The organism is Nocardia arizonensis (assembly GCF_001310275.1).
GTDB lineage: Bacteria > Actinomycetota > Actinomycetes > Mycobacteriales > Mycobacteriaceae > Nocardia > Nocardia arizonensis.
In genome coordinates, this window is sequence record NZ_LGYZ01000047.1 from 1 (window position 1) to 113,679 (window position 113,679).

At 68.5% G+C, this 113,679-nt stretch carries 108 protein-coding genes, 1 pseudogene and 2 riboswitches (1 of these 111 only partly in view); of the genes and pseudogenes, 54 read left to right on the forward strand and 55 right to left on the reverse strand.

All coding sequences use genetic code 11. The features are described 5' to 3' along the window. Window positions 1–190: 190 nt before the first annotated feature. From APZ21_RS06560 to mnhG, 10 genes are all read left to right on the forward strand, one after another. Window positions 191–529 (forward strand): UBP-type zinc finger domain-containing protein, encoded by a 339-nt coding sequence (locus tag APZ21_RS06560; RefSeq protein ID WP_054812326.1) that lies wholly within the window; start codon window positions 191–193, stop codon window positions 527–529. A 589-nt stretch (window positions 530–1,118) separates the two neighbouring features. Then, a complete protein-coding gene (locus tag APZ21_RS06565) occupies window positions 1,119–1,559 on the forward strand; it encodes a hypothetical protein (protein WP_054812327.1) in 441 nt (146 codons plus the stop codon). Between the two features lie 24 nt (window positions 1,560–1,583). Next, on the forward strand, window positions 1,584–3,842 hold the full coding sequence (locus APZ21_RS06570; RefSeq protein ID WP_054812328.1) for an AAA family ATPase: 2,259 nt from the start codon (window positions 1,584–1,586) through the stop codon (window positions 3,840–3,842). A 123-nt stretch (window positions 3,843–3,965) separates the two neighbouring features. Beyond that, on the forward strand, window positions 3,966–5,264 hold the full coding sequence (locus tag APZ21_RS06575; protein ID WP_054812329.1) for a hypothetical protein: 1,299 nt from the start codon (window positions 3,966–3,968) through the stop codon (window positions 5,262–5,264). Window positions 5,265–5,375: 111 nt separating this feature from the next. After that, window positions 5,376–8,207 (forward strand): Na+/H+ antiporter subunit A, encoded by a 2,832-nt coding sequence (locus APZ21_RS06580; RefSeq protein WP_054812330.1) that lies wholly within the window; start codon window positions 5,376–5,378, stop codon window positions 8,205–8,207. Next, window positions 8,204–8,587: a Na(+)/H(+) antiporter subunit C gene (locus APZ21_RS06585; protein ID WP_054812331.1), complete on the forward strand. Its 384-nt coding sequence runs from the start codon at window positions 8,204–8,206 to the stop codon at window positions 8,585–8,587. The genes APZ21_RS06580 and APZ21_RS06585 overlap by 4 nt, the downstream gene beginning before the upstream one ends. Next, on the forward strand, window positions 8,584–10,185 hold the full coding sequence (locus tag APZ21_RS06590; protein ID WP_054812332.1) for a Na+/H+ antiporter subunit D: 1,602 nt from the start codon (window positions 8,584–8,586) through the stop codon (window positions 10,183–10,185). The genes APZ21_RS06585 and APZ21_RS06590 overlap by 4 nt, the downstream gene beginning before the upstream one ends. A gap of 8 nt (window positions 10,186–10,193) precedes the next feature. After that, window positions 10,194–10,721: a Na+/H+ antiporter subunit E gene (locus tag APZ21_RS06595; protein ID WP_082392901.1), complete on the forward strand. Its 528-nt coding sequence runs from the start codon at window positions 10,194–10,196 to the stop codon at window positions 10,719–10,721. After that, complete coding sequence (locus tag APZ21_RS06600) at window positions 10,722–10,982, forward strand: monovalent cation/H+ antiporter complex subunit F (protein WP_054812334.1); 261 nt, start codon at window positions 10,722–10,724, stop codon at window positions 10,980–10,982. It begins immediately after the preceding gene. Then, entirely contained in the window at window positions 10,979–11,311 is a 333-nt protein-coding gene (mnhG, locus tag APZ21_RS06605) for a monovalent cation/H(+) antiporter subunit G (RefSeq protein WP_054812335.1), read from the forward strand. The genes APZ21_RS06600 and mnhG overlap by 4 nt, the downstream gene beginning before the upstream one ends. A gap of 52 nt (window positions 11,312–11,363) precedes the next feature. On the opposite strand, the gene APZ21_RS06610 is transcribed toward mnhG, so the two are convergent. From APZ21_RS06610 to APZ21_RS06630, 5 genes are all read right to left on the reverse strand, one after another. Continuing rightward, window positions 11,364–12,653 carry a phosphatase PAP2 family protein gene (locus tag APZ21_RS06610; RefSeq protein WP_156370803.1) on the reverse strand — a complete coding sequence of 430 codons (1,290 nt, stop codon included), beginning with the start codon at window positions 12,651–12,653 and terminating at the stop codon, window positions 11,364–11,366. 140 nt (window positions 12,654–12,793) lie between these two features. Next, entirely contained in the window at window positions 12,794–13,939 is a 1,146-nt protein-coding gene (locus APZ21_RS06615) for a glutamate--cysteine ligase (RefSeq protein ID WP_054812337.1), read from the reverse strand. A gap of 13 nt (window positions 13,940–13,952) precedes the next feature. Beyond that, the gene (gene sodC / locus APZ21_RS06620) at window positions 13,953–14,639 is read right to left on the reverse strand and encodes a superoxide dismutase[Cu-Zn] (protein ID WP_054812338.1); all 687 of its coding nucleotides are present in this window, start codon (window positions 14,637–14,639) and stop codon (window positions 13,953–13,955) included. A gap of 145 nt (window positions 14,640–14,784) precedes the next feature. Beyond that, complete coding sequence (locus APZ21_RS06625) at window positions 14,785–15,345, reverse strand: LytR C-terminal domain-containing protein (protein ID WP_054812339.1); 561 nt, start codon at window positions 15,343–15,345, stop codon at window positions 14,785–14,787. A 58-nt stretch (window positions 15,346–15,403) separates the two neighbouring features. Then, complete coding sequence (locus APZ21_RS06630; protein ID WP_054812340.1) at window positions 15,404–15,757, reverse strand: DUF3263 domain-containing protein; 354 nt, start codon at window positions 15,755–15,757, stop codon at window positions 15,404–15,406. A gap of 185 nt (window positions 15,758–15,942) precedes the next feature. Between APZ21_RS06630 and APZ21_RS06635 the strand changes: the two genes are divergently transcribed. The 3 genes from APZ21_RS06635 to APZ21_RS06645 are packed head-to-tail and all read left to right on the forward strand — an operon-like array spanning window position 15,943 to window position 18,393. Further along, complete coding sequence (locus tag APZ21_RS06635) at window positions 15,943–16,533, forward strand: peptide deformylase (RefSeq protein ID WP_054812341.1); 591 nt, start codon at window positions 15,943–15,945, stop codon at window positions 16,531–16,533. Further along, window positions 16,523–17,524 carry an N-acetylglutamate synthase, CG3035 family gene (locus tag APZ21_RS06640; RefSeq protein WP_054812342.1) on the forward strand — a complete coding sequence of 334 codons (1,002 nt, stop codon included), beginning with the start codon at window positions 16,523–16,525 and terminating at the stop codon, window positions 17,522–17,524. Before APZ21_RS06635 ends, APZ21_RS06640 begins: the two co-directional genes overlap by 11 nt. Window positions 17,525–17,577: 53 nt before the next feature. After that, entirely contained in the window at window positions 17,578–18,393 is an 816-nt protein-coding gene (locus APZ21_RS06645; protein WP_054812343.1) for an exodeoxyribonuclease III, read from the forward strand. A 36-nt stretch (window positions 18,394–18,429) separates the two neighbouring features. Here APZ21_RS06645 and APZ21_RS06650 read toward each other — a convergent pair whose 3' ends face one another. Continuing rightward, window positions 18,430–19,539: a hypothetical protein gene (locus APZ21_RS06650; RefSeq protein WP_156370781.1), complete on the reverse strand. Its 1,110-nt coding sequence runs from the start codon at window positions 19,537–19,539 to the stop codon at window positions 18,430–18,432. 146 nt (window positions 19,540–19,685) lie between these two features. On the opposite strand from APZ21_RS06650, the gene APZ21_RS06655 reads away from it, so the two are divergent. Both APZ21_RS06655 and thiC read left to right on the forward strand, forming a co-directional pair. Next, a complete protein-coding gene (locus APZ21_RS06655; RefSeq protein WP_054812425.1) occupies window positions 19,686–20,312 on the forward strand; it encodes a TetR/AcrR family transcriptional regulator in 627 nt (208 codons plus the stop codon). 118 nt (window positions 20,313–20,430) lie between these two features. Continuing rightward, a riboswitch (TPP riboswitch) is annotated at window positions 20,431–20,557 on the forward strand. Then, window positions 20,551–22,170 (forward strand): phosphomethylpyrimidine synthase ThiC, encoded by a 1,620-nt coding sequence (gene thiC / locus APZ21_RS06660; protein ID WP_054812345.1) that lies wholly within the window; start codon window positions 20,551–20,553, stop codon window positions 22,168–22,170. Its footprint overlaps the riboswitch before it by 7 nt. Window positions 22,171–22,181: 11 nt before the next feature. On the opposite strand, the gene APZ21_RS06665 is transcribed toward thiC, so the two are convergent. Continuing rightward, a complete protein-coding gene (locus tag APZ21_RS06665; RefSeq protein WP_054812346.1) occupies window positions 22,182–23,705 on the reverse strand; it encodes an MFS transporter in 1,524 nt (507 codons plus the stop codon). A gap of 294 nt (window positions 23,706–23,999) precedes the next feature. On the opposite strand from APZ21_RS06665, the gene APZ21_RS06670 reads away from it, so the two are divergent. The 3 genes from APZ21_RS06670 (at window position 24,000) to thiD (ending at window position 26,568) form a co-directional block, all read left to right on the forward strand. Next, window positions 24,000–24,794, forward strand: coding sequence for a thioesterase family protein (locus tag APZ21_RS06670; RefSeq protein ID WP_054812347.1), 795 nt, complete (start codon window positions 24,000–24,002; stop codon window positions 24,792–24,794). Between the two features lie 111 nt (window positions 24,795–24,905). Continuing rightward, window positions 24,906–25,529: an NAD(P)-dependent oxidoreductase gene (locus tag APZ21_RS06675; protein ID WP_054812348.1), complete on the forward strand. Its 624-nt coding sequence runs from the start codon at window positions 24,906–24,908 to the stop codon at window positions 25,527–25,529. 193 nt (window positions 25,530–25,722) lie between these two features. Further along, window positions 25,723–26,568, forward strand: coding sequence for a bifunctional hydroxymethylpyrimidine kinase/phosphomethylpyrimidine kinase (gene thiD / locus APZ21_RS06680; RefSeq protein ID WP_054812349.1), 846 nt, complete (start codon window positions 25,723–25,725; stop codon window positions 26,566–26,568). Between the two features lie 7 nt (window positions 26,569–26,575). Here thiD and APZ21_RS06685 read toward each other — a convergent pair whose 3' ends face one another. Next, window positions 26,576–27,301: a TetR/AcrR family transcriptional regulator gene (locus tag APZ21_RS06685; RefSeq protein ID WP_054812350.1), complete on the reverse strand. Its 726-nt coding sequence runs from the start codon at window positions 27,299–27,301 to the stop codon at window positions 26,576–26,578. A 101-nt stretch (window positions 27,302–27,402) separates the two neighbouring features. Between APZ21_RS06685 and APZ21_RS06690 the strand changes: the two genes are divergently transcribed. The 3 genes from APZ21_RS06690 (at window position 27,403) to APZ21_RS06700 (ending at window position 31,482) form a co-directional block, all read left to right on the forward strand. Further along, window positions 27,403–28,065 carry an SAM-dependent methyltransferase gene (locus APZ21_RS06690; protein ID WP_054812351.1) on the forward strand — a complete coding sequence of 221 codons (663 nt, stop codon included), beginning with the start codon at window positions 27,403–27,405 and terminating at the stop codon, window positions 28,063–28,065. 70 nt (window positions 28,066–28,135) lie between these two features. Beyond that, window positions 28,136–29,410: a bifunctional glycosyltransferase family 2/GtrA family protein gene (locus tag APZ21_RS06695; RefSeq protein ID WP_054812352.1), complete on the forward strand. Its 1,275-nt coding sequence runs from the start codon at window positions 28,136–28,138 to the stop codon at window positions 29,408–29,410. Further along, window positions 29,407–31,482 carry an ArnT family glycosyltransferase gene (locus tag APZ21_RS06700; protein WP_054812353.1) on the forward strand — a complete coding sequence of 692 codons (2,076 nt, stop codon included), beginning with the start codon at window positions 29,407–29,409 and terminating at the stop codon, window positions 31,480–31,482. The genes APZ21_RS06695 and APZ21_RS06700 overlap by 4 nt, the downstream gene beginning before the upstream one ends. A 17-nt stretch (window positions 31,483–31,499) precedes the next feature. On the opposite strand, the gene APZ21_RS06705 is transcribed toward APZ21_RS06700, so the two are convergent. The 8 genes from APZ21_RS06705 to APZ21_RS06740 all read right to left on the reverse strand — a co-directional run bounded on the left by APZ21_RS06705 (window position 31,500) and on the right by APZ21_RS06740 (window position 41,495). Continuing rightward, window positions 31,500–32,120, reverse strand: a complete 621-nt coding sequence (locus APZ21_RS06705) for a TetR/AcrR family transcriptional regulator (RefSeq protein ID WP_054812354.1) — start codon at window positions 32,118–32,120, stop codon at window positions 31,500–31,502. Between the two features lie 5 nt (window positions 32,121–32,125). Continuing rightward, entirely contained in the window at window positions 32,126–32,896 is a 771-nt protein-coding gene (locus APZ21_RS06710; RefSeq protein WP_054812426.1) for an enoyl-CoA hydratase family protein, read from the reverse strand. Between the two features lie 32 nt (window positions 32,897–32,928). Next, window positions 32,929–34,089, reverse strand: coding sequence for an acyl-CoA dehydrogenase family protein (locus APZ21_RS06715; RefSeq protein WP_054812355.1), 1,161 nt, complete (start codon window positions 34,087–34,089; stop codon window positions 32,929–32,931). Beyond that, entirely contained in the window at window positions 34,086–36,128 is a 2,043-nt protein-coding gene (locus APZ21_RS06720) for an acetyl/propionyl/methylcrotonyl-CoA carboxylase subunit alpha (RefSeq protein ID WP_054812356.1), read from the reverse strand. Before APZ21_RS06720 ends, APZ21_RS06715 begins: the two co-directional genes overlap by 4 nt. 8 nt (window positions 36,129–36,136) lie before the next feature. Beyond that, window positions 36,137–37,735: an acyl-CoA carboxylase subunit beta gene (locus tag APZ21_RS06725; RefSeq protein WP_054812357.1), complete on the reverse strand. Its 1,599-nt coding sequence runs from the start codon at window positions 37,733–37,735 to the stop codon at window positions 36,137–36,139. Then, window positions 37,732–38,883 (reverse strand): acyl-CoA dehydrogenase family protein, encoded by a 1,152-nt coding sequence (locus tag APZ21_RS06730; protein ID WP_054812427.1) that lies wholly within the window; start codon window positions 38,881–38,883, stop codon window positions 37,732–37,734. Before APZ21_RS06730 ends, APZ21_RS06725 begins: the two co-directional genes overlap by 4 nt. A gap of 34 nt (window positions 38,884–38,917) precedes the next feature. Then, complete coding sequence (locus APZ21_RS06735; RefSeq protein ID WP_054812358.1) at window positions 38,918–40,642, reverse strand: acyclic terpene utilization AtuA family protein; 1,725 nt, start codon at window positions 40,640–40,642, stop codon at window positions 38,918–38,920. Between the two features lie 343 nt (window positions 40,643–40,985). Then, on the reverse strand, window positions 40,986–41,495 hold the full coding sequence (locus APZ21_RS06740) for a hypothetical protein (RefSeq protein WP_156370783.1): 510 nt from the start codon (window positions 41,493–41,495) through the stop codon (window positions 40,986–40,988). A gap of 129 nt (window positions 41,496–41,624) precedes the next feature. Here APZ21_RS06740 and APZ21_RS33775 point away from each other — a divergent pair, with 129 nt between their 5' ends. Both APZ21_RS33775 and APZ21_RS35455 read left to right on the forward strand, forming a co-directional pair. Next, window positions 41,625–41,801, forward strand: coding sequence for a hypothetical protein (locus APZ21_RS33775; protein WP_156370785.1), 177 nt, complete (start codon window positions 41,625–41,627; stop codon window positions 41,799–41,801). A 294-nt stretch (window positions 41,802–42,095) separates the two neighbouring features. After that, window positions 42,096–42,554, forward strand: coding sequence for a tyrosine-type recombinase/integrase (locus APZ21_RS35455; protein ID WP_239476518.1), 459 nt, complete (start codon window positions 42,096–42,098; stop codon window positions 42,552–42,554). Window positions 42,555–42,599: 45 nt separating this feature from the next. On the opposite strand, the gene APZ21_RS06755 is transcribed toward APZ21_RS35455, so the two are convergent. The 3 genes from APZ21_RS06755 to APZ21_RS06765 are packed head-to-tail and all read right to left on the reverse strand — an operon-like array spanning window position 42,600 to window position 44,253. Next, window positions 42,600–43,229 carry a hypothetical protein gene (locus APZ21_RS06755; RefSeq protein ID WP_054812360.1) on the reverse strand — a complete coding sequence of 210 codons (630 nt, stop codon included), beginning with the start codon at window positions 43,227–43,229 and terminating at the stop codon, window positions 42,600–42,602. Next, the gene (locus APZ21_RS06760; protein ID WP_054812361.1) at window positions 43,226–43,474 is read right to left on the reverse strand and encodes a hypothetical protein; all 249 of its coding nucleotides are present in this window, start codon (window positions 43,472–43,474) and stop codon (window positions 43,226–43,228) included. Before APZ21_RS06760 ends, APZ21_RS06755 begins: the two co-directional genes overlap by 4 nt. After that, window positions 43,474–44,253, reverse strand: coding sequence for a hypothetical protein (locus APZ21_RS06765; RefSeq protein WP_156370787.1), 780 nt, complete (start codon window positions 44,251–44,253; stop codon window positions 43,474–43,476). Before APZ21_RS06765 ends, APZ21_RS06760 begins: the two co-directional genes overlap by 1 nt. A gap of 562 nt (window positions 44,254–44,815) precedes the next feature. Between APZ21_RS06765 and APZ21_RS33780 the strand changes: the two genes are divergently transcribed. From APZ21_RS33780 to APZ21_RS35000, 10 genes are all read left to right on the forward strand, one after another. Then, a complete protein-coding gene (locus APZ21_RS33780) occupies window positions 44,816–45,682 on the forward strand; it encodes a hypothetical protein (RefSeq protein ID WP_156370789.1) in 867 nt (288 codons plus the stop codon). A 319-nt stretch (window positions 45,683–46,001) separates the two neighbouring features. Continuing rightward, window positions 46,002–46,478: a hypothetical protein gene (locus APZ21_RS06775; protein WP_054812364.1), complete on the forward strand. Its 477-nt coding sequence runs from the start codon at window positions 46,002–46,004 to the stop codon at window positions 46,476–46,478. Window positions 46,479–46,731: 253 nt separating this feature from the next. Beyond that, window positions 46,732–47,025 (forward strand): effector-associated constant component EACC1, encoded by a 294-nt coding sequence (locus APZ21_RS06780; RefSeq protein ID WP_054812365.1) that lies wholly within the window; start codon window positions 46,732–46,734, stop codon window positions 47,023–47,025. A 193-nt stretch (window positions 47,026–47,218) separates the two neighbouring features. After that, window positions 47,219–48,139 carry a TnsA-like heteromeric transposase endonuclease subunit gene (locus tag APZ21_RS06785; RefSeq protein WP_239476519.1) on the forward strand — a complete coding sequence of 307 codons (921 nt, stop codon included), beginning with the start codon at window positions 47,219–47,221 and terminating at the stop codon, window positions 48,137–48,139. A gap of 35 nt (window positions 48,140–48,174) precedes the next feature. Next, window positions 48,175–49,092, forward strand: coding sequence for a helix-turn-helix domain-containing protein (locus APZ21_RS35460; RefSeq protein ID WP_239476520.1), 918 nt, complete (start codon window positions 48,175–48,177; stop codon window positions 49,090–49,092). A 33-nt stretch (window positions 49,093–49,125) separates the two neighbouring features. Continuing rightward, window positions 49,126–50,205 carry a Mu transposase C-terminal domain-containing protein gene (locus tag APZ21_RS35465; RefSeq protein WP_239476521.1) on the forward strand — a complete coding sequence of 360 codons (1,080 nt, stop codon included), beginning with the start codon at window positions 49,126–49,128 and terminating at the stop codon, window positions 50,203–50,205. Window positions 50,206–50,390: 185 nt separating this feature from the next. Continuing rightward, window positions 50,391–51,242, forward strand: coding sequence for a TniB family NTP-binding protein (locus APZ21_RS06795; RefSeq protein ID WP_338048707.1), 852 nt, complete (start codon window positions 50,391–50,393; stop codon window positions 51,240–51,242). Then, window positions 51,239–51,910, forward strand: a complete 672-nt coding sequence (locus tag APZ21_RS36260; protein ID WP_156370791.1) for a TniQ family protein — start codon at window positions 51,239–51,241, stop codon at window positions 51,908–51,910. The genes APZ21_RS06795 and APZ21_RS36260 overlap by 4 nt, the downstream gene beginning before the upstream one ends. Then, entirely contained in the window at window positions 51,799–52,251 is a 453-nt protein-coding gene (locus APZ21_RS06800; RefSeq protein WP_054812367.1) for a hypothetical protein, read from the forward strand. Before APZ21_RS36260 ends, APZ21_RS06800 begins: the two co-directional genes overlap by 112 nt. A 113-nt stretch (window positions 52,252–52,364) precedes the next feature. Beyond that, the gene (locus APZ21_RS35000) at window positions 52,365–52,520 is read left to right on the forward strand and encodes a hypothetical protein (RefSeq protein ID WP_169812116.1); all 156 of its coding nucleotides are present in this window, start codon (window positions 52,365–52,367) and stop codon (window positions 52,518–52,520) included. Here APZ21_RS35000 and APZ21_RS06805 read toward each other — a convergent pair. The 6 genes from APZ21_RS06805 to APZ21_RS35475 form a co-directional block, all read right to left on the reverse strand. Then, entirely contained in the window at window positions 52,517–53,281 is a 765-nt protein-coding gene (locus tag APZ21_RS06805) for an adenylate/guanylate cyclase domain-containing protein (RefSeq protein ID WP_082392893.1), read from the reverse strand. The genes APZ21_RS35000 and APZ21_RS06805 overlap by 4 nt on opposite strands. 457 nt (window positions 53,282–53,738) lie before the next feature. Further along, entirely contained in the window at window positions 53,739–54,554 is an 816-nt protein-coding gene (locus APZ21_RS06810; RefSeq protein WP_054812368.1) for an ABC transporter permease, read from the reverse strand. Next, window positions 54,554–55,528, reverse strand: a complete 975-nt coding sequence (locus tag APZ21_RS06815) for an ATP-binding cassette domain-containing protein (protein WP_054812429.1) — start codon at window positions 55,526–55,528, stop codon at window positions 54,554–54,556. Before APZ21_RS06815 ends, APZ21_RS06810 begins: the two co-directional genes overlap by 1 nt. 169 nt (window positions 55,529–55,697) lie before the next feature. Next, window positions 55,698–58,238: a serine/threonine-protein kinase gene (locus tag APZ21_RS06820; protein ID WP_082392894.1), complete on the reverse strand. Its 2,541-nt coding sequence runs from the start codon at window positions 58,236–58,238 to the stop codon at window positions 55,698–55,700. Window positions 58,239–58,244: 6 nt separating this feature from the next. Continuing rightward, window positions 58,245–59,225, reverse strand: coding sequence for a glutamate ABC transporter substrate-binding protein (locus tag APZ21_RS35470; RefSeq protein ID WP_239476523.1), 981 nt, complete (start codon window positions 59,223–59,225; stop codon window positions 58,245–58,247). Then, window positions 59,222–60,601, reverse strand: a complete 1,380-nt coding sequence (locus APZ21_RS35475; RefSeq protein ID WP_239476524.1) for a hypothetical protein — start codon at window positions 60,599–60,601, stop codon at window positions 59,222–59,224. The genes APZ21_RS35470 and APZ21_RS35475 overlap by 4 nt, the downstream gene beginning before the upstream one ends. A gap of 140 nt (window positions 60,602–60,741) precedes the next feature. On the opposite strand from APZ21_RS35475, the gene APZ21_RS06835 reads away from it, so the two are divergent. Continuing rightward, on the forward strand, window positions 60,742–61,404 hold the full coding sequence (locus tag APZ21_RS06835; protein WP_054812370.1) for an NUDIX hydrolase: 663 nt from the start codon (window positions 60,742–60,744) through the stop codon (window positions 61,402–61,404). Between the two features lie 56 nt (window positions 61,405–61,460). Here the strand turns inward: APZ21_RS06835 and thiE are convergent, their stop codons facing one another. After that, a complete protein-coding gene (gene thiE / locus APZ21_RS06840; RefSeq protein ID WP_054812371.1) occupies window positions 61,461–62,159 on the reverse strand; it encodes a thiamine phosphate synthase in 699 nt (232 codons plus the stop codon). Between the two features lie 65 nt (window positions 62,160–62,224). Here thiE and thiO point away from each other — a divergent pair, with 65 nt between their 5' ends. Genes thiO through thiG form a run of 3 tightly spaced genes read left to right on the forward strand, consistent with a single transcriptional unit; the run spans window position 62,225 to window position 64,336 of the window. Continuing rightward, complete coding sequence (thiO, locus tag APZ21_RS06845) at window positions 62,225–63,340, forward strand: glycine oxidase ThiO (RefSeq protein WP_054812432.1); 1,116 nt, start codon at window positions 62,225–62,227, stop codon at window positions 63,338–63,340. After that, window positions 63,337–63,555, forward strand: coding sequence for a sulfur carrier protein ThiS (gene thiS / locus APZ21_RS06850; RefSeq protein WP_054812372.1), 219 nt, complete (start codon window positions 63,337–63,339; stop codon window positions 63,553–63,555). Before thiO ends, thiS begins: the two co-directional genes overlap by 4 nt. Continuing rightward, window positions 63,548–64,336, forward strand: coding sequence for a thiazole synthase (thiG, locus tag APZ21_RS06855; RefSeq protein ID WP_054812373.1), 789 nt, complete (start codon window positions 63,548–63,550; stop codon window positions 64,334–64,336). Before thiS ends, thiG begins: the two co-directional genes overlap by 8 nt. Before the next feature lie 182 nt (window positions 64,337–64,518). On the opposite strand, the gene APZ21_RS06860 is transcribed toward thiG, so the two are convergent. Next, complete coding sequence (locus APZ21_RS06860; protein ID WP_054812433.1) at window positions 64,519–65,769, reverse strand: acetate kinase; 1,251 nt, start codon at window positions 65,767–65,769, stop codon at window positions 64,519–64,521. 2 nt (window positions 65,770–65,771) lie between these two features. After that, on the reverse strand, window positions 65,772–67,844 hold the full coding sequence (pta, locus tag APZ21_RS06865) for a phosphate acetyltransferase (protein WP_054812374.1): 2,073 nt from the start codon (window positions 67,842–67,844) through the stop codon (window positions 65,772–65,774). 140 nt (window positions 67,845–67,984) lie between these two features. Here pta and APZ21_RS06870 point away from each other — a divergent pair, with 140 nt between their 5' ends. Further along, a complete protein-coding gene (locus APZ21_RS06870) occupies window positions 67,985–68,491 on the forward strand; it encodes a nitroreductase family deazaflavin-dependent oxidoreductase (protein ID WP_054812375.1) in 507 nt (168 codons plus the stop codon). A 53-nt stretch (window positions 68,492–68,544) separates the two neighbouring features. Continuing rightward, window positions 68,545–68,991, forward strand: a complete 447-nt coding sequence (locus APZ21_RS06875; protein WP_054812376.1) for an RpiB/LacA/LacB family sugar-phosphate isomerase — start codon at window positions 68,545–68,547, stop codon at window positions 68,989–68,991. A gap of 1 nt (window position 68,992) precedes the next feature. Here APZ21_RS06875 and APZ21_RS06880 read toward each other — a convergent pair. Further along, window positions 68,993–69,750: pseudogene (locus APZ21_RS06880) on the reverse strand (HAD-IIA family hydrolase). Window positions 69,751–69,936: 186 nt separating this feature from the next. On the opposite strand from APZ21_RS06880, the gene fgd reads away from it, so the two are divergent. Next, entirely contained in the window at window positions 69,937–70,947 is a 1,011-nt protein-coding gene (gene fgd, locus APZ21_RS06885) for a glucose-6-phosphate dehydrogenase (coenzyme-F420) (RefSeq protein WP_054812377.1), read from the forward strand. A 57-nt stretch (window positions 70,948–71,004) separates the two neighbouring features. On the opposite strand, the gene APZ21_RS06890 is transcribed toward fgd, so the two are convergent. The 3 genes from APZ21_RS06890 to APZ21_RS06900 form a co-directional block, all read right to left on the reverse strand. Next, window positions 71,005–72,219, reverse strand: coding sequence for an O-succinylhomoserine sulfhydrylase (locus tag APZ21_RS06890; RefSeq protein ID WP_054812378.1), 1,215 nt, complete (start codon window positions 72,217–72,219; stop codon window positions 71,005–71,007). Further along, entirely contained in the window at window positions 72,216–72,632 is a 417-nt protein-coding gene (locus APZ21_RS06895) for a rhodanese-like domain-containing protein (RefSeq protein WP_054812379.1), read from the reverse strand. The genes APZ21_RS06890 and APZ21_RS06895 overlap by 4 nt, the downstream gene beginning before the upstream one ends. A gap of 14 nt (window positions 72,633–72,646) precedes the next feature. Next, window positions 72,647–72,762, reverse strand: a riboswitch (SAM riboswitch). A gap of 66 nt (window positions 72,763–72,828) precedes the next feature. Further along, complete coding sequence (locus APZ21_RS06900; RefSeq protein ID WP_054812380.1) at window positions 72,829–73,284, reverse strand: Rv0361 family membrane protein; 456 nt, start codon at window positions 73,282–73,284, stop codon at window positions 72,829–72,831. Window positions 73,285–73,407: 123 nt separating this feature from the next. Between APZ21_RS06900 and APZ21_RS06905 the strand changes: the two genes are divergently transcribed. After that, the gene (locus APZ21_RS06905) at window positions 73,408–76,641 is read left to right on the forward strand and encodes an ATP-binding protein (RefSeq protein WP_054812381.1); all 3,234 of its coding nucleotides are present in this window, start codon (window positions 73,408–73,410) and stop codon (window positions 76,639–76,641) included. On the opposite strand, the gene APZ21_RS06910 is transcribed toward APZ21_RS06905, so the two are convergent. Then, window positions 76,617–77,327: a hemerythrin domain-containing protein gene (locus tag APZ21_RS06910; protein WP_162240311.1), complete on the reverse strand. Its 711-nt coding sequence runs from the start codon at window positions 77,325–77,327 to the stop codon at window positions 76,617–76,619. The two genes, APZ21_RS06905 and APZ21_RS06910, sit on opposite strands and share 25 nt — an antisense overlap. A gap of 110 nt (window positions 77,328–77,437) precedes the next feature. Here APZ21_RS06910 and APZ21_RS06915 point away from each other — a divergent pair, with 110 nt between their 5' ends. The 3 genes from APZ21_RS06915 (at window position 77,438) to APZ21_RS06925 (ending at window position 81,011) form a co-directional block, all read left to right on the forward strand. Beyond that, window positions 77,438–78,403 (forward strand): pyridoxamine 5'-phosphate oxidase family protein, encoded by a 966-nt coding sequence (locus APZ21_RS06915; RefSeq protein ID WP_054812383.1) that lies wholly within the window; start codon window positions 77,438–77,440, stop codon window positions 78,401–78,403. Between the two features lie 281 nt (window positions 78,404–78,684). Further along, window positions 78,685–80,076 carry an FAD-dependent oxidoreductase gene (locus APZ21_RS06920; RefSeq protein ID WP_054812384.1) on the forward strand — a complete coding sequence of 464 codons (1,392 nt, stop codon included), beginning with the start codon at window positions 78,685–78,687 and terminating at the stop codon, window positions 80,074–80,076. Window positions 80,077–80,156: 80 nt separating this feature from the next. Next, window positions 80,157–81,011 carry an amidohydrolase family protein gene (locus APZ21_RS06925; protein ID WP_054812385.1) on the forward strand — a complete coding sequence of 285 codons (855 nt, stop codon included), beginning with the start codon at window positions 80,157–80,159 and terminating at the stop codon, window positions 81,009–81,011. Between the two features lie 4 nt (window positions 81,012–81,015). Here APZ21_RS06925 and APZ21_RS06930 read toward each other — a convergent pair whose 3' ends face one another. Both APZ21_RS06930 and APZ21_RS06935 read right to left on the reverse strand, forming a co-directional pair. Next, the gene (locus APZ21_RS06930; RefSeq protein ID WP_054812386.1) at window positions 81,016–81,498 is read right to left on the reverse strand and encodes a DUF456 domain-containing protein; all 483 of its coding nucleotides are present in this window, start codon (window positions 81,496–81,498) and stop codon (window positions 81,016–81,018) included. Window positions 81,499–81,920: 422 nt separating this feature from the next. Further along, on the reverse strand, window positions 81,921–82,784 hold the full coding sequence (locus APZ21_RS06935; protein WP_054812387.1) for a DMT family transporter: 864 nt from the start codon (window positions 82,782–82,784) through the stop codon (window positions 81,921–81,923). A gap of 162 nt (window positions 82,785–82,946) precedes the next feature. Between APZ21_RS06935 and APZ21_RS06940 the strand changes: the two genes are divergently transcribed. Both APZ21_RS06940 and APZ21_RS06945 read left to right on the forward strand, forming a co-directional pair. Continuing rightward, on the forward strand, window positions 82,947–83,318 hold the full coding sequence (locus APZ21_RS06940) for a DUF488 domain-containing protein (protein ID WP_054812388.1): 372 nt from the start codon (window positions 82,947–82,949) through the stop codon (window positions 83,316–83,318). 124 nt (window positions 83,319–83,442) lie between these two features. Further along, window positions 83,443–84,543, forward strand: a complete 1,101-nt coding sequence (locus APZ21_RS06945; protein ID WP_054812389.1) for a CaiB/BaiF CoA transferase family protein — start codon at window positions 83,443–83,445, stop codon at window positions 84,541–84,543. Between the two features lie 48 nt (window positions 84,544–84,591). Here the strand turns inward: APZ21_RS06945 and APZ21_RS06950 are convergent, their stop codons facing one another. Then, window positions 84,592–85,296, reverse strand: coding sequence for an NUDIX hydrolase (locus tag APZ21_RS06950; RefSeq protein WP_054812390.1), 705 nt, complete (start codon window positions 85,294–85,296; stop codon window positions 84,592–84,594). Window positions 85,297–85,354: 58 nt separating this feature from the next. Further along, window positions 85,355–86,854, reverse strand: coding sequence for a MocR-like transcription factor YczR (gene yczR / locus APZ21_RS06955; protein WP_054812391.1), 1,500 nt, complete (start codon window positions 86,852–86,854; stop codon window positions 85,355–85,357). Window positions 86,855–86,915: 61 nt separating this feature from the next. On the opposite strand from yczR, the gene APZ21_RS06960 reads away from it, so the two are divergent. Continuing rightward, complete coding sequence (locus tag APZ21_RS06960; RefSeq protein ID WP_054812392.1) at window positions 86,916–87,179, forward strand: hypothetical protein; 264 nt, start codon at window positions 86,916–86,918, stop codon at window positions 87,177–87,179. 49 nt (window positions 87,180–87,228) lie between these two features. Then, window positions 87,229–87,789 (forward strand): methylated-DNA--[protein]-cysteine S-methyltransferase, encoded by a 561-nt coding sequence (locus tag APZ21_RS06965; RefSeq protein WP_054812393.1) that lies wholly within the window; start codon window positions 87,229–87,231, stop codon window positions 87,787–87,789. 4 nt (window positions 87,790–87,793) lie between these two features. Here the strand turns inward: APZ21_RS06965 and APZ21_RS06970 are convergent, their stop codons facing one another. The 4 genes from APZ21_RS06970 to APZ21_RS06985 all read right to left on the reverse strand — a co-directional run bounded on the left by APZ21_RS06970 (window position 87,794) and on the right by APZ21_RS06985 (window position 93,166). Beyond that, window positions 87,794–88,081, reverse strand: a complete 288-nt coding sequence (locus APZ21_RS06970) for a hypothetical protein (protein ID WP_156370795.1) — start codon at window positions 88,079–88,081, stop codon at window positions 87,794–87,796. An 88-nt stretch (window positions 88,082–88,169) separates the two neighbouring features. Next, the gene (locus tag APZ21_RS06975; RefSeq protein WP_239476525.1) at window positions 88,170–89,036 is read right to left on the reverse strand and encodes a hypothetical protein; all 867 of its coding nucleotides are present in this window, start codon (window positions 89,034–89,036) and stop codon (window positions 88,170–88,172) included. A 128-nt stretch (window positions 89,037–89,164) separates the two neighbouring features. Further along, window positions 89,165–91,765: a helix-turn-helix transcriptional regulator gene (locus tag APZ21_RS06980; protein WP_054812396.1), complete on the reverse strand. Its 2,601-nt coding sequence runs from the start codon at window positions 91,763–91,765 to the stop codon at window positions 89,165–89,167. Between the two features lie 111 nt (window positions 91,766–91,876). Continuing rightward, on the reverse strand, window positions 91,877–93,166 hold the full coding sequence (locus APZ21_RS06985; RefSeq protein WP_054812397.1) for an adenylosuccinate synthase: 1,290 nt from the start codon (window positions 93,164–93,166) through the stop codon (window positions 91,877–91,879). A 252-nt stretch (window positions 93,167–93,418) separates the two neighbouring features. On the opposite strand from APZ21_RS06985, the gene APZ21_RS06990 reads away from it, so the two are divergent. Together APZ21_RS06990 and APZ21_RS06995 are read left to right on the forward strand one after the other, a co-directional pair. Then, window positions 93,419–94,078, forward strand: a complete 660-nt coding sequence (locus tag APZ21_RS06990) for a hypothetical protein (RefSeq protein ID WP_239476526.1) — start codon at window positions 93,419–93,421, stop codon at window positions 94,076–94,078. Further along, window positions 94,075–94,860, forward strand: a complete 786-nt coding sequence (locus APZ21_RS06995) for a site-2 protease family protein (protein WP_054812399.1) — start codon at window positions 94,075–94,077, stop codon at window positions 94,858–94,860. The genes APZ21_RS06990 and APZ21_RS06995 overlap by 4 nt, the downstream gene beginning before the upstream one ends. A gap of 253 nt (window positions 94,861–95,113) precedes the next feature. Here the strand turns inward: APZ21_RS06995 and APZ21_RS07000 are convergent, their stop codons facing one another. Both APZ21_RS07000 and APZ21_RS07005 read right to left on the reverse strand, forming a co-directional pair. Then, window positions 95,114–96,262 (reverse strand): FUSC family protein, encoded by a 1,149-nt coding sequence (locus tag APZ21_RS07000; RefSeq protein WP_054812400.1) that lies wholly within the window; start codon window positions 96,260–96,262, stop codon window positions 95,114–95,116. A gap of 2 nt (window positions 96,263–96,264) precedes the next feature. After that, complete coding sequence (locus tag APZ21_RS07005; RefSeq protein WP_054812434.1) at window positions 96,265–96,726, reverse strand: DUF3151 domain-containing protein; 462 nt, start codon at window positions 96,724–96,726, stop codon at window positions 96,265–96,267. A 180-nt stretch (window positions 96,727–96,906) separates the two neighbouring features. Here APZ21_RS07005 and APZ21_RS35480 point away from each other — a divergent pair, with 180 nt between their 5' ends. Further along, a complete protein-coding gene (locus tag APZ21_RS35480; protein ID WP_239476527.1) occupies window positions 96,907–99,858 on the forward strand; it encodes an Rv0361 family membrane protein in 2,952 nt (983 codons plus the stop codon). A gap of 367 nt (window positions 99,859–100,225) precedes the next feature. On the opposite strand, the gene APZ21_RS07015 is transcribed toward APZ21_RS35480, so the two are convergent. Then, window positions 100,226–101,695, reverse strand: a complete 1,470-nt coding sequence (locus APZ21_RS07015; protein ID WP_054812401.1) for a DUF4185 domain-containing protein — start codon at window positions 101,693–101,695, stop codon at window positions 100,226–100,228. A gap of 290 nt (window positions 101,696–101,985) precedes the next feature. On the opposite strand from APZ21_RS07015, the gene APZ21_RS36265 reads away from it, so the two are divergent. Next, on the forward strand, window positions 101,986–102,222 hold the full coding sequence (locus APZ21_RS36265) for an excalibur calcium-binding domain-containing protein (RefSeq protein WP_054812436.1): 237 nt from the start codon (window positions 101,986–101,988) through the stop codon (window positions 102,220–102,222). 82 nt (window positions 102,223–102,304) lie between these two features. On the opposite strand, the gene APZ21_RS07025 is transcribed toward APZ21_RS36265, so the two are convergent. Next, on the reverse strand, window positions 102,305–103,423 hold the full coding sequence (locus tag APZ21_RS07025) for a BTAD domain-containing putative transcriptional regulator (protein ID WP_054812402.1): 1,119 nt from the start codon (window positions 103,421–103,423) through the stop codon (window positions 102,305–102,307). A 27-nt stretch (window positions 103,424–103,450) separates the two neighbouring features. Beyond that, window positions 103,451–104,485 carry a class II fructose-bisphosphate aldolase gene (gene fbaA, locus APZ21_RS07030; RefSeq protein ID WP_054812403.1) on the reverse strand — a complete coding sequence of 345 codons (1,035 nt, stop codon included), beginning with the start codon at window positions 104,483–104,485 and terminating at the stop codon, window positions 103,451–103,453. Window positions 104,486–104,826: 341 nt separating this feature from the next. Here fbaA and APZ21_RS07035 point away from each other — a divergent pair, with 341 nt between their 5' ends. Together APZ21_RS07035 and APZ21_RS07040 are read left to right on the forward strand one after the other, a co-directional pair. Then, the gene (locus APZ21_RS07035; RefSeq protein WP_082392903.1) at window positions 104,827–105,483 is read left to right on the forward strand and encodes a DedA family protein; all 657 of its coding nucleotides are present in this window, start codon (window positions 104,827–104,829) and stop codon (window positions 105,481–105,483) included. Between the two features lie 19 nt (window positions 105,484–105,502). Next, window positions 105,503–106,186 (forward strand): DedA family protein, encoded by a 684-nt coding sequence (locus tag APZ21_RS07040; RefSeq protein WP_054812437.1) that lies wholly within the window; start codon window positions 105,503–105,505, stop codon window positions 106,184–106,186. A gap of 98 nt (window positions 106,187–106,284) precedes the next feature. On the opposite strand, the gene APZ21_RS07045 is transcribed toward APZ21_RS07040, so the two are convergent. The 9 genes from APZ21_RS07045 to APZ21_RS07085 all read right to left on the reverse strand — a co-directional run. Then, entirely contained in the window at window positions 106,285–107,403 is a 1,119-nt protein-coding gene (locus tag APZ21_RS07045) for a glycoside hydrolase family 76 protein (protein WP_054812405.1), read from the reverse strand. Window positions 107,404–107,490: 87 nt separating this feature from the next. Further along, the gene (locus APZ21_RS07050; RefSeq protein ID WP_082392896.1) at window positions 107,491–108,228 is read right to left on the reverse strand and encodes a TrmH family RNA methyltransferase; all 738 of its coding nucleotides are present in this window, start codon (window positions 108,226–108,228) and stop codon (window positions 107,491–107,493) included. A 51-nt stretch (window positions 108,229–108,279) separates the two neighbouring features. Further along, the gene (locus APZ21_RS35490; protein WP_307589300.1) at window positions 108,280–108,684 is read right to left on the reverse strand and encodes a DUF4190 domain-containing protein; all 405 of its coding nucleotides are present in this window, start codon (window positions 108,682–108,684) and stop codon (window positions 108,280–108,282) included. 114 nt (window positions 108,685–108,798) lie between these two features. Continuing rightward, on the reverse strand, window positions 108,799–109,506 hold the full coding sequence (locus APZ21_RS07060) for a lysoplasmalogenase family protein (RefSeq protein ID WP_054812407.1): 708 nt from the start codon (window positions 109,504–109,506) through the stop codon (window positions 108,799–108,801). Then, complete coding sequence (locus APZ21_RS07065; protein ID WP_054812408.1) at window positions 109,499–110,563, reverse strand: beta-ketoacyl-ACP synthase 3; 1,065 nt, start codon at window positions 110,561–110,563, stop codon at window positions 109,499–109,501. The genes APZ21_RS07060 and APZ21_RS07065 overlap by 8 nt, the downstream gene beginning before the upstream one ends. A 126-nt stretch (window positions 110,564–110,689) precedes the next feature. Then, on the reverse strand, window positions 110,690–111,265 hold the full coding sequence (pyrE, locus tag APZ21_RS07070) for an orotate phosphoribosyltransferase (protein ID WP_054812409.1): 576 nt from the start codon (window positions 111,263–111,265) through the stop codon (window positions 110,690–110,692). 2 nt (window positions 111,266–111,267) lie between these two features. Continuing rightward, the gene (locus tag APZ21_RS07075) at window positions 111,268–112,080 is read right to left on the reverse strand and encodes an SDR family NAD(P)-dependent oxidoreductase (RefSeq protein WP_054812410.1); all 813 of its coding nucleotides are present in this window, start codon (window positions 112,078–112,080) and stop codon (window positions 111,268–111,270) included. 39 nt (window positions 112,081–112,119) lie between these two features. Then, window positions 112,120–113,226 (reverse strand): type III secretion system chaperone family protein, encoded by a 1,107-nt coding sequence (locus tag APZ21_RS36155; RefSeq protein WP_082392897.1) that lies wholly within the window; start codon window positions 113,224–113,226, stop codon window positions 112,120–112,122. 92 nt (window positions 113,227–113,318) lie between these two features. Beyond that, a protein-coding gene (locus APZ21_RS07085; RefSeq protein ID WP_054812439.1) for a DUF5666 domain-containing protein crosses the window boundary here: on the reverse strand, window positions 113,319–113,679 show its 3' end. Its footprint extends 536 nt past the window's final position; only the last 361 of its 897 coding nucleotides appear in the window; its start codon lies off the right edge, out of view; its stop codon occupies window positions 113,319–113,321.

Genomic DNA, 113,679 nt, shown 5'->3' on the forward strand with positions numbered 1-113,679 from the left:
AAGAGGCCGCGAACTCCGCCGTGCCGAAGGCACGGCCAGAGACACCGTTCGCGGCCGTCTCGCGTCCGAGCGGTCGAGACAATGCGACGAAGGAGCAAGTATCGGCCGCTCGGGCGCGAGACCCAAGGGGCCGCGAACCCGCCGTGCCGAAGTCGCGGCCAATGACACAGCCAGAGATACAGGAGTTCTGATGGAAGGTATCGATATCGGCGTACCGCCCAGCGGACCCGGATGTGTGGAATGCGAACAGGCGCAAGGATGGTGGGTACACCTACGCCGCTGCGCCCAGTGCGGACACGTCGGCTGCTGTGATACGTCACCGTCCCAGCACGCCACCAAGCACGCCGCCGAAACCGGCCACCCCTTGATTCAGAGCTACGAGCCAGGCGAAGACTGGTTCTGGGATTTCCGCACCCAGCAGATGTACGAGGGCCCCGAGTTGGCCCCACCCCACAGCCACCCCGCGAACCAGACAGCCCCCGGCCCCAAAGGCCGCGTCCCCACCGACTGGCACGACCACATCCACTGACCCGTCCCGCCCGAGCGAGTCCGACGAACAACCCCGCCGTACCGGAAGGCACCGCCAGAGACACAGTTCGCGAGACACGAAAGACCGCGAACCGATCCCCACCGAAGGCAATGCCACAGATACGGACACTCCACGCCCACGCAACCACCACGAAGCGAGTCTTACGAGCGACCGTTCGCGGCCGTCTCGCGTCCGAGCGGTCGAGACAATGCGACGAAGGAGCAAGTATCGGCCGCTCGGACGCGAGACCCAAAGGGCCGCGAACCCGCCGCGACGAAGTCGCGGCCATAGACACAGTCACTCCACGCCCACGCAACCACCACGGAGCGAGTCTTACGAGCGACCGTTCGCGGCCGTCTCGCGTCCGAGCGGTCGAGACAATGCGCCGCAGGCGCGAGTATCGGCCGCTCGGACGCGGGACCCAAGGGGCCGCGAACCCCGCCGTGCCGGAGGCACGGCCAGAGATACAGGACGCGAGACATAAGGGGCCGCGAACCCGCCGTGCCGGAGGCACGGCCAATGTCACAGCTACACTGCACCGAACGCGCCGGGGGGACCGGCGCCTCGAGCCACCGGGGTATTGCACAAGATGAAGCGAATTTCCGCCATCGGCGTCGCCGCTGCCGCGGTGGCCCTCGCATTGTCGGGCTGCGGCGGGTCCGAGGAGTCGACGGACGCGAGCGGCTTGCGCAAGGGCAGTACCGAGATCAGCGCGGGCGCCACGGCGACTACGAGTGCGCGTCCGACGACGGGCGCGGCCGCATCCACCTCGGCCGGCGCCGCGCCGACGACGAGCAAGGCCGTCGATCGCCCGTCGGGTTCGGTGTCGGACACCACGTGCGCGGAGTTCAGGACTTTGGACAGCTCCGCCGAGAAGTCGGTGATCGAGCAGATCTTGGCGGAGAATCCTGACAGTCCTTTCGCGGGTAGCCCGAATGTCGCCCTCGGCACGGCGAAGCTGGTGTGCCTGGCTTCCAGCAATGCCGACAAGACGGTCGCCGCGGCCGCGGGAATCGTCGTCGGACACTGACGCCTCGCCCCGTGCGCGGGCAGAATGGGCACGGTGGCAGAACTGGCGCTCACCGCTCGCTTGAATCCGTCCGCGGCCGATGCCCGGCGCGGGGTGGTGCGGCTGCATCCCGAAGCGCTGACGGCGCTGGGTTTGCGTGAGTGGGACGGTGTGACCTTGGTCGGCGCGCGGCGCACGTCCGCGGTGGCGGGTGTCGCGCCCGCGAATACGCCCGCGGGGGTCGCGCTGCTCGATGACGTGACGTTGTCGAACGCGGGTGTGCGCGAGGATGCCACGGTGGTGGTCGCGCCGGCGACGGTGTTCGGCGCCCGGCATGTCTCGGTGACCGGTTCGGCTCACGCGACCCGCAGCATTCCGTCCGCGACCTTGCGGCAGGCGCTGTTGGGCAAGGTGGTGACGGTGGGCGACGCGGTGTCGCTGCTGCCGCGCGATCTCGGTCCCGATATTCCGTCCTCGGCGGCGAGTCAGGCGCTCTCGCGCGCGTTCGGGATCGCGTGGACGACCGAGCTGCTGACGGTGACCGCGGTCGATCCCGGTCCGGGTCCGGTGAGCGTGCAGCCGAATACCGCGGTCGCTTGGGGTGCGGGTGTGGTCGCGGCGATGGACGCGGCGGCGCGGGCGGCGGCGGGCGAGTCCGCGCCGACGGGGGAGACGGCGCACGCGGCGGCGGCTTTGGACACGCTGACCGTCGCGGATGGTTCGGGGACGGCGCGGGGCGAGGTCACGGTGGTCGCGCGCGAGGATCTGGTCGGCGCGCACGCCCAGGCCGCCAAGCTCGCCGAATGGCTCAGTCTGGCTCTGGACGAACCCGAGTTGCTGCGGACGCTCGGTGCGACTCCGCGTTTGGGTGTGCTCATCACCGGTCCGGCGGGTGTCGGCAAGGCGACCTTGGCGCGTTCGGTTGCCGCGCCGCGTCGTGTGGTCGAGGTGGACGGTCCGACGGTCGGCGCGGCCGAGAGCGGCGCGCGGTTGCGCGAGGTCGCCACCGCGGTGGCCGATGTTGGGTCGGGGCGGGGCGGGATTCTGCTGATCACCGATGTCGACGCGCTGCTGCCGTCGACGGCGGAGCCGGTGGCGACGCTGATCCTCGACCAGTTGCGGGCGGCGGTGGCCGAGCCGTCTGTGGCATTCCTGGCGACCACCTCGAATCCGGCGGCGCTGGACGTGCGGCTGCGTGCCCCGGATATCTGTGATCGCGAGCTCGCCTTGAGCCTGCCGACGGCGGCGGTGCGAAGGGCACTGTTGGAGCAGTTGCTGCGCAAAGTGCCGACGGACGATTTGACGTTGGACGAGATCGGCTCGCGCACACCGGGTTTCGTGGTATCGGATCTGGCGGCGCTGTGCAGGGAGGCGGCCTTGCGCGCGGCGTCGCGGGCCAGTCGTGAACAGTCCGAACCGCTGTTGCGCCAGGAGGATCTGGTGGGCGCGCTGAAGGTGATCCGGCCGCTGTCGCGCTCGGGTTCGGAGGAGCTCGCGATCGGCAGTCTCGGACTGGATGATGTCGGCGATATGGTCGAAACCAAACAGGCGTTGACGGAATCGGTGTTGTGGCCGTTGCGCCACCCGGATTCCTTCGCCCGCCTCGGTATCGATCCGCCGCGCGGCGTGCTGCTGTACGGGCCGCCGGGGTGCGGCAAGACCTTCCTGGTTCGCGCGCTCGCCGGTACCGGCCAGTTGAGCGTGCACGCGGTCAAAGGCGCGGAACTGATGGACAAGTGGGTCGGTTCCTCCGAGCGGGCCGTGCGCGAATTGTTCCAGCGGGCAAGGGATTCCGCCCCGTCGCTGATCTTCCTCGACGAGGTTGACGCCTTGGCGCCGCGACGCGGGCAGAGTGCGGACTCGGGAGTGGGCGATCGGGTCGTCGCGGCGCTGTTGACCGAGTTGGACGGGGTCGAGCCGCTGCGCGATGTGGTGGTGCTCGGCGCGACGAACCGGCCGGAACTCATCGATCCCGCGCTGTTGCGGCCGGGCCGGTTGGAGCGGTTGATCTTCGTGCCGCCGCCCGATGCCGAAGCGCGGCGGGAGATCCTGCGCACGACCGGTCGTTCGGTGCCGCTGTCGGCCGATGTCGACCTGGCCGCGCTGGCCGCCGACCTGGACGGATATTCCGCGGCCGACTGCGCGGCGCTGCTGCGCGAGGCGGCGCTGTCGGCGATGCGCCGTGACGTGAACGCCGCGGATGTGACGGCGGCCGACGTCGCGGCGGCACGCGCGGTGGTTCGCCCGTCGCTCGATATCGAGCAGGTGCTGTCACTGCGGGCATACGCCGACAATCGAGGTTGATCCGCAACTAATCAGCTATTCAGCATTACCGGCCCGGGGCAGCGGTTTCGTCCCGCGCGACATGTCACGACGAGCATTCGGCAATCCCGGAGTCCGACCGCGGACGCGAGTAGATTCGACGGGGTGCGACGCATCGGCGAGACATTCGACACGATCACGGCGTTCTCCGGCGCCGCGGTCGCCGGGGTCACGCTGCTGCTGCCCATCACGTTCGCGTGGTCCGGGGAGAGCACCCCGTACCGGCTGGCCAGTCTGTACGACAGCGTGCCGCGCGGGGCCACCATCGGCGTCGTCGTCGCGGTGACCGTGGCCGTGCTCGCGCACACCTACGGCAAGCCGTGGGCGGCCTGGATGTCGGCACTGGTGGGCGCGTTCGGCCTGTTCGTCAATCATCTTGTCGGACATCATGTTTCCACTCCCGAATTGCTCACCACCCAGAACTACATCGATTCGGTACTCGGGGGCGTGCTGTTCGGCGCGCTCGGCGTGGCCGTACTGCGCAGACCGCTGCCCGCCTTCGGGTTCGCCCTCGGCTGCGTCGGCTTCTTCGTCTTCGGCGACCTCGCCGAACTGCTGGCGATCCAGGCGCAGGACCCGTACGCCGTCCTGGAGACCCCGCCGCGCTGGCTCATCGGCGTCACGCTGCTGCTGGTCCTGCTCAGCACCGTGCGCAACAGCGCGCCGTCACGGCAGTCGCGGATTTCCGACGAGCCGGCGGAACTGCCGATCGCGCCGATCATCGCCGCACTGGTGGTGGGTCTCGTGGTGCTCACTGGCGCCGAATGGCTGACCCGCCAGTACGACCGCGAGGGCGGGCACACCATCGATATCGCCTTGGCCGTCGCGGCGACGGTGATCGCCGCGACCGTGGCCGCCATGCTGCTGCCGCGCCGCGACGGCGCGGGCGTGCTGCTCGCGGTGAGCCTGGTACCGGTGGCGGAGTCGCTGGGTGCGGCGCCGCGTCCGTGGTGGATGCTCGCGGCGATTCTGGTGGCGGGCGGAGTCGGCATCATCGCCGGTCTGGAAGTGCCATCCCCCGGGTTCGGCCTGTTCATGACGGCGGCGCTCGCGGTGTATTCGATATTCGCCGCACCGCACGACACCGCGGCGCTGCGCACGATCGGCAGTGTCGGGCTGGCGCTGATCGCGGGCTACTGCTGCGGCGCGGCCGCACCGCGCTACGCGCCCGGCGGCGTGCTGGCGCTGGCGGCCCTGTTCTTGCCCTCGGCCGTGTCGGCGCTGCCGCAGGAGGGCGAACTCCCGGCCCGTGACGCCACCGCGGCCGTCGGCACGTCGGGCCGAACCGCGCTCGTGATCACCGTCGGCTGCGCGATCGGACTGGCTGTGCTGCATCGGTTTCGGCTCCCGACCCGCCCCGATACCGCCGCGACCGCTCCGACCGGAGCGATAGCGGATATATAGCCAATCCGCGGATACATGGCGTACGACATAGTACGCGGACCCGCGAAAACTCCGATATCCACATAGGGTTAACTGGCAGTACCCCGCCGCTACAACCCGACGGAGTGCAGTTTGCTCGCTATCCTGCTCGCGCATGTTCTCGCCGCTTTCACGGCACCGTTGTGCGTGCGGGTATTGGGACGCAACGCCTTCTACGTCTTCGCTCTCGTGCCGATCGGGAGCTTGTGCTGGGTGATCGCGAATTGGGATAGCACGCAGCGGGTTCGGATCACGTGGGCGCCAACGATACGGATGGACATCGAGCTGCGCTTCGATTCGCTCGCAGCGGTGCTGGCCGCGCTCGTCCTCGGCATCGGCGCGCTCGTGCTGGCCTACTGCGCCCGGTATTTCGATGACGACGAACCGCGCCTCGGCGTCTTCGCCGCCCAGCTCATCGGCTTCGCCGGCGCCATGTTCGGCCTCGTGACCAGCGACAACATGTTGCTGCTCTACGTATTCTGGGAGGTCACGACAGTCCTGTCGTTCCTGCTGGTCGGCCACGACGCCGAACGGGCCGCCAGCAGGCGCGCCGCGATACAGGCGCTGCTGGTCACCGGCGCGGGCGGACTGTCCATGCTGGTCGGCATCGTCATACTCGGTCAGCGCGGCGGCAGTTATCTGCTGTCCGACCTGTTGGCCCGCGAACAGCCGCCCGGCGGGGTCGCGGTGTCGGTGGCGGTGGCGCTGATCCTGGTCGGCGCGCTCAGCAAGTCCGCGATCGTGCCGCTGCATTTCTGGTTGCCGGGCGCGATGGCGGCGCCGACCCCGGTCAGCGCCTATCTGCACGCGGCGGCGATGGTCAAGGCGGGGGTCTACCTGGTGGCGCGACTCGCCCCGGTCTTCGCGCAGAGTCCACCGTGGCATCCGCTGGTGCTCACCCTGGGGCTGGTCTCGATGCTGCTGGCGGGCTGGCGCGCGCTCCAGGTGACCGACCTGAAATTGGTGTTGGCCTTCGGCACCGTCAGTCAGCTCGGCTTCCTCATACTGCTCGTCGGTATCGGCACCCCGTACGCGGCGCTGGCCGGCGTCGCGATGGTGGTCGCGCACGCGCTGTTCAAGGCGTGTCTGTTCATGGTGGTCGGCATCATCGACCACGGCGCGGGCACCAGGGATCTGCGCGCACTGTCCGGGCTCGGCCGGCGCGCGCCCGTGCTGTTCGGCGTGGCGAGTCTGGCGGCGCTGAGTATGGCCGGGCTCCCGCCGCTGTTCGGCTTCGTCGGCAAGGAGAGCGCGCTCGGCGCAGTCCTCGACGCCGACAACCTCGCCACGCCTTCGCGGATGGCGATGTTGGTCGGCGTGGCGTTGGGTTCGGCGCTGACCGTCGGATACAGCGCCCGCTTCATCTGGGGCGCCTTCGCGACCAAGTCCACCACCGTGGACACCGGACCGTCCGCCGCACGCTGGCACGCCCCCGGGGCGCTGCTGCTCGCGCCGCCCGCACTGCTCGCGCTCGCCGCATTCGTCGCGGGTCCGGCCGCGGGCGGGATCGACGGTCTGCTCGCCCCCTACGCCCGCACGCTGGGCGAGCTGTCCGAACACCTCGCGCTGTGGCACGGGCTCACCGCCCCGCTCGGACTGACCGTGCTGATCGTGGCCGCGGGCGCGGCGTTGTTCCTCGAACGCGGCCGCATCATCGAATCCGGCCACCACATCCTCGGCAATGCCGACCGCGCCTACGACGCCACCCTGCGCGCCATGGACCGGCTCTCCCTGCGCATGACCGGTGCGGTGCAGCGCGGATCGCTGCCGCTGAGTCAGGCGACCATCCTCGGCACCCTGACCGTCCTCCCGGTGTTGGCGCTGGCACTGGGCACCCGGACCGGGGTGCGACTGCGGCTGTGGGATTCGCCGCTGCAACCGGCCATCGCCGCGATCATGGTCGCCATGGCACTGGCCGCGACGGTGCTGCGCAATCGATTGGCCGGCGTTCTCGTCGTCGGCGTGACCGGATACGGCTGCGGTGTCGTCTTCGCCCTGCACGGCGCGCCCGATCTCGCCCTGACCCAATTCCTGGTCGAGACCCTGACCCTTGTCGTCTTCGTCCTGGTCCTGCGGGCCTTCCCCGCCGAGATCGACGAATCCCGCACCGCCGACTTCAAGGCGCGCCGCGCACTGCTCGCCGCCGCCGTCGGCGCGACCGTCGCGACGCTGGCCGCCTTCGCCACCGCGGCGCGCTCCACCGAGCCGATCTGGCATCGCATTCCCGAAGCCGCCTACACGTTCGGCGGCGGCAAGAACGCGGTGAACGTGCTACTGGTCGATATCCGCGCCTGGGACACCCTCGGCGAGGTCTCCGTCCTCATCGTCGCGGCGACCGGTGTGGCCTCCCTGGTGTTCCGCACCCGGCGGTTCGGCGCGGCGCCGCGCGCCGCCGACTCACCGCGCTACGACCCCGACCTGGTCAGCTGGCTGCCCGCGGCCCGGCTCATGGCCCGCGAGGACCGCTCGATGGTGCTCCAGATCACCACCCGACTGGTCTTCCCCACCATCATGGTGCTCTCGGTCTACTTCTTCTTCGCCGGTCACAACGCGCCCGGCGGCGGATTCGCCGGCGGACTCACCGCCGGACTCGCACTGACCCTGCGCTATCTCGCGGGCGGACGCTACGAACTGGGCGAGGCGCTGCCGGTGGACGCCGGTCAGGTACTCGGCGCCGGACTCGCGCTGGCCGCGGGCACGGCGGCGGGGTCACTGCTGCTCGGCGCGCCGCCGCTGTCCTCGGCCATCGTCGAGATCACCCTGCCGCTGATCGGCCACGTCAAACTTGTCACCGCGTCGTTCTTCGACCTCGGTGTCTACCTCATCGTGGTCGGACTCGTCCTCGACGTGCTGCGCAGCCTCGGGGCTCGTCTCGACAGCGAACTGTCCGAGGCCACCGAATCGACGGCGGGGCATGGCCGATGACCTCGAATCTGACACTGTTGGTGCTGATCGGCGTGCTCGTCGCGTGCGGGGTGTATCTCATCCTGGAGCGCACCGTTTCGAAGATGCTGCTCGGCATGATCCTGTTCGGCAACGGGGTGAATCTGCTGATCCTCACGGTCGGCGGACCCGGTGGCGACCCGCCCATCGGCGCGGGTTCCGAAGGTGACCACGAGGGTATGGCCGACCCGCTGGCGCAGGCCATGGTGCTGACGGCCATCGTCATCACCATGGGCCTCGCGGCCTTCGTACTCGCGCTCGCCTACCGCGCCTACATGCTGACCACCAGCGACGACGTGCAGAACGACCCGGCGGATCTCGAGGTCGCCACCCGCCACGAGGGAGAGGACCCCGAACAATGAGTCCGTCCTCCGCACTGCTGCCCGTCCTCGCACCGCTTCCCGTCCTGGTGCCGCTGCTCGCCGCCGCCGCGACCCTGGTCTTCGGCAGGCGGCCGCGCACCCAGGGCGTCGTCGTCTTTCTCGCGCTCACCGCGGTCGTGGTGATCAGCGGACTGCTGCTGTATCTGGCCGATCGCGACGGCACCGCCGCGGTGCAGGTCGGCGGCTGGGACACCCCGATCGGCATCACGCTGGTGGTGGACCGGCTCTCGGCGGCCATGCTGCTGGTGTCCTCGATCGTGCTGCTCGCGGTGTCGGTCTACGGTTCGGGACAGAACATCCGCGACGGTGGCGCCCGCCAGCCCACTTCCATCTACCGGCCCACGTATCTGGTTCTGACCGCGGGCGTTTCGGCGGCCTTCCTGGCCGGTGACCTGTTCAACCTGTTCGTCGGTTTCGAGATCCTGCTCGCCGCCTCCTTCGTGCTGCTCACCGTCGGCGCGACGGCGCAACGCATTCGGGCGGGCGTGGCCTATGTCATGGTGTCGATGCTGTCATCGCTGATCTTCCTCATCGGCATCGGATTGGCCTACGCGACCACCGGCACACTCAATCTCGCCCAACTCGCGCTCCGCATGGATGTCGCGCCGGAGGGTGTGCGGACCTCGGTGTACGCGGTGCTGCTCGTGGCCTTCGGCATCAAGGCGGCGGTGTTCCCGCTGTCGAACTGGTTGCCCGACTCCTATCCGACCGCGCCCGCGCCGGTCACCGCGGTGTTCGCGGGTCTGCTCACGAAGGTCGGCGTGTACGCGATCATCCGCACCGATTCGCTGCTGTTCCCCGACGGCGGTTTCGGCGCGGTGCTGCTGTGGTGTGGTCTGCTGACGATGCTGATCGGCATCTTCGGCGCGATCGCGCAGAGCGATATCCGCAGGCTGCTGTCGTTCACGCTGGTCAGCCATATCGGCTATATGATCTTCGGTGTCGGACTCGGGTCGGCGGCGGGCCTGTCGGGCGCGATCTACTATGTGGCGCACCATATTCTGGTGCAGACCACGCTGTTCCTCGTGGTGGGTCTGATCGAACGCCAGGCGGGATCGACCTCGTTGCGCCGGCTCGGCGGACTGGCCGCGGCCAGTCCGCTACTTGCGATCCTGTTCCTGGTACCCGCACTGAATCTCGGTGGCATACCACCGTTCTCGGGCTTCATCGGCAAGGTCGCGCTGCTCCAGGCGGGCGCCGCCGACGGCGGTGTGGCGGCCTGGGTGCTGGTCGGCGGCGCGGTGGTGACCAGTCTGCTCACGCTGTACGCTGCGGCGCGGGTATGGGCGAAGGTGTTCTGGCGGCCGCGCTCGGAAGCTCCCGAAGGTCACCTCGCGGCCGCGAATCCGCCCACGCTCATGGAGGTTTCCGAGGATGTGCGCTACGACGAGCGCATCGATCCCGGCCGCATGCCGCCGCTCATGCTCTTGCCCACCGCGGCGCTCACGGTGGTCGGACTCACGCTGACCGTACTGGCCGGGCCGATCCTCGGCATAGCCGACCGCGCCGCCGCCGAACTGCATGATCCGTCCGTCTACATCGGCTCGGTGCTGGGCAATGCGGGGGCGCCGCGATGAAGGCCCCGGTGACTCGCGACAACGTGGTGCGAATCAGTCTGCTGGCGTGGCTGACGCTGGTTTACATGGCGCTGTGGGGCGATCTCAGCGTCGGCAATCTGCTGGGCGGACTCGCGGTCGGGTTGATCATCATGGTCGCGCTGCCGCTGCCGTTGCTGCCGATCAACGGGCGGTTCAATCCGCTGCCGCTGCCCGAATTTCTCGTTGTGAGCGCCTATTACGCCCTCGAATCCAGTTTCCAGGTGGCGTGGCTGGCGATTCGGCCCGCGCCGACACCGGTGTCGGGGGTGCTGCGGGTGAGTCTGCGCACACGTTCGGATCTGGTGCTGGTGCTGTGCACCGATCTACTGAATCTCATTCCCGGCACGATGGTGCTGGAGATCGACCGGCAACGCTGCGTCGTCTACGTGCACGTACTGGACGTGAGCAGCGACGCCGCGGTGGACAAGTTCTACCGGACCACCCGCAGGGTCGAACGGCTACTGATCGATATCTTCGAGCGGCCGGTGTCCGAATCCTCGACCGGAGGTGCATAGATGGCCGTCGTCGCCGTCATCGCGGCCGTTCTGCTCATCGCCGCCGCCCTGATCACCGCGTATCGCATTCTCGCCGGACCCAATACGCTCGACCGGGTCGTCGGCATCGACTCGCTCGTCGCGATCGCCGCCTCCGGGTTGGCGGTGTGGGCGGCCTACAGCGGTGACACTGCGGTGATTCCCGCGATCGTCGCGCTGGCACTGGTGGGTTTTCTCGGTTCCGCCGCGGTGTCGCGTTTCCGGGTCAGGGACGACCGATGATCGCCCTCGAATGGATCGCGGCCTTGTTCATCCTGACCGGCGCCCTGCTCGCCCTCACCGCCGCCGTCGGCATCCTGCGCTTTCCCGACACCCTCACCCGCATGCACGCCGCCACCAAACCCCAGGTCGTCGGCCTCATTCTCATCCTCACCGGCACCGCCATACATATCCGCTCCGACGCCAACGCCTGGATGCTCATGCTGGTGGCCCTCTTCACCCTCCTCACCGCACCCGTCATAGCCCACCTCATAGGCCGCACGGCGTACCGCGAACAACGCCACCGAGACGGCCTGCTCCGAGTCAACGAGCTCGGCGACGAGGTCGACTGACCGAGGACGTCGTCCACCTCGTCGAGAACGGCACCGCCGCCCGGCGCTTTCGCTACCAGTAGCGGGCGGCGGGTTCCGGTATTGAGGCGGGGAATTCGTCGGAACCCGCGAACCAGGTGGCGTGGAAGGCGGCGGCCATGGCCGCGAGCAACGCGAGAACGACGGTGCCCGCGAGGGCGGAGTATTCGGCCATGGGGACCGCCAGGTAGCGGTAGGAGAGCAGGAGGGCGGCGAGAGTGGCGGCGCCGCCGGCCACCAGGCGGATGCGGAACCAGCCCCAGCCGCGTTCGGGGGCGCGCAGGGCGGATTCGACGGTGAGACACAGAACGGCGCCCGCGACCAGGTCGACGCCGTAGTGGTACCCGAAGCCGAGGGTGGCGGCGAGGGTCGCGAGCAGCCAGAACGCGCCGCCCCACCGCAGCCACGCGGGGGCAGGCGCGCCGTCGAGGTCGCGGCGGGTGTGCAGGAAGACCGACAGCGCCCACGCGGTGTGCATGGAGGGCATGCAGTTGCGTGGGGTCACGGTGTCGAACGGCAGGGCCGAGGGGGTGCGGTCGACCGGCGGGACGACAGCGGGCCAGAAATCGCCCACTTGCAGACCGCGACCGTCGGTACCGAAGGCGAACATGGGGCCGACGACGGGGAACAGCAGGTAAACGACCGGCCCGAGTAGGCCGAGAACGAGAAAGGTGCGCACCAGATAGTGCGTTGGCCATACTCCGGCCGGCACCACACGGCGCAACTGCCACACCGCGACCACGATCGCCGCCACCGGCAATTCGATGTAGACCCAGTGCAATACCGCGTACACGACCGGTCCGAGCGCGTCGAGCACTCGGCCCATCACCCACGACGGATCACCGAGCGCGTGGTCGGCCAACCGGAGGTACTCGTCGAATACATCGGGCCGCGCTACCACCGTCACGTGCAGCCACACGTCGCCGATCTTGGTCGCCAGGATCAGCAGCGCGCCGAGAGCCGCCGCACGCAGTGCGTTCGCGCGCTCCCGGCCCTCCCACCGCGACAACGCCACCACCGCGATGCCGCTGAGGACGATCACGGCGCCGTTGCCGACCGCGAACGGCTCGCCCGAGAGCACCCGGGCCCCGGCCCACAGCGCATCGATCGCGACCGCGACGCCCACCGCGATCACCCGGCGGCGCATGGGGATTCCGATCAGGGCCAGCACCAGACCCGCCCACGGCACCGACATCGACTTCGGCGTGCCGACGTAGTCGCGCCACAGACTCGCCAGCGGCCCGTCGAAACCCTGCCGGGCCGCGGCCACCTGGAGGGCGACCAACAGCACGGGAACGGCGCAGACCACGGCCACGACCCGTATCCGCCGTAACGGGGGTCGCCACACCGCATTTCCTACGCTGGAACCCGGAACTTCGACAAGCACTCGACCATAGTAAACGGAAGATGAACGCAGCCCCCCTGGCGAACTGAACGACAGGCGACCGACCGGAAGCCGCCCGGCTACCGATTCAGCTCTTCGACCAGTGAGTTCACCACCGCGACCAGATCACCATTGGACGCCGCGGCCACCTTGCGCTGGCGCTGGTAGGAGGCGCCGCGCACGGGAATCTCGGCCACCGAGGCCAGTTCGTCCGCACAACCGAGCAGCTTCGCCGTCGGCTCCAGCCGATTCAAGACCTCGGCGAGGTCATCGGTGACCAATCGCTCATTGCTGTCGGCGTCAACGATGACGATGGCGTCGAGCCCGTATCGCGCTGCGCGCCACTTGTTCTCCTGCACATGCCACGGCGGCAGCGTCGGCAGCTGTTCGCCGTTCTCCACCCGGCGGTCCAGATCGACGATCAGACAGTGGATCAGCGCGGCGATGGCCGCGAGCTCCTCGCGCGTGGAGGTGCCGTCGCAGACCCGCACCTCGATCGTGCCCCATTTGGGCGCCGGCCGGATATCCCAGTGCATCCCGCCGAGCTGTTCGAACACACCGGTCTTCAACTGGTCGTGCACGAAATGTTCGAACTGGGTCCAGTTCTCGAACTGGAACGGCAGACCCGCGGTGGGCAACTGCTGGAACATCAGCGTCCGGTTGCTCGCGTACCCGGTGTCGGCGCCGGCCCACATGGGCGAGGACGCCGACAGCGCCAACAGGTGCGGATACATCAGCAGCAGGGAATTGATGATCGGCAGCACCTTGTCCCGGTGTGAGACGCCGACGTGCACGTGCACGCCCCAGATCATCATCTGGCGACCCCACCACTGCGTGCGCTCGATCAGCTCGTCGTAGTGCTCGGAGCGGGTCAACTGCTGGGCCGACCACTGCGCGAACGGGTGGGTGCCCGCGCAGAACAGGTCGACGCCCAGCGGATCGGCCGCACGGCGCACCGTGTTCATGGTGCCGTGCAGATCCTCCACCGCCGCGCCGACGGTCTCGTGCACCCCGGTGACGATCTCGACGGTATTACGCAGCAACTCCTTGGTGACCTGCGGTTTGCCATCCCAGCTTCGCAGGTCGCCGACCGCGTCGAAGACCTCGGCCGCGGTATTGGACAGATCGCGCGTCACCTTGTCGACGAGCGCGATCTCCCATTCGATACCTATGGTCGGCCGGGGCGAACCTTCGAACGGAACGTGCTCGATCTGTGCCCCGGCCATGAATCACCTTCGTCTAAGCGATGACGCCGCAGGCTACCCGGCCTCCGGCGTCACCGGTGGCCAGCGTGGTGTCGTCGGGACCGGCCACACCGTCGGCGCGCGAGTAACGGTTGGGAATGTTGCCGAAGTTGTCGGCGTCGGCGTGGATGATCAGCGCCTTGCCCTTCAGGTCGTTCAGGGTGACGGCGTCGGTGGTGGTGACCAGCGTGCCGGAGCCGTCGTTGCGGACCTCGAGCGAGGTGAGGTCACCGCTGGCCGGATGCGCGTTGGCGCTGCCGACCTGGAGGTGCCCGCCCGCGGACAGGAAATCGCCCGGGGTGCCGCCGGTCGGCGCCGCCGAATTGGCCTCGCACTTGCCTATCTGGTGGATGTGTAGACCGTGGAATCCGGGACGCAGTCCGTTCGCGTCGACCTGGACCTGTAAATGGTTGCCGACCGCGGTGATGGTGGCGGTGGCGACGGACTTGCCCGAGGGGTCCTTCAGATCGACCTTCGCACCCGGATTCGTCGAGTCGCTGCCGTGCTTGGGGCCGAACTCGCCCGACGGCGGGGCGGCCGCACCGGTCCACACCGGCGGCGTCGTGCCCTTGACGTCACTGGACTCCTGACTGTTGGAGCATGCGGCGAGGCCGAGGACCGCGACCGCAAGCACCGGGGTCACAGTCCACCAGGACGGGCGACGAGTTGTGGACGGGGCCATCGGAGAACTCCTTTACGAGTACCGAGTTTACGGGCAAAGCCGAGCGGACGCGTTCGTTACCGGACAGATGATGCCACGCCCGTCGGGCCGCTCGGTGACAGGGCGGTGTGGCCCACGGCACCACGGCGCGCGGCGCATCGGGAGATCAGCCGCCCGCCAGGATCACGACCACACCGGTCGCGGCGTCGCCCGGACCGCCGGACTTGGGTTCGGCCGTCGCGCCGATCTGCTGCGCGATTTCCATGGCCGCTTCCCGTTCACCCGGCGAATCCCCGTAGAACACGGTGGTTTTCGCGATGGTGCCGCCCGCGTAGTTGCCGGAGGACACATTCGTCCAACCCTGGCCCTGCAACTGGTCCGCGGTGCGCGCGGCCAGACCGGCGACCAGGCTGTTGTTCAGAACCCGCACCGGCACCGCGCGATTCACCGCGGGCGCGGTCGGCGGGGGCGGCGCAACGGTGGTGGTGGTCGGGGCGGTGGTGGTGACCGCTTCGGTGGCGGTGGCGCCCGCACCGGTCCGCTGCGCTGTCGCCGTTGGCGCGGCCGCCGTGGTCGTGCTCGACGCGGGCGCGGCGGTCTCGGAGTCGGCGTCCGAATTCGACAACGACATCGCACCGAGTCCGGCGAACACGATGGCCAGCGCGATCAACACCATCGCCAGGGCCCGCAGTGGCGGTCCGCCGGAGGTGGGATTGGGGTAGCTCACAGCGTCGACCCTAGTCCCCCACCGGCCCGCCCCGCCCGCGTCACGCCGGGAATCCGGGTCATACCTGGAATCCGAGGCGACGGGCGGCCCTTGCCTTCTGCCTGCTGGCCCGCAATCTGCGCAGCCGCTTGACCAGCATGGGGTCGGCGGCCAGCGCCTCCGGCCGGTCGACCAGCGCGTTGAGGACCTGGTAGTAGCGGGTCGGGGACATGCCGAACTTCTCCCGAATGGCCTCTTCCTTGGCGCCCGCGTACTTCCACCACTGCCGCTCGAAGGCCAGGATCTCGAGTTCGCGGCGACTCAGGCCGCTCTCGTCCCCTTCGACCGGAGTCGCGGACCCGGTCGGCGAATCCTCGTTCGCGGAAGGGCCGCCCTGGATCGCGGAATAGTTCCGTGCCGCTGCGCCGTCCATCTCGCTCCCTCGCCGAGTAACCACCTGACGAAAATGATGCCTGTACGTCGCGAATCATTGAACCACGCGACCCGGTGGACTCCCGGCCGCGCCAGCGGCGTGTTGTTTACCGGAGGGTAACGGCGTGTCACCGGCCGGTCAGCACGCGGGAGCACCCGCGGGCGCACCCAGTACCCTTACCCTTCATGGCAATACTCCCCATCGTGATCGTCGGCGATCCGGTACTGCACAATCCGACGCGGCAGGTCGACAAGTCCCCGGAGGAATTGGCCGAGCTCATCGCGGATATGTACGAGACGCTGGATGCGGCGCACGGGGTCGGTCTTGCCGCCAATCAGGTCGGCGTGGGGCTGCGGTTGTTCGTCTACGACTGCCCTGACGTGGGCGAGGACGGCACGGCGACCAGGCGCCGGGGCGCGGTGGTCAATCCGGTGCTCGAGACCTCGACGATACCCGAGACCATGCCCGATCCCGACGAGGACGACGAGGGCTGTCTGTCGGTTCCCGGTGAGCAGTTCCCCACCGGCCGGGCCGACTGGGCGCGGGTCACCGGCACCGACGAGAACGGTGAACCCGTCACCATCGAGGGCAAGGGCTTCTTCGCGCGCATGTTGCAGCACGAGGTCGGCCACCTGGACGGATTCCTCTACGTGGATGTGCTGATCGGCCGCCACGCGCGCGCGGCGAAGAAGGCGATCAAGCGCAACGGCTGGGGCGTCCCGGGATTGAGCTGGCTGCCCGGCGCCGTACCCGACCCGTTCGGCCATGACGACTGATTCGACCGAACCCGTGGAATCGCCGCGCGACATCCCACTCGGCCGCCGCGTGGTCATGCGCTACCGACGCCCGGAGGGGCAGCACCCCCCGCTGACCGACGTGATCGGCGAGCTGGTCTCCCTCGACCCGCCGACGGTGCTCGGTGGCGACGGTCAGGCGGTCGCGGTGCCGCCCGACCGGGTGGTGGCTTTGAAAGCATTGGGGCCGAGGCCGATTCGCACCGGGGAGATCCGGGCCCTGGAGGCCGCGGCGGCCTACGGCTGGCCCGGTATCGAGCACGCCTGGATCGACGGCTGGCTGGCGCGCGCGGGTTACGGCTACACCGACCGGGCGAATTCGGCTCTGCCGCTGGGCGATTCCGAGACACCGGTGCCGCCGGGTGCGATTACGGAGCAGACCTTGGCACGCCTGCGCGAGTGGTACGCGGTGCGGCGGCTGCCGCTGCGTCTGGCGCTGCCCGATCGACTCGCCAAGGCGCCCGCGGGGTGGCGGACCCGCAAGGAGACCGTGGTGCTCGGCATAGATATCGAGAATTTCGTTCTGCCGCAGGGTCCGCCGATGGTCCGCGTCTTCCCGGCCCCGACCGACGCCTGGCTGGACCTGTACCACCGCAAGGGCGAGGCCGAGCAGACCACCATCGACCTGCCGCCGGTGCCGGAGGTGCTGACCGCCGTCCACGACGGTGAACTCGGATTCGCCGCGTTGGGCGTCCCGCAGCCGATCGCGGTCGCGCGCGGCGCGTTGACCACCGCCCCCGACGGCCGCCGCTGGATCGGTCTGAGCTGTGTGGCGGTGTCGAGCGAACACCGCAGGCACGGACTCGGCGCGCTGGTATGCGCGGAGACACTGCGCTGGGGCCGCGACCGCGGCGCGACCCACGCCTACGCCCAGGTCGACGCGGACAACGAGGGCGCGCTCGCCCTGTACCGCGACCTCGGATTCGTCGAGCACCATCACTACCGCTACACCGAACCTCCGCCGGAGGCGTGAGCGCCGAAGCGTAGAAAAGAAGATATCGACCGTGGACAAGAGGAAGGCATGTCGTGCGCTTGGCGACCTGGAACGTCAATTCGATCCGCTCCCGTATCGACCGGGTGGCGCAGTTCCTCGACCGCCACGATATCGACGTCCTCGCCATGCAGGAGACCAAATGCCGTGACGACCAGTTCCCGTACGAGCGCTTCGACGAACTCGGCTACGAGGTGGCCCATCTCGGAGTGAACCAGTGGAACGGCGTCGCCATCGCCTCCCGCATCGGTCTGACCGACGTCGAGTACGCCTTTCCTGCCCAACCCGGTTTCGACAAGGACGCGGCCGAATCACTCATCAGCACACCGGTGGTCGAGTCGCGCGCGCTCGGCGCCACTTGCGGCGGGGTGCGGGTGTGGAGTCTGTACGTGCCCAACGGCCGCGCGCTCGATGATCCGCACTACATCTACAAACTGGAATGGCTCGCCGCGCTGCGTGACGTCGGTGCGCGCTGGCTGGCCGAACAGCCGACGGCCCGAATCGCATTGGTCGGCGACTGGAATATCGCGCCGACCGACGACGACGTGTGGTCGGTGCGGTTCTTCGAGGGCAGGACGCACACCTCCGCTACCGAACGCGCCGCCTTCGAAGCCATCGTCGAGGCCGGATTCGCCGATGTCATGCGGCCTTTCGCGCCGGGCCCCGGGGTGTACACCTATTGGGATTACACCCAACTGCGCTTCCCCCGCAAGGAGGGAATGCGGATCGACTTCATATTGGCCTCACCGGAATTGGCGGCGCGGGCCGAGGACGCGATGGTGGACCGGGACGAACGCAAGGGCAAGGGCGCCAGCGATCACGCGCCGGTCATCGCCGAATTCGCCGACTAGCGAGCGCATTCCGTGATGGGGCCGGGTCCGGTCGCGTCATTCGAAATCGTAGGAGTAATCGTCGGCGGCCATATCGGCCCAGTTCGGCCGGGCCGCGGGGATGCGCCGAGCGAATTCGTCCAGCAGGTCGCGGCGGTCGGGATCGTTGTCGTACGGATTGCGCGGATACCACGACGGCCAGTGGTCGTAGGCGCGTTCGATCCCGACCTCCCCGTCGGCGACGGTGAAGCGGATGAACAGCCAGCGCCCCTGTTCACCGGCTTCGACATCGCGCAGCCTGCGCAGTCCGGTGGGGATCTTGCGGGCATTGCGCGGTCTGCCGACGCCGATGCCCCGGCCCACCCGGAAAGCGAAGTCGACATAACCGAAATCGCGGTGCAGCATTTCGATCCGCGCCACGATATCGGCGAGTTCCGGGGTGTCCGGTGGGCTCCGGCGCGGTATGTCGGACGCCGCCGACATGGCGTCGACCAGCTGACGGCGGTGTTCGGCCGAGGTCATGCGGCGGCGCGGTCGGGGACCGGTCGCGGGCGCGGGCAGCGGATCGACCACCGGCGCCGTATCGGCCATGACCCCGCCGCGGGCCAGATAGTCGAGCACCGCCCCGGACAGTCCGGCGTCGAGTCCGCCGAGCAGTTCCGGTTTCACCGTGCCCGCCTCGGCCGCGGTGAACAGGGCAACCACCTCCTCGTGTGTGACATCCGGCAGCGATTCGGCGAAGACGGTCACCAGCTGTTCGGCCTCGAGCAGCGGATACATGGCCACCGAGGTCTCGTAGTCGACCCGCAGCGGGTCAAGTCGCTCGGCATGGCGCCAGCGGCCGTCCCACCAGCGCACGAAGTCGATCTCCTCGCGCAGCACGAGGGGTACGAGTTCGGCGACCGGCGCCCACGGCGGCGCGCCCGCCAGCAGATCCTGCGGTCGGTCCGGGGGGAGATACGTCTCGTCGCGACCGCGCCCGAACACCACCGCCTTGCCGTCCTCATAGCGCACGAGGGTGAACCAGTTGTCCTGGTAGCCCATATCGAATGTCACACGGCCACCGGTCAACTCACCTAGTTGCCCGGAACCCTCCGGATCCTGCACGACCTGGACGACAAGAGTGCGCCCCCACAGAACATCCGGCGCAGGCAACTCGGATTGCATGCCCCACAACCTAATCCCCGCCCCGTCTCCGCGCGGCACAGCCGCGGGATCGTGCCCGTCACCCCCGAATGCCGTCCGCGGACGCACACCACGCGACCTGCGAATATCCGGGTAGGCGCTGCGGTAACGCTGATATCGTGATCGATATGGGCATCGAGCGGGCCGCGCGGACCAAGGTCCGGGCGCAGCATCTCGGACCCCAGCGCCGCAGGCCGCAGGTACTCGACACCGCCCTCGCCATCGCCGTGGAAAACGGTATCGCCGCGGTCACCATCGCCGCCGTGGCCGAGCGCATGCAGGTCACCAGGCCGGTGGTGTACGCGTGTTTCGCCGACCGGGTGGCATTGATCCGCGAGCTCATCCGGCGCGAAGAGGGACATCTGGTCAGCGGACTGCTCGAGGCGACCCCGCCGCGCCGGGTCGACGCGGGCGAGACCGTCTTCGTCGAGGGTTTCCGCACGCTGCTGGAGATCGCGGGCACGCGACCCGATTCGTGGCGGCTGCTGTACGGCAATCCCGATCCGGCGGTTGCGGATTCGTTCGGACGCGGCCGCGCCCTCGCCGTGCAGCGCTGCACCGAACTACTGCGCCCGACCCTGCGCGCCTGGGGCACCGAGGACGCCGAGCGCAAACTGCCGGTGCTGGTCGAGCTGTGGGTGTCGGCCGGTGAGGGCGCGGTGCGGACGCTGTTGGAGGGCGACGGCGAATGGGACGCCGACGATCTCGGCGCGTTCGTCGGTTCGGCCGTGTACCGGGCGCTGCGGGCCGCCTGAGAATTGTCGGCGACAGATTTCCGGCGGATCACCGTTTCGTCGCGGCAATGCGTGACGCCTACAACCACGCCTGATCAGGGGGTCCGCCGGGGACGGGTATGGTCGGTCGGGACATCTGCATATCGCCAACGGGGGCTCGCACCAGCGGGCTGAGAGGACGGCTAGCTCCACGGAGCGGATCAGGGCCGTCGACCGTATGAACCTGACCGGGTAATGCCGGCGTAGGGAGGATCACTCAATGACGACCGCATCCGTCACCACCGGCCCCATCGAGGGCAGCGTCAAACACTATCGCCAGGTCGACGACCTGCGCATACCAGTGCGGCGCATCCATCTCACCAACGGTGCGCACTTCGACGTGCACGACACCTCCGGGCCGTACACCGACGACACCGCGACCATCGACCTCGAGGCGGGGCTGCCGCGCCTGCGCGACGGTTGGACCCGCCCGCCGGTCGACGGCCCCGCCACCCAGCTGACCTGGGCGCGCGCCGGTGTGGTCACCCCGGAGATGCGCTTCGTCGCCGCGCGCGAGGGCGTCGACGCCGAACTGGTGCGCGCGGAGGTCGCCGCGGGTCGCGCGGTGATCCCCGCGAACCGGAAGCACCCGGAACTCGAGCCGACGGTCATCGGCAAGAAATTCCTGGTCAAGATCAATGCCAATATCGGCAATTCGGCCGTCACCTCCTCCATCGCCGAGGAGGTGGAGAAGATGGTGTGGGCCACCCGTTGGGGCGCCGACACCATCATGGACCTGTCCACCGGCAAGAACATCCACGAGACCCGCGAGTGGATACTGCGCAATTCGCCCGTCCCGGTCGGCACCGTGCCCATCTACCAGGCACTAGAGAAGGTCGGCGGCGACCCGACGGCGCTCACCTGGGAGATCTACCGCGACACCGTCATCGAGCAGTGCGAGCAGGGTGTGGACTACATGACCGTGCACGCGGGCGTGCTGCTGCGGTATGTGCCGCTTACCGCCAAGCGGGTCACCGGAATCGTCTCGCGCGGCGGTTCCATCATGGCCGCGTGGTGTCTGGCCCACCACCGGGAGTCGTTCCTGTACACCAATTTCGCCGAACTCTGCGATATCCTCGCCGCCTACGACGTCACCTTCTCCCTCGGTGACGGCCTGCGGCCGGGGTCCATCGCCGACGCCAACGACGAGGCCCAGTTCGCCGAACTGCGCACGCTCGGCGAATTGACCAGGATCGCGAAATCCCGTGGCGTGCAGGTGATGATCGAAGGCCCCGGGCACGTGCCCATGCACAAGATCGTGGAGAACGTCCGGCTCGAGGAGGAACTGTGCGAGGAGGCGCCGTTCTACACCCTCGGCCCGCTCGCCACCGATATCGCACCGGCCTACGACCACATCACCTCGGCCATCGGTGCGGCCATGATCGCGCAGGCGGGCACCGCAATGCTCTGCTACGTGACGCCCAAGGAACATCTCGGGCTGCCCGACCGTGACGACGTGAAGGTCGGCGTCATCACCTACAAGATCGCCGCGCACGCCGCCGATCTCGCCAAGGGCCACCCGCACGCCCAGGCCCGTGACGACGAATTGTCCAAGGCCCGTTTCGAATTCCGCTGGCGCGATCAGTTCGCCCTTTCGCTGGATCCCGACACCGCCCGGGAGTACCACGACGAGACCCTGCCCGCCGAACCCGCCAAGACCGCGCACTTCTGTTCCATGTGCGGTCCGAAGTTCTGCTCCATGCGCATCTCCGCGGATGTCCGCGCCTACGCCGAACGCGAGGGTCTCACCGACGCCGAGGCGATCGACGCGGGCATGGCGCGCAAGTCCGCCGAATTCGCCGACGCGGGCAACAAGGTGTACCTTCCGGTCGTCTCGTGACCCGCGCGTCGCTAGTGGCCGCCGGTGATGCGGAAACCCTTGGGTACCAACAGCACCGCGACCACGGCGACGGTGGCGACGAGAGCGGCGCTTATGTAGGCGGTGACGGTCAGGGCGGAATCGAAGGCGTGCGTCATGGCCGCCAGAAGTCGGTCGCCGGCCGGTGCGGAAAGGGTGTCGGCCACCTCGGCCGCACCGCCCACCGAACCTCGGGCCTGCTCGGCGTCGGGTCCGGTCAGGGGCAGGTCGGTCATGTGGTCGGTGAAGATCCGGGCGTGAACGCTTCCGAGGAAGGCCACGCCGAGGCCGATGCCGAGTTCGTAGGTGGTCTCGGAGACCGCGCCCGCCTGGCCGGCACGGTCGGGCGGTACCGCGGAGACGAGTATCGCGGCGGCGGCGGTGATAGCTAGCCCGTCGCCGAGACCGAAGGTGGCCAGGACCAGGGCGATGACCGGGTAGGAGGTCGGCTCGGGGCTCAGCGCCAGGCCCAGGAAGCCGACGGCCGACGCGCCGAGGCCGATGGCCAGCACCGCGCGCACGCCCAGGTGCTGCATGAGCCACGGGGTGCTGAGGGAGGCGAGGAGCAGGGTCAGGGCCGAGGGCAGCATGCGCAGACCCGCCTGCGACGGCGAATAACCGTGGATGTATTGCAGCCACAGCGAGATCAGGAACAGCGCCGCGCCGATGGCGAGCATGGCCAGCAGGGTCGCCAGCGCGGCGGCGGAGAACGCGCCGTTGCGGAACAGACGCACGTCGAGCAGCGGATCGGCGGCGGCGAGCTGGCGGCGCACGAACCAGGCCAGCGCCAGCAGTCCGATCACGAGGATGAGCACATCGACTCCGGCGGCCTCGCCCTTGGCGAGATGTTTGACGCCCCACGCCAGGCCGACGATACCGGCGATCGACAGACATGCGGCCCACCAGTCGAGCGAGCCCTCTTGCGGAGCCAGGTATTCCGGCAGTACCGCGAGCCCGACCGCGACGGTGAGCACGACGACGGGCACATTGAGCCAGAAGGCCGAGGCCCAGCCGAAATGCTCCACCAGATAGCCGCCGACGACGGGACCGATGGTCGCGCCCGCACCGGCCACAGCGGCCCAGATGCCGATGGCGAGGGTGCGTTCGCGCACGTCGGTGAAGATGGCGCGGATCAGTGACAGGGTGGACGGCATCACCATCGCGCCGCCGACGGCGAGCAGCACCCGGCCGAGTATGAGCTGCCACGCGCCCTGCGCGGTCGCCGCGACCACCGAGGCGATGCCGAAAAGGACGAATCCGGTCAGGAACAGTAGTTTGCGCCCGACCCGGTCGCCGACCGCGCCGGTGGTGATGAGCAGACCACCGAGCACCAGACCGTAGATGTCGATGATCCAGAGCTGTTGCAGCGGCCCCAGTCGCAGATCCTCGATCAGCGACGGCAGGGCGACATTGAGAATGGTGGCGTCCATGGCCACCAGCAGCAGGCTGGCGCACAGCACCGCGAGCATCACCCAGCGCATCCCGCCGCGTCGTCGCGGCGGCGCCTCCGAGGTCATGACGCTCCTCCCTGAGCGGACCACCGCCCCGGTATCCACCACGCCAGAGCGAACTTCAGGTTACCGCACCGGCCCCACCGAATGTTCTGCTCGACGAGCCCGCGCGGTGCGATGGACGTCGTCGCGCGGACTACCCGCCCACTCCTTCGGCTTCGGCGGGATGATGTCGACCCCGCCTTCGGTCGGGCCCGACGAATTCACCCTCCCCCGGACGGCCTCCGTCTAGCAGAATCGTTAACCGACCGAACAACCGCCGACCGGCAGCGCCGCCGGTCCGAGGGACGGACGACGATCGTGAGCGACGCCTTCTACCTACCCGACCCGGAGCATCCGCACCGCTATCTATCCACCGAACTCACCCGCGGACCCTGGTCGCCCGACGCGCAGCACGCGGGTCCGCCCTCGGCGCTGCTCGGCCACGCCATCGAACGGTGCGAACCGCGCGAGGGTTTCCAGGTCGGGCGGGTGGCGGTGGAGATCCTCGGCCCGGTGCCGCTGGAACCGCTGACCGTCGAGGCCAGGGTGGTGCGGCCCGGCCGCAGTGTCGAACTGATCCAGGCGACCCTGTCCACCGATCGCGGCCCGGTGATGAGCGCCAACGCCTGGCGTTTCAAACTCGCGGAGACGAAACTCGACCTACCCGAGACGATTCTGCCCACCGGCGCGCGCCCCGGCCCCGAATACGCGACCGTGCCCGCGCCGTTCCCCTCGAACCAACCCGTCGGCTTCCACAGCGCCATCGAATACCGTTTCGTGACAGGCTCTTTCACCGATCCCGGCCCGGCGATCTGCTGGATTCGGCTCAAATATCCCATCGTCGCGGGCACCACCCCGAGCCCGCTGGAACGCACGTTGGCCGCCGCCGATTCGGGCAATGGCGTGAGCGCGGTGCTGGATTGGGACAAGTACCTGTTCATCAATACCGACCTGACGGTGACCCTGCACCGGCAGCCGGCCGGGGAATGGGTCTGCCTCGACGCGGTCACCTACCCCCAGCCGCACGGCATCGGACTGGCCGAATCGGTGCTGTTCGACGAGCGCGGCCCGCTGGGCCGCAGTATCCAAACCCTCCTGGTCGGGGTGCGCTGACCTGCCGTTCTCGCGTATGCGGGCGAGACGCGTGAGCATGTTCGCGCGCTCGCGGCGCTGTTGTACTGGATTCACACCGGTTCACCAGCACCGCATACGGGGAGCAACATCATGAGAATCACGGTTTTCGGGGCCACCGGCACCGTCGGGAAACTCGTCGTGGAACGAGCGCTCGAGCAGGGCCACGAGGTGACGGCCTTCACCCGCCACGCCTCCTCGTTCGCGCAACCGCGCGAACGGCTGCGCGTGGTCCGGGGCGATGTGCTCGACGCCGCGGCGGTCGAAGGCGCGATCGCGGGTCGCGACGCCGTCGTCGTGACCCTCGGCGACGGCCGCCGCGGCCGGGTTCGCTTCGCGGGGACCGACACGATCGTGCGGGCCATGCGCCGCACGGGCGTGCGGCGCCTGATCTGTCAGAGCACGCTCGGCGTGGGCGAGAGCCGGGCCAATCTGAATTTCGTGTGGAAGTACGTCATGTTCGGCATCTTGCTGCGCAAGGCGTACGAAGATCATGTGCGGCAAGAGGATTGCGTGCGGGCCAGTGAGCTGGACTGGACCATCGTACGGCCGAGCGCCTTCACCGACGGCCCGCCCACCGGCGCGTTCCGTCGCGATATCCCCGGCGACGCGACGGGTCTCGGTCTGAAGATCGCCCGCGCCGATGTCGCGGACTTCCTGCTCGAACAGCTCACCGATCCGACCTACGTGCGCCGCGCGCCCGGTATCTCGAATTGAGCGCGACCGCGAGCCCCGCGCTCGGCACCCCACGCCGGGAAGGATCGGGTCCGGCGGGAGAGCACGGTGACGGTGATCGGCCGTTCGTAGCGGACGAGATCGAAATTAAGGATAACGGTTGTCATTAGCAATGTCTCGGTGGGGTACTTCGACCCCGCGACCGGACATCCGGGCAGCACCGTAGGGTCGAACCGTGAAGCTGTTGCCGATACCCGTCGAAGGACAGACCCCGGTCCGTGTCCTGACCATCGCGGGCACCGATTCCGGGGGTGGCGCCGGAATCCAGGCCGATACCAGGACCATGGCACTGTGCGGTGTGCACGCGCTCGTCGCGGTCGCCGCGGTGACGGTGCAGAATTCGGTGGGGGTGAGCGGATTCCACGAGATCCCGCCGCGGATCGTCGCCGATCAGGTCCGCTCGGTCGCCGGGGATATCGGCATCGGCGCGGCCAAGACCGGGATGCTCGCCTCCACCGCCATCATCGAATCGGTCGCCGAGGTCTGCCGTGAGGTCGGCATCGGCCGGGACGGTTCGGTCCCGCTCGTGGTCGACCCGGTGGCGGCCTCCATGCACGGCGACCCGCTGCTGCACGAGGAAGCGCTGGACGCGGTGCGGCACACCCTGATTCCGCTCGCGACCATCGTTACCCCCAACCTCGACGAGGTCAGGCTGATCACGGGCGTCGAGGTCACCGACGACGCGAGCGCCCGCCGCGCCGCCGAGGCGCTGCACGCGCTCGGGCCGCGCTGGGCCATCGTCAAGGGCGGCCATCTGCGCTCCTCGAAATACAGCACCGACCTGCTCTTCGACGGCGAGACCTTCCTCGAGTACACCGCCGCGCGCATCGAGACCGGCAATGACCACGGCGGCGGCGACACCCTCGCCGCGGCCATCGCCTGCGCACTGGCCCACGGCTATTCGGTCCCCGACGCGGTCGAATTCGCCAAGGAATGGACGCGGCGCTGCCTCGCCGCCGCCTACGACCTCGGCAAGGGCCACGGTCCGGTGTCGCCGCTGTGGCGACTGCACGAGGTTTGAGGCGAGTTCACTCGGGCCGGAAGGCCAGGTGCAGCGGCCGGTCGGTATCCACGACCAAGCCGTTCAACCGTGCGTTCGCCTCGGTGAGCGCGGTGATGATCTCGGCCAGGTACGCGATGAACTTCTCCACCGGCATGGTGGACTCGCGCAACCGGTTGACGCCGAGCCACCAGTCCGTCGCCGAGGCCACCGCGCCGAAGATGGAGTAGTTGACCAGTTCGACGCTGCCGACGTCCAGCGAATCGTCCTCGACGAGTCCGGCGAACAGTTCCGCGGCGCGGCGGGCGGATTGGCGCGCGGTGTGCAGCGCGCGTTCGGATTCGTCGGTCTGCTGGGTGAAATGGCTGTGCAGCATGAACCGGAACACGTTCGGATGTTCGGTCACCACGACCACGTATTCGGCCGCGCCGCGCCGAATGAGTTCGCGCGCGGGATCGTTGGTCAGATCGATACACGACGTGACCCGCTCCCACAGCAGATCGCGCACCCGGTCCACGATCGCGTTGTATAGATCGGTCTTGTCCTCGAAATGCCGGTAGAGCTTGGGTTTGGCGGCGCCCGCCTCCTTGGCGATATCGCCCATGCTCACATCGGGACCGAAGGTGTCGAGCGCGCGGAACGCGGCGTCGACGAATTCGTCGCGCACCTTGCGCCGATGCTCGCGCCACCGTTCGGTGCGGGCGTCGACGCGCTTCGCGGGCGCCTCGTCCAGTTTTCGGCCGCGTTGCTTCACGGTCCGACGGTACCAACCGGCGCGGGTGCGGCCGCCGGCGTCGGTTGCCGAAACGGCAAGAAAACTGGCGGTCCCGACGGGATCGCCGCCACCATTGCCGCATGACCGACACCCACGCGGCCGAATCCGGCGCGACACCCGACGCCAAGGAATTCTGGGAGAGCTTCTATCTCGAACGCGACCAGATCTGGACCGGCGCCCCCAATCCACTGCTGGTCCGCGAAGCCGCGGACCTGCCCTCCGGCGCCGCGCTCGATCTGGGCTGCGGGGAGGGCGCCGACGCGATCTGGCTGGCCGCGCGCGGCTGGCAGGTCACCGCCGTCGACATCTCGGCCACCGCCCTCGGCCGAACCGCCGCGCACGCGGAACAGGCGGGCGTGCGCGACCGGGTGCGCCTCGCCGAGCACGACCTGCGGCACAGCTTCCCCGACGGTGAATTCGATCTGGTCTCGGCGCAGTTCTTCCATTCCCCGGTCGCCGAGGCCGACGAACGGTCCGGGGTGCTGCGCCGGGCCGCCGCCGCGGTCGCGCCCGGCGGCGTGCTGCTCATCGCCGGACACGCGGGCTGGCCATCCTTCGTCGACGAGCCGCCGCACGAGCACGTGCACTTTCCCACCCTCGATGAAGTGCTCACCGATCTGGCGCTGCCGACCGACAGGTGGACGGTGGAGACATCCGAGGTGGTCGAACGCGAGGTGACCTGGCCGGACGGGCGCAGCGGCGTGCGCGCCGACAATATCCTGCGCCTGCGCCGCACCGTGTGAACGCCTGAGTCACAGCAACCTCACAGCGGAGATCCAGCCCGGCTGTAGCGCGGCTGTCGATGGTGGTCTCATGACCGAAACCGCGACCGCCGCGTACCGGGCGGAACCGAACGAAGCGGTGATCACGCCCGTGCTCGACGTCGTGATTCCCGTCTACAACGAGGAGGCCGACCTCGGGATCTGCGTGCGCCGCCTGCACGCCTACCTGAGCGAGGGCTTCCCCTTCCCGGCACGCATCACCATCGCCGACAATGCCAGCACCGACGAAACCATGCGGGTCGCGCGGATGCTCGCCGACGAACTCGACGACGTGCGCGTCGTGCATCTCGACGCCAAGGGCCGCGGCCGGGCGCTTCGCACCGTGTGGGAGCGCTCCGACGCGCAGATCGTCGCCTATATGGACGTCGACCTGTCCACCGATCTCAACGCGCTGCTGCCGCTGGTGGCCCCGCTGATCACCGGACATTCCGATGTGGCGATCGGCACCCGGCTCGACGCGTCCGCCCGGGTGGTACGCGGCCCGAAACGCGAATTCGTCTCGCGCTGCTACAACCTGATACTGCGCGCCTCGCTGCGCGCCGGATTCTCCGACGCCCAATGCGGTTTCAAGGCCATGCGCACCGATATCGCGCGGCGGCTGCTGCCGCTGGTCGAGGACGGCGAATGGTTCTTCGACACCGAACTGCTGGTCCTGGCCGAACGCGCCGGACTGCGCATCCACGAGGTGCCCGTCGACTGGATAGACGATCCCGACAGCACCGTCGACATCGTCGACACCGCGCGCAAGGATCTGCTCGGCGTGTGGCGTCTGCTGCGCGGACTCACCACCGGCGCGCTGCCGCTGGAGGAACTGCGCGCCGCGGTCGGACGGGAGCCGCTGGTGCCCGGGGTGCCGCTCGGCATGGTCGGGCAGGTCGCGCGCTTCGCCATCGTCGGCGTGTTCTCCACCCTCGCCTACGCCCTGCTCTACGTGCTGTTCCAGCCCGTCGCCGGGCCGCAGGTCGCGAATTTCGCGGCGCTGCTGCTGACCGCCATCGGCAATACCGCCGCAAACCGGGCCTTCACCTTCGGCGTGCGCGGGGCCGACAAAGCGGTCAGCCACCAGTTCCAGGGGTTGATACTGTTCGCGTTCGGACTCGCGGTGACCAGCGGGTCGCTGTTCGCGCTGCACCGCTTCGCCCCCGGCGCCTCGGTCCATCTCGAGCTGCTCGTGCTCGTGCTCGCCAACCTGGTCGCGACCGTGACCCGCTTCGTCGGATTGCGCTGGGTCTTCCGCGACACCGGACCGACCGGTGACCGCGCGCTCGCCGCACCGGAGTTCGACAACACGGGAAACCGCCGGTGACGACCACCTTCACCCCACCGGTCACCGCGTCCGTCCCCGACTCGGCCCCACGCCGCGTCACCCCGTGGGAGTATCCGGCACTCGCGGCCCTGCTGCTCGGCACCGGCATCGCCTACCTGTGCAACCTCAGCGCCAACGGCTGGGCCAACGCGTTCTACGCCGCCGCGGTGCAGGCCGGTTCGCGGTCGTGGAAGGCATTCTTCTTCGGGTCCTCGGACGCGGCGAACTCCATCACCGTGGACAAGCCGCCCGCCTCGCTGTGGCTGATGGAATTGTCGGTGCGGATATTCGGACTGAACAGTTGGAGCGTGCTCGTTCCCGAGGTACTGCTCGGGGTCGGCTCGGTCGCCCTGGTGTGGGCGTGTGTGCGCAAACCCTTCGGCCCCGCCGCGGGACTGCTCGCCGGACTCGTCCTCGCCGTCACCCCGGTGGCGGCGTTGATGTTCCGCTTCGACAACCCCGACGCCCTGCTGGTGTTCCTGATGGTGGCCGCCGCGTGGGCGATGACCAACGCGGTGCGCGATGGCCGCACCCGGTGGCTGGTGCTGACCGGCGTATTCATCGGATTCGGCTTCCTCGCCAAACAATTGCAGGTGCTGCTGGTGGTGCCCGCGCTGGCGCTGACCTATCTCGTCGCCGGACCGCCCGCCCTCGGCAAGCGGATCGCGCAACTGTTCGCGGCGGGCGCGGCCATGGTGGTCTCGGCGGGCTGGTGGCTGCTTGCCGTGGAATTGTGGCCCGCGGATTCGCGGCCGTGGATCGGTGGCTCGCACAACAATTCGATTCTGGAACTCACGTTCGGCTACAACGGACTCGGCCGCCTCGACGGCAATGAGCGCGGCAGTGTCGGCCCCGGCGGCGGCGATCTCCCCTCGGGCGGCAACGGCATGTGGGGCGGCACCGGCATCACGCGGCTGTTCCAGCCCGCGCAGGGCGGTCAGATCGCCTGGCTGATCCCGGCCGCGCTGATCGGACTCGTCGCGGGAATCCTATTGCGCGGCAGCGCTTCCCGCACCGATCAGCGACGCGCGGCACTGATCCTGTGGGGCGGCTGGATGATCGTGACCGGCCTGGTGTTCAGCTTCATGGCGGGCATCTTCCACTCGTACTACACGGTGGCGCTGGCCCCGGCGGTGGCCGCGCTGGTCGGCGCGACCGCTGTGCAGATGTGGCGCGAACGCCACCGACTTCGGGTGCGGTCGCTGCTCGCCCTTTCGGTAGGCCTGACCACCGCAACGGCGTGGATGCTGTTGTCGCGCAGCGCGAGTTTCCAGCCGGGGTTGCGCTGGACGGTGCTCGTCGTCGGCGTCGCGGCGACGACGGCCATGCTGTTGCCCACGCCGCGTCGTCTCGCGACCGTCGTCGCACTGGCCGCCGCCTTCGTCGGACTCGCCGGACCAGTCGCCTACTCCGTGGACACCATCGCCACCGCCCATCAGGGCGCGATGCCCTCCGCGGGGCCCAACGCGGGCGGTATGCGGGGACCGGGCGGGGGACGGTGGCGCGACGACGGCGGCATGAACGGTGCGATGGGACAGGCCCCCATGCCGATGGGGCAGGACGGCCGCAACTCCCGGGGCGACGGCGGTATGCCGATGCCGCCCGAGACGAACAGCGCGCCGAATCAGGGCTCAGGCGGTCCGGCCGCGGGTGCGATGCCCAATGGCGGCACGGCCGAGGGCGGACCCGCGATGGGCGACGGCGCGGGCGGACTGCTCGGCGCGAGTCACCCGAGCGATCGGATCGTGGCACTGCTGAAGGCGAATTCGGGCGACTTCACCTGGGTCGCGGCCGCGATCGGATCCAACAGCGCTGCGGGCTGTCAACTGGCGACACAACTGCCTGTCATGCCGGTAGGCGGCTTCAACGGCAGCGACCCCTCCCCCACGTTGGAGCAGTTCCAGAAGTACGTCTCCGAAGGCCGGATCCACTACTTCATCGGCGGCGGCAACGGTCCCGGAGGCCGCGGCGATGGCAACTCGACCAGTTCGGCCATCAGCACGTGGGTTCAGCAGAATTTCACGGCCACCGAGATCGACGGAATCACCCTCTACGACCTGACCACCCACTGACCTGGCACAGCCTCACCTCACACCGAGGTAGGCCCGTGCAGTGCGGCGTGCAACGTGGCCGCCCACTGGGCGACGATCTGCTTGCGGCGGGCCGAGTCGTCGGTCAGGAGGTCGGCGAGGCCGAGTCCGCGGGCCAGGTCAAGAGTGGCCTGGACCAGGTGATGGGCGACCGGGTCGCGATCGTCGACCCCCAGCGCCTCCACCGCGCGCCGATGCGAGGCACGGCCGAATTTGGCCTCCAACGGCACGATTCGCTCCCGTAGTGCCGGGTCGGCGGCCGCGTGGGTCCAGACCTGAAGGGCCGCCTTGAACAGCGAAGACGTGTACGACTCCACCAGACCTGCCACCACCGCCTCGGTGCGCGCCATGCCGTCGACCTGTTCCGACAGTGCCGCGGCCTCCTGTTTGGCCTGCTCGTTGCGGGTGTCGAACATGTACTCGAGTGCGGCGGTGATCAGATCCTCCCGTGTCGGGAAATGATGCTGGGCGGCGCCGCGCGACACACCGGCCCGTTCGGCGACCACGGCGACCGTCGCCGCGGCCCAGCCGGTTTCGGCCAGGCAGTCGATGGTCGCCTCCAACAGGCGCTGCCGGGTGGCGCGGCTACGGTCCTGTTTGGGTTCGTGGGGTGTCGCCATGACGGCTATCCCGCCCAGCTCGGCGCGCGACGCTCGAAGAAGGCCAGCATCCCCTCGCGCACCTCCGGTGTCCCGAAGAAGCTCGCCGAACGGTTGGCCAGTTCCTCCGCGGAACTGTCGAATCCGGCCAGCAATTCGGCGTTCACCAGGCGTTTGGCCTCGGCCAGACCTTGCGGTGAACCCTTGCGCAGCTCCGCGCACAGTCGCGCGACCTCGGCGGCCGGGTCCTCGGCGGTCACCGTCACCAGGCCGATGGCGCGGGCGGTCTCGGCGTCGAACCGCTCACCGGTCAGATAGTAGCGGCTCGCCGCGCGGGCGTCGAGGCGCGGCAGCAGAGTCAGCGATATCATGAACGGAGCCAAGCCGATTCGCACTTCGGTCAGCGCGAAGGAACTGCCCGGCCCGGCCACCACCAGGTCGCAGCCCGCGACGATACCCATGCCGCCCGCGCGGACATTGCCGTCGACCTGCGCGACAACGGGTTTGCCGATCTCCACCAGCCGCCGCAGCACCCCGATCATCGTCCTGGTGCGCTCGTCGGCGGCCACCGCGGGATCCACGTCACCGGCCTCGGCCAGATCGGCGCCGGCGCAGAAGGTATTTCCGGTGTGCGCCAAGACTATCGCGCGCACGGCCGGATCGGCGGCGGCCTCGTCCAGGCCGCGCAGCAATTCGGCGACCAGACGCGCGGACAGCGCGTTGCGGTTGTGCGGGGAATCGAGGGTGAGCGTGGCGACGCCGTCGCCCACCGCGTAGCGAACGTAGGGATCGGTCACGGAAACCTCCGGCTGCGCTGAAGCGGATGTCATCAGTACGACTTCGGCAGGCCGAGCGAATGCTGGGCGACGAAGTTGAGCACCATCTCCCGGCTGACCGGGGCGATGCGGGCGATACGCGCCGCGGCGAGCATGGTGGCCAGACCGTAGTCCTTGGTAAGGCCCGCGCCGCCATGGGTCTGGATGGCCTGGTCCAGCGCCTTGATACTGGCCTCGGCCGCAGCGTATTTCGCCATGTTGGCGGCCTCGGCCGCACCCATCTCGTCGCCCGCGTCGTAGAGTGCCGCGGCCTTCTGCATCATGAGCTTGGCGAGTTCGAGCTCGACCTTGACCTGCGCCAGCGGATGCGCGATGCCCTGGTGCGCGCCGATCGGCGTCTTCCAGACGGTGCGCTCCTTGGCGTACTCCACCGCGCGGTCGATGGCGTAGCGACCCATGCCGACCGCCATCGCCGCACCCATGATGCGTTCGGGATTCAACCCGGCGAACAACTGCATGAGCGCCGCGTCCTCCTTGCCGACCAACGCGGTCGACGGCAGACGGACGTCGTCGAGGAACAGGTTGAACTGATGGTCGGGTTCGATGATGTCCATCTCCTGCGCCACCTTGGTGAACCCGGGCGCGTCGGTGGGCACGATGAACAGGGCGGGCTTGAGTTTGCCGGTCTTGTGATCCTCGGTGCGGGCGACGATGAGCACGGCCTCGGCTTGGTCGACGCCGGAAATGAAGATCTTGCGGCCGTTGAGGATCCAGTCCTCGCCGTCGCGGCGCGCGGTGGTGGTGATCTGGTGCGAGTTCGAACCCGCGTCGGGTTCGGTGATGCCGAACACCATCTTGGCGCTGCCGTCGGCGAGTCTCGGCAGCCACCGCTGCTTCTGCTCGTCGGTGCCGTATCTGGTGATGATGGTGCCGCAGATGGCGGGGGAGACCACCATGAGCAGCAGACCCGCGCCGTGGGCGGCGAGTTCCTCCATGACAAGCGACAGTTCGTACATGCCCGCACCACCGCCGCCGAACTCCTCCGGCAGATTCACCCCGAGGAAGCCGAGTGCGCCCGCCTCGTCCCACAATTCGTCGAGCGGTTCGTTCTTGCGCGCCTTGTGCACGACGTAGTCGCGGTAGGTGTACTTGGCGGCCAGCGCGGACACCGCGGACCGCAGGGCCTTGCGCTCGTCGGATTCGATGAAACTCATACTAGGTTCTCCTGATTCGCGACCGACTCCGGTGCGCCGGACTCGGCGGATTCGGCGGGGTCGACTACCGCGAGCACGACTCCGATGTCGACCTGTTGGCCGACACTGACATTGAGGGCGCTGAGCACACCCGCGGCGGGCGCGGCGACGGTGTGCTCCATCTTCATGGCCTCCAGCCACAGGATCGGCTGACCGGCCTCGACCCGCGCGCCCACCTGCGCGCCGAGACGGATCACGCTGCCCGGCATGGGGGCAAGCAGCGATCCGGTCGCGAGGTGGTCGGCCGGATCGCTGAACCGCGGCAGCCTGCGCAGGCTCACCGGACCCAGCGGGGAGTCGACGCAGACGAGCTCGCCGTAGCGGGCGATCTCGAATTGTCTACGCACCGCCGCACGTTCGCCGGGCACCGTGAGCACGACCCGCTCCGGCTCCGCCGACAGCAGCGCGATGCCTTCGTGCCCGTCCACGACGACTCCGCCGCGGCGGTCGAAGCGATAACCGATCTCGTGCGTCCCGCCGATCCGGCTCTCGTAGGACTTGTGCTGCGGCTGCGAGGCCAGATTGCGCCAGCCGCTCGGCAGCCGGCCGCCGACCGTGGCCGACCGACGATTGGCGGCCGCGTCGGCCAGGGCCGCGGCCACGACGGACAGCGCCTCCTCGGCCGCGGAGACCAGCGGTGCGGCGAGCGTGTCGAGTCCGTGGGTGGTGAAGAAGGCGGTGTCGGTATCGCCCGCGAGGAAGGCGGGATGCCGCAGCACCCGCACCAGCAGGTCGCGATTGGTCACCAGGCCGTGGATACGAGCGCCGCGCAGTGCGTCGGCGAGCAATCGCGCTGCCTCGGAACGGGTCTCGGCGTAGGAGATGACCTTGGCCAACATCGGGTCGTAGTGCACGCCGACCACCGAACCGTCCACCACACCGGTGTCGAGGCGTACGCCGGGCCGCTCGAGCAGATCGAATTCCGTGCGCGCGGAAGGGATGTCGATGCGGTGCAGGGTGCCGCTCTGCGGCTGCCAGTCCGCGGCCGGGTCCTCGGCGTAGAGCCGGACCTCGATGGAATGCCCGCGCATGACCGGCGGCAGAGCGGGCAGCCGCGCCCCCGCCGCGATATCGAGTTGCAGACGCACCAGATCGAGACCGGTGGTGCATTCGGTGACCGGATGTTCCACCTGGAGACGGGTGTTCATCTCCAGGAAGAAGAATTCGCCCGCCTCGTCGGCGAGGAATTCCACGGTGCCCGCACCGGTGTATCCGATGGCCTCCGCGGCCAGCCGCGCCGCCTCGAACAGCCGCTCCCGCATCCCCGGGGTGCGCTGGACCAGCGGCGACGGCGCCTCCTCGACGACCTTCTGGTGGCGGCGTTGAATGGAGCATTCGCGTTCGCCCACCGCCCAGATGCCGCCGTGCGCGTCCGCCATGACCTGGACCTCGATATGACGGCCGGTCTCCAGGTAACGCTCGCAGAACACCGTGGGATCGCCGAAGGCCGATTGCGCCTCGCGCCGGGCCGCCTCCAGCTGCGGCGCGAGGTCGGCGAGATCGCGCACCACGCGCATGCCGCGTCCGCCGCCGCCAGCGGATGCCTTGACGAGCACCGGCAGCTGCGCCGCGGTGACCTCGTCAGGATCGAGTTCGGCCAGCACAGGCACGCCCGCGGCGTCCATCATCTTCTTGGCCGCCACCTTCGAGCCCATCTGCTCGATGGCCGCGACCGGCGGACCGACCCAGATCAGTCCGGCGTCGAGCACCGCGCGCGCGAATTCCGCGTTCTCCGAGAGAAATCCGTATCCGGGGTGCACGGCGTCCGCGCCCGCGGCCAGTGCCGCCTCGATGACGAGATCGCCGCGCAGATAGGTATCGGCGGGTGCGCTGCCCGGCAGCCGCACGGCCGCGTCGGCCTCGGCGACATGGGGTGAGTCGGCGTCGGAGTCGGAGTACACCGCCACGGTGCCGAGACCCATGCGACGGCAGGTGGCGAAGACCCGGCGGGCGATCTCACCGCGATTGGCGACAAGCACGCTGCTCAATGGCGTAGTCATCCTCGGCCTCACATACGGAAGACGCCGAAGCCGTCGGCGCCCTCGATCGGGGCATTGTGGATGGCCGAGAGCGCCATGCCCAATACCGTTCGGGTGTCACGCGGGTCGATCACGCCGTCGTCGTAGAGCCGCCCCGACATGAACATGGGCAGCGATTCGGCCTCGATCTGGGCCTCCACCGCCGCGCGCATGCCGGCGTCGGCCGCCTCGTCGAAGGGCAGCCCCTTGGCCTCGGCCGCCGCGCGCCCAACGATCGAGATGACGCCCGCCAGCTGCGCGCCGCCCATGACCGCGGATTTCGCACTGGGCCAAGCGAAGACGAAGCGCGGGTCGTATGCGCGCCCGCACATGCCGTAGTGGCCCGCGCCGTAGGAGGCGCCCATCAACAGCGAGATGTGCGGCACCGTGGAATTGGAGACCGCGTTGATCATCATCGCGCCGTGCTTGATGATGCCCTTCTGCTCGAATTCCCGCCCGACCATATAGCCGGTGGTGTTGTGCAGGAACAGCAGCGGCGTGTTCTTCTGGTTCGCCAACTGGATGAACTGGGTCGCCTTCTGCGATTCCTCGGAGAACAGCACGCCGCGGGCATTGGCGAGTATGCCGACCGGATAACCGTGCAGTTCCGCCCATCCGGTGACCAGACTGCTGCCGTAGAGCGGCTTGAACTCGTCGAAATCCGAGCCGTCGACCACCCGGGCGATGACCTCGCGCGGATCGAAGGGAACCTTCAGATCCGCGGATACGATCCCGAGCAGTTCCTCCTGATCGAACAGCGGTTCGCGCACCTCGGCACGCGGCAGCGGACCGCGCTTGGTCCAATTCAGGCGTTTGACGATGGACCGGCCGATGCGAATGGCGTCCTGTTCGTCGGCGGCCAGATAATCGGCCAGCCCCGACACCCGCGCGTGCATGTCCGCACCGCCGAGCGATTCGTCGTCGGATTCCTCACCGGTGGCCATCTTGACCAGCGGCGGGCCGCCGAGGAAGACCTTGGACCGCTCCTTGATCATGACCGTGTAGTCGGACATGCCGGGGATATAGGCCCCGCCCGCGGTGGAATTGCCGAAGACCAGCGCGATGGTGGGAATTCCGGCCGCCGAGAGCCTGGTCAGGTCGCGGAACATCCGGCCGCCCGGTACGAAGACCTCTTTCTGCGTGGGCAGATCCGCGCCGCCGGATTCGACGAGTCCGATCACCGGTAGCCGATTCTCCCGGGCGATATCGTTGACCCGCAGATTCTTGCGCAGCGTCCACGGATTCGAGGTGCCGCCGCGCACCGTGGGATCCGGCGCGACGATGAGGCATTCGACGCCCTCGACGATGCCGATGCCCGCGATGACACTGGCGCCGACGTGGAATTCACTGCCCCAGGCCGCGAGCGGGCACAGTTCGAGAAACGGCGAATCCTCGTCGACGAGCAGTTCGATGCGTTCGCGAGCGGTCAATTTGCCGCGTTTGCGATGCCGCGCCAATTTGTCCGGGCCGCCGCCCGCCACCGCCTTGGCGAATTCCGCCTCGATCTCGGTGAGTTTGTCCGTCATCGCCGCCGCCGCGGCGGCGTATTCCGGCGACCCGCTGTCCAATGTGGTCCGCAACGCCGTCATGACTGGTACCCCAATCGCTTCGCCGCCAATCCGGTGAGAATTTCGGTGGTGCCGCCGCCGATGCCGAGGATGCGGATGTCACGGTACTGACGCTCCACTTCGGATTCGCGCATGTACCCGAGGCCGCCGAACAATTGGACCGCCTGATTGGCGACCCATTCGGCCGCCTCGACCGCGGTGTTCTTGGCGAAGCACACCTCGGCGATCAGATCGGTCTCGCCCTCGGCGCTGCGCCGGGCGACCTCGCGGGTGTAGACCCGGGCGACGTCGATGCGGCGCGCCATCTCGGTCACGGTGTTCTGCACGGCCTGCCTGCTGATGAGCGGGCGGCCGAAGGTCTCGCGGGCGCGCACCCAGTCCAGCGTCAGGTCGAGGCAGCGCTGCGCCTGGGAGTACGCCTGCACCGCTAGCCCGACCCGCTCGCTGACGAAAGCGCCCGCGATCTGGAGGAATCCCGAATTCTCGGTACCGACCAGATTCGACGCGGGCACCCGCACGTCCACGTAGGACAGTTCGGCGGTGTCGGAGGCGCGCCATCCCATCTTGTCCAGTTTGCGGCCGACGGTGAATCCGGGCGTGTCCTTCTCCACCACCAGCAGCGAGATGCCGCCCGATCCCGGTCCGCCGGTGCGCACCGCGGTGACGACGAAATCGGCGCGGCATCCCGAGGTGATGTAGGTCTTGGCGCCGTTGACGATGTAGTGGTCGCCGTCGCGGCGGGCGGTGGTGCTCAGATGGCCGACATCCGAGCCGCCGCCGGGTTCGGTGATGGCAAGCGACCCGATGAGATCACCGGCGAGCGTCGGCGCGGCGAAGCGCTCGATGAGTTCGGCGTCGCCGGTGGCGATGATGTGCGGCACCGCGATACCGCAGGTGAACAGCGAGGCGAACAGCCCGCCGGAACATCCGGCCTCGTGCATCTCCTCGCAGACGATCATGGCGTCGATACCGTCGCCGCCCGAGCCGCCCGCCGACTCCGGGAACTGGATGCCGAGCAGTCCGAGTTCGCCCGCCTTCTTGTGCAATTCGCGCGGGATCTCCCCGTCGCGTTCCCAGTCATCGAGGTGGGGCAGCACCTCGCGCTCAGCGAAAGCCCTTACGGTGGCACGCAATTCGCGCCGCTCCGGCGTATTCCACGGTGAATTCATCGCCACTCCATGTCCAGATTCCTGATCGCTCGTCTCATGCGGAAGTTCGGTGCAGTTCGGCGGGGATATCGACATGGCGCGAGCGCAGCCATTCGCCCAGTCCCTTGGCCTGCGGATCGAAACGGGCCCGGTATGCCACGCCCTGGCCGAGCAGGCCGGTGACGATGAAGTTCAGCGCCCGCAGATTCGGCAGGACGTGCCGGGTGACGGTCAACTCCGCCGTCTCCGGCAACAGTCGCTTCAACTCCTCGGTGGTCAGGGTGTGCACCAGCCACCGCCACTGCTCCTCGGTGCGCACCCAGACACCGATATTGGCGTCGCCGCCCTTGTCGCCGCTGCGCGCCAGCGCGATCTCACCCAATGGCGCCCGGCGGGTCGGCCCGGTCGGCAGTGGCGGCGGCAGCACAGGTTCCGGCACCGGCTCCAGCGCGACGGTCGTCGACGCGGGCGCGATATCGACGCGACTGCCGTCGGGCAGCACCGCGACATGCGCGACCTCGGCGGCATCGACGTATCCGGGCCGGAAGACACCGTAGGGCGACCCATGGCCCGGCAGGGTGGTGAAACTGCATCCCGGATAGCCGGCCAACGCCAATTCCACCGCCACATTGGAGAATGCCCGCCCGACCTTGTTCGGGTCGGGATCGCGCACCACGCAGCGCAGCAGCGCGCTCGCGCCCTCCTCGGTGTCGGCGTCGGGACGGTCGAGCCGGGCAAGGGTCCAGTTCAACTCGGCCGGGCGCACCGGCAGCCAGGATTCCAGTTGTCGTCGCGCGAGTGCGGCTTTGGCCTCGATATCGAGGCCGGTGAGGATGAACTCCATCTCGTTGCGGAAGCCGCCGACGGTGTTCAGCGAGACTTTGAGCGTGGGTGGCGGCGCCTCACCGGTGACCGCGGCGATACGCACGCGGTCCGGGGCCTGCTGGGTCAGCTCGACGCTGTCGAGTCGCGCGGTGACATCGGGTCCGGCGTAGCGCGCGCCCTGGATCTCGTACATCAACTGGGCCCGCACGGTGTCCACGGTGACCGCGCCGCCGGTGCCACCGTGCTTGGTGATGACACTGCCGCCGTCGGCGCGGATCTCCGCGATGGGGAAGCCCGGGCGGCCGAGATCGGCGAGTTCGGTGAAGAAGGCGTAATTGCCGCCGGTGGCCTGGGTACCGCACTCGATCACGTGACCGGCCACCACCGCGCCCGCGAGCGCGTCGTAATCGGTTCGGCGCCAACCGAAATGCGCGGCGGCGGGACCGACGACCACCGACGCGTCGGTGACCCGGCCGGTCACAACGATGTCCGCGCCCGCGTCCAGACAGGCCGCGATACCCCATGCCCCGAGATAGGCATTGGCGGTGAGCGGCGCGCCGAAACCGAGTTCGGCGGCGCGCAGCAGCAGATCGTCGCCTTCCACGTGCGCAATGGCGGCGTCGAGACCGAGTTCAGCGGCGACCTTGCGCAATTTCTCGGCCAGGCCCGCCGGATTCAGTCCGCCCGCGTTCGCGACGATGCGCACCTTGCGTTCGAGCGCGAGCGCCAGACAGTCGGTGATCTGGGTGACGAAGGTCTTGGCGTAGCCGAGGTTCGGGTCCTTCATCCGGTCCCGGCCGAGGATCAGCATGGTCAGCTCGGCGAGATAGTCACCGGTGAGCACGTCGAGCTGCCCTCCCTCGAGCATTTCCCGCATGGCGACGAGCCGATCGCCGTAGAAGCCGGAACAGTTGCCGATTCGGATCACATCCGGATCGGCGGCGAGCATACTCATCAGCCGGACCTCCCTGTGCGGCGAACACCCGCCTGCGACCGCGTCGTCGCGGCGGGCCCATTCGCGTTCCGGGACAGCATCACATTCGGCCAAGAAAAAATCAAGCTTGCGTGCTTGTTAATATTCGCCCAGCTCAGACCCGCACAGCGGCGGAAGTTGTCGGGTCTCAGCGGATCTGGCGGTGTTTCGCACTTTCGCGGCGGCATGGTGGCGGATCTCACGTATGTGGCGGGAAGGTACGCTCGGCCGCGCTGGGACGCCGCTACTGACGTGGCAGGCCCGACACCCGACCCAGCGCACAGCACCTCTGATCGCCACCCGCCTTCGAACAAATATCCGACAATTAGAACGGTGGTTCGTCATCGGGACTCGGCTTCGCCGGGCTGCCCCAGGGGTCGGACCCAGCCCCGGACCTGGTCGACCCGAATGTCCCACCACGGAGGTTCTGACGGGCTTCCCACTCGGCTTGCTCTTGGGCTTCTTGCCGGGCCTTCACCTCGCGTGTACGTGGCAGTGTGGGCACCGAGCCGTGTCTGGCCAGGAGGTAGTTCCGAAGAAGGATTTCGCGGTGGGACCTGGACGGCTCCTGGTCCCAGCCGTTGTATCCAGAGTCGTCATCTTCGACAGGCTCGATGTCGTCCGGGTCCACATCGGCAAGTTGACACAGCGCCAGGAAGATCACTTCCACGGTCTCCTGTTGCGGCAGCCTCATGGCGCTCAGTGTCTTGCGGACCGTCTCGTGGTTGGCGGTGCTCTTCCGCTGATCCTCATCGAGTCTCTGAACAGCGTCGGCGATCTTCCTCATCGGAGGCTCGCCCGCGGCGATGTAGAACCGCCACAGCATCTCGATCAACGGGACGGACTTCTCGGGTACGTCGGTCGGTTTGGCCAGACGCGCCGGCATGTGCAGTCGTGACATTTCGCCTGGTCTACCTCTTGCGGACGCGCGTCTGCGACAGAACGTTCACCGGACGGAGTAGGTGTGCCAGACGCCCCAGATCAGATGGGATCGGTACGAACGTTTCCGGTGCGCACGACGGGGGTCCGGTTGGTGGACGCGGTGAAGATCTACCTCGCCACGATTCCCGCGCCGAATAGCCGCCGCGGTTACGCCGCCGCGCTGGATCGCCTGGTGGCCGACTTCCGGTGCGGACGGTGATGTCGGGTTGCTGGATCCGGGTTGGTCTATGTGTGGGGAGACAAGGCGCCCAAGACGTTCAACCTGCGGCTGACCGCGTTGTCGTCGCCTGCGGGTACTGGCGTGAGCAAGGTTGGTTGACCGGGGATCCGGCGGCGCGGTTGCGGGCTCGGCCGACGCCGCCGGACAACAGCAAGGCCGTGACCTCGGGGGAGGTGGCAGAACAGCTGGGTGGGGATGCGGCGTTGCGGGAGCGGGCGCTGTGGACGATGTTGTACGAGTCCGCGGCCCGCGTCGAGGAGATCCTGACCCTCGATGTCGTCGATCTGGACACCGTCAACCGGTGTGGAGTCGTGGATCCGCAAGGGCGGGGCACGCGATGTCGTCTACTGGCAGACCGGCACCGCGCGACTGCTGCCCCGTGTGATCGCCAGCCGCCGGTCCGGGCCCCGGTTCCTTACCGACCGTCGAGCGAAACCGTCTGTAGCCTTGGACGATATTGACCCGAGTACCGACCGTGGTCGGCTATCGTACCGACGGGCGGCGACGGTGTTCGAGGAACATACCGCGCAGATGACGCGTGGACCGTTCACCCTGCATCAGCTGCGCCATTCCCGGTTGACGCACGCAGCCGAGCAGGGTGCGTCCACGCCGATGCTGATGACGTTGTCCGGGCGCACCTCGGTGCGCAGCCTGACGAAATACGCGAAGGTCTCGGCGGAAGCCCTCGGTCGATGGCAGGCTCGCACCGACCCTGCTACCCGTCGGGGATAGCCCGCTTTCATCGTCGGCGGTAAAAGTTATGGATTTCGTATCTCGTCAGGGCAGCGGAACGTATTTCGTTTTTCCGACCAGCGAGATGCTGTTGGCAAGCGCGAGGGCTGCGAAGTATCCGAGCGTGGAGTTCGGGTGGCTGTAGTACGTTCCACCTTTGTCGTAGTCGATGATCAGTTGACGCATGTTGGCCTCGACCTTGTCGCGGGCGTCCTGCATGGTCCCTTGGCTTGCGAGTCGGGCAAGGCCATCGGCGACCGCTTCGCCGAGCGGGTCAGCGTGAGCGTGACGGGGAATGATCGGAACCCGGATGGTGAATCCAAGCCACGCCTCGACTCCCTGGTTGATTGCCTCAGCCCCCAGGTTTCTGCCGGTCTTACATGCGACCGAGACGACAGCTTTCCCTGCGGCTGCATTGACATTGGTTTTGTTGACTGTCGAGTTCCCGCTGGTCAACCAATCGTCGCTTGTGCCGTGGCCGAAGTAGCACACTAGATTGAGATTCGTTTCCCGCAGCGCTTGGAGGATTCCCGCTTGGTCGGCGGGCGACATGTGGTCGACGCAGTATCGTTCCTGGTGCGGTCCGCACAGACGCGATACGAGGTCCTTGTACCAGTCCGCCGCCGTCGTCGAGTTGCCATCGTCGCAGGGGCATATACCGACGAAGTAGCTCATCGAGCGCCCCGGGCGAGGCGATCGATCACCGATTCGATTCCGTCCCGGCGCACCGCATGTTCGAGGAGCCCGACGAACGCAACTCCGTCCTCGTTGGCCGAGTTATCGGCAGCGGTGAGTAACTCCCGTCGGGTGAGGATACGCTCACCGCTGAGGAAACCAAGCGCTGGCTCATCCGGCATCTCCGACATCCACTGCTGCAAGGCCGCGCGAATGCCGAGCCACTCGTTCCTTGTCAGTGTCATCAGACAATCCTCCGCGAAAGCCGCTCGATACCGTCATCGGGATCCTGCCAGACCTCGTCATAGGGTGCCGTGGTGATATCGGCCGGCGAAGCGACCTCAGCGAGATCGCCGATGCCGAGCCCCCTCCACCAACGGTCTCGCACTCGTACACCGGCGCAGCCGACCGGCATCGCAACGTTCGTGATGCATTGCGTCAGTTCCTGATTCGATGCGACGATCGAGACACCAGTGGTCAGTCGGACCGCCAGCGGGGTGCCCGCGTCAACTGTGCCTGAGAGTGAGAGAGCGACCTTTGTGTCCGCGACTCGCGCAGCTATGAGTGTCATCCTTTCCGCGCGTGATATCGCAACAACAAGCGCCCAGTCGGGTTGCCAGACCCCTCGCCTGTAGGAGTCGAGGATCGGTTGCCGGAAACGGTCGGCGCCCTCAAGCACGGCCACACTCCGGCCGGTGAGGGCAAGTATCCAGCTTTCGTGCGAGCCGAAGGAGATGTCAAAGCCGGCGCCCGCCTCGGGAAGCGCAGGAAATAGTGTCGACGCAGTACCCGCGGCGCGGAAGGCGCACTCGGTATTCTCGCCTGCTACCTTGGCGAAGTCGGCCGTGCCGACACCTTCGCGGGGATCGCCCGGCGGCAGGCCGAGTAGTGACTGAGTCGTTCCTTGTAGTCGAAATGTTCCGTCCCTGCCGACGCTGATCACGTCACCGAGACGTAAGTTCAGGCCGAACGGCATGACCAGCCGCATATCGGTGTCTTGTTGAATGGATTTGACGAGTTTCATGCTCAAAGCTGTGCCTACCCTCTGCTAGTGATGCGTAGGAAGCTCTCTGTCGTCAGCTGACACTACCGACATGCGCCCAGGCCCTCAATCATTTCCGATATTCGAGAGGTTGCTCGGTCAACTGTCAGCCAGCAGATGTTACATCCGGTTCCGACAGAAAGGCGGCGGTTCTGCACCCGTTCCAAGTATCCGCGCCACTTGGGGTCGCCGACTGGTTGGATCGCGAATTCATCTGTCGCGAGTTGTCGGAGGGGCGTTACCACGGCTGACCCAGTACTGTGACTGACCGGCATATCTGTCACCTGACCATTATTTCTGTCACCACACCTTGGTGTCGTGCGTGACGGAGTGCGACCCCAGCCGTAGATCGGTTCACGGCGTCGGAATCCTGGTGGTGAGGCGGTCTCGATCGGTCTCGGGGCGGAGAGGTTGCTCACCGGAGATCAATTGGACTGTCAGCGGCCAGTATTCCGACCTCCGCGCGGGCGGCGAGCATTTGCCTCGTTGGTGTGCTGCTCGGCCGCCCTTGGGGAGGATGCCATGGCCGCTGTCATCTGACCCGATGTCGATTGAGGTGATCGGCGTTTCGGTCATCGGGTTCCGGTCGTTGTGGGCACAATCTGGCCGGAACCCAGGTAGTCAATTACTGGCGACATCGACACGTACGGTCGGCAGACTTCCCTTCGTCAGATCTCTGCACCGGGAGGCGGGAATGCCAGCCATATCGCTCTACATGTTTCGTGACGATGATTTCCGAGGCAACACGATGATCGCCGCTATCGAACATCCGAGTGGACTGTGGGCCGTCCATGGCCGAACCGACGTCGGGAGACGCCGAAGTGCGCTCGTTTGGGAGCGCGAAGATCGGGAAGTGCTTTTCGATCTGCGGGCCGAAGCCAACACTCCTGCGGTGACCTCGGCGATCGATGATGCGCTCGGCGGTTCGGTCGACAGGCGGGGGGAGATCAACGCCGGATGGATCCCGTGGCGTTATGTGTATTACTACAATGACGTTCCGGGACGCTACAACGATCTCGATCTGTTGGTTCGAATCTCATTCGACTTCCACATCGACCTGCCGACGATCTTATGGGTGGATGTCGACGGCACGATCAACTTCTACGTGCTCTTCTCCGCCGACAGTGACGGGCGACTTCGCGCGTTCGTCGATGGATGGAGCTATCGGTTCGACGGTGGTTGGCCATTGGCGAGTATCGTACGAAGACGGCTCAGCGGCGCTGTGGCGGATGCGGTTGACAACGTCCAGGAGCTGCTCGACACAGCGATTGAACGGTTCAGCCGCCAACGTTTCGATCTTGTCTATCTACTGCCCGGAAACGGCGCTAGGTCGGGCATCGACAATACCGATGTCGACACTCATGTATCGCTAGCCCTACTCCCTCGGCCACAGAATGAGGAGCCATTCTGATGTCTGTTATCAAGCACATGGAATCAATGGTCACGCGCGGAAAAGGAAGCCGAGGACAGGCCCACAAGCCAAGGAAGTCCGGAGGTGCCCCAATCGCAACCGAACCACCTACGGACGATTGCCGCAATCTGCCGACCCTCGATCAGCTCGGTTCGACACCTGCCGCGAGAGCGAGTAACGATCGGGAACCGAATGCGAGCACATGAGCACACGATCGTGACCGGCTGCCGCACACACGTGGCGGCAGGACTGAATTCTTCCAGATCGTAGCCCTATACCGTTGGGGTGAAACAAAATTCGAAGGAAAGGTGAAACGGCAATGGTTGATATCAGACGTATCGACTGGACAATTCGAACCGGGCCGGAGTGGTGGAGTGGGACGAACGATACCGTGAAGATTGAAATCCTGAGGGATGGAAGCCTTGTCAAGAGACTGAATCTGGAGCCGGGCAACACTCCACGCCTCGACCGGAGCGAGTTTGCCACATACTTCTGGGTATTCCAGAATTCTGACAATATCGGGGTGGCCGTCTCCGGCACAGTGGTGCCATACACCGAGCGCTTCCCTTCCGGGTTGGTCGAGCACCTGAGTGTTCGGTTCATCGCCAAAGGAGAGGACGCATGGGAGGCGCTCGATATAAGCAGCACGGTCTATACGGGGCAGCTGCGATTCGTTCCCGGGACAATCGATGAGTTCGAATGGGTCGAAGAACTTCATGAATTCCAATTCCCAGGACGCGACGTGCTCAGCACTGACCGGTCCGAAGGCGTCACTAGACTCACACTCAATTACTGACGGCGTGTTGGTTCGAGGCGAGACGAAGATCGATCGCGCCGAATGATCCGACATTCGGGTGAACTCCACAGGAAGTCACGGTGCCGAAATCCTTTCCGCCGTCGGTACGACGGCAGGTGCGCGCTCGGGGTCCCGGACTGGGGAGGTCGCGTATTCAACTGTCGCGAGGTCCCGACGGGTCCATCCACCTTTGTAACTGGAATACGCTGGACAATTTCGACACGGAGTTCCGAAGTCACGGCAAGGTGGTGGCATGCCAGAAGCCAACGGCCCCTTGTTGATCAAGAACACCGGCAGTCCAGATGAGCTCGTAGCGCTGCTGGAGTGGTTTCGGCGCGAGGATGCCCTGCGTGGGCGAGTGCGTGTGCTTCCCGAACAGATCGGCGATGGGAGGACGGAGGACCTGTCGGGCGCACTACTGGTGGCGGTTGGTGCGGGAGATGCCGCAGCCGCAGGATCGATCGCTACTGCGATTATCGGGTTGTTCGTAGCTCGCCGGAGCGAGAAGACCCACGATGAATCAAGCTCGCTGAGGACGGAACTGTAGAGGTTGCTGTCGGCCCAATTGGCAGTGGTTGGGATCCGGCGTATCCCGGCCCCCGCGTCAGGCGCTATCCGGTGCGTTCAGCCTTTTCGGCTCCATCCCCTGCGACCTCGATTCTCTTCGAAAACGAGTAGCTGGGTACTCGCGCCAACCGGGAAAGGCCCAGGAAGGCTGGTGAGCGACTGCATAGCCCCACATGAAAGGAAGACTGGGAGAGATCTTCGCGAAATCCAGCGGTGTTTCTTACTTTCGTCGCGGCGTGGTGGCGGATTCTCACGTATGTGACGGGGGGAGAGATGATGTCGCGGTGCGAGAGACAGGACAGATGGGTTGTGCCGCCGGGGATTTCGAGGCGGTGTTCGTGACCGGGACTGGTGAGGAGCGGCGGGTGTCGTGGGATCGGCTTCCGGGGTTGGTGCAGGAGTTGGGGCGGCCTGTGCGGTCGTTTGTGTCGTATCGGGGGCGGCGGAGCTATCCGGGCTGGTATTGGTCGGCGACGATGGGGCGTCATGTCGGGTTCGAGTCGTGGGTGGAGCGGGATCATTTGGTGGCGTTGGACTTCGACGCTTCGGTGGCCGATATCGTGTCGCAGCCGTTTTGGCTGGTGTGGAGGCCGGAGCGGGGTAGGCCGCGTCGTCATGCCCCGGACTTCCTGGTGCGTTCGGCCGATGGCGCGGTTCTGGTGCTGGACTCGCGGCCGCTGGAGCTGATCGGCGAGCGTGATCGTGAGGCGTTCGAGGCCACCGGCCGGGCGTGTGCGGCGCTGGATTGGCGTTACGCGGTGTGGGATCGGCTGCGGGGGCCGTTGGTCGCCAATCAGCGCTGGTTGGCCGGGTATCGGCATCCGCGGTGCATGAACACCGAGGTCGCTGAGGGATTGGTGCGGGTGTTCAACCGGCCGATGCCGTTATTGGAGGGTGCGGAGCTGGTTGGTGACCCGTTGGGCACGCTGCCGGTGCTGTATCACCTGATGTGGAAGCAGCTGCTCGTGGCGGATCTGGCGGTGGCTCTGTCGCAACGCACGATCGTGCGGACCGCGCATCATGCGGGGGATTTGGCGGAAGTGGCGGATCTGGCGGCGGAGTTGGCGGAAGTGGCGGCGGGTGATCGTCGGTGAATTCCGATCGCAATGTGCTGAGGATTGGTGACCGGGTGGTTTTCGCCGGGGCGTGTCACACGGTGGTGGCGTTCACTGGCACGACGCTGCGGTTGCTGGCCGACTCCGGACAGGCCACGGTCGTCGCTTTGGGGTATCTGCTGGCGGCCGAGGATTTCGAGTTGATCGGCGCGGGCGCGGTGGCGCGGGTGGATCCGGTGGGACTGTTGGACTCCCTGCCCGATCATGTGTTGGAGGCGGCTCGGGAGTGGGAGCGGCATCTGGTCGAAATCGACACAGGTCTGCCACCGAACGCCGGCGCCGACACGCGGCCGCGCCCGGATTACGACCCGGCGACGCGCACGGTCACCCAGCGGTGCAAGGCCAAGGCCGCAGAGTTGACCGCAGCCGGGTCGAAGACCAGTTTCCGCACGGTGGAGCGGATGCGAGCCCGCTATCGTGACCAGGGCTTGTGGGGGCTGGTCGACACCCGCCACACCAGAGGGGCGCGACCGAACGCCGCAGTCGACGAGCGGGTGGTGGAGGCCGCGCGGACGGTGATCGCCGCGCAGACGCATACCTCGACGGGCACCCGGTCACGGGCGATCCGGCAGATCCGTGAGTTATTGGACGACCAGTACGGCCCCGGGGTCGTGGTCTTGCCGTCGCAGGCCACCTGCTATCGGCTGCTGGAGGCGTTGTCCAAGGGCCACCACACGTTCGGGGCGGCCACCAGCAGGCGCACGACGGCGTTCTACACCGCCACCACGGCAGCGCGGCCGGGTGAGCAGGTACAGATCGACGCGACGCCGTTGGATGTGATGGCGGTGATGGACGACGGGGTGATCGGCCGCGCCGAATTGGTTCTGTCGATCGACATCGCCACCCGCACGCTCTGCGCGGGGGTGCTGCGTCCGGTGGGCGCGAAGGCGGTCGACGCGGCGCTGCTGCTGGCGCGCACGATGGTGCTTTAACCAATGCGGCCGGGCTGGGACAAAGCCTTGGCCATGTCCGCGACCCGTATTCCGCATCAGCGGTTGCTCGCTCTGGATGCCCGGTTGGCGATGGCGGCCGCGCGGCCAGTGATCGTGCCGGACACCGTGGTCATCGACCACGGCAAAGTGTTCGTGTCGGAGGTGTTCCTACGCGCCGCGGACACTCTCGGCATCTCGGTCCAGCCGACCCGCAAGCACACACCAACCGACAAGCAGATCATCGAGCGCACGTTCGGCTCGATCAACACCCTGTTCTGCCAGCACGTCGCCGGATACACCGGCCGCGATGTCGCCCACCGCGGAACCGATGTCGCCGACCGGGCCGTATGGTCGCTGGCCGAACTCCAGGATCTGTTCGACGAGTGGGTTCTCTGCTGGCAGAACCGGCCCCACGAGGGCCTCCGGCACCCTTTGAACCCCGACCGGGCCGTCTCCCCCAATGACGCCTACGCCGCGTTGGTAGCGGCCGCGGGTTACATCCCGGTGTCACTGACCGGCGAGGACTACATCGAGTTGCTTCCCGCGGACTGGAGGACGATCACCGATACCGGCGTCCAGATCGAATACCGCACCTACAACAGCCCCGAACTGCGGGTTTGGGCCGGGGTGAACTCCGGGGTCGCCAGCAAGGACCAGAGGTGGGAGGTGCACTACGACCCCTATGACGTCTCGCGGATCTGGGTACGCAATCACCACGGTCAGGGCTGGATGACAGTGCCGTGGACCCACCACGCGGTGGTGGGACAGCCGTTCGCGGACTTCACCTGGCGGGCCTCACGCAAGATCGCCGCGCAGCGCGGCGTCGATGACACCAACGAAATGGCCGTCGCGGTCATCCTGGCAGCACTGCTACGCCGCGCCGCGACCGGCCCCGGCGCTGACCGGGTGCTGGCACGAACGCTGTCGGCCCGCGAGATGACCAACCACCTGCCCGAGGAGTTGAACACGCCGGTTCCGGCTGCGTTGCCTGCCGCACACGGCGACGTCGAAGATGCCGACGATCCGGCCGATCAGGCCGACGTGGTGGCTGCGGATGTGGTGCCGTTCGGAATGTTCGACCCGTTCGCCGAGGACCTGGGAGGCCGCTGGTGACTCTCACCCCGGCCGAACCCGAGATCCGCCACCCGCTGTCGACCAAACTGGGGTGATTCTCGTTCGCCGCGCAGATACCGCCCGAGCCGCCGCGACTGCTGCCCACCACGGACTTCACACGCCTGGACGGTCTCGAGCGCGAGTTCTACAACGAGGCCCGCCAGGACTACCACTCCTCGCTGCTGCTGGTCGCCACCCCGGACATCCGCCGGATCATCCACCACGGCACGAAACTGGTGATCAACAACCGCGGCAAGCAACTGGGCCGCCGCGGGCTACTGGTGTCCGGCGCCAGCGGAACCAGCAAATCCACCTCGATCACTCAGCTGGGCAAGAGATTTCAGATCGATCTGGAACGACGCTATCCCCCCGACCCCGACCGCATCCCGGTCGTCTACATCGAGATCCCTCCTGACGCCCACCCAAAAGCACTGGCCCAGGAAATGGCGGCGTTCCTCGGGCTGCCGGTGGGCAGAACCGACAACCCGCAAGCCGTCGCCCACAACGTCGCCGAAGTGATGCGCCGAGGCCGCACGGGCATGGTCCTCGTCGATGAGATCCACCGGTTGGACCTGACGACCAAGAACGGCAGGAATATCGCTGACCAGCTGAAATGGTTCTTCGACCACGTCGGAGCAACGTTCGTCTATGCCGGACTCGACCTTGAGGAATCCAACCTGTTCTCCGGCGTCCGCGGCCGCCAGATACTCGGCCGGTTCATCCCGATCAAGACCGGCGCCTTCAGCTATCGCACCGACGCCGACAAACAGGACTGGGCCAAGCTCGTCGCCACCATGGAACACGCACTGCGCCTATACCGGCACAAACCGGGAACCCTCATCGAGCAGGCACCCTATCTGCACGCCCGCACCGGCGGCATGATCGGCAGCCTGGACCAACTCGTCTACGAGGCCGCCAACGACGCCATCAGCGATAGCACCGAGCGGATCACCAAGAAACACCTCGACGCGGTCCTGCTCGACGGTGCCGCGATCGCCCAGTTCCAACCCCATGGCCGACGCGGGAGCGGGCGATGAAGCGATGGCAATACCCCGCCGCACGCCTACCATTCCGCATTCGGCCAGTCCGCGGAGAAACATTGGTGTCTTTCATCTTCCGACTTGCCGATGCCAACGCCCTGGCCCGCCCGACACTACTGCTGCGAGCCCTGGGCGAACCCCGCGGCGCACTACCGACAGCGTCCTGGATCAACGCCTACGAGATCACACTCAACACAGCTGCCGCGCACAGGTTGGAAACCTTCACCGGCGTCCCGATCGCCAGACTTCGCACAGCACTTCCTGCACTGGTCACGACCAGCACCGGCCCTGATCCGAATACCCCAACCTTCCACGGACATCGCTCCGTCCGGCTACGTGACCACTGCCAGGAATGCGTCGCGCGCCTGCCAGGACACCCCCGGATCAGAGTGCACGACAAACTGCCCCCGAGATCTGCCGACAACACCGCCGATGGGTCCGAACCACACACGCCAGACCCACCAGATCGACCTGTCCGGCACCCCGGCCCTCCTCAAGGCCCACCGCCGCCTCAAGCGGCTATGTTCCGGCCACCGGTGACCGGGACTGGACGATGGAACAACTCACAGCCGCCGAATACGTTGCACACCAATGGTTCCGATACCGCACCAACACCAAATACCGGCACCTGCACACACGTTGGGACCAGCGAGCCGCCGCAATAACAACCCCCGCCCCGCCACCAGGGCTGCTCGTGCTGCCCGAGGCCGTCACCATCGCCACAACGCTCTGCGACCTCGAATGGCGCCGATATATCGCGATGGCCGAAACCGACCTCAACCTGCACCAGTTCTACCAGCTCATCGCCCGCCGACTCGGACAACCACCCGAGTTCGCCCGTCGAATCACCTGGTCCCACCACGACGACCCCCTCAAACAATGGGTCACCGCCCAACGCAAACGGCACCAGCCAACCCGACATGAATACTGGCGCCGCGTCCGCAGCTACCCCTACAGCGCCGACCTCCAAACCGCCCTACTCCCGACAATCCGCCACTTCAAGTGAGAAAGGATGACCAATGACAACCCCACCCCAACTGGCGCACCGCAGGTCAACCCCAACACCCCCGCCACATCAAAAGCGAACTGACACCGCACCCGGCGTGCAGAATGGACGGCGTGTCCAGCGACGTCATGGTGATCGTTCTGCTCGCCCTCTCCGGATTCCTCCTTGGCGGGGCGTACTCGCTGTGGAAGACCGCCCGGCCGCTCGCCATCGCGCTGGGAGTCGCGGGTCTGCTCGCGGCGGGCGGCGCGATCGCCTGGCTGCTCTAGGCGCGAGCCAGGCGGAAGATTCGCAGATCCTCGGGCACGCCGCTGAGCGGGGGCGCGAAAAAGCTGCGGCGATAGGGTTTGGCACTGAGACCGAGGTCGGCGAGGGTATCCGGGCCGAGCGCGTCGAGGGTGGACTTCGAGAGCATGGTGTTGCCATTGCCTCCCGCCTCCATCACCCGCGCCGCGATGGTCACATCGACCCCGAGCCAGTCGCCGCCGATCTCGCGCGGCGAACCGGTGTGCAGCCCCATCCGCATACGCGGCCGATAGCCGCTCACCTTGACCTGTTCCAGATTCTGCTTGGCCCGCACCGCGGCCCGGACCGCGCTGTCGGCCGAGGTGAACACGGCCATCACCCCGTCGCCCATGCGTTTGACGACATGCCCGCCACGCTCGGCGATGGGCGGCTCGATGGCCTTGGCCACCCCGCGCAGCAGTTCCAAGGTCGCCTCATCCCCCGCGGTGAGCGACCAACTGGAGAATGCGACCAGGTCGGTGAACAGTACAGTTACCTCTTGGCTACCTTTACCGCGACCGACCCGCTCCAGCATCGCCTGCCACACCTGCAATGCGCCGAACCCGATCTCGCGCGCCGCACTCGGTGTGTCGCCGACGAGTTTGTCCGCGGCGCGCGCCACCGCGCGCGGCCCGCCCGGACCCGAAACCGACAGTGGATCACCGAAAGCCGGATCGCCGGGCAACTGTTCGCGCGCCTTGCGCAGCGCGTCGATGAGATCGGGGCGCTGATTGGCCGCATTCATCAACGCGGACAACTGACCGCGGCGAAACCCCTGGCCGGAGCGTCGACTTCGCGATGACCGCCCCGAAGAACCGGACGGAATCGCCGCCTCGGGCGGAACGGCGCCGCCCTCCCCCGTCTCAGGACCGGACGCGCCACCGCCGGAAGGTGTTTCGCTCACGGACCGAGCGTAGCTCAGCGCGCCGAGACACGGCAGACTACCGATAAGCACCATCGGACACCTCCGCGACGAATGCCGGCGAACACGTCGTTGAGGCCGCCGATGGGATACGTGCAGATTGCTGCCAAAATGCTACCGCTTGGTAGAAGCGGAGGCGGTCTACCGTCCCACAGTTACCGTTCGCGGCCGTCTCGCGTCCGAGGGGCCGCGACAATGCGACGAAGTCGCGAGTCGCGGCCCCTCAGACGCGAGACACAAAGGGCCGCGAACCCGCGGCGCCGAAGGCGCCGCCGATATCTCAAGCGTCGCGGCGATTGACCACGAACAGCGCGGCACCGAACACGATCGCGACGAACGCGGCGAAGTAGAGCAGTCCGCCCCACGCGCCCCAGTGCCACGGCAGGTCGGCATTGGTCGTGTCGAGGAAGCGGCCCGCGTTCTGGAAGGGCAGGAATACCTGGATCTGACGGCCGCGCTCACCGAACGCGCCCACGATCGGCTCGATCAGCACCGGCCACACGATCAGCAGCGACAGCGCACCCGCCGACTGGCGGATCAGCGCGCCGACACCCACGGACAGGAACACCACCAGCGCCACGAACAACGGGACGGCGTAGAAGACCTTGTTGTCGCCGTCGGCCAGGCTCAGGAACTGGCCCGCGTCACTGCCCGCCATGAGCTTGAAGATCAGAAAGCTGAGCAGGGTCAGCACCGCCGACAGCGCGGCCGCGGCCACACTGATCAGACCGGCCTTGGCGAGCAGCACCGAGGTGCGGTTGGGCAGTGCCAGGAAGGTCGCCTTGATCGTGCCGAAGCGGTATTCGCTGGTCACCGCCAGCGCCGCGAGGATCATGACGAGGATGTAGCCCAGGCCCGGGAAACCGGAGGCGATGCCGGTGATGCCGAGTCCGGCGATGGAATTGCGCGGGTAGGGATCGGTGGTGGCCGTCTCCTTGCCCGCGGCGACATCGGAGTTGTACTGTTCGACGCCCAACTTGATCACCAGGGCGAACAGTGCCGCGATGCCGAGGACGGACACGATCATCAATACCGTGCACCAGATCGGTGACCTGGTGGAGGTCAGTTTGATCCGTTCCGCTGCCAATACGCCCATCAGAGCGCACCTCCCATAGCCGTGTACGTGACGGGTCCGTCCGGTCCGGGCGCGTCGAAGGACGCGCCGTGGTACTCCACCGCACCGCCGGTCATGCGCATGAACGCCTCCTCCAGCGACGCGCGCTGCGGGGACAGTTCGAACAGCGTGATGTCGTTCGCGCCGGCGAGCTTGCCGACCTCGTCGGTGGTGGTGTTCGCGACCAGCAGCGACGGCCCTTCGGCGCTCTCGCCGACCTCGCGGATCGTCATACCGTTCGAGGTGAGCAGGCTGCGCAGCTGGTCGAGTTGCGGACTGCGCACCCGCACGGCCGTCTCCGAGGACTTCTCGATGAATTCCTTGGTGGTGGTGTCGGCGATGAGCTGGCCGCGGCCGATCACGATCAGGTGTTCGGCGGTCTGGGCCATCTCCGAGAGGAGGTGGCTCGACACCAGCACCGTGCGGCCCTCGGCGGCCAGCCGCTGCATGAACCGGCGGATCCACAGGATGCCCTCCGGATCGAGGCCGTTCACCGGCTCGTCGAACAGCAGCACCTCGGGGTCGCCGAGCAGCGCGCCCGCCAATCCGAGCCGCTGCGACATGCCGAGGGAGAATCCGCCCGCGGATTTGCCCGCCACCTCGGACAGCCCGACCAGCCGCAGCACCTCCTCGACCCGGGACTTCTCGATGCCGTTGGAGGCGGCCAGCCATTGCAGATGCGCCCGCGCCGAACGATTCGGATGCACCCACCGGGCATCCAGCAGCGCGCCGACCGTGCGCAGCGGATTCTCCAACTCGGTATACGGCTTGCCCTTGATCAGCGCGGTACCGGCGGTCGGCCGGTCCAGCCCCAGGATCATTCGCATGGTGGTCGATTTACCGGCGCCGTTGGGTCCGAGGAAACCCGTCACCAGTCCTGGTCGGACGGTGAAGGTGAGATCCCGAACCGCGACGGTCTGCCCATAGTGCTTGGTCAGGCCCCTCAGCTCGATCATGGCCACCAGCATTGCCCAGATCCGCCGCCCGCGCGTCCCCACAAAGTGTTCTCTCCGGTCATCCTCAGGTATGACAGTCGGACGCCCAGGTAGGCGACAGCGCGTCCGGGGATTTACGGAAGCTCGACCGGTCTTCGAGCACCGCGCGGGCGTCGATGCGGGGGCGCGTTCAGAACCAGGAGGTGGCCCTGATGGCGTTGGCGAGGTCGACCAGGGCGTAGCGGTGGGCTCGGCCGGGGGCGGTGCGGGCGAGGGCGCGGAGGCCGGATTCGGTGGCTTCGCGTAGGTCTCGGTCGGTGAAGGGGGCGTCGAGGAGGGCGGCGTCGGGGCGGGCGGGGGTATTGCCCGCTTGCAGCCAGGCCAGGGCCGCGCCGAGGACCAGGACGCGCAGTTGGGTGGCCCGATGCTCGCCCGGCGGGAGCGAGGCGACGCGGGCCGCGGCTATGTGGAGGGTGGATTCTTCGAGGCGGGCGATGGGACCGGAGGTGAGCAGCAGCCAGACCGCGGTCAGGCGGGCGGTGGTGAAACCGCGCGAGGTGGCGGGCACCTCGTCCAGCGCCGCGACCGCTTCGGTGACCCGCCCCGCCGCCGCGAGTTGGCGCGCCAGTCCGAAGGCCGCGCTCACCACCGCACGGTCGGTGCGCCAGACGGTGGCGTAGAACTGTTCGGCGTAGGCGCGCCACTGCTCATGATCCGCGGAATCCCACTGTTGCAGAACGAGTTCCGCCGTCGCGGCGAGTGCGAGCTTGGGGGCGATCTCACCGGGCAGCACCCGCAGGACCTCGTCGAAGGCGGCGAAGGCGCTCTCGTAATTGCCGTCGAGCAATTCGACCTGGCCGAGATACCAGTCCGCTCGCCAATCCGGCGCGGACAGCTGATCCAGCAAGGACCGCACCTCGGCGGTCTCACCCAACTCCAGCCGCGCCCGCGCCCGCGCCAAACGCAGTTCCGTACCGAAGGTCTCCGGGACGTTTTCGGGGTCGGCCTCGGCGCGCGAGCCCGCCTCGTCCAAGGCCGCCAGCGCCTGCCTCGGATCGGGCAGCGCGGTGGCGGCCATCAGCGCGGCCGACGGGTCCGTCGGATCGAGCAGTGGCACGGGCAGCGCGGCGACGATGTCGCCCGCGCGCAGCTCGGGGCTGCGGCCCACGCCGTCGGCGTAGGCGTCGGTCTGGCTGATCAGTTCCTCGATGCCGAAACTGGCGCGCTGCGGGCTGAACACCGTGGACAGCTGGGGATGCTCCGCGCCGGTATCGAGGGCGAGTACCTCCCGCAGCACACCAGCCAACTGCGCGGATACGGCGCGGGCGGAGGCGAAACGACGGGCGGGATCGGGATCGGTCGCGCACAGCAGCAGACGATGGAAGAACTCGTAGCGCCGCAGCACCGGATGTTCGTCGGCATCCGGGATGCCGTCTCGGTAACGGCCGTGCTCCATCGGCATGTTCAGGGTCAACACGGCCAGCGTGCGGCCGACGGTGTAGATGTCGGAGGCCACCGTCGGCCCGGTGCGGGCGATCTCGGGCGCTTGGAAACCCTTGGTGCCGTAGAGATTTCCATACGCCTCGATGGCGGTTACGGCCCCGAGGTCAATCAGCTTCACCTGGTCCTCGGTGACCATCACATTGTCGGGCTTGAGATCGTTGTAGGTGAGTCCGATCGAATGCAGATACTCCAGCGCGGGCAGCACTTCCAGCACATAGGCGATGGCCTCGGCCACCGGCATCCGCTGCGGGCGCGCATAGGTGTCCAGGATCGCGCGCAGCGACCGCCCGCCGACGTACTCCATGACGATGTAGCCGATCGGCTCACCGTCCGGCCCTGGATTCTCCACGAAATTGTGGATCTTGACGATGCTCGGATGCGCGACCTCGGCCAGGAATTGCCGCTCCGCCACCGCCACCGCCTGCGCCTCGGCATCGCCGGCGTGCAGCAGACCCTTGAGCACCACCCACCGGTCGCTCACATTCCGGTCGATGGCCAGATAGATCCACCCGAGACCGCCGTGCGCGATACAGCCCTGGATCTCGTACTGCCACGACACCATATCGCCCGGATGCAGCGACGGGCGGAAATCGTAAGGCGCGTGACAAGTTTCGCAGACCCCGACGGTCGTGGCCGAATGCGAGGCCGTCGCGCGCCCCACCGGATCGCCACAGCGCCAGCAGAACCGTTTCCCCTCGGCGACGACCGGGTCGGCGAGCACGGCGGTCATCGGATCCGCGGGCGCGACCGCCGGAATGGTCACCAGTCCGGCCCCGAGCCTGCGCACCGTCGGCCGCGACCGCGCGGTGCGCACGCTGCGCCCCGAAGTACGCAGTGCCGCACCGGAATCCCGCGCCGACCCCGACCGGTGGCCTGCCACCGCCGCGTCGCCCGACGCCGCGCCGAGGGCCGCGGTGGGCGTCGCGGCAACGGCGGGGTTCGGCTGCGGGTCGGCGTTGGCGGGGCCGGTCGACAGCGCCGGGTCGGCGGCCTGTCCGGTGGGCTCGTCCGCGATATTCGGTTCGGAGGGTGGGACGGCGACCGCGGCTTCCGGCTCCGCCCAGAAACCGAGGTAGAGGGGCTGGGTCGTTTCCTCGGCGTCGAGGACGGGTTCGGGGTCGCGGTGTCCGGCGACCACTTCCGACCAGCGGATGGTCGGTACGGCGGATTCGGTGTCCGGCGGGGTGCCGTATGGGTCGTCGGTATGGTCGCGCTGCTGTTCGCTCATGGTCGTTCAGTCCTGATACACCGGGGTCGGTGGGCCCGCGGCATCGCCGAGAATCGACAGCCATTGCCGATACAGTCGGATCCAGGTGCCGTCGGATCTGACGCGTTCCAGTGTGCCGTTGACGAAACGCACGAGATCCTCCGCGTCGCGCGGGATGCCGATGCCGTAGGGCTCGGCGCTGAGGCTCGCGCCGACGAGTGCGGTGTAGGGGTCCTGGGCGGCCATGCCAGCCAGGATGGCGTCGTCGGTGCTCACCGCGTCGACCTGCCGCTGCTGGAGCACGACCAGGCAGTCGGCCCAACTCGGCACGGTGAGCAGGGTGGCGGCGGGCTGTTCGCGGCGGATGCGTTCCAGCGAGGTGGTGCCGCGCACCACGCAGACCCGTTTGCCCGCCAGGTCCGCGACGCCGGTGATACCGGAGTCCTTCATGGCCAGCACCCGCTGATTCGCCCGCAGGTATTCGGTGGAGAAGGCGACCCGCTGCCGCCGCTCACAGGTGATGGTCATGGTCTTGGCGACGATGTCCACCGTGTGGTTCTGCAACGCGTCCTCGCGTTCGGCCGAACCGAGACTGCGGAATTCGACCAGTTCCGCATTGCCGAGCAGATCGCGCGCGACCTCGCGGGCGATATCGGCGTCGAAACCGACGATGGCGCCGCCGACCGGGTCGCGGAAGCTGAAAAGGTTACTGCCGGTGTCCAATCCGACTATGAGCCGACCGCGCTGCCGAATCGCGTCAAGCGTCGGCCCGCGTGCCGCCGTGCCCGAGCCGGTGGGCCGCAGACTCGCGGTCGGATCGCCGCAGGGCACGTCGTTCTTCGGCGGCAGCGGCATATCCGTCAGCAGCGGAACGGCTTTGGCGGGCAGCGGCGGCGCGGCATAGTCGGCGGACCTGGTCGGCCCGGCCGAACCGGAGTCGTCGCCGCAGCCGGACAGTGTCGCGACCGCGACCAGCACGGCGGCCGCGATGCCGCACGCCCGCCTCACCGGTACTCCCGCAGCCGCGGCCACAGACCGAGTCCGATGTAGACGGTGGCGAGCACTCCGAGCACCGTCGCACCGGGGGCGAGCAGGTCGAGGCAGGTACTGGCGCGGGCGATCCGGCCGCGCAATGTCTGTCTGGTCTCGGCGATGCCCTCGCCGAGCGCGTGATCCAACGCCTCGACCTGCGCGGCGGCGTCGGCGGCGTCGGGTCCGGTGGCGACCCGCGCCGCGCCCTGGAAGTCGCCGCGGGCGAGCGCGTCGTTCATCCGCTGATGGGCGCCGCGCCAACGGTCCAGTGCCGCACGGGCATTCACTACCGATCGGGCGGCGGGCGCGTCGCCGGGGTAGCCGCCGAGCAGTTCGTCGAGACGGGCGACACCCGAGTCGAAGGTGCGGTCGTAATCGCCGGTCGCGTCTCGGCGCACCAGTTTCAGAGTCTCGGCCGACCGGGCCTGCTGGGTCAGGATTCGGCTCTCGGTGAGCCTCGACCCCGGCACCGCGCCGTGATCGCGACCCTGGACCACGGCGGTGGCCGAGAGCGATCCCGCGATCACCGTCCACGCCAACAGGATCGCCATCGCACCGGAGGCGAGCAGCAGCCCGGCGTTGAAGGTGCGCCGCCAGCGCTTGGCCAATTCGACCTGCGCCCAGGCCAAGGCGAGACAGGCGAATACGAGCAGGATGACCGCCGTCCACGGCGGGCTCACGTGGTCGCGCTGCGCGGCGTCCACCGCGTCGGAGCGCTGATCCTGGAGGTCGGCGGCCATCGGCAGCAGCGAGGTCTGCATCTGATTCGATGCCTCGCTCAAATACGCGGCGCCGACCGGATTTCCGATGCGATTGTTGGTGCGCGCGGTTTCCACGAGTCCCGTGTACACGGGAATGCCGGTGGCGATGCCGGTGCGCAGGCGCGCGTCCCCGGAGTTCACCGCGGCATCGTGGTCGATATGGCCGGAGTGGATGATCAATTCGGCCGCGGCCTCGCCGATGGCCTGCGAATACCGGTCGCGCACCGCTTCGGGTTCCACACCGCCGGAGATGAACGCGGTGCTCGCGGCCGCGTCGGCGATGGACAGCGCGGTGTAGAGGTTGTGCGCGGAAGCGGCGTCCGGTTCGGTGTCGGCGAGCAGGATGTCGAGGCCCTGCTGCCGTTCGCCGACGGTATCGGAGGTCACGGTGCCCGCGGCGAGACAGATTCCGATCAGCAGCAATCCGAGGGCAATCAGACGACCCGGTGAGGACCGCGCGAAGTACCGCAGGTCGGCCGGATCGAGGTGTTCGCGCACCACGGCCGCGGGCACGTGGACGAAATGCGCGCGCCGGAACTCGGCGCCGACCGACGGCGGCCGCGCGACCGACAACTGCTCGGTCCGAGCCATATCCACCTCCGTGGGTCCGCGCCACCCTCGGGCGCCTGCGTCGCAGTTTATTGTGGTCGTACCGGCGCCGCGGCTCGGGCGATACCTCCGCGACGGCGCGGCGGCGCGCAGCAGTGGCGCCTGGATGAGGATGGGTAGCGATGCGTGGTGACGGTGACGGCTGGTCGTTCAGCCCGGACGGAATGCGGCACTGGGGCATATACGGTGCTGCCGGATTGTTGCTGCGGGCACCGCTCATCGGCGGCGGCGTGGCGGTGCTGCTCCAACATCGGGCGCCCTGGAGTCATCAGGGCGGCACCTGGGCGCTGCCCGGCGGCGCGCTCGACAGCCACGAGACCCCCGCGCATGCGGCGGTCCGCGAGGCGTGGGAGGAGGCCGGTATCCGACCGGTCGACGTGCGGGTGCGCGGCGAACGCGTGACCGCGTCCGCGCCGAGCGGCTGGATATACACCACCGTGATCGCCGACACCACCGAACCGCTGCCGACCAGCGGCAATCCGGAGAGCACGGCATTGGTCTGGGTGCCCGAGGACGAGGTGGTGGCCCACCCGCTGCATCCCGGATTCGCCGCGGCGTGGCCGGGACTGCGCGCCGCGCCCGCCCGGGTGCGACTCGACGGCGTCGCCGACGCGACCCTGCTGGCCGCCGCGCTCCCGCGCGTCGTCGACCTTGCCGATCAGGGATTCGTCTGGCTGCATTCCGAACCGGATGGTCCGGGAAGCGATGCCAGGATCATCGAATCGCCCGCCGAATCCGACGGGGACAGTGTGCTCGCGCTGACCCGCGCCCAGGTGCTGACCTGAGCCGCGCGACACCGCCGCGCGGTCGTCGCCGATGACGGTGTCGGTGCGCACGAGGATCAGAGGTTCTCCAGCAGTGCCGACTTCAACTCGCGGGCCGCGGCCTCGGGGTCGTCGGCCTCGGTGATGGCGCGCACCACCACGATCCGCTCGGCGCCCGCCGCGAGCACCTCCGGCAGCCGCTCGATGTCGATGCCGCCGATGGCGAACCAGGGCCGGGTGGGATGGGCGTCGGCGGTGGAGCGCACCAGATCCGTGCCGGCGGCCTGACGGCCGGGTTTGGTCGGCGTCGCCCACACCGGACCGGTGCAGAAGTAGTCGATGTTCTCGTCCACCGCGGCGAGTCCGGCCTGGGCCCGGTTGTGCGCGGACCGACCGATGACCACGTCCGGTCCGACGATGCGGCGCGCGTACCACGGCGGCAGATCGGCCTGCCCCAAATGCAGCACATCGGCGCCCGCCGCAAGCGCGATATCGGCGCGGTCGTTCACCGCGACGAGTGCGCCGTGGCGCCGGGTGGCCGATTTCAACTCCGCCAGCGCGCCGAGTTCGGCCTTGGCTTCGAGCGGTCCGTATTTCGCCTCACCGGGCGAGCCCTTGTCGCGCAACTGGATGATGTCGACTCCGCCCGCGAGCGCGGCGTCGACGAACCTGCCCAGATCGCCCCGCTCCCGGCGCGCGTCCGTGCACAGATACAGCCGCGCGGTGGCGAGACGGTCCCGCGGCGGCAAGGGTCGCTTGGGTTGGGAGGGTTGCACGCCCTCGACCGTAGCCGCGCTACCGTGGGGATGCGAACAAGGAGGCCAGAAGGCAGGTGGAGAGTATGCGAACGCTGGCCGTCGTCGGTGGCGGCGCCATCGGCCTCGCCATCGCCTGGCGGGCCGCCCACACGGGCTGGTCGGTCACCGTGTTCGATCCCGCGGTGGCCTCGGGCGCGTCCTGGGTTGCCGGCGGGATGCTGGCGCCGCTGTCGGAAGGCTGGCCCGGTGAGGACCGGGTGCTCGAATTCGGCGCGGCCTCGTTGCGCCGCTGGCCCGATTTCGCCGCCGCGCTCGAGGCGGCCACCGGCGTGTCGGTTTTCGTGGCGGACGCCACACTCACCGTCGCACTCGACAGCGCCGACGCGGCGGATCTGCGCACGGTCGCCGACTGGGTGGGCGAACGCGGTCACCGCACCGAACTATTGGACCGGGCCGGGGTGCGCGCCCTCGAACCGGCGCTGGCCCGCACCGTGCGCGCCGGACTGCTCGCCGAGGCCGAACCCGCCGCCGACAACCGGCGGCTACTCGACGCGCTGCGCCGGGCGTGCGCGGATTCGGGGGTCCGTGTCGAGGCGCGGCGGGTGGACGATCTGGACGCACTGTCCTTCGATCAGGTGGTGCTCGCCGCCGGCGCGGCCTCCGCGCGGCTGTCGCCGGATCTGCCGGTGCGGCCGGTCAAGGGCGAGATACTGCGGCTGCGCCATCGCACCGGCGCGGCGCCCGCGCCCGCCAGGGTGATCCGGGCAAGGGTGCGTGGACGCCAGGTGTACCTGGTCCCGCGCGCCGACGGAATCGTCGTCGGCGCAACACAATACGAGGCGGGCTTCGATACGACGGTCACCGTGGGCGGGGTGCGCGACCTCATCGCCGACGCCGAGACGGTGCTGCCCGGCATCGGCGAATACGAATTGGCCGAGGCCGCGGCGGGATCGCGGCCGGGCACCCCGGACAATCTGCCGCTCATCGGCAGGCTCTCGGATCGTGTCGTCGTCGCGACCGGCCACGGCCGCAACGGCATACTCGCGGTGCCGCTCACCGTGGAGGCCACCCTCGCCCTGCTCGCCGACCGGCCGCCGGTCGACGCCGAGGCCGCCGATCCGCGGCGCTTCTCGTCCGGGTCGCAACACTTTTCGAGGGCGGCCGGGCCGTCCGCGTCGTCCGTAGGAGGAGTTCGATGACCGCGACATCAGTCCCGATCGGTGTCACCGTGAACGGGGAGGACCACGAATTCACCGAATCGCTCACCGTCCGTGAGCTTCTGGCCCGTCTGAACCTGCCGTGTCAGGGTGTCGCCCTCGCGGTGGACGGTGCGGTGTTCCCGAAATCGCGATGGGACGAACCGGTCGGACGCGGCTGGAACATCGAGGTGCTGACGGCGGTCCAAGGTGGCTGACCACGACGCGGCGGGTGCGCCGCCGCCGCTGCGGATCGCCGACCGCGAATTCGGTTCGCGGCTCATCATGGGCACCGGCGGCGCGGAATCGCTGAGCGTGCTGGAGGAGGCCCTGCTCGCCTCCGGCACCGAGCTCACCACCGTCGCCATGCGCCGCGTGGACGCCGCGGGCGGCACCGGCGTGCTCGACCTGCTCAAACGACTCGACATCAGCCCGCTGCCCAATACCGCGGGCTGCCGGACCGCCGCCGAGGCCGTGCTCACCGCGCGACTGGCCCGGGAAGCGCTCGACACCGACTGGGTCAAACTCGAGGTCGTCGCCGACGAACGCACCCTCCTGCCCGACCCCATCGAATTGCTCACCGCCGCGGAACAACTCGTCGACGACGGCTTCACGGTCCTGCCCTACACTTCCGACGACCCGATCCTGGCCCGCCGCCTCGAGGAAGCGGGCTGCGCCGCCGTCATGCCGCTCGGCGCCCCCATCGGCACCGGCCTCGGCATCGGCAACCCGCACAATATCGAGATGATCGTCGCCGAGGCGGGCGTGCCCGTCATCCTCGACGCGGGCATAGGCACGGCCAGCGACGCCGCCCTCGCCATGGAACTGGGCTGCTCCGCGGTCCTGCTCGCCACCGCCGTGACCCGAGCCAGACACCCCGCCCGCATGGCCGCCGCCATGGCCGCCGCGGTCCGAGCGGGCTACTTGGCCCGATCGGCGGGCCGAATCCCCAAACGCTTCTGGGCACACCCCTCCTCCCCCACCCTCGACAGCGAGTGAGTGACCGATAGCGCACCGCGACCGGACCTTCGACACGATCGCCCGGTGAACCCCGCCGCCGATGATCCGGCGGCGGGGTTGGACCGGAGCGCCGTGCCGCCGTTCGGGGCAGTCGAATGGGCGGCCGGGGGCGATGAGGGCGGTCGCTCGTCCCGTGAGCTCGGCGGCGTCCGATCCGGGTTCTATCGTGTCGGGCGGTGTGTGAGGGCGTTGTGAGGGTTTCGGGCAGTGGATTCGACTACCCTGCCCGCGGCTCGGGCTATGGCCAGTTCCTCGTTGGTGGGGATCACGAGGATGGGTATCCGGGCCTCGGGTGGGGAGATGTGCCGTGGGGCACGGGATTTCGCGGCGTTGCGGGCGGGGTCGACGGCGATGCCGAATTTGTCGAGGCCTGCCAGGGCGTCGGCTCGGACGTCGGGGCTGTTCTCGCCGACGCCCGCGGTGAAGGTGATGGCGTCGACCTCGCCCAATTCCACCAGGTAGGCGCCGAGATAGCGGCGCAGGCGGTGGACGTAGACGTCGTAGGCGAGGCGGGCGGGCTCGTCGCCCTCCTCGATGAGGCGGCGCAACTCGCGGAAATCGTTGACCCCGCTGAGGCCCTTGAGACCGGCGTCGCGGTTGAGCAGACGGTCGATATCGTCCACGCCCAGATCGGCCGATCGGAGCAGGTGCAGCAGGATGCCGGGGTCGAGATCGCCGCCTCTCGTGCCCATCACCAGCCCCTCCAGCGGGGTCAGGCCCATGGTGGTGTCGACGGGCTTGCCGCGCCGGATGGCCGACGCGGACGCGCCGTTGCCGAGATGGAAGATGATCTGGTCGATATCACCGGGATCGCGGCCGAGCAGGTCGGCGGCCTGTCCGGCGACGTATTCGTGTGAGGTGCCGTGGAATCCGTATTTCCGTATGCCGTACCGCGCGGCGAGATCGGCGTCGATGGCATAGGTCCGGGCGGCGGCGGGCAGACCGTGGAAGAAGGCGGTGTCGAAGACGGCCACCTGCGGCACGTCCGGCAGTAGTTCACGGGCGCTGCGGATTCCGGTGACATTGGCCGGATTGTGCAGCGGGGCGAGATCGGAGAGAGCCTCGATGGTGGCGAGCACCTCGTCGGTGACCAGGGTCGGCTCGTAGAACACCTCGCCGCCGTGGACCACGCGGTGGCCGACCGCGCGCACGCCTGCCTCGGCCAGATCCTGTCCCGACTCGGCGAACATGTCGAACGCCAGCCGCAGACCGGCCTTGTGATCGGGTATCGGACCTTCGTGCTCGACGGTCTTCCCGCCCGACCGGTGCTCGACGGCGCCGGTGTCCTCGCCGATGCGCTCGACGAGTCCCGAAGCCGTGACCGCGCCCGACTCCGGTTCGAGCAGTTGATATTTGATCGAGGACGAGCCGGAATTGACGACCAGGACGAGTGCGCGGTCCGCGGCGTTCACGGTCACAGACCCCGCGCCTGGATCGCGGTGATGGCCACCGTATTGACGATATCGGCGACCAGCGCGCCCCGCGACAGGTCGTTCACCGGTTTGCGCAACCCTTGCAGCACCGGACCGATGGCGATGGCCCCGGCGCTGCGCTGCACGGCCTTGTAGGTGTTGTTGCCGGTGTTCAGATCCGGGAAGACGAAGACGGTCGCGCGACCGGCCACCTCGGAATCGGGAAGCTTCGTCGTGGCCACCGTCGGCTCGATGGCCGCGTCGTACTGGATCGGACCTTCCACCGGCAATTCCGGTGCGCGCTCGCGGACCAGTTCGGTCGCCACCCTGACCTTGTCCACATCGGCGCCGCTGCCGGATTCACCGGTCGAATACGACAGCATCGCCACGCGCGGCTCGATTCCGAAGCGGGCGGCGGTGCACGCGGAGGAGATGGCGATATCGGCCAATTGCTCGGAGGTCGGGTCGGGGACGACGGCGCAGTCGCCGTAGGCCAGCACCCGATCGGCCAGGCACATCAGGAATACGCTCGATACCGTGGACACGCCGGGCACGGTCTTGATGATCTCGAGGGACGGGCGAATGGTGTGCGCGGTGGTGTGCGCGGCACCGGAGACCATGCCGTCGGCGATGCCGCGGTGCACCATCATCGTCCCGAAATAGGAGATATCGCTGACGGTTTCGCGGGCGCGTTCGAGGGTCATGCCTTTGTGCTTGCGCAATTCGGCGTATTCGGCGGCGAAGTCGTCCAGGTGACCCGAGGTCGCCGGACTCAGCACCTCGGCGCCGCCGATGTCGACCCCGAGTTCGGCGGCCCTGGCCCGCACGGAGGTCTCGTCGCCGAGGATCACCAGATCCGCGATCCTGCGCTGGAGCACCCGGCCCGCGGCGCGCAGCACGCGATCGTCGCCGCCCTCCGGCAGCACGATGCGCTTGCGGTCCTCGCGCGCCCATTCGATGAGCTGGTATTCGAACATCTGGGGGGTGACGATGCTGGTGCGCGGAACTTCGATGCGGCGCAACAACTCCGGTGCGTCGACATACTGTTCCATCAGCGCCAGCGCGGTATTGACCTTGCGCGGATTGCCCGCCGACATGCGCCCGCGGGTGCGATAGGCGGCACTCGCGGTGTCGTAGGTGCCGAATCGCGTGGTCAGGATGGGTAGTCGGGGCTTGAGACCCTCCATCAGCCGCGCCACCGCGGGATGCGGCAGCAGACCGCCGTTCATGACGATGCCCGACAGCGACGGGAATCCGGCGGCCTCGTGCGCGTTCACGACGCTGAGCAGCACGTCGGAGCGATCACCCGGAGCGATAACCACCATGCCGTCGCTGAGCCGTTCCAGGATGTGTTCGGCGGTCATGCCGCCCACCATGATCTGCAACGCCTCACGCTGGAGCAGTTCCGGGTCGCCGCTGTACATTTCGCCGTCGACGGCCTGGCACAGCTCGGCCATGGTCGGCGCGATGAGCAGCGGCACTTCCGGCAGCGCCCAGACCGGAACGGCGAAACCGCCGAGGACCGAACGGATCTCGTCGAGGTCGGTGGGTGCGCAGCGGTTGGCGACGATGGCCGTCAGCTGGGCGTGTTCCTGCTGGAGTTCGGCCGCGCACAGTTCGGCGAGCTGCTGCACCTCCGCGGGTCCGCGGCCCGCGCCGCGCACCACGAGCAGCACGGCCGCACCGAGGTTCACCGCGATGCGGGCGTTGTAGCGCAGCTCGCTGGGGCTGGCGACATCGGTGTAGTCGCTGCCGATCACCACGACCGCGTCGCAGGCCTTCGCGACATCGTGGAAGCGCATGACGATCTCGCTGATCGCGGCGTCGGGATCGGCGTGCACCTGTTCATAGGTGACGCCGATCGCCTGCACGTAGTCGATATCGGCCGTGCTGTGCTCGAGCAGCAGTTCCAGGATGTAGTCGGGTTCGTCGGTGGAGCGGGTGATGGGGCGGAACACCCCGACCCGGGCGGTACTGGCGCACAGCATCTGGAGTACGCCGAGCGCGACCGTCGATTTCCCGGTGTCGCCTTCCGGCGATGCGATGTACACGGTGGACGGAGCAGAGTCGGCCATGGTGCCGAGCTTAGTGAGCGAGAGGTTCGCCCGACCCGGGCAACCTGGCAACTATCCGGGAAATCACGTGCGGACCTTCGCGGTCATGGACGGCCGCCGTCACCGATCGCGGCGGCCGTCGTACGGCATATAGTCCGTACATGGCTGAGGCTTTCCCGAATCGACAGTGGGGTTCGCGGACCACGGCGGTCTCGCGCGCGGCCAACAGGTTCGCCGCGACCCGTGCCGGAAGTTGGCTGGTCCGGCGCGTGACGCCGCTGGACCGCGCGGTACTCGAACGCACCGGCGGCAGATATACGATCCTCGGTCCGATCGGCGCGCCGGTCGTGGCGCTCACCACGATCGGCCGCAAATCCGGGCAGCCGCGCACCCAGCCGCTGCTGTACGTGCACGACGGCGACACCCTGTACGTCGTCGGCAGCAATTTCGGCCGAACGCACCATCCGGCCTGGACCTCGAATCTGCTGGCGAATCCGGCGGCCACGGTCGCGATCGCGGGTGAGCGGATTCCGGTGATCGCGACCCCGGTGCCCGAGGCCGACGCCGGCGCGATCTTCGCGCGTTTCGTCGAGCTCACCGGGGCGTACTCCGCCTACCGCGAGCGCACCGATCGGGAGCTGCGGATCTTCGCCCTGACCCGCGCCTGACCGACGAAACCGGATCGGCCGCGGCGATTTCGGCGACTGCCTACCCTGATGCCATGCGGATATCTGTGGCTGCGGATGAACGGGTCGGCGTCGCCGAGGAGGTGCTGCGCGAACTCGAACGGCGCGGGCACCGGGCGCTCGCGCACGGCGCGCTGGCGGAGACCGAACGCGACGATTGGGCGTGGGCCAGCGAGGCCGCGGCGCGCGATGTCGCCGAGGGGCGTGCCGATCAGGGCATCGTGTGCTGTTGGACGGGTACGGGCGCCTCGATCGCGGCGAACAAGGTGCCCGGTGTACGGGCGGCCCTGTGCGCGGACGCCGCGACGGCGAGCGGTGCGCGCAAGTGGAACGACGCGAATGTGCTCGCCCTGAGCCTGCGCACCACCTCGAGCGCCGAACTCACCGAGATCCTGGACGCCTGGTTCGAGGGCGCCCCCAGCGCCGAGGACAGCGACCTGGCGAATATCGCCCACCTGACCGAGATCGAGAATCGGGGCTGACTCACCCGAACGGCCGTGTCGTCCGCCCGACCAGATCGGCCACCGAATCGAGCACCGCGGTCGGGCGGTAGGGATACTGCTCGACCGAGGCGCGTGTGGAGATGCCGCTGGTCACCAGGATCGTGCGCATTCCCGCCTCGAGTCCCGACACCACGTCGGTGTCCATGCGGTCACCGATCATGACCGTGGACTGGGAATGCGCACCGATGCGCCGCAACGCCGACCGCATCATGAGCGGATTCGGCTTGCCGACGTAGTACGGGTCGCGCCCGGTCGCGCGGGTGATGAGCGCGGCCACCGATCCGGTCGCGGGCAGCAGACCCTCGCGCGCGACGGCCCGGTGGCGTCGGGATTGGTGGCGATGAACCGCGCGCCGCGTTCCACCAGGCGAATGGCGGTGGTGATGGCCTCGAACGAGTAGGTGCGGGTTTCGCCGAGCACCACGTAATCCGGATCGCTGTCGGTCAGCACGTAACCGATCTCGTGCAGTGCGGTGGTGAGACCGGATTCGCCGACCACGTAGGCGGTGCCGCCGGGACGCTGATCGTCGAGGAAGGCCGCGGTCGCCAGCGCTGAGGTCCAGATGGCCTCCTCGGGTATGTCGAGCCCGGTGTGGCGCAGGCGGGCTTGCAGATCACGCGGGGTGCGAATGGAATTGTTGGTCAGCACCAAGAAGGGGATCTCCGCGGTCCGCAGCTCGGACAGGAAGTCGTCGGCTCCGGGGATGAGATGGTCCTCGCGCACGAGGACACCGTCCATATCGGTCAGGTAGGACAGGATCGGCTCGTCGTCGGGGGTCACGGGTCGATTATCGGCTACCGCCGCAACGCCGCGGGTTCCCGGTGCGTGAGACCCCGCGCACTCGCGCACACGAAGCTGACTATGGTCGGAGAAGGCCGCGGCACGGCGGTGTCTCGGCGCGAAAGCGACAGGAGTGGCGCACATATGAGCGGTCTCAAACTCGGATACAAGGCGTCGGCGGAACAATTCGGTCCGCGCGAACTGGTGGAAATCGCGGTGCTCGCCGAGGAACACGGACTCGACAGCGCGTCGGTCAGCGACCATTTCCAGCCGTGGCGGCACAAGGGCGGACATGCCCCGTTCTCGCTGTCCTGGATGGCCGCCGTCGGTGAGCGCACCCGGCGAATCCAACTCGGCACCTCGGTGCTCACCCCGACCTTCCGCTACAACCCGGCGGTGATCGCGCAGGCGTTCGCCACCATGGGGTGCCTCTACCCGGACCGGATCATGCTCGGCGTCGGCACCGGCGAGGCGCTCAACGAGATCGCCACCGGCTACACCGGCGAATGGCCGGAGTTCAAGGAGCGCTTCGCGCGGCTGCGCGAGGCGGTCGACCTGATGCGCGCGCTGTGGACCGGTGACCGCACCGATTTCGACGGTCAGTACTACAAGACCGTCGGCGCCTCCATCTACGACGTGCCCAAGGACGGCATACCCGTCTACATCGCGGCGGGCGGGCCGCTGGTCGCCCGGTATGCCGGACGCGCGGGCGACGGCTTCATCTGCACCTCCGGCAAAGGTATGGACCTCTACACCGAGAAGCTCATGCCCGCGGTCGCCGAGGGCGCGGCCAAGGCGAACCGTTCGCTCGGCGACATCGACCGGATGATCGAGATCAAGATCTCCTACGACACCGATCCCGAACTGGCGCTGGAGAATACGCGCTTCTGGGCGCCGCTGTCGCTGACCCCGGAGCAGAAGCACAGCATCACCGACCCCATCGAGATGGAGGCCGCCGCCGACGCGCTGCCGATCGAGCAGATAGCCAAACGCTGGATCGTCGCCGCCGATCCCGACGACGCCGTCGCCAAGATCAAGCCGTATCTGGACGCCGGGCTCAACCACCTGGTCTTCCATGCCCCCGGCCACGATCAGCGCCGATTCCTCGACCTGTTCCAGCGCGATCTCGCCCCCCGGCTGCGCGCGTTGGGCTGACGAGCCGCCAGAGGCCCCCATCGGTCGACGGGGGCCTCTGTCGTATCGGTCCGGCGGTCAGCTCAGTGCGCGGTCCAGATCATCGAGCAGATCCTCGACATCCTCGAGACCGACCGAGATGCGGACGACACCGTCGGACAGACCGATGGTGGCGCGCCCCTCCGGGCCCATCGCGCGATGGGTCGTGGTCGCCGGGTGGGTGATCAGGGATTTGGCGTCGCCGAGGTTGTTGGAGATGTCGACGATGCGCAGGCGGTTGAGCACCTCGAAGGCGCGCTTCTTCGCCTCGTCGGCGGGCGCGTCGAGTTCGAAGGTGACCACGGTGCCGCCACCGCTCATCTGCGCGGTCGCCAGTTCGTACTGCGGATGCGATTCCAGATACGGATAGCGCACCCGGCGCACCGCGGCGCTGTCCTCGAGGTATCGCGCGATCCGCAGCGCCGATTCGGTGGACTGCCGCACCCGCAGCGGCATGGTCTCCAAACCCTTGAGCAGAATCCACGCGTTGAACGGGCTCAGCGCAGGACCGGTGTGGCGCATCAAATTCTTCACCGGGCCGTCGATGTAGTCGCGCTCGCCCAGGATGGCGCCGCCGAGTACGCGCCCTTGGCCGTCGATGTGCTTGGTGCCGGAGTAGACCAGCACATCCGCGCCGAGTTCGAAGCCGCGTTGCAGCAGCGGGGTGGCGAAGACGTTGTCCAGCACCACCTTCGCCCCCGCGGCATGCGCGAGTTCACTCACCCGGCGCACGTCGACCAGTGTCTGCATCGGGTTGGCCGGCGTCTCGAAGAACACCGCGGCCGTGGGCTCCGACAGCGCGCGCTCCCACTGGTCGAGATCCTCGCCGTCGACGAAGACGGTTTCCACCCCCCAGCGCGGCAGGATCTCGTTGCACACCACGAAACAGGAACCGAACAGGCTGCGTGCCGCCACCAACCGGTCGCCCGCCTTCAACAGCGCGCCCAACGCGGTGAAGACCGCCGCCATACCGCTCGCGGTGGCGAAACACGCCTCGGCGCCGTCGAGGAGCCGCATGCGCTCCTCGAACATGGCGACCGTGGGATTGCCGTAGCGGGAGTAGACGAAATGCTCGATGTCGCCGGTGAACGCGGCCTCGGCCGCCTCGGCGCTCTCGTAGACGAAACCGGAGGTCAGATACAGCGCCTCGGCCGTTTCCTCGAACCCTGACCGGCGCAGCCCGCCGCGCACCCCGAGGGTCGCGGGACCGACGCCATCGGGTAGCGGCTTGTCGAAGGCGCCGCCGGTGATCACGACTGCCGCCAGGGCAGTCCGACCGCCCGCCAGCCCTCGGCGCCGCGGTGACCCGAGGCGTCGAGCGCGCCCTCGAAGCCCTGGAGCACGTTGTAGGAGGGCGTGATGCCGAGCCGGGTGGCGACCGCGGCGGCGTTCGCCGAGCGCTGACCCGAGCGACACAGGAACACCACGGGAGCCTCCGCCGCGCGGTCCGCGAGGGCCTTGCCGAGTTGGTCGGCGAATTCCGTATTGCGCACGCCCTGACCGTCGACCCACTCGATCAGGTGGGTCGGCCGGTCGATCGAGCTGGTGTCGGGCACGCCGACGAACCGCCATTCGGCTTCGGTGCGCACATCCACCAGAACCGCGTTCTCGTTGTCGCGCAATATGTCCCACGCCTGCTGCGGGGTGATGTCACCGGCATAACTCATGTCTACCTCCCGTGAATCCGCACTTGCCGCACCAGGTTTCGGTGCGAGGCCAGGTCGTCACCCGGAGCACCCCACCGCGGAGGAGGGTTGCCGACCAGCCAGCCGGGGCTTGGCGCTGGTTCTCATGACCTTGGCAATGAGATTGCCTGGACGACGGTCGCGGTGTCAAACGATTCGGTCACGACACGCGCACCGGTCAACCGCAGACCAGCCACGAATCGCCGGACCGGGTGAAGTTCCAGGTCTCGGTGGTCTCCCGGTCGCCGACCCGCACCGTGACCGCGGCCTCGGCCCGTGCGCCGTTGACGCTCTGATCGGCGACCTTCGGCACCTTCGCGTCGCCCGCGCCCGGTCCTGATCCCGCGAATTGCGCGGCCAGCGGGGTCGCGCCCTCGTCGAATCCCGTGCAGGCGACGCCCGGCGGCGGCAGGACGCGGTTGCGCGCGCTCGCGTAGTTCTGCGCCGCGGCCGCGATCCGATCGGCCTCTGTGACATTTTTCTCAGCGGGCGAGAGCACACCGCCGAGCACGATCGCGACCACCACGAGCAGCGCGAAGATCGCCGCCGCGACGAAGGGCACCATCGTGCGTTTGTCGGTCTGGTCGACCACGATCGGTTCGTCCTCATCCGGGGCGGTCGGCTGCTCGCTCATATACCGATGATCCCTGGTCGGCGGGGATATCCGACGCGCGCCCCCGCCCCGACGCCGTATTCTCCGATCGGCACGACCGACTCGGTCGGCACCGGATCGGGAACTCGTCGAGAGTGGTGGGCTGTGGACATCCGGGTTCTGGGACCGCTGGAGGTCCTGACGGACAACGGGCAGCGGGCGCGGCTCGGCTCACCGAAGCTGCGCACCCTGCTGAGCGTCCTCGTGCTCGCCGACGGCCGCCCGGTCGCGCCGGGCACACTGCTCGACACCCTGTGGGGTGCGCACACGGGCACCGACGCGCAAGCGTCACTGCACACCCACGTATCGAATCTGCGTCGGCTGCTCGAACCCGACCGAACCGGCAGCGCGCCGAGCCGATGGCTCACCTTCGGGCCGCTGGGATACACGCTGACGGTCACTGCCGAAGATGTGGACGCGGGCCGGTTCCTGCCCTTGGTCGGCCGGGCCGAACAAGCCGGGGAACCGACCGAGACCGAGCGGTTGGCGACACAGGCGCTGCAACTGTGGCGCGGCGAGCCGTATCAGGACCTCGATGACCAGACCTCGGTGACCGCGGTCCGCGCGCGGCTCACCGAAGCGCGGGAGCGGGCGCGGGAACTGCGGGTCGGCGCGATCATCGACCAGGGTCGCCACGACGAGGTCCTCGGCGAGTTGGAAGCGTTGACCTTCGAGCATCCGCTGCGGGAACGCCTGTGGGCGCTGCGCGCGCTGGCCCTCTACCGCGGCGGACGGCAGGGCGAGGCGCTCGAAGCGCTGCGTACGGCGCGTCGGATTCTGGATGAGGAACTCGGCGTCGACCCGAGCGAACAACTAGAGACACTCGAGCGCGCGATCCTCGACCAGTCGCCCGCGTTGCTGCCGCACCGCGGGCCGCGCCCGAGTGTGCGCGGCCGGGCCATGGTCGGCAGAGGAACCGAACTGACCGCGTTGGAGGATCTGCTTTCCGTCGCGGCGGCAGGCGTACCGGGATTCGCGCTGATCACCGGTGAACCGGGGATAGGCAAGACCCGGCTCGTCGAGGAAGTGGCGAGCCGGGCGCACGCGCGCGGATTCGCGGTCGCGGTCGGACGGTGCGCGGCCACCGAAGGCGCGCCCGCGTTCTGGCCATGGGTGACGATCCTGGCGCGGCTGGAGGACGCCGTCGCCGCGCTGCCCGCGGAAATTCGCGCGGAACTGCCCGGCGTGGACTCCGCCACCGCCAACGATCCCGAGGGCGCGCGGTTCCGCACCTACGAGGCGGCGGCCCGCGCGCTGACCGCGGGCGGACGGCCGGTGCTCGTGGTGCTCGACGATCTGCACTGGGCGGACCGATCCTCGCTGCGACTGCTGGCCCACCTGGCGCACAGTGTGTCGGAGGGCGAACTCGCCGTGATCGGGACGGCGCGCGAACACCCCGCGCCCGAGGGCGCGCTGGCCGAGGCGTTCGAGGCGCTGGCGCGGCGTCACGCGCTGCGATTCGCGCTCACCGGACTGTCGGTGTCCGACCTGGCCGAACTGGTGCCGACCGGCGCCGATCCCCGGGCATTGCGCGATCGCACCAATGGCAATCCCTTCTTCGTCACCGAATTGCTGCGCTTCATCGACGCCGGATCGAGCCGGCCCGGCACCCTGCCGTTGGGCGTACGCGACGCGGTGCTCGGCCGGGTGAGCGATCTGCCCGCGCCGTCGGCGGAATTGCTGCGGATCGCGGCGGTCACCGGACGCGAATTCGACGCCGCGATCGTCGCGGAGGCCGCCGGACTCGATCTCGACACCGCCCTGGACCGGCTGGAACCGGCGATCACCGCGGGACTGCTCGGACAAGGCCGACCGGGTCGGTTCCTGTTCGTGCACGCGCTGGTGCGCGAGGCGCTGACCGAGGTCGTGCCGCTGTCGCGACGGGCCCGGTTGCACGCCGCGGTCGCCGCGGCCGTCGAATCACGGATCGGCTCATCCTCCGGTGCGGCCGCCGACGCGGCGCATCACTGGTTCCAGGCGATCGCGGCGGGGCATACGACCCGCGCGCGGCGGGCGGCCCGGCGGGCCGCGGAGGAGGCATCGCGGCTGCGCGCCTACGACGACGCCGTCGACCTGCTGGAACGGGCCGCGCGGCTGACGGAGGACGACCTGGGACCGGGCGATCCCGAAACGCTGGACACCCTGTTCGCGCTGGCCGAGGCCAAATTCGGCGCGGGTGACGCGCTCGGACAGCAAACGGTGCTGACCCGGATCCGGCACGCGGCACGGCAGACGGGCGATCGGCGGCGCGGGCTCGCGGCCGCGACCGGCTACGGCGGTCGGATACTGCAACCGTGGCAGGTCTACGGCGATGTCGACCTCGACCTCGTGGCCGATCTGAAGCAGTGGGCCGCCGACGAGACACTCGAGCCTCGGGAGCGCGCGCGGGTCCTGAGCAGTCTGGCCCTGCACGCCTACTACCACCCCGAGTACGGTCCCGCGCACCGCGAGCGCTGGAGCGCGGAGGCGGTGCGGCTGGCCCGCGGCGAGAACGACGCGATCCTGCTCGGCCGGGTGCTGTTCGCCCGCTACTACGCGCTGCTCGACCCGGATTCGACGCGGCACCGTCTCGCGGCGGCCGAGGAGATGGTCCGGGCGGGATCGGCGGCGGGCGATATCGAGCTACATACGCTCGGTCTGACCTGTCAGGGCGGCACGCTGCTGGAATTGTGCCGTGTATCGGAGGCGCTCCCGGTGCTGGCCGCGGCCGAGCGGTCGATCGACCGCACGCACATGCCCTATCTCCGGGTCATGCTCGGCTGGCTGCGGCTCGGCCTGTTCGTGCACCGCGGCGACCTGGAGGGTGCACAGGCGCTGCTCGCGGCCACCGAGGCCGAACACCGCGCCACCTCCATGTGGGGTGCGGAATCGAGCACGATGGGCGCCGCCTACCAGGTCTCGCTGCTGCGTCTGCGCCTCGAGAAGCCGGCCACCCCTGCGCCGCTGGGTGATCTGTCCGCTGTCCGACTCGACGAGTACACCGCGGACGGCCATGCCCACTACCTGGTCACCGCGGGCGACGTGGCGGGGGCTCGGCAGGCGCTGGGTCCGTGGGAGCGGCAACCACCGCTGCCCAAGACCTTCGTCTATCTGTTCTGGCTGGTGATCCGTTGCGAGGTGTGGGCGGCACTCGGCGATCGACAGGCTTGCGAGGATCTGTATCGGGAGGCCACGCCGTACGCCGACCTGATGGGAATCGCCGGGCTCAGCCTCCTGATGTGGCCGGTCAGCCGGTCGCTGGCCCAGTTGGCGACGGCGCTGGGCGATACCGACTCGGCACGGCGCCACGCCGAGCACGCCGAGCGCGTGGAGGCTCAACTCCGGCGCCCCCACAGGTAGGCCATGCGTCGGCGATAGCGGCCGTAGCCGAGCGCGCGGACGAGCAGCATCGGTTTCGGCGCGGAATCGCGCAGGTATGTCTCCACCTCGGGCGGCAATTCGAAGGTCATCCAGCTGAGCAGCGTGAACACCTGCCCCGGGCGGTATTGCTTCATCAGTCCCCGGTGCATCCGCTCGTCTTCCTCCGGGGTGATGTGGGCCATCATCAGCGGGATGCCGTCGGTCTCCTCGTGGGCCAGATGCGCGCCGAGGGCGTCGGCCAGCCGGCGCAGCGCCGTCATGAGCCGCTCGCGACCCGCTTCGGTGGGCCGGTCGGCGAATGCGCGGAAGGCCGCGGCGCTCTCGGCGACCCATTCGTCACAGGCCGCGTGTTCGGCCTCGAGCGCGTCGATGGCGCCGATCGCGTGCGGCGCGCGCTCGCGCAGCCGCGGCCAGACCAATTCGTCCTCGGCACCGTGGTGGTGACGCAGGACGAACAGCACCCAGGCGTGGTGGTCGCGCAGCGCGCCGATTCGTCTGCGCTCCCCGAGCCCGATGCCGCCGACCGTGGTCAGCAGACGGCCGAGATCGCGACGGAACCCGTAGTGCGCCAGGTACATATTGCTCATATCGAGCGGACCCGGCGTAGTGGCGGCCTGACCGGGCAGCGTGATCTGTGGCGTATTCGCGTATTCGCTGGTGAACAATGTCTTTTCCTCTCGTTCCGTGGACGGGGTCATGTTGGATCGCCCGACTCGAGCGGATCTCGAGTCGTCGCCTCGAGTGCGACTCGAGTCCGATTCCTAGCGTTTCGGCCATGACATCCCCGCTCCCGACAGCCCCGATCCCGCTTTCCGCCTTCCGCGACGCCGTCGTGTGCGCCTACACCTCGTTGACCCGCACGGGGCGACCGATCACCTGGCCGGTCACGCCCTATCTCGGTCCGAACGGCACCGTCGACATCACCACCGGTCTCGCCTATCCGGACAAGGCCGAACGCGCCCGCCATGACGCGCGCGTCGCCCTGTTGCTCGCGGACGAGTCGACGGCCGTGCTCGTCCAGGGGGTCGCGGCCGTGCGCGACGCCGACCTACAGGCCAATGCCGACCGCTACCTGCGCGAGTCGCTCGCCAAGATTCCGCAGACCGTCGAGGGCATGCCCCGTTTCCTGCTGGAACGCTCGGCCTGGTACTTCGCGCGGATCTACGTCCAGGTGACCCCGCGCCGAATCGTCTGGTGGCCCGATGGCGACCTGTCGGCCGCGCCGAGCACGTGGACCTGTGCGCCCGGCACCGAATTCCCGGCCTCCGATCCCGCACCGCGGGGTCCGCGGCTGCCGCGGCGTTCCGCGCCGCCACCCGACTGGCGTCCGTTCGCCGACCGGGCCCGCCGTCTCGGCATGCCGGTGGTGTCGCTGACAGCCGACGGCGACCCGGCGACCGTGCCGGTGCGCGCCTGCTCGCCGACACCGGACGGCTACGACCTACGCCTGCCCGCGGGGGTGCCCGCGCGGTCCGGCCCGGTGTGCCTGACCTTCCACCGCCACGGGCCCGCGATGAGCTGGCAGGAGAACGTGGTTCTGGTCGGTACGGCCGAAGCGCAGGGCGCCGACGGACTCGCGGTCGGGATCGAACGCGCGCTGCCCGACTGGAGTCTGCCCGCGAATCCGTTGCGGCGGGCCCGTTCCCTGCTCGGCCACCGACGGCAACTCGTGCGGCGGGTGACGGCCGAGGCGGCGCGGCGCGGCGCCGCGGTGCCGAGAATTCGCCGTCCGGTGGGGTGAGGCGGCCGATCCGCGAAGCGAGCGGTTGTCATGGCGAAATGACATCGAACATGGCAACCGTCCGGTTCGCGGACACCCCCGGGGGTCGACCCCGAACCAACCGATAGAATTGCCGGACTGCTGCCTGCTGTCATAGCCGAAACAACAGTCGCATTACGTGAGCCGGTGAGCGACACGGGCGCGGTCGAGAGTATCCGTCCACGGATGTTTTCAGTGGCCGCGTAAACTTAGCCTAAGCTAAGAAATGTCAGGAATTTCGACCACAAGGGTGCGCGTAACAGATGACCGAACAGACTCCAGCTACACGCCCGCTCCGTATCGCGATCGTGGGCGCGGGCCCGGCAGGCATCTACGCCGCCGACGCACTGATGAAATCCGACGCCGAGGTCAGCATCGACCTCTACGAACGCATGCCCGCACCATTCGGACTCATCCGCTACGGCGTCGCACCCGACCACCCACGCATCAAAGGCATCATCACCGCCCTGCACAAAGTCCTCGACAAAGACCAAGTACGACTACTCGGCAACATCGAATACGGCACCGACATCACCCTCACCGACCTACGCCGCTTCTACGACGCGGTCATCTTCTCCACCGGCGCCAACGCCGACCGCGCCCTCGACATCCCCGGCATCGACCTCGACGGCTCCCACGGCGCCGCCGACTTCGTCTCCTGGTACGACGGACACCCCGACGTCCCCCGCACCTGGCCACTGGACGCGGAGAAAGTCGCCGTCCTCGGCGTCGGCAACGTCGCACTCGACGTCGCCCGCGTCCTGGCCAAAACCGGCGACGAACTCCTACCCACCGAAATCCCACCCAACGTCTACGCCGGACTCAAAGCCAACAAAGCACTCGAAGTCCACGTCTTCGGCCGCCGCGGCCCCGCCCAAGCCAAATTCACCCCCCTCGAACTACGCGAACTCGACCACTCCCCCACCATCGAAGTCATCGTCGACCCCCAAGACATCGACTACGACGAAGGCTCCGAAGCCGCACGACGACACTCCAAACAAGTCGACATGGTCGCCAACACCCTCGAACAATGGGCCATCCGCGACCAAGGCCACCGCCCACACAAACTGTTCCTGCACTTCTTCGAATCCCCCACCGAAATCCTCGGCGACGACAACGGCAAAGTCATCGGACTACGCACCGAACGCACCCGACTCGACGGCACCGGCAACGTCGAAGGCACCGGCCTCATCAAACACTGGGACATCCAAGCCGTCTACCGCGCCGTCGGCTACCTCTCACACAACATCGACGACCTACCCTTCGACGACCAAGCAGGCACCGTACCCAACGAAGCCGGCCGCGTACTCGCCGACGAGAACGCCGACGGCCCCGACCGCTACCTACCCGCCACCTACGTCACCGGCTGGATCAAACGCGGCCCCGTCGGACTCATCGGCCACACCAAAGGCGACGCCAACGAAACCGTCGCCTGCCTACTCGACGACAGCGTGAACTTCACCCCCGCCCGAAACCCCGAACCCGAAGCCGTCACCGAATTCCTCGAAACCAAAGCCATCCCCTTCACCACCTGGCAAGGCTGGTACCGCCTCGACGCACACGAACGCGCACTCGGCCAACCCGAAGGCCGCGAACGCGTCAAAGTCGTCGAACGCGAAGACATGCTGCGCGCCAGCGAACCGCACAAGGTCTGATACGGACCGCTGCCGAGGCGGTCGCGAATTCGGGTCACCGCCCGGCAGCGGAAACTCCACCGCTGAGGCATTCTGTACAAGTGTTCGATGCCCATGTCCACATCTTCGACCCGCGGTTCCCGCTGGCCGAGAACGACGGCTACCTTCCCGCCCCGTTCACCATCGCGGACTACCGAAAGCGCATGTCGCGCTTCGATATCCGCGGCGGAGCCGTGGTCAGCGGCTCCTTCCAGGGCACCGACCAGACCTATCTGAAGGCAGCGCTGGCCGAATTGGGCGAGGGCTGGGTCGGGGTCACCGCGCTCGACCTGGAAGCCACCGACGAGGAGATCCTCGAACTCGACCGCATCGGCGTGCGCGCCCTGCGCTTCAACGTCAAGCGGGCCGCCGCCGACATCACCGCCATGACCTTGCAGGCGTTGCGCGCCCACGACATCGCGGGCTGGCACGTCGAGGTCTATATCGACGGCAAGATGCTGACCTCGCTGCAACCGGTCATCTCCAAACTGCCGTCGTTCTCCATCGACCATCTGGGCATGTCCGGTGAGGGTCTGCGCTATCTGCTCGATCTCGTGGATCGCGGAGCACGGGTCAAGGCAACGGGTTTCGGGCGCGTGGACATGAATATCGCCGATACGCTGCGCCGTATCCACGCGGTCAATCCGCAAGCGCTCATGTTCGGCACCGACCTGCCCGGCACCCGCGCGGGCCGCCCGTTCCGGGATTCCGATGTCGACCTCATCTGCGATGTCGTCGGCACCGATATGTTCGCCGTGCTCGAGGACAACGCGCGCGCCTTCTACCGGCTGCCGCGGAACCCGCCCATGCCGCGACCGCCGCATCGCGACGACTCACCGACGCTGCCCCTGCGCCGCGACCAACTGCCGTCGCTGCCGCCCGACGACACGATTCCGCTGCCGATCGTGGAACGCTGAGCGCTCAGACGGCGATCGCTCCGGCCACCCACACCCCGGTCGCGAGCAGGCCGCCGAGCAGTTCGACGAGCATGGACAAGCCGACGCCCTTGAGCGCGTGTTTGGTTGCAGGCCAAGCCATTTCGTTCGTCTTGAGCCTTTGCAGTTCCGAAAGATAGACACCGACGACGAAACCGACGAACAGTCCGACGAGCGGAACCACGAAGAATCCGACGATGCCGAGCACCGCGCCGACCAGCAGCGCCCGATTCGACACGCCCGCTTCCTTCATCCGACGCCCCGGCCAGGTGTATTTGATCACACCCGACACCACGAGGAACGCGGTCGCCACGCCGAACACCGCCCAGGCCGTCGCCCCGCCGGTGACGAACGCCCACACCGCGATGGCCGCGAAGATCAGGATCACTCCCGGCAGCACCGGCACGACGATCCCCACCAGCCCGACCAGGACGACCAGCCCGACGACGATCTCTCCCCACACGCTCACCGTTGATCCTCCGAGTACCGCGCCGAGTGCATTCACCGAGAATTCTCACCCATCCACACCCCACCCGCACACCGACCGGGACATATCGGACCAACGAGTCGATCGCCCTGCGCCGTCACATATTTGCCACACGGTGTCTACACTCGTCGGAGCGGCCTCTTAGTACCGGAATCTCGCGGTAACGATTAGGCGACTTCGCGAGTTAGCCACATGTGTTCTGCGGCTATGATGTTGAGGTCCGTCACCGGTGACGGCGGCGAAGTACGGTACTCGCCCAGCGTTCGGACCGAATCAGATGCGACGAGATCCACCGATTGCGTGTTCGGCGATTTTCCTGTTCGGCGATCTTCCTGTTCGGCGATGAGAGGTGACCGACCACCTCGGCAACCGATCGGCCTCGCGTGGGACGGACCCTCGCCTCGTCATCCGGCGCCGTCGGGATCGCGCTCGCCGGGCGGAGGGCGAGGGCCGGATGCGACGTTGAGTCCTATGGCGCAGGCGACTATGAGCGACCCACCGAGAATGCCGGTGGGGGTGGGGATCTGGCGGTAGAACAGGACACCGAACAGTAGGCCCCAGACACATTCGACGGTGAGAAGGTTGCCGCCTCGGACTGCGTCCACGTGTTCGAAGCCGTAGTTGACGAGATAGACGTTCAGGGCGTTGAGGATTCCGGCCACGCCGACGGCTGCCCAGAGAATGGCCGGCGAATCGGACACGTGCGGGATGCCCTCGCCGCCGAGAGCCGATGCCGATGCCACGCCTATCACGCCGAAACCCACTGTGAACGTGGTTATCTCGTAGTTGTTCAGGGTACCGTCGTGCCAGTCGCGGCCGAGGTAGCCGATCGACAGGGCGATCACGGCGAGCAATGCGATCAGGTTCCCGCGGTTCCACGCTCCCGCGACATCGAATCCGCCACCCGACAGGATCGCCGCGCCCACAGCGGATCCCGCGATACTGCCGACTCCGGTGCGGGTGGCCCGTACCCGGCCGAGCAGTAGGCCGAGCGCGGGCACCAGGGGCAGGGCGGCGATGAACGAGACGTCGGCGACCGTGCTCACGGTGGCCGCCTCGGCGAACAGCGTCGTGCCGAGTACGTAGATGAGTACGGCACGGATCGTGAGCACCGCCCATTCGCGGGCACGGATGCTCGTGACGAGACGCCAGCGGATCAGTCGGGCGAAGACGACGACAGTGATCACGAAGGCCGCGCTCGTGCGCAGATACACCTGCTGCGCGATGGTGAACCCGCCGTCCAGGTATCGGGCGAACACCGTGAGCATCGCGAAGGACGCCGTCAGCAGAACCAGCGCCGCGACACCGCGCGAATCAGCGTTCGATGGTCCTATGCGGCTCAGCGTACTCGGCGGCGCTCCACCCGGCCGATACCCGAATATCGTGCGCGGATGCTCCGGGAAGCGGGGCGTCCGTGTTGCACTGGAACCATGTCCCCCGCGTCCAACCCCGAATTCCGTGTCAAACGTGCCTACGACGCGCCCGAAACCGCCGACGGGAGACGCGTGCTGGTCGACCGGCTGTGGCCGCGCGGCGTGCGGAAGGAATGGGCCCACATCGACAGCTGGCCGAAGGCGCTCACCCCGTCGACCGAACTGCGGCGCTGGTTCCACGCGGAGCCGGGACGCCGCCCGGAATTCGAGCACCGCTATCGAATCGAGCTGTCCACCCCGGAGGCCGAGGCGGAATTGGCGAATTTGCGCGCGGCGGCCGCGGACGGGCCGGTCACCCTGGTCACCGCGGTGCGCGATGCGGAGCACAGCCACGTGCCGGTGCTGCTGTCGGTCCTGCGATCGGGTTGAGCGACGGCCCGGGGCGGTGGATCGGCGACGGCACTATTGTCATACTGTCAATATCCCCGGGATGACTCCACGGGACGGCACCGGGACGCCGGTGCGCTGGATCGACGACGAACCGAGGTAAGGCGTGAGCACAGAATCCACCGCCACCGCACAGGGCCCGCTCGCGGGCGTCAAAGTACTCGAGCTGGCCGGCATCGGCCCCGGCCCGCACGCCGCGCTGCTGCTGGCCGATCTCGGCGCGGACGTGGTCCGGGTACAGCGGCCGAATCTGCTGCCCGGCTACATGGAGCGGGCGCAGTGGCGCGGACGCACCATCGTCGAGGCCAATTTGAAGGACCCCGCCGATATCGAGCGGGTACTCGATCTCGTCGACAAGGCCGATGTCCTCATCGAGGGATTCCGCCCCGGGGTCACCGAACGCATGGGACTGGGCCCGGACGAGACGCTGGCCCGCAATCCGAGGCTCGTCTACGCCCGCATGACCGGCTGGGGCCAGTACGGCCCGATGGCCGATCGCGCCGGACACGACATCAACTACATCTCGCTTACCGGTGTGCTGCACGCCATCGGCCGCAAGGGCGAACGGCCGGTCCCGCCGCTGAACATGGTCGGCGATTTCGGCGGCGGCTCGATGTTCCTGGTCTTCGGTGTCCTCGCGGCGCTGGTCGAACGGCAGACCTCGGGTAAGGGACAGGTCATCGACGCGGCCATGGTGGACGGCGCGCTTGCGCTGTCGCACATGATCTGGGGTATGCGCGGGGTGGGCCTGTGGTCGGACGAACGCGGCACCAACCTGCTCGACACCGGCATGGCCTTCTACGACACCTACGAGACCTCCGACGGCAAGTACATGGCCGTCGGCGCCATCGAACCGCAGTTCTACGCCGAACTGTTGAAGGGCCTCGAGATCGACACGGAAGGTCTGCCGAACCAGATCGACCCCAACGGTCAGGATCAGCTGAAGAAGCTGTTCACCGAGAAGTTCAAGACCAGGACCCGCGACGAGTGGGCGGCGATCTTCGAGGGCACCGACGCCTGCACCACCCCGGTGCTCACCTTCACCGAGGCCGAGCAGAATCCGCATATCGTGGCGCGCACCGGCCTGGTCGACATCGGCGGCATCGTGCAGCACGCGCCCGCGCCGCGCTTCTCGCGCACCCCCGCCGCCATCCCGACCCCGCCGCCCACCGAGGCGACCCCGTTCGACGCGGTCTGGACGGACTGAGCGCCACCGCGCGGCGGACACGGAACCGTCCGGCCCGCCGCGCGGTCCTCAGTGCCTGGTCCAATCGGGCTGGGCGAAATCGGCGATGCGCGCTCGCGCGGGATCGCGCCCGAGCAGAAGCACCTCGCGGAACTGCCAGAGCATGGCGCCGGTCGGCGCGTGGATGGTCATATCCGGCGCCAGTCGCATCTGGAGCAGCCCGTGTCCGGGCGCGACGGTGGGCGAGACATCCCGCGGCAAATCGGCCTGGCGGACTGCCGCGCCCGCGGGCACCCAGCGCGGCACGTCGTCGGCGGCCAAGCGGCCGAGATCCACCCTGTGCACCGAATGCACCTCGTCCGTACTCGGTTCGAGCGCCGAGGTGTCGGCGAGGGCGGCGACGAACGGGGTGATGACGAATCCGGAGGCGGCCGGGAAGTCGTCGAGTCGGCCGAGCAGGTCCGACGGCGCGGCCGTCAGCGAGAGTTCTTCGCGCAGTTCGCGAATCGCCGCCTGCGCCGCGGTCTCCCCGGCATCGAGCCGCCCGCCCGGCAGCGCCCACTGGCCCGCGTTGCGGCCGCGGTAGGCGCGCTTGATGACCAGTACCGCGGGTTGCCCGTCCGGGGCGGCGACCACGCACAACAGCACCGCGGCGCGGCGGATATCGGATGCGTCGGGAACCTCGAGATAGGGGAACGCGGCGAGTCGGGCGCTCGCCGACTCACGGAACTCTTCGACGTCGACGGGGACATGAGATCCCGACAGTGGAGCCATTCTTCGATAGTGCCCCACCGATGATCACCGCGCGCGAACGGGATACGGCGCTCGCGGATCAGTAGCAGGTCAACGGTTGCAGCGGATCGGCCGCGCGCGGGGTGAGCGCCTGGTAGGCGGCGGCGATGCCCTTGACCGCGAGCCGCAGCTCCGACTCCGAGTGGGTGTAGGGCAGCCTCAGGAACCGCTCGAACGCGCCCTGCACGCCGAAGCGCGGACCCGCGGCGAGCAGCACCCCGTGGTTGGGCGCGGTCGCGGCGAGCGCGGTGGACACCGGCGCGGGCAGTTGCGCCCACAGCGACATGCCGCCGCGGCCCTCGATGACCCGCCAGTCGGGTAGTTCCTCCGCGAGCGCATCGAGCATGGCGCCGCGCTGCGAACGCAGCTGTTCGCGCCGCCGGTCGAGAATGGTCTCGGCATGTTCGAGCAGATGGACCGTGGCGAGCTGATCCATTACCGGGGTGCCGAGGTCGACGGTGGAGCGGATGCCGAGCAGTTTGGTGATCAGCGCCTGATTGGTGCGGACCCAGCCGACGCGCAGGCCGCCCCAGAAGGACTTGGAGGCCGAACCGATGGTGACGATCTCCGCCCCTTTGGCGAACGCGGCGACCGGCGGCGGCAGCGGACCCTCGCCGAGCCGCAGGTCCACCATCGATTCGTCGACGACGACGGTCATGCGGGTCTCCCTGGCGATGGCGGCCAGTTCGGCGCGGCCGGCGGCGTCGAGCAGCAGTCCGGTGGGGTTGTTGAAGTCTGGCACCAGATAGGCGAGGGTCGCCGCGGTCTGGCGCGCGGCGCTGCGCACACCGTCCAGATCCCAGCCCTTGTCCGTGTTCTCGGGTCGCAGCGGGACCGGCACCGGTCGCGCGCCGACATCGCGGATCGCCTCGATGCCGTTCGGGTAGGTCGGGTGGTCGATGAGCACCCGCGCCGACGGTGCGGTGAGGACATTGAGCAGCAGCCGCAGACCGTGCTGCGCGCCGAGGGTGACCAGGATCTGGTCCGGTTCGGTGGGCAGGCCGCGTTCGGTGTAGCGGCGGGCCAGCGCCTCGCGCAGGGCCAGCACGCCGACCGGGTCCATGCCGTGCGTGCCGAGGTAGGCCGGAAGTCCTTCCAGCGCGGCGGAATACGCCTCTTGCATCTCCAGGGGCGCGGCCATCGCGGCGTAGGTCATGTCGATGGTGGTGAGTTCGGGCTTGGCCATCATGGCCAGGATGCTGCGCGCCGGTCGGGTGCCGTCATTGGGCAGGGCGGGCGGCAGCGCCACCGTGCTGCGTGATCCCTGCCTGCTGATCAGATAGCCGTGTTCGCGCAGCAGGGCGTAGGCGGAGGTGATAGTGGTGCGACTCACACCGAGGGTGGTCGCGAGATCCCGTTCGCTGGGCAGCGCCACACCGAGCGGCGCGCGGCCGTCGTGGATGAGCAGGCGAATGCCTTCGGCCAGTGCGAGATAGACGGGCCGCGTCGGCCGTTTGCCGTCACCGTCCGCCGGATCGGCATTCCGCCACATGCCCAGATCGCGGGCCAGACTCGCCGCACCGATAACTCTCGTCGCCATACAGGCCAGTATTGAGCAATTGGATATTTGTCGGCAAGTCCAGTTGGCGGACCCTGTGCATATGATCGCACTGCTCCCCCTGCTCATCCTGGCCTGTTTCGGATATGCCATCGTCCGCTACGCCCCGCCTTCGCAACCGCGCGAATTCCGACTCGACCGCTTCCGGCCGCGCGGCACGCTCACCGAAGGCTCCCGCTCGCACTACGACGAGCAGCGAAGATATGTCGACCTCGCCGCGATACACGGCCGCGCCGAACCCTCGGAGACCACCGCGGCGGCCCGGACCGCCACCGCGGGCGATGCCGTCAAGGCCAGTTTTGGATAACTGGACTGGCCTTGCCGGGGATGTCGTAGTCGGGGTGCAGACTGAGGCCATGCGCGTTCCGACCGATCCCGCCCACGCGACCCTGTTCGACACCGCCATAGGCCGGTGCGCGGTGGCGTGGAGCGGCGAGTCCGTCATCCGGTTCGGACTACCCGACAGCGATGCCGACGCGCTGCTGCGCTGGATCACCCGCGGATTCGGCGACCACGCCGAGATCACCGAGCGCGTGCCCGCCGGCGAGATCGCGACAGCGGTCGAGGGCATACGCGCGCACCTCGACGGTGACCTCGACGATCTGCGCTGGATTCGATTGGACACCAACGCGATTCCGGAATTCCACCGCCGCGTCTACGAGATCACCCGCGCCATCGGGCCGGGCCGCACGCTCAGCTACGGCCAGGTCGCCGACCGGCTCGGCGCACCCGGCGCGGCGCAGGCCGTCGGCCAGGCGCTCGGACGCAATCCGATCCCGCTGATCATTCCGTGCCACCGCGTTCTCGCCGCCGACCACGCGCTGCACGGCTTCTCCGCCCCCGGCGGCCTCACCACCAAACAGCGCCTGCTCGCAATCGAACGCACCCCCGGATTCGGCGAACCGACGCTGTTCTGACCGCTCACTGCGGCGGATGCTGCCGGTAGAAATCGCAGGGTTCCCCGGTGAGACATCCGTCCATACAGGCGAAATAGGTCTGGATGCAGCTGTTGGTCGAACAGCCGATCTCGATCAGATGCTGCTGGATTCGCCGATTACGATCGATCCCCGCCTGCCCGCTCGGCGTGGTGCTCACCCCCGTCGCCGACACCGACACCGGCTCCGGCGCCCCCGGATCATCCCCGCACCCGGACAGCAATCCCACGGCGACCACCGCCGCCGCACCGATCGCCACCCGATTTCGAACCATCCACACCTCTCCACAGGGACCGTCCTGTCCCGACCGTACCCACAATCGAGCCCGCGAGATACTCGAAACGCCCGCGGGCCGGATCGGGTCAGACCAGCGAGCCCACCGCGCCGCCGACCACACCGCCGACGGCCGCGGCGGGGAGGCCGACCGCGGCCGCACCGACTGCCGCGCCGATGCCCGCGCCGATCACGGTGGAGGCGCCCGCCACGGGGACACCGGCGAGCAGGGCCGCGCCGAGAGCGGGGACGGCGCCCGCGCCGCCGGTGGGAACGGCCGCCGCGGCGGCCGCGATGGCTCCGCCCGCGGCGGTGCCGACCACGCCGACCCCGAATCCGACACCCGCGCCGATCAGACCGCCGCCGACGCCGCCGACCACCGCGCCGGGGATTCCGGTCGCGGCCGCGCCGATCAGGGCGCCGGTGGCGACATTGTTCATGCGCCGCTGGTCGAATTGGGTGGCGGCGGCGAACTGGGTCTCGACCTGCGCGATGCCATCGTTCACGTCTGCGAGCAGATCGGCGGGAACCTCCTGCGGGACGGGAGCGGCGAAGCCCGCCACGCGCAGTTCGTGCGGCTGTTCGACCGGCGGGGCGAGATCGAGGACCGGCAGATCCGGGGGCACGTCCGCGGCGCCCTGCGGGACCTGGAGCGGCTGGGGCCGGGCGGGTTCGGCGCGCTGCAATCCGGGATCGTTCTCCGACTGGACGACCATCGGATCCGACGGACGCTCGGGCTCGGTGGTGACACCGGGCTGGCGCGGCTTGTCCTTCTCCGGCGGCACCGAGGCCGGCTGCACTGGCTGCTCGGTCTGGCTCAGCCCCGGATTCGCGGGCACCGCGGCGGGATCGGCGCTCGCAGTTCCCGCGCAGACCACGGCCAATGCGATCGGCACCGCGCCGATCGCGGCATTGCGCGCCCCCGAGTTCTGTACCCGTCGATGCCGACCTGCCACGGCAAACACTCCCACTGCGTAGGTGAATCACTGCGGGCCGGGCTGCATCGCGGCCGCGATCAACCCTATTCCCGGACAGTAAGTTACAGCACAATCGGCTCCGGCGGTTCACGGTGGGCGAGTCGCGCTCAGCCGAGTTGTTCTCCGCGCATGAGCGCCCCGAGCGATTCCCGGTCGGTGACATCCATTTTGGTGCACGCGCGATACAGATGCCCCTCGACCGTGCGCACCGAGACGGTCAGCCGATCGGCGATCTGCCGGTTGGAAAGACCGGCCGCGACCAGGTTCGCGATCTCGCGTTCGCGCACGGTCAACGGCAATGGCTGTGCGACGCGACGCAGGGCCGGCGTGGCCGCGCCGCCGCACACCGCGGCGAGCCGGTTGGCGGTGGCGGCCGATTCGACCAGGCGGCGGCGGTCGCCGTCGCGCTCGTGCGCCGACACGGCCTGCGCGGCGGCGTCGGCGGCCGATAGCAGTGCGCCGATACGCTCGAATTCGGTTGCCGCGGCATCCAATCCGTCTCCGTCGTGGGCGGCGAGGGCGACCGCGTGCGCGGCTTGGGCGCGGACGAGTCGTCCGTCGACCCGCCTGGCGAGTTCCGCGAGCCGCCGCGCCACCGATCTCTCCCCGAAGCGCGCGGCGGTGTGCAGTGCGGTCGCCTCGATGGCGTGCTGACGCGACCGCTCGGCCGCGTCCGCGGCGGTGACGGCGATGTCGACGGCAGCGGTGACCATGCCCTCCGCGGCGGCGTGACAGGCGCGGGCGATCTCGAGTTGCGGATCGTAGACCGCGCTGTGCCGACCCCCGCGCCGCTGCGCCTCGGCCAGCGACTCGGCGGCCTCGCCGGTGCGGCCGAGTGCGCAATATGCCTCGGCCAAGCGGATTCGCGCGGGAATGATCCAGGCCGCCGCGCCTTCGGTGGTCAACGCGGCCAGCGCCTGCTCCAGATTCTCGATGCCATCGGGGAATCGACCGCACGCGACGGCAACGGTGCCTTGCAGGATCTTCGACATCCCCCAGGCCAGATACTGGCCCGGCGCGGAATGGTCCGCGGTGTCCGCGGCGCGGCGTTCGGCGGCGTCCAACTCGCCGGACAATGTCAGAGCCAGCACCTCGGCGTGGGTCGAGATGAATCTATTGAGTCCGTCGATGCGGGATTCGATCTCGCGGCCGCGCGCGGCATACCGCCGCGCCGCCGCCGCCCGGCCCATCAGCGCCAGCGCCAATCCGCCGCCGAAGGCCGCCCACCAGACCGCCCACGGCGGCGCCTCCTCGGCGTTCATCACGGTCTCGGCGTCGGCGAAGGCCGCGCTCAGCCGATTCTCGTTGACCGCGCACGCCGAGGCAAGCCCGGCCATCACCAGCCGAATCCTCGGATGGCTCGCCTTGGCGCGGACCTGCGCCAGCACCTCGTCGGCGCGATCGGCATCTCCCTTGGCCCAGAACAGATTCGACACCCGGGTATTGCCCCACCGGGCCAACTGCACCTCGGTGAGCCGATCGGGATCGAAACCCGCCAGGGTGCGTTCGGCCTCGATGCGATGCCCCTGCCACAGCAGTGCTCGGGCGAGCAGATCGGCCGCCTCCACGCCGCCGCCGCGTTCGACCGCGGCCCGCGCGAACCGTTCGGCCAGTGGCAGATCGGCGAGATCGATGGCATCGGCAGAAGCCGCGACGATCAATTCCAGATCGGCGGATTTATCGCTGTCCAGCGCCAATTCGGCCAGCCGGATGCGATCGGCGGCGGAATCGACCGGACGCTGTTTCAGCGCCGAATACAGTTCGCCGCGCAGTCGCCGAGCCGAGGCGAGGCCGAGTCGACGGCGGATGACCTCGCCGAACAGCGGGTGGGTGTAGCGCACGACCAGTTGCCGCGAATTCTCCACGACCCGTACCACACCGCGGGTTTCGGCCGCCTCGACCGCGTCCTCACCCGCGAGTCCGGCCAGCACGTCCACATCGATCGGCTCGCAGAAAGTGAGGAATTCCAGAACCCGCAGCACCGAATCCGGCAATTGCTCGACCCGATCTTCGAGCAGCGCCGCCAATTCCGAGGTGACCGCGGCCCGGCCGCGCAACTGCCACACCCCGTTCACCTGACGCAGTGCGCCCGCCTCGAGCGCGCCCTCCACCAGATGCCGCAGATACAGCGCGTTGCCGCCGGAGGACTCCCACATGAGGTTGGCGGTGAAGCCCTCCAGATGTCCGCCGAGCATGGATTCCACGAGGTGGACGCTCTGTAGATGGGTGAACGGCCGCAGATCGATGCGCAGCAGGTGACCGTCCTTCCACAGTGAGGTCACCGCGTCGGGCACCGTGAAACCGCTGCGCACCGTTGCCACGATGTGCGCGGCCTTGTCGATGGCCAGTTGCAGCAGCAGGGTGGCCGAGAGCTGATCGAGCAGATGCGCGTCGTCGACGCCGATGACGGTGTCGCCATCGGCGAGCAACGCCTCGCGCGCGGCCGCCATGAAGGTCACCGGATCGTGCGCGGTGTAGACGCCGACCATGTGCGCGAAGACGCCGAGCGGAATGCCGCGCGCGGACTCGGTTCCGGCGACCCACCGGATGGTGCCGCCGACGGCGGCTGTCGCCTGCCTGGCCAGGGTGGTCTTGCCGACCCCCGCGTCGCCGATCAGGATGGCACCGACGTAGTCACGGCCGTCGAGCGCGGAGCGAATCGCGTCGAACTCGGTCTCGCGCGCGACGACAGGCCAGTTCCGAGCCATGGGTCAACTGTAGTTCTTCGCCGTACACGATCGAGGGTATCTATCAATCCCGAACAGGCACAGCCGCATAACCCCGGCAACCATAGCCGACGCTATGGTTCGATCCTTCGTTCAGCTCAGGACATCGTGGCGGACGATGGTCTGATCACGGCCGGGACCGACACCGATACACGAGATCCGCGCACCCGACAGTTCCTCAAGCCGCGTCACGTACGCCCGCGCGTTGGCGGGCAACTCCTCGAAGGTGCGCGCCGCGGAGATGTCCTCCCACCAGCCCGGCATCTCCTCGAAGATCGGCTTGGCGTGATGGAAATCGGTCTGCGTGGTCGGCATCTGCTCGACGCGCTCGCCATCGATCTCGTAGGCGACGCAGATGGGCACGGTGTCGAGCCCCGACAGCACGTCCAGCTTGGTGAGGAAGTAGTCGGTGATTCCGTTCACCCTGGTCGCGTAGCGGGCGATCACCGCGTCGAACCAACCGCAGCGACGCGCCCGGCCGGTGGTGACGCCGACCTCACCGCCGTTCTTGGCCAGGAATTCGCCGAACTGGTCGAACAGTTCGGTCGGGAAAGGACCCGAGCCGACCCGGGTGGTGTAGCACTTGAGGATGCCGAGCACCGTATTGATCTTGTTCGGGCCGATTCCCGAACCGACCGCCGCGCCGCCCGAGGTCGGATTGGACGAGGTCACATACGGATAGGTGCCGTGGTCGACGTCGAGCAGCGTGCCCTGCGAGCCCTCGAGCAGCACCGTCTCCCCACGCTCCAGCGCCTCGTTCAACCGCAGCCGGGTATCGGCGATGCGGTGCTTGAATCCCTCGGCCTGCTCGAGCACCTCGTCCACCACCTGCTGCGGGTCGAGGGCGCGGCGGTTGTAGATCTTGACCAACACCTGGTTCTTGAACTCCAGGGCCGCCTCGACCTTCTGGGTGAGAATTTTCGGATCGAGCACATCGGCGACCCGCACGCCGACCCGGGCGACCTTGTCCTGGTAACACGGCCCGATCCCCCGGCCGGTGGTGCCGATCTTCTTGTTGCCGAGGAAGCGTTCGGTGACCTTATCGATGGCCACGTGGTACGGCATGATCAGGTGCGCGTCGGCCGAGAGCAGCAAGCCCGAGGTGTCGACGGCGCGCTCTTCCAGACCAGCGAGTTCGCCGAGCAGCACCCCCGGATCCACCACGACGCCGTTACCGATGACATTGGTGACGCCCGGGGTGAGAATGCCCGACGGGATAAGGTGCAGCGCGAACTTGTCGCCGTTGGGCAGCACCACCGTGTGACCCGCGTTGTTGCCGCCCTGGTACCGGACAACCCATTGCAGGCGGCCACCGAGCAGATCGGTCGCTTTGCCCTTGCCCTCGTCGCCCCATTGGGCGCCGATCAGGACGATTGCCGGCATCGTGTGTCTCCTACGGTCGGGGCGCAGCACGGCCGTGCTGCAGCTACCTACCCGTCTGGAGGAGGCGGCCGGTAACTCATTTTAGCCGATGCCCCGTGACCGGCTCGGAACCGGATCGGTGCGGAGCCGTAGGGCGTGCCCCCATCATCACGGCTATGGTTGGGCACGGAGCGCGGCCCGAACGGGGTTCGCTCGGAAGAGGCGAGGGGGCCGACGGGTGTGTCGGCCGGACCGAGGAGGGTGTACGGCAGTTTGAGTACCCACGTTCTCCGCTGCGACGGTTCGCCCGTTCCGATCGCCCTCTCCGCCTTACCAACCACCCAAACGGCCGCGATACCACAGACTTCCATCCTCGACGAACTGCTCCCGGTTCTCGCCGCGGACAGTCTGCCCCGGCTCATCGTGCTCGGTGACGACGCCGCGCTCGCCGCGGTGCTCACCCACCTGATGAAGACCGAGCGGCTACACGTCGAGATCGGCTATGTGCCCGTCGACAAGACCTACGGTTCGCGCGCCTACCAGACCGGCACGGGAAACGCCGCCGCGAAGCGCGCCATCGGCGGGCGCGCCACCGAGACCCCGCTCATCCGCGACGACACCGGCACCGTCCTGGTCGGGCGCGCCGTCATCACCGGCGTCGACAACGGCAAGCTCGAGGGCGAGGCGTATGTCGACGACACCATGCTGTTCACCGGCAAGGTGAACGCCATGCTCGTCTCCCCGACACCGGATCTGCCCGGACTGCGCGCGACTGTGCGGAAGGGTCTGCGCAAGCGGCGCTGGGTCGAGGGCAGGGCGGTACAGCTCGGCACTCCCGGCGCGGTGGTCACCCGCGACGGCGTACGCACCGACCGGACCGTCCCCCGGTCGAGTTTCTACCGCCATCACGAATCCTGGTATCTGGTGCGATGAACACGCCTTTCACCCGCGAGCGGTCCGGCCGCGGCGCGGTCCGGCCGAGTCCGGTCTTCCTGCTCGTGGTCGCCATCGCCATCGGCGGCGGCGCACTGGCCTGGACCTCCGAACTCAGCTCGACCCGCGCCGAGATCGGCGTATTCGTGCTGGTCGTCGCGGGCTGGATCGTCTCGCTGTGCCTGCACGAATTCGCGCACGCCTATATGGCGTGGCGGGCGGGCGACCGGGAAGTCGAACTGCGCGGCTACCTCACGCTGAATCCGCTGAAGTACTCCCATCCGCTGCTGTCGATCGTGTTGCCGATCGTGTTCATCGCCCTCGGCGGCATCGGCCTGCCCGGCGGTGCGGTCTACGTCCACACCCACGCGGTCTCGCCGCGCGTGCAGCGCCTCATCAGCGGGGCGGGACCGGCGGTGAACGCGCTGTGCGCGGTGATCCTGCTGGCGATCGTGCGGATATTCGGCAGCGGCACAGCACATCCCGCGTTCTGGTACGGGCTGAGCTTCCTGGCGTTCCTCCAGATCACCGCGGCACTGCTGAACGTTCTGCCGATTCCCGGACTCGACGGGTACGGCCTGCTCGAACCCTCGCTGAGCTATCAGACGCGGCGCTCGCTCGAGCAGTTCAAGCCTTTCGGCATGCTGATCGTGTTCGCGCTGCTGTTCACGCCGAGCGTCAACCGGGTCTTCTTCGACGCGGTCTACGCGCTGTTCGAATTGTCCGGCGTCCCGCGCGACTGGTCCTGGTACGGCGACTACCTGACCCGATTCTGGCGCTGACACCGCACGAGGTGGACCGGGTCGCCCGATCCCCCCGCCGGACCGGGCGACCCTCTCCGCCCGTCGCGTCCGGCCCGGCCCCCACCCCGTGCCCTGACCTCGCGTGACGCGGGCGGAGATGTCCGACCGCGACACCCCTCGTTCGGTCGCGGTCTCGATTCGAGGCTATGGTCGCGGCCCCCCGCGGGACACGAGTAGTGGACTACGCGAATCGGGTGCGCGAAGCGGGTCCCATCACGGCACCGGCGGCGGTTCATTCCACCGGGCGCACATAGGGATTGGGCACCGTCGGCGGTAACAGGGCGATCGCCGAGATGCGTTTCATACCGCACACCTGCATGAGATCGACCACGATCGAACGCAGTTGGGCGAACACCACGTGCGCCGAGAGTCCCGCGCCCGCAACGAGCTCGGGGCGCGCGCCCTTCGCGACGCCGCGCAGCACACGGGTCGCCTCGGCGGCATCGGGCAATTCGTCGTCACCGGCCAGAATCATTCTGCGCACCACGTCGACCGCGTGGGCGAGATCGTCCACCAGCTCGATCAACCGCGGGTCGAGGATCTCGTCGTCGTTGACCAGCGTGAGCGAACGACGCAGCAACACACGGGTATTGCGGACCGCGTTGTCCAACGGGTCGGCGGCCGCGCGAATCCGCTCGAGGCGGGCGCGGGAATTCCAGTACAGCGGCGAGATACGGCTGATCTCGCGGCCGCCCTCCAACGAGGAGCGCAGCGAATCGATCTGCGGCTGAGTCGCGCGCGCCGCGGTCAGCGCCGCGCGGATCTTCTCCGCGTCCTGTTCGAGCAGACCGTCCGCGCATTCGACCAGACCCGCGCTCAGCACCGCCAGTATCCCGGCGGCGTGATCGCGGGCGCGCCGCACCGGATGCAGCGGAATGGCGGCCACCATCACCACCCCGACCAGCCCGCCGACCAGCGCGTCTATCATGCGCGAGAGTCCGCCGCCCGCCGACGGCGGCATCAGCGTCGCCACCAGCACCGCCGAACCGGCCGCCTGCATCGTGATGATCGAACCGCCGTCCAGGAAGACCGCGAGCGCCATCGCCGTCGCGACCACCAGCGCGATCTGCCACACGCCGGTGCCAGCGCGGCTGATGAACAGGTCACCGATTCCGATGCCGACCGCCACGCCCACCACGAGCTCGAACGACCGGCGCAGCCGCGCGCCGAAGGAGACGCCGATCGAGACCACCGCCGCCGTTGGCGCGAAGAACGGCTGGGTGTGGCCGATGACCGTGTGCGCGATGAACCAGGCCAGCGCCGCACCCAGCGCGCACTGAACGATCGGCAGCGCCGACAGCCGCAGCCGAGTCAGCGAACGGCGCAGCCTGTCCTTACCGCTGTCGCGTGCGACAGCGACCCGGGAATCCGATCGCGGCAACCTCAGCCGAGGCCGAGTTCGGCCGCGGCGCGGGGATCGCAATCCTCCAGCAGATCCAGGCAGCGGGCATATTCCTCGGTCTCGCCGATCGCGCGGGCGGCCTTGGCCAGCGCGCCGACGCTGCGCAGGAAGCCGCGATTGGGTTCGTGGCTCCACGGCACCGGACCGAAGCCCTTCCAGCCATTGCGGCGCAGCAGGTCGAGACCGCGGTGATAGCCGGTGCGCGCGAACGCGTAGGCGGCGACGATGTCGTGGTTGACGATTTCCTCGTCGGACTTCGAACCGTCCTCGACGCCCCCGCGAGTCAGGGCGGCTTCGGCCAGATGGGCCCACGCGATGGAAGCGGCCGGATGATCGGCCGCGACCCGCACCGGGTCGACATTGTCGCCGAGCGCGTCCTCCGCGTCGGAGATTTCGGGCAGGAGCACCGGCTGGGGTCCGAGCAGATCACCGAACGAGGTCATGCGGTTCATTCTCGCATCGGCCCGGTACGGATCGTGCGCGCATCCCGGCGTGCGCGAATATTTCGTCCGGCGCTAACGCCGGGGACCGTGTGCGGCGATCCATTGGCGGACCCCGGTCGGCCGGGGCCGTTAGGCTGACCGTCGAGTTCAACTGATCCGCCCGAGCCGAGGGGTAGTTAGGTGTCCGACCCGAACGACGAGAAGAACCCGGCGCGAACAAGCACGGGAGCCGACCAGTCGCGCCCCGATCCCTCGCCGACACCGTCGTCCGCGCCCACCACGCCCGAACCCGCCGCGGCGCAACAGGCCACCGGCGCGCCCGCCCCCGGCAAGACGACCCCGGGCGGCCCGACCCGCCGCCCACTCTCGGAGAACCTACGAGCCGGAGGTGGTTACGTGCCCGACGTAAAGGCGGGAAACCGCCCCCGACCCGGGCCCGGCGCGGGTAGCCGGGAGTCCGACGCTCCCGCATCCGGCGGCGCGGCCGGACAGACCTCGGACGCGGGCGCTCGAAGCGGAGCGCAAGGTTCGGCGGGCGGGGGTCAAGCTCGCCCGGGAGTGCGCGGCGGTGATCCCGTGGTCTTTCGGCGGGAACCGTTGGGCGCCGGTCAGGGACGTCCTGCGGGCGGACCGGACGACCGGAGCACCGAGATGGCGCGTGACGGGGAGACCACCATCGGTCGCGACAATTCCGACGATCGCACGGTCACGATGAATACCCAGCGGCCGGGAGCGCGTCCCGCCGGAGCGACGGCCCCGGGTGCGCAGCCTCCGAACGCGGACGGCGAGACCCGGGTCATCCGCCCCGGCGCGGCCGGTGCGGCGCGACCGAATCAGGCGACGAACGGACCGGGCGTGAAACAGGGGCCGACCGCCGCGGAGGACAAGACGGTGCGCATCAGCACCGCGGCCTCGGCGGCAGGCGCGGAGTCCGGTGGCACCGGCAAGTCCGCTCCCGGCGCCGCTCCGGCCGCGACCGGAACCGAGAACACCGGCGGCGACGCGCAGGCAGGCGCCGACACCGATCCGCACGCGACGAGCGACCGGGCGGCGGATTCACCCACATCAGGCACGGCGGCGAAGACGAACGCGGCAGGTGCGGCGCGCACAGATCGCGGACCGGCGGCAGGACCGTCCGGCACACAGAACCCGCCCACGGGCGACAGGCCGACCGCAACCGGCGGGGCCGCAGGCGCGGGCGCAACCGGCGGGGTCGCGGGCGCGGGCGCAACCGGCGGGGTCGCGGGCGCAGGCGCAACCAGCGGGGTCGCGGGCGCAGGCGCAACCAGCACCACCCCAGGCGCAGGCGCAACCAGCACCACGCCGAGCACGGCGGCAACCGGCACCCCGGGCACGGCGGCGGCGGGAGCCGCCGGGACCACGGCGAGTGGGCCGCGCGGTGCCGAGGGCGCGGACGTGGCGACCGGATCGCGGGCAGGCGATGCCGCGAAGCAGGCCGAAGGCGCCGCGCCGGGATCGGCCGGACAACGACCGGACCGGGCTCCTGCCGCGGGCGGTGCGGCAGCGGGATCGCCGAAGGAGACCGCATCCGCCGCCTCGGCGGGAACCGCCGGGTCGGGTGCTGCGGCCGGGGCGAAGTCGAGCCAAGGCTCCGACACCGGTAAGGCGGGCGGACCGGAACGCCCGGGGCAGGCGGCAGCCGAGTCGGGAGTCGCGGCAGGCGCCGCCGCGGGAGCGGTGGCGGGAGCCGCCGCGAATTCGTCCGCGGCATCCGGCGGCGGGCAGGCAGGAGTACCACGGGACGCGGGGACAGCCGATGCGGAACGCGCGGGATCGGTAGGTTCGACGCGAGGGGCGGGCGAACGGTCCGACGACGCGGCTCGACCCGACACGGCGGCGGGAGCCGCATCCGACCCGAGCGGCCCCGCGCCCGCCGGTGCCGCGGCGGATGCGGCGCAGGCCCCCCGACCGCACGGGCAGGCGCGTGGGCCGCAAGCGGCGGGCGCGGGCGGACCGCAGGCCACGACTGCGCCGGATGCCCTTCAGCCGGGCCGCCCGGCGCGTGCGCCGCAGGATTCCGATGGGCCGAGCGCCGGTGCGCGATCCGGGGACGGAGTCGCCCGGGATCGCCTCGATGAGCCTTCGGGTGGGGATGATTCGAAGACCACCGTTATTCGACGGCCGGGCGGGGGTGCGCCGGAGGAGCCGGGGGATGACAGGACGGTGGTGATGCGGGTGCCCCGGGCGGGGCAGCCGGGTTCCCCGTCGGATGGTGGCGAAGACAAGACGGTCGCCATTCCGATCATCGATCCCGCCAACGCGCCGACCATGGCCATGCCGATTCAGGTGCCGCCGGGTCAGCAGCAGACCCAGCGGATACGGAAGCCGGGGACCGATCGGGTGACGGGGCCGCGGCCGGGGCCGCTGTCGAAGCCGCCTGCCACGCCTCGGCCCGCGCCGGGGCCGAAACAGCCGGGGCCGCAGGGCGGTCCTGCGGGGCAGGCGCACGACGCGGTCGAACAGACCCGTCCCGCACCGCCGCCGCAGGCAGGCAGGCCGCGCCCGAATATGGCGAAGGCGCCATCGCCCGCCGATACGCAGATGACCTCGCCGGTGCATTCGGCCCAGGGCGGCCCGCGCGCCGAGCAGCCGCGCCCGATGGCCGCACCGCAGCGGATCGCGCCGCCGCCCTATCAGCCGCCCCCGCGTGACGCGGCGGCGGCCGGCGGCAAGTCCAAGCGATGGCTGCTCGCGGTGTCGGCGGCGGCCGCGGTGCTGGTCGCGATCCTGGTCGTGGTTGCCTTCACGCTGGTCGGCAAGACGAGCACCTCGCCGGAGGCCGAGGTGCGCACAGCGATCTCCCAGTACACGGACGCGCTGCGCACAGGCGATCTGGCGACACTGCGGTCGAGCACCTGTGGGCCGCTGCATGATTTCTACGCCAAGATTTCGGAGGGGCAGTTCGCGGGCGTGCACCGGATGTCGGCCGAACGCAAGAGCATTCCGGTGGTCGACACCGTCGACGCCATCGCCATCACCGGCGATACCGCGATCGCGCAGGCCACGGTCTACACGGAGGCGGAGCCGGCGAAGCGCTCGGCGCGCACCTTCGACCTGCAACACACCGACGCGGGCTGGAAGGTCTGCGACCCCACCGCGTCGACCCCCTGACGGATGCTCGACCACAACGCTCGGATACGCCCGGCACACATGGCGGTTCGTGTCGTCGGCCTGTCGAGGCGGTCTCGGATGGCCTGTTCACCGCGGGCCTGACCGCCGACTTCCGACCGAGCGGGCACGGCGATCGGGCCGTCACCGCGAGCCGCGGCGCGCCCTTCGCCGGATTCGTGCCGGTCGGCGTGGACGCGCGTCGGATCGGCGGGCGCATCGGATCGGCGCACCCGCGCCTGCGCGCGCACCACGTCCTCGACCTCCGGCAGCGCCGCGATGCTGGCGCCGAGTCCGGTGGGCAGCCGGCGGCCCGGTCGGAAACTGTTCCAGGCCGCGATAGCGCTCGGCCGAGCTCCGCTTCGCCTGATCAGCCGAGCGCGGCGTGCATGAGGTAGACGTTGTAGTCGCTCCAGGTGGAGATGGTGAAGTAGAGGTCCGAGCCGCTGGACCAGGGGTGGATGAATCCGCCGTAGAGTTCGGCGTGGTCGGCCACGGTGACCATCGGGGTGCCCGGCGACCACGCGCCCTGCGGTGAATCCGCTTCGCGCAGCACGATCGCGGCTTTCGCGGTGTCGAGATAACTCATCTGCCAGACCCGCCGGACGGGGTCGAAGCGGACCGAGAGCTCGCCCGCGGGCGCGTCGACGATCGGTGTGGCGGAACCGAATCCGCCCACGGGAGTCCACTGCCCATCGATCCAGTACTGGTAGGCGGTGGTGTTGAGGATCTGGTCCTCGGCGACCCTGGCGAGTCCGACCGCGCCGAGCCGGGTATTGGGCGTGCCGAACATGTAGACGTATCCGCCCTGCGGAACCATCGCGCTGACCTGGAAATTCGCGAGTCCGAAGATATTGTCCCAGCGGGCGTGCGGATCCTTGGTCCAAGTCTGACCGTGATCGTCGGAGTAGGCGATGCCGCCGTAGTTGGTGTAGAAGCTGCCGGGCAGGCTGTTCCAGGTGCGTATCGACATGTAGCTCATGTACTGCCGGTCACCGAGGGCGAATCCGGAGGTCGGAATGGTGGTGACCTCGATATTGTCGAGTTTGCGGCTGCTGAGCACCTCCGCCGCGTGGCAGCGGCTGTCGGTGACCATGCTGTCGTAGGTCACTCCATCGGACAGGTCGCGGTCGGTGCTGACGGCGAGCACGTTGCTGCGCCAGTCTCCGCCCATGCCGCCGGGCGGATGGAAGCCGCGGCCGACGGTGTCGCCGAAGGCGGTGAGGATCTGCCCCGGCGCGCTTTCCCACATGATGCCGAGATCGGTGCCGTCGACCTGCCAGCGTTTGTCGGTGCGATTGACCGAGTCGGCACCGGTCTGTTTGGACACCTCGCGCACGGCGAGCACGCGCGGCGCGGGTCGGGCGGGTGTGCGCGCGGCGGGTTCGATCGGCGGATCGACTCGCGCCGGTGGCGGCGGCACGGGCCCGGGATCGGGGCTGGGCCCGGGAATCGCGAAATGGAAGGGTTTGGGCGACAACAGGATTTCGGGAATGCCGAGTTGGCGCAACAGACCGGGCGGCGGCGTCGGCCCGTCGGTGAGATCCGGGCACGGATTCGCGCACGGGTCGGTGGGCAGGGTCATCTCGATCCGGGTCGGCGTCGGATCGGGCTGCGGCGGCGGCACGACGGTGACAACCGGATACGGAACGGGCACCTCGACCGTCTTGGGCACCAGCGGCTCGTGCGTGGGCGCGGCCGCGGTGTGACACGGTCCGGTACCCGGAATCGACACCGCCGCATCGGGTTCGGCATGTGCGAGTACCGGACGGTCGGCGCAGAACAGCGCACCCGCGCCGACCACCACCGCCCCGACGACGGCCATCAGACGTCCGACCATGCCACCCCTCATTTCCTCGGCAGTTCGCATCAGCGCCAGAACCTACCCGGCCGCACCGCCCGTCGCGCGGGAAGCCCACCCCCGCGGCGCGCCGCGCGAACACTTTGAAAGGAATCGAATGCGGCATTTTGCCGAATGTGTGCGCGACGCCCTGCTAACCTCCATCTCGCGACACTCCTGTCGGGGGGAGCTGGCGTCGGCCGGTATCACAGGACTACCGGTCGGTAGATCATATCGATTGCGGGCGTTGCGGTTTCGTGAGCCCGCCGGAACTCACGGGAATCACCATCATGAGCAGAACGATCCGTGTCCGCGCCGTGCTCGCAGCGAGTGCCGCGCTGCTGCTGGCCGGTGCCGCACTGCCCGCCCTCGCGGCCGCGCAACCCTCGTCGGAGCAGCAGGATCAGGTCTACTACAAGAATTGCGCCGCGGTCCGCGCGGCGGGCAAGGCGCCGCTGTACGAGGGCGAGCCGGGCTACGCACCGCATCTGGACCGCGACGGCGACGGAATCGCCTGCGAGAAATAGGAGTATCTCTGGCGGCGCCTGCGGCGCCGCGGGGCTGTTCACAACTGCTCGCCGACGGCGGTGCCCGCTGACCGAGCGCCCGCTAACCGAGCGCCTGGAAGGTCAGGATCGTGGCGCCGATCCTGATGACATCGCCGTCGGCGAGCAGCGCGCCGCTCTCGATGGGCTCCTCGTTGACGTACACGCCGTTGGCCGAATGCAGATCCTTGATGAGCAATCCGGCGCGGCTCGGCATGATATGCGCGTGGTAGCGGCTGGCCTTCGGATCATCGAGGACCAGGTCGTTGTCGGTCATGCGGCCGATGCGCATACCGCCCTGGGCGATTACCAGCGCCCGGCCGTCGGCCATGCGCAACTGCCCGCTGCGCACCGAACGCGGCATCTCGGTGACGGTTTCGGTCATGGCCGCCGCGAGGCGCTCGGATCGCTTGAGCTCCACCGTATTCAGCGGTTCCTGACGCAGCACCCGCTGTTCCAGTTCCACCAGCGGCGGACTCGGGTCGATGCCGAGTTCCTCGGCGAGCACGGTGCGCACCCGGCGGCAGGCGTCCAGCGCGTCGGCCTGACGGCCGGACAGGTACAGCGCGGTGATCAACTGCACCCACAACGGTTCGCGCAGCGGATGCTCACCGGTCAGCGAGACCAGTTCGCCGATGACCGAGGACGCGCGCCCGCAGGCGATCTCGGCATCGATGCGGGCCGAGGCGGCCAGCAGCCGTTCCTCGTCCATGGCGGTGGCGAAGCCGTCGGCGAATTGCAGACCCGCCAGATCCGCCAGCGCCCGACCGCTCCACTCGCGCAGCGCGGTGCCGAACAGTTGCGCGGCGCCCGCGTGATCGCCCGCCTCGGCGCATTTGGCCGCGGCGTCGCGCGCGGCCTCGAAGCGACCGATATCGCAGGCGTTCTCCGGGATCTCCAGGCGGTAGCCCGACGATTCGGTCCGCAGCACCCGCGCCGGATCGACGCCGGAGTTCCGCAACGCCTTGCGAATATTCGAGACGAACACCTGGAGACTGGCGGCGTAGGAATCGGGCGGATCCTCGTTCCACACCATATCGGCCAATGCGGCCGAGGCCACGGCACGCCGTCGGTTGACGGTGAGCGCGGCCAGCAAAGCCCGCGGCTTGGGCCCGCCCACCGCCACCGGCTCACCACCGACGAACAACCGGACGGGCCCGAGCACGCGCACATCGAGACTCATGAACTCGGGCCCCCGAGGGATCTGGGGTCAGGCGCTGATCGACCGTCCCGCGGACTTCAGATCATTGCACGCCTCGACGACGCGCGCCGACATGGCCGCCTCGGCCTTCTTCAAGTAGGACCGCGGGTCGTAGCTCTTCTTGTTGCCGACCTCGCCGTCCACCTTCAGCACACCGTCGTAGTTGGTGAACATGTGACCCACGATCGGGCGGGTGAAGGCGTACTGGGTGTCGGTGTCGACGTTCATCTTCACCACGCCGAAGCACAGCGAATCCTCGATATCCGACTTCAGCGAGCCCGAGCCGCCGTGGAAGACGAAGTCGAACGGCTGCGCGTCGGCGCCGAGGCCGAGTTTGGCCGCCGCGACGCGCTGGCCCTCGGCGAGCACCTCGGGCTTGAGCACCACATTGCCCGGCTTGTAGACGCCGTGCACGTTGCCGAAGGTGGCGGCGAGCAGGTACTTGCCGTTCTCACCCGCGCCGAGCGCGTCGATGGTCTTCTCGAAGTCCTCGGAGGTGGTGTAGAGCTTGTCGTTGATCTCGGCCTCGACGCCGTCCTCCTCGCCGCCGACCACGCCGATCTCGACCTCGAGGATGATCTTCGCCGCGGCGGTGGCCTTCAGCAGCTCCTTGGCGATCTCGAGGTTCTCGTCGATCGGGACGGCCGAGCCGTCCCACATATGCGACTGGAACAGCGGATTCTGTCCGGCGTTCACGCGCTCCTGGGAGATCGCGATGAGCGGACGAACGAAACCGTCGAGCTTGTCCTTGGGGCAGTGGTCGGTGTGCAGCGCGATGGTCACGTCGTACCTGGCGGCGACGACGTGAGCGAACTCGGCCAGCGCGACCGAGCCGGTGACCATGTCCTTGACACCGAGGCCGGAACCGAATTCCGCGCCACCGGTGGAGAACTGGATGATGCCGTCACTTCCCGCGTCGGCGAAACCCTTGATCGCCGCGTTGATCGTCTCCGACGACGTGCAGTTGATAGCGGGGAAGGCGAAGGAGTGCGCTTTGGCCCGACCGAGCATCTCGGCGTAGACCTCCGGAGTCGCGATGGGCACTGTGAAGACCTCCGTGTTGTGCGGCAAGAGACATTCTGTCAGGCCAACAGTAAGGCAGGGAACTTTCGTGACCCAAGGCACCCGGGGATCATCGCCCCCACTCGCGGCCCAGGCAGACGGGCTGTGCGGTAGCTGCTTGACGCACCGGTAGTTTTGTCCTCGACCCGAGGAATCCGGCACGACCCGGTACTGTGGGCGAGGTAATTGCGCTGGCAGCTTCCGACGCGGTGGCGAGGGCACTTCTCAGACCAGCGCATCCCCGGACAGGAGGCCGCGTGTTACTGCTGGCAGCGACCGAATCGGTGACGAGCAATGTCGCGCTGACCCAGTTGCTCGATCCGATGTACCTGCTCACCGAATCGTGGCTGAAGAACGCGGTACTGCCTGCGATCCTGGTCATCGTCTTCATCGAGACCGGTTTGCTCTTTCCCATCCTGCCCGGCGATTCGCTGTTGTTCACCGGCGGCTTGCTCGCGGCGCAGGAGAATCCGCCGGTCAGCATATGGCTGCTGGTGCCGGCCGTGACCTTCATCGCGTTCGCGGGCGACCAGACCGGCTATTGGATCGGCCGCGGCATCGGTCCGAAGATCTTCCACAAGGAGGACACCCGCTTCTTCAAGAAGCACTACGTCACCGAGACGCACGCCTTCTTCGAGAAGCACGGACCCAAGACGATCATCCTGGCGCGCTTCGTGCCGATCGTGCGCACGTTCATGCCCGTGCTCGCGGGTGTGTCCAAGATGGACTACCGCAAGTTCGTGGCCTTCGACATCGTCGGCGCGGTCCTGTGGGGCGGCGGTGTGACGGTGCTCGGCTACTTCCTCGGCAATGTCGCCTTCGTACGCGATCACGTCGAGGCGATCTTCCTGTTGATCGTGTTCGTCTCGATCCTGCCCGGCATCATCGCGGTCGCGAAGAAGATGCTCAGCCGCGACGCGGCGACGAAGCAGCCCGAAGCCGAGCTGACCGCCGCCGCGACGAACGAGCCGACTCGCTGAACCGGTGTCGACGGAATCGTTGGCCTTGGCCCTGGGCAGGTTCGATCCGCTGGTCTCAGCGGGACCGGCGCTCGTCTGGACGGTGGTGCTCACCTTCGTCTTCCTCGAGTGCGCGCTGATCATCGGACTGTTCCTGCCCGGTGACTCCATGCTCATCACGGCGGGCATCGTCATGGCCTCGCACGCGAGCGGTGAGGCGCACGTATGGGCGCTGTCGGTCGGCACGATGGCGGCGGCGATCGCGGGCAACCAGGTCGGCTACGTCATCGGTCAACGCACCGGGCACCATCTGGTCGCCCGCAAGAACGGCCGGGTCATCAACACGCGCAATCTGCAACGGGTCTCGGAGTTGCTCCAGCGGCACGGATTCCTCGCGGTGCTGGTCGCCCGCTGGATTCCGTGGGTGCGCACGCTGTGCCCGATGGTCGCGGGCGCGGCGCGGATGGATCACCGCAAGTACACCGTCGCCAGTACGGTGGGAGCGATCATCTGGGCTCCGGTGCTGCTGCTCATCGGCTACTACGCGGGCGGTTTCCTGGAACGGGTGCCGTGGCTGATGCCGGTCGTCATCGGCACACTCGTGGTCGGTCTGGTCGCGGGCACCGTGATCGGCGTGCGCCACTACCGGCAGGAAATGGCCAGACCGGCCGAGGACTTCGACCTGGACGCACCGGCGGCCGTCGCCGAGGCCGAGGGCTGCTGAGCGCCGGGGCCGAGTAGCGCCGGGGATGAGTAGCGCCGGGGCCGAGTAGCGCCGGGGCCGAGTAGCGCCGGGGCCGAGTAGCGCCGAGGGCCAGCAGTTCAGAATCCGGCGGCGCTGACCTGGTGCGCCGCCTCCATCAGCATCCAGCCCGACAACTGCACCGACAGGTCGCGTTCGGGCACCCTGGACGCGGTGACCGAACCGCCCGCGGTGAAATGGCCCGCTCCGAGCCTTCCGCCCGGCAGCTGCGCGCGGGTTCGCCAGTCCACCCCGAACAGTGGTTCGCCTTCCACGTCGAGCCGGTTCGACCAGGCCGCGGCGGCCGAGGCCAGTACGATGTCCGCCGCGGTACGCCGGTCGTCGGCCTGGGTGCGCTCGTCGCCGGGCAACATCAGCGCGACCACCGCCAGATAGCGGGCCAGGATGCCGTTGAAGAGTCCGCCGTCCCCACCGCCGCCCCCGTTGACGACGCCGCCGGTGGTCATCTGGTCCCGGACCGCGGTCAATAATCGGTGCACCCGCTCCGTATGGCGGGTTTCCCCGGTGTGCACGGCGAGTTCGGTCTCCAACCCGAGCACCACGCCCTGACAGTAGGTGAAGGTCGGATATTCGATCTCGCCCGACGGCAGGTGGATGCCGTCGAGGATGAGACCCGATTCGGGATGGTGCAGGGTCTCGTCGAGCCAGTCCGCGATCTGCTGGGCGCGGGCATAGCGACCCAGCCGCAACAGGGCGATGCCCGCGGGGCCGTTGGCGGGCGCGTTGAAATAGTCCGAGCCGACCCGCCACGGCACACCGCCGCCCGCCTCCGCGTTCCAGCCCTCGTAGAGCTTCTTCTCCAGCGCGACCAATGCGCCGCGCGCCTCGGTGATGCCGAGGGTGCGCTCGGCGCGCTCGGCGGCGATGGCCAGCCAGGCCATGTCGTCGTAGTAGTCGTTGGTCCAGCCGGTGATGTTGCGAATGCGGTGCGAGCGCACGAGTTCGGCGATCCGTTTGCGACGCGCCGGGGTCGGCACCCGATTGGCGGCGTCGACGGCGCAGTCGATCAGATGCGCCTGCCACCAGTAGTGCCAGGTCGCGAAGCCGCGTTCGCGTCTGGTCGCGGGCCAGCCCACAACGCCGAGTTCGGTGCCGGGCAGCGCCCACAGTGCGCGCAGATGCCGCGAGATGACCGCGGATTCGGCCATGTCCGCGCGCTCGGACCACACGACGGGCATCGATGCAGCATCATGCCCGGTCTGTGGGCTCCGCGACGTCATGCCTCAATGGTGCCAGGTCGCGCTCGAATTCTGCGCCCCATTCCGTTACCAAGATGTGGTCAAATCGGCATGCTGACGGATCCATGCATGCATTGCGATACCTGCCGCGACTCCGGCATTGATACTGCGGGTCGAACCGAACTGCGCGATCGAGACCGTCATCGCCGCCGCGTGTTTCGCGTCCTCGGTGACACCCGGTCCCTCCTGCCCGAACAGCAGCAGGCATTCGCGCGGCAACCGCACGGTCTCCAGCGGCACCGCCCCGGGGACGTTGTCCACCGCGACGACGGTCAGTGTGTGCCGGGCGGCGAAGTCGAGCAGCTCGGGAATGCCGCTGTGATGCTCGATGTGCTGGTAGCGGTCGGTCACCATCGCGCCGCGCCGATTCCAGCGCCTGCGCCCCACAATGTGCACCGCGGCGGCGGCGAAGGCGTTCGCGGTGCGCACCACGGTGCCGATATTCGCGTCGTGGCCGAAGTTCTCGATGGCCACGTGGAATGGGTGCCTGCGCCGATCGATGTCGGCGACGATGGCCTCGCGGGTCCAGTAACGGTAGGCGTCGACGACATTGCGCCGGTCGCCGTGCGTCAGCAGTTCCGTATCCAGCCGGGCGTCCGCGGGCGCGGGCGTGCCGAATTCCTCGAGCCAGGGACCGACGCCGTGCGGATGCTCGCCCCATTCGGTGGGCCCGCGCCCCTCGGTGTCCCGAACTCGCTCGTCCGTTGCTCGACTGCCGTGCTCCGGCCCTGACTGATTCACCCCGTCGATGCTAATTCCGGTCATCGCACCGATGCCGCCGAGTATCGGCCCCCCGTGCGATGACCGGTGTCGAGGTCAGTAACCCGATGTGGACGCGCCGATGGCGACCACGACCAACACGATGTAGAGGACGAGGAACAGGACGCCGATGATAAGGCCGATCGTCCCGATGATGCCGCAGATATAGCCGGCCTTGACATTGCCGCGCCCGCCGATCGCCCCGCCGGAGGCGTCGATCTCCTTGAGCGCCTTATTGCCCATCGACCAGGCGAACGGGCCGCACACACCGCATACGACCAGGCTCAGGATGCCGAGTATCAGAATCGTGGTGGCCTGCGGATGATCCGGCGGCGGCGCGTAACCGTAGCCGTAGGGCTGACCGTACGGTTGTTGAGGCGGATAGGGCTGGCCGTACGGTTGCTGTCCGTAAGGTTGTTGACCGGACTGGTCGAATTTGTCCATCGGCGGCGGATAACTCATGCGGGTGATGGTAGCCGGGAGCGCTCGTGCCGTCCGGGCGATGGTGTGGCGGGCTACACTGCCGCAGTCGGACACGCACCATCGCCGCGTCCTGGCGGTGCTGCGCCTGAAAGGCTAACTCGCGTCGGCGTGCACGCGCGGGTCGGTGAGCAGATACTGCGCGGCCGTGTAGGTGGCGAGGATGGCACCTTCGGCGATGCGCCGGAATCGCTCGTCACGCACGAAAAGCCTACGGACGACTATCAATCCGTCCGAGACGGTGAACAGCAGCGCGCCCAGTCCGATGCGGCTGCGCGGGTCGGTGCCGGGTATGTTCAAGCCCGCGACGGCCTTCGAGGCGGGCGCGAGGGCGGGATCGGAGGCCAGCACCGCGGCGGTGCCGAGAGTCGCGCCGTAGACGGTCAGTTGGGTCGCCACCGCGGGCGACTTCGCCCGCAGCAGCGCCGCCGCGCCGAGCCAAGCCCCCAGTCGCGGAACGATATTCGCGACCGTGGGGCGCGCGCCCCGGCGCAGCCACAACGCCGTGTACCCGCCCTGCATGACCGCGAAGCAGTACGCGCCCGCGACCAAGCGGCGATCGTCGTCGGGATCGATGAGCAGCACATCGCCGAGCGTGGCCGCGCCCAGCGCGCCGACCAGCAGCGCGCGATCGGCGCCCGCGGGCATGTCGGAGGTCACCGCGTCGGCCGCGAGCAAGGGCATGAGCAGCGGTTTCGCGATCCACTGGAGCCGATGGCGGCCCGTAAGAGCGCCGAACACCGTGACCGCCGCCGCCGCGGCGTAGCCGAGCCGCAGCGGCCGCACGCGACGGCGATCAGACATCGAAACTCGGTTCCTTCGGAGCGGGCGGCAGCGTGACCACCTGACCCGCGTAGCTCAGACCCGCGCCGAAGCCGAGCAGCAGCGCGGTCTGGCCGCCCTTGGCCTTACCGGTCACCAGCATCTCCTCCATCGCCAGCGGAATCGACGCCGCAGAGGTGTTGCCGGTGTTCTCGATGTCGTTTGCCATCGGAATGTCCTCGGCCAGACCGAGATTCTTCTTCATCAACTCGTTGATGCGCGCATTGGCCTGATGCGGAACGAAGACCTCGATCTCATCCTTCGACACGCCCGAGACCTCGAGCGCGGAGGCCAGCGCACGCGGCAGAGTGACCGCGGCCCAACGGAATACCCGCGGCCCCTCCATCCGCAGTGACATCCGCCCGACCGCCTCGACCTCGGGATCGGTGCCCTGCAACGCCTGCGCCTTGTTCATGAATTCGAGGAAGTCCACGTCCTGGGCGATGGCCTCGGCGTTCTCGCCGTCGCTGCCCCACACCGTCGGGGAGACGCCGTTCTCCTCGCTGGGACCGACCACCACCGCGCCCGCGCCGTCGCCGAAGATCATGGCGGTGCCGCGATCGGTGGGATCGAGTCCGACGGTCATCGTCTCCGCGCCGATGACCAGCACGTATTCTGCCGAGCCCGCGCGGATCAGGTCGGCGGCGACGCCGAGTCCGTAGCCGAAGCCGCCACAGCCGGAGGTGAGGTCGAAGGCCGCGATGCCGTTCATGCCGAGATCGGCGGCGACCGTGGGCGCGCCGTGCGGGGTCAACTTGAGCCAACTCGAGGTGCACAGGATGAGCGCGCCGATGGCGGATCGGTCGATGCCAGTGTTGACCAGCGCGCGTTCCCCGGCCGCGGCCGAGATCGACCGCAGCGTCTCGTCACCGCTGATCCAGCGGCGATTGCGGATGCCGGTGCGCTCGAAGATCCACTCGGGTGTGGAATCCAGCCGCGCGCATACCTCGGCGTTGCTCACGACACGCCGGGGCCGATACGCGCCGATTCCGAGCATCGCAACATTCTGGCGACTCTTATTGACCGCAATGCTCACCACAGGCGAATCACACGTCCTCTACATACGAACAAACTAGAACTGTGTTCAGGCTAACGCAGAGGTTACGGCGTTCGATCCGCAGGAGGTACACTGCCGCACCTGGTCGATGCGGCCATCGCGCCCAGGTCAGCCCAGTGCGAGGTCCTTCAGCCCGAGAATCGACCGGTATTCCAGGCCCTCGGCCGCGATCACCTGGTCGGCGCCGGTCTCGCGATCCACGACCGTGGCAACCCCGACCACCGTGGCGCCCGCGTCGCGCAGCGCCCGCACGGCGGTGAGCGGGGAATTGCCTGTGGTGGTGGTGTCCTCGACGACCAGCACCCGCTTGCCCACGATGTCGGGGCCCTCGATCTGGCGCTGCATGCCGTGGGACTTGGCCGCCTTGCGCACCACGAAGGCGTTGATGGGGCGACCTGGGGCGTGCATGACGGCCAGCGCTACCGGGTCCGCGCCCATGGTCAGCCCGCCGACCGCCTCGAAGTCCCAATCCGCCACCAGCTCGCGCAGCAACCGCCCGATCAGGGGCGCGGCCAGGTGGTGCAGGGTGGCGCGCCGCAGATCGACGTAGTAATCGGCTTCCTTGCCCGAGGACAGGGTGACCCGGCCGTGCACGACCGCCAGTTCGCGCACCAGCGCCGCCAGCCGGTCACGGTCGGAGCCGACGCCGATCGCGGAATCGCGCGAAGTCGCCTCTTGGATCATGTCTAAGTCCTTCCGCGTGAGTTGAACAGGCCGCGATTGATACGGACCTGAAGGGGCCGCGGGACCAGACCGGCCATCGTCGTGATCACCTTGTACTGCACCCCGGGCACGCTGAGCACCCGGTCCCGTTCCAGATCGTGCAGCGAATCGGCGACTACCTGCTCGACGGACAGCCACATCTGCTTCGGCAGCGACGACATCTCGATGCCCGCCCGCTCGTGGAACGAGGTGTGGACGAATCCGGGGCACAACGCCTGGATGCGCACACCCGTTCCGACCAGACCGCCCGCCAAACCCTCCGTGAAGGATACGACGTATGCCTTGGAGGCCGAATACGTCGATCCCCGTCCCGGCACCAGGCCCGCCACACTGGCCACATTGACGATCGAGCCCTTGGCGGCGGCGATCATCGGCGGCAGCGCGGCACGGGTCAACTGGACGACGGCGGTCACGTTCACGTCCAGCTGCGCCTGCAACCGGTCCATTGGCAGCGTCCAGAACTCCCCGGACAGACCGAAACCCGCGTTGTTGACGAGGAATTCGACACCCGCGCCCGCCCGGTCGGCGACCCGCGCGCGATCCTCGGCGACGGCGAGATCGGCGGCGATCACCTCGGACCTGGTCGCGTACTTGCGGTCGAGTTCGGCCGCGAGCCCCGCCAGTCGCTCCTCGTCGCGCGCGACGAGCACCAGATCGTAGCCGAGCGTGGCCAGTCGCCGGGCATAGCCGAGACCGATGCCCGAGGTCGGCCCGGTGACGAGAGCGACGGGTCGGGTGGCGCCGGGAAGGCGTGCGGAGTCGGCGCTAGCTGTCATGGCGACACAATCCAATCGAGCGGGCCCGCGGACCCGCGGTCATTGTGGGACGGGGCCCTGATACGGGCGGAACCCGGGATGGAACGGTCCGCCCGCGGGCGGCAGATCGTCGCCGCCCCGCGTGACGGCCGGTTCGGCGGGACCGTCCTCGTCGGAGCGACGGTCGGCATCGGGCCGGTCGGCCGCGGCCTGCTCCTGGGTGTCCTCGTCGGCGGCCTGCGGCCTGCGGCCGTCCCGCGTGCGTGTCCGCGCGTCGGGTACCACGGCCAGCGACGGTCGACGTGTCGGCGGCGCCTCGACCGGTCCGTCGTACGGGCGACCCGACGGAGCGCGATCCTCGGATCCGCGCTCGGACTCGGTCTCGGACTCGCCCTCGTGATCGCGCTCCGAGCGGACGGCGCGCCCGCGGTCCATCCGCGGCGACGTCCCGGCCTCCGGCGCGCGCGAACGCACCGGCTCGCCTACCTCGTCCTCGGGACGGCGCTTGGGGTAAGGCCTGCCCGGGTCGTGTCCGCTGGACTCGAACCCGCGCGGTTCGGCGACCGGCGGCAGCACGTGCAGCAGACCCGACAGGCGCAGCACCGCGTCGATGGTGGTTTCCCAGTCCTTGGACGAGGTGCCCACCGCGAGCATGCCCACGGTCCAGTTGCCCTCGCTCCACAGCATCTGCACGGTATCGGGCAGCGATTCGATGAACGCGACCATCCGCTGGTCGACGGCGTGCCGGGCGATCTCGGGATTGGTCGCGAAGACCACCCGGTCACCGATCGCGCCAAGCAGCTCCAGATCGGCGTCCTTCGGCGGCGAGGCCGTCTTCAGGCGCATGTCGACATCGATATCGGAGCCGATCTGCCTGCGCACCGCGACCAGGGTGGCCGAGTCCTCCAGATCGAAGAGCACGAACTTCTCGCCCTTGCGGATACCGGAGACCACGTCCACCGCGGACAGGTAGCCGAGCTTGGCCAACGCGCCACGGCGCCAGGTGGCGGGCAGGGCGGGCTCCACCGACACGTAGGTGTAGCCCTGCGACTTCGCCCAGACCTGGCGCGCGTGACCGGTCCGCTGCCGCTGGACCCGATCGAAATACAGCAGCGCGATCGCACCGACCAGTGCGATCGCCGCCAACCCGAACCACATTGCCGTCATCGCGCTCTACCCTAATGGTCCCGAGGCCGCGGAGTCCGCCATTGCCCCCGTGGCGGGGCGGATGCGCGCGGCGGATCGCGCGCACGGGCGGGTCATCGCGGGCCTCCCGGCAGACCGGTGCTGATGATGACCTTGGCCTGGATGGTGCCGTCGCCGGATTTGTCGCCCTGCACCATCACCACGTCGCCGACCGGAAGATCGCTCGCCTTCGCACCCGAGAGCGAGATCACCTGGGTCTTGTCGGTGGTGCGCACGGTGACCGTCTCCCCCGACAGCGTGCTCAAGGTGAGGGTGCCGCCATTGTTGGCGCTGATGGTGCCCATCGTCGCCCCGAGACCGTCAAGACCGGGCACACCGGGCACACCGGGCAACGTGGGCGAGGCCGATTTCGACGGCGCCTGCGTACTCGGACGCTGCTGGCCCGTGGCCGGGAAGGAGCGCGTGGTGGTGGCG

What these genes read in the sequence shown, in the direction of transcription:
- APZ21_RS07050 (WP_082392896.1), bottom strand. Translation starts at nt 108,228, where the DNA reads ATGACCGGAATTAGCATCGACGGGGTGAATCAGTCAGGGCCGGAGCAC.
- APZ21_RS07005 (WP_054812434.1), bottom strand. Translation starts at nt 96,726, where the DNA reads ATGACCTCGTTCGGTGATCTGCTCGGACCCCAGCCGGTGCTCCTGCCC.
- APZ21_RS06665 (WP_054812346.1), bottom strand. Translation starts at nt 23,705, where the DNA reads ATGACCTCGGAGGCGCCGCCGCGACGACGCGGCGGGATGCGCTGGGTG.
- APZ21_RS06915 (WP_054812383.1), top strand. Translation starts at nt 77,438, where the DNA reads ATGACATCCCCGCTCCCGACAGCCCCGATCCCGCTTTCCGCCTTCCGC.
- APZ21_RS36260 (WP_156370791.1), top strand. Translation starts at nt 51,239, where the DNA reads ATGAAGCGATGGCAATACCCCGCCGCACGCCTACCATTCCGCATTCGG.
- APZ21_RS06655 (WP_054812425.1), top strand. Translation starts at nt 19,686, where the DNA reads ATGGGCATCGAGCGGGCCGCGCGGACCAAGGTCCGGGCGCAGCATCTC.
- APZ21_RS06980 (WP_054812396.1), bottom strand. Translation starts at nt 91,765, where the DNA reads ATGGCTCGGAACTGGCCTGTCGTCGCGCGCGAGACCGAGTTCGACGCG.
- APZ21_RS35465 (WP_239476521.1), top strand. Translation starts at nt 49,126, where the DNA reads ATGTCCGCGACCCGTATTCCGCATCAGCGGTTGCTCGCTCTGGATGCC.
- APZ21_RS06720 (WP_054812356.1), bottom strand. Translation starts at nt 36,128, where the DNA reads ATGACTACGCCATTGAGCAGCGTGCTTGTCGCCAATCGCGGTGAGATC.
- APZ21_RS06630 (WP_054812340.1), bottom strand. Translation starts at nt 15,757, where the DNA reads ATGGACGGCGCAGCGGCACGGAACTATTCCGCGATCCAGGGCGGCCCT.
- thiO (WP_054812432.1), top strand. Translation starts at nt 62,225, where the DNA reads ATGCGAACGCTGGCCGTCGTCGGTGGCGGCGCCATCGGCCTCGCCATC.
- APZ21_RS06940 (WP_054812388.1), top strand. Translation starts at nt 82,947, where the DNA reads ATGTCCCCCGCGTCCAACCCCGAATTCCGTGTCAAACGTGCCTACGAC.
- APZ21_RS06600 (WP_054812334.1), top strand. Translation starts at nt 10,722, where the DNA reads ATGGCCGTCGTCGCCGTCATCGCGGCCGTTCTGCTCATCGCCGCCGCC.
- APZ21_RS06695 (WP_054812352.1), top strand. Translation starts at nt 28,136, where the DNA reads ATGACCGAAACCGCGACCGCCGCGTACCGGGCGGAACCGAACGAAGCG.
- APZ21_RS06835 (WP_054812370.1), top strand. Translation starts at nt 60,742, where the DNA reads ATGCGTGGTGACGGTGACGGCTGGTCGTTCAGCCCGGACGGAATGCGG.
- APZ21_RS06895 (WP_054812379.1), bottom strand. Translation starts at nt 72,632, where the DNA reads ATGAGTTATGCCGGTGACATCACCCCGCAGCAGGCGTGGGACATATTG.
- APZ21_RS06965 (WP_054812393.1), top strand. Translation starts at nt 87,229, where the DNA reads ATGCGCGTTCCGACCGATCCCGCCCACGCGACCCTGTTCGACACCGCC.
- APZ21_RS07025 (WP_054812402.1), bottom strand. Translation starts at nt 103,423, where the DNA reads ATGAGTCTCGATGTGCGCGTGCTCGGGCCCGTCCGGTTGTTCGTCGGT.
- APZ21_RS35455 (WP_239476518.1), top strand. Translation starts at nt 42,096, where the DNA reads ATGTCGTCGATCTGGACACCGTCAACCGGTGTGGAGTCGTGGATCCGC.
- thiC (WP_054812345.1), top strand. Translation starts at nt 20,551, where the DNA reads ATGACGACCGCATCCGTCACCACCGGCCCCATCGAGGGCAGCGTCAAA.
- APZ21_RS06970 (WP_156370795.1), bottom strand. Translation starts at nt 88,081, where the DNA reads ATGGTTCGAAATCGGGTGGCGATCGGTGCGGCGGCGGTGGTCGCCGTG.
- APZ21_RS36265 (WP_054812436.1), top strand. Translation starts at nt 101,986, where the DNA reads ATGAGCAGAACGATCCGTGTCCGCGCCGTGCTCGCAGCGAGTGCCGCG.
- APZ21_RS06650 (WP_156370781.1), bottom strand. Translation starts at nt 19,539, where the DNA reads ATGCAATCCGAGTTGCCTGCGCCGGATGTTCTGTGGGGGCGCACTCTT.
- APZ21_RS06765 (WP_156370787.1), bottom strand. Translation starts at nt 44,253, where the DNA reads ATGAAACTCGTCAAATCCATTCAACAAGACACCGATATGCGGCTGGTC.
- APZ21_RS06800 (WP_054812367.1), top strand. Translation starts at nt 51,799, where the DNA reads ATGGAACAACTCACAGCCGCCGAATACGTTGCACACCAATGGTTCCGA.
- APZ21_RS06900 (WP_054812380.1), bottom strand. Translation starts at nt 73,284, where the DNA reads ATGAGCGAGCAGCCGACCGCCCCGGATGAGGACGAACCGATCGTGGTC.
- fgd (WP_054812377.1), top strand. Translation starts at nt 69,937, where the DNA reads ATGAGCGGTCTCAAACTCGGATACAAGGCGTCGGCGGAACAATTCGGT.
- APZ21_RS07035 (WP_082392903.1), top strand. Translation starts at nt 104,827, where the DNA reads ATGTACCTGCTCACCGAATCGTGGCTGAAGAACGCGGTACTGCCTGCG.
- APZ21_RS06760 (WP_054812361.1), bottom strand. Translation starts at nt 43,474, where the DNA reads ATGACACTGACAAGGAACGAGTGGCTCGGCATTCGCGCGGCCTTGCAG.
- APZ21_RS07045 (WP_054812405.1), bottom strand. Translation starts at nt 107,403, where the DNA reads ATGCCCGTCGTGTGGTCCGAGCGCGCGGACATGGCCGAATCCGCGGTC.
- APZ21_RS06820 (WP_082392894.1), bottom strand. Translation starts at nt 58,238, where the DNA reads ATGAGCGAACAGCAGCGCGACCATACCGACGACCCATACGGCACCCCG.
- mnhG (WP_054812335.1), top strand. Translation starts at nt 10,979, where the DNA reads ATGATCGCCCTCGAATGGATCGCGGCCTTGTTCATCCTGACCGGCGCC.
- APZ21_RS06935 (WP_054812387.1), bottom strand. Translation starts at nt 82,784, where the DNA reads ATGCTCACGGTGTTCGCCCGATACCTGGACGGCGGGTTCACCATCGCG.
- APZ21_RS06775 (WP_054812364.1), top strand. Translation starts at nt 46,002, where the DNA reads ATGGTTGATATCAGACGTATCGACTGGACAATTCGAACCGGGCCGGAG.
- APZ21_RS06995 (WP_054812399.1), top strand. Translation starts at nt 94,075, where the DNA reads ATGAACACGCCTTTCACCCGCGAGCGGTCCGGCCGCGGCGCGGTCCGG.
- APZ21_RS06755 (WP_054812360.1), bottom strand. Translation starts at nt 43,229, where the DNA reads ATGAGCTACTTCGTCGGTATATGCCCCTGCGACGATGGCAACTCGACG.
- APZ21_RS07075 (WP_054812410.1), bottom strand. Translation starts at nt 112,080, where the DNA reads ATGACAGCTAGCGCCGACTCCGCACGCCTTCCCGGCGCCACCCGACCC.
- APZ21_RS36155 (WP_082392897.1), bottom strand. Translation starts at nt 113,226, where the DNA reads ATGACGGCAATGTGGTTCGGGTTGGCGGCGATCGCACTGGTCGGTGCG.
- APZ21_RS06705 (WP_054812354.1), bottom strand. Translation starts at nt 32,120, where the DNA reads ATGGCGACACCCCACGAACCCAAACAGGACCGTAGCCGCGCCACCCGG.
- APZ21_RS06780 (WP_054812365.1), top strand. Translation starts at nt 46,732, where the DNA reads ATGCCAGAAGCCAACGGCCCCTTGTTGATCAAGAACACCGGCAGTCCA.
- APZ21_RS06715 (WP_054812355.1), bottom strand. Translation starts at nt 34,089, where the DNA reads ATGAGTTTCATCGAATCCGACGAGCGCAAGGCCCTGCGGTCCGCGGTG.
- APZ21_RS06870 (WP_054812375.1), top strand. Translation starts at nt 67,985, where the DNA reads ATGGCTGAGGCTTTCCCGAATCGACAGTGGGGTTCGCGGACCACGGCG.
- APZ21_RS06960 (WP_054812392.1), top strand. Translation starts at nt 86,916, where the DNA reads ATGATCGCACTGCTCCCCCTGCTCATCCTGGCCTGTTTCGGATATGCC.
- APZ21_RS06725 (WP_054812357.1), bottom strand. Translation starts at nt 37,735, where the DNA reads ATGACGGCGTTGCGGACCACATTGGACAGCGGGTCGCCGGAATACGCC.
- pyrE (WP_054812409.1), bottom strand. Translation starts at nt 111,265, where the DNA reads ATGATCCAAGAGGCGACTTCGCGCGATTCCGCGATCGGCGTCGGCTCC.
- APZ21_RS06735 (WP_054812358.1), bottom strand. Translation starts at nt 40,642, where the DNA reads ATGAGTATGCTCGCCGCCGATCCGGATGTGATCCGAATCGGCAACTGT.
- APZ21_RS06565 (WP_054812327.1), top strand. Translation starts at nt 1,119, where the DNA reads ATGAAGCGAATTTCCGCCATCGGCGTCGCCGCTGCCGCGGTGGCCCTC.
- APZ21_RS07015 (WP_054812401.1), bottom strand. Translation starts at nt 101,695, where the DNA reads ATGGTCGGACGTCTGATGGCCGTCGTCGGGGCGGTGGTGGTCGGCGCG.
- APZ21_RS06950 (WP_054812390.1), bottom strand. Translation starts at nt 85,296, where the DNA reads ATGGCTCCACTGTCGGGATCTCATGTCCCCGTCGACGTCGAAGAGTTC.
- APZ21_RS06785 (WP_239476519.1), top strand. Translation starts at nt 47,219, where the DNA reads ATGAAAGGAAGACTGGGAGAGATCTTCGCGAAATCCAGCGGTGTTTCT.
- APZ21_RS06730 (WP_054812427.1), bottom strand. Translation starts at nt 38,883, where the DNA reads ATGAATTCACCGTGGAATACGCCGGAGCGGCGCGAATTGCGTGCCACC.
- APZ21_RS35490 (WP_307589300.1), bottom strand. Translation starts at nt 108,684, where the DNA reads ATGAGTTATCCGCCGCCGATGGACAAATTCGACCAGTCCGGTCAACAA.
- yczR (WP_054812391.1), bottom strand. Translation starts at nt 86,854, where the DNA reads ATGGCGACGAGAGTTATCGGTGCGGCGAGTCTGGCCCGCGATCTGGGC.
- APZ21_RS06810 (WP_054812368.1), bottom strand. Translation starts at nt 54,554, where the DNA reads ATGGGCGTATTGGCAGCGGAACGGATCAAACTGACCTCCACCAGGTCA.
- thiS (WP_054812372.1), top strand. Translation starts at nt 63,337, where the DNA reads ATGACCGCGACATCAGTCCCGATCGGTGTCACCGTGAACGGGGAGGAC.
- APZ21_RS06690 (WP_054812351.1), top strand. Translation starts at nt 27,403, where the DNA reads ATGACCGACACCCACGCGGCCGAATCCGGCGCGACACCCGACGCCAAG.
- APZ21_RS06585 (WP_054812331.1), top strand. Translation starts at nt 8,204, where the DNA reads ATGACCTCGAATCTGACACTGTTGGTGCTGATCGGCGTGCTCGTCGCG.
- APZ21_RS06815 (WP_054812429.1), bottom strand. Translation starts at nt 55,528, where the DNA reads ATGATCGAGCTGAGGGGCCTGACCAAGCACTATGGGCAGACCGTCGCG.
- APZ21_RS35475 (WP_239476524.1), bottom strand. Translation starts at nt 60,601, where the DNA reads ATGGCTCGGACCGAGCAGTTGTCGGTCGCGCGGCCGCCGTCGGTCGGC.
- APZ21_RS06590 (WP_054812332.1), top strand. Translation starts at nt 8,584, where the DNA reads ATGAGTCCGTCCTCCGCACTGCTGCCCGTCCTCGCACCGCTTCCCGTC.
- APZ21_RS06805 (WP_082392893.1), bottom strand. Translation starts at nt 53,281, where the DNA reads ATGAATGCGGCCAATCAGCGCCCCGATCTCATCGACGCGCTGCGCAAG.
- pta (WP_054812374.1), bottom strand. Translation starts at nt 67,844, where the DNA reads ATGGCCGACTCTGCTCCGTCCACCGTGTACATCGCATCGCCGGAAGGC.
- APZ21_RS06875 (WP_054812376.1), top strand. Translation starts at nt 68,545, where the DNA reads ATGCGGATATCTGTGGCTGCGGATGAACGGGTCGGCGTCGCCGAGGAG.
- APZ21_RS06985 (WP_054812397.1), bottom strand. Translation starts at nt 93,166, where the DNA reads ATGCCGGCAATCGTCCTGATCGGCGCCCAATGGGGCGACGAGGGCAAG.
- APZ21_RS07060 (WP_054812407.1), bottom strand. Translation starts at nt 109,506, where the DNA reads ATGTCTGATCGCCGTCGCGTGCGGCCGCTGCGGCTCGGCTACGCCGCG.
- APZ21_RS33780 (WP_156370789.1), top strand. Translation starts at nt 44,816, where the DNA reads ATGTCGATTGAGGTGATCGGCGTTTCGGTCATCGGGTTCCGGTCGTTG.
- APZ21_RS06635 (WP_054812341.1), top strand. Translation starts at nt 15,943, where the DNA reads ATGGCAATACTCCCCATCGTGATCGTCGGCGATCCGGTACTGCACAAT.
- APZ21_RS06920 (WP_054812384.1), top strand. Translation starts at nt 78,685, where the DNA reads ATGACCGAACAGACTCCAGCTACACGCCCGCTCCGTATCGCGATCGTG.
- APZ21_RS06560 (WP_054812326.1), top strand. Translation starts at nt 191, where the DNA reads ATGGAAGGTATCGATATCGGCGTACCGCCCAGCGGACCCGGATGTGTG.
- APZ21_RS06570 (WP_054812328.1), top strand. Translation starts at nt 1,584, where the DNA reads ATGGGCACGGTGGCAGAACTGGCGCTCACCGCTCGCTTGAATCCGTCC.
- APZ21_RS06615 (WP_054812337.1), bottom strand. Translation starts at nt 13,939, where the DNA reads ATGGCCGGGGCACAGATCGAGCACGTTCCGTTCGAAGGTTCGCCCCGG.
- sodC (WP_054812338.1), bottom strand. Translation starts at nt 14,639, where the DNA reads ATGGCCCCGTCCACAACTCGTCGCCCGTCCTGGTGGACTGTGACCCCG.
- APZ21_RS06640 (WP_054812342.1), top strand. Translation starts at nt 16,523, where the DNA reads ATGACGACTGATTCGACCGAACCCGTGGAATCGCCGCGCGACATCCCA.
- APZ21_RS06675 (WP_054812348.1), top strand. Translation starts at nt 24,906, where the DNA reads ATGAGAATCACGGTTTTCGGGGCCACCGGCACCGTCGGGAAACTCGTC.